This window comes from Agrobacterium tumefaciens (assembly GCF_009649785.1).
GTDB classification, from domain to species: domain Bacteria; phylum Pseudomonadota; class Alphaproteobacteria; order Rhizobiales; family Rhizobiaceae; genus Agrobacterium; species Agrobacterium tumefaciens.
Genome location: NZ_WJOK01000015.1, coordinates 1 through 115,343, shown reverse-complemented (window position 1 = coordinate 115,343; position 115,343 = coordinate 1). Strand labels below are relative to the sequence as shown.

General features: G+C 57.7%; 104 protein-coding genes, 4 pseudogenes and 2 riboswitches (1 of these 110 running past the window's edge). Of the genes and pseudogenes, 62 read left to right on the top strand and 46 right to left on the bottom strand.

Translation table 11 applies throughout. The features are described from left to right. Positions 1-484 carry the 3' end of a P-type DNA transfer ATPase VirB11 gene (gene virB11, locus GH784_RS17060; protein WP_080850391.1) on the top strand. 527 nt of this gene lie to the left of the window's left edge, so the window shows 484 of its 1,011 coding nt (coding positions 528-1,011); its start codon lies beyond the left edge, outside the window; the stop codon is at positions 482-484. A 342-nt stretch (positions 485-826) separates the two neighbouring features. Here virB11 and GH784_RS17055 read toward each other — a convergent pair whose 3' ends face one another. Further along, complete coding sequence (locus GH784_RS17055; protein WP_025591476.1) at positions 827-1,147, bottom strand: ArsR/SmtB family transcription factor; 321 nt, start codon at positions 1,145-1,147, stop codon at positions 827-829. 485 nt (positions 1,148-1,632) lie between these two features. Here GH784_RS17055 and GH784_RS17050 point away from each other — a divergent pair, with 485 nt between their 5' ends. Beyond that, complete coding sequence (locus GH784_RS17050; protein WP_013637417.1) at positions 1,633-2,592, top strand: AraC family transcriptional regulator; 960 nt, start codon at positions 1,633-1,635, stop codon at positions 2,590-2,592. Between the two features lie 413 nt (positions 2,593-3,005). On the opposite strand, the gene rnk is transcribed toward GH784_RS17050, so the two are convergent. Next, positions 3,006-3,419: a nucleoside diphosphate kinase regulator gene (rnk, locus tag GH784_RS17045; RefSeq protein ID WP_003517236.1), complete on the bottom strand. Its 414-nt coding sequence runs from the start codon at positions 3,417-3,419 to the stop codon at positions 3,006-3,008. A gap of 519 nt (positions 3,420-3,938) precedes the next feature. On the opposite strand from rnk, the gene GH784_RS17040 reads away from it, so the two are divergent. From GH784_RS17040 to GH784_RS17015, 6 genes are all read left to right on the top strand, one after another. After that, complete coding sequence (locus GH784_RS17040; protein ID WP_065687585.1) at positions 3,939-4,364, top strand: GreA/GreB family elongation factor; 426 nt, start codon at positions 3,939-3,941, stop codon at positions 4,362-4,364. 181 nt (positions 4,365-4,545) lie between these two features. After that, a complete protein-coding gene (locus GH784_RS17035; RefSeq protein WP_236735657.1) occupies positions 4,546-5,448 on the top strand; it encodes a DMT family transporter in 903 nt (300 codons plus the stop codon). A gap of 89 nt (positions 5,449-5,537) precedes the next feature. Continuing rightward, positions 5,538-6,887, top strand: a complete 1,350-nt coding sequence (gdhA, locus tag GH784_RS17030) for an NADP-specific glutamate dehydrogenase (RefSeq protein ID WP_112153472.1) — start codon at positions 5,538-5,540, stop codon at positions 6,885-6,887. 64 nt (positions 6,888-6,951) lie between these two features. Continuing rightward, positions 6,952-7,824, top strand: a complete 873-nt coding sequence (locus GH784_RS17025; protein WP_246670467.1) for a hypothetical protein — start codon at positions 6,952-6,954, stop codon at positions 7,822-7,824. Positions 7,825-8,322: 498 nt separating this feature from the next. Beyond that, positions 8,323-8,859 (top strand): NUDIX hydrolase, encoded by a 537-nt coding sequence (locus GH784_RS17020; protein ID WP_112153470.1) that lies wholly within the window; start codon positions 8,323-8,325, stop codon positions 8,857-8,859. A 207-nt stretch (positions 8,860-9,066) separates the two neighbouring features. Next, complete coding sequence (locus GH784_RS17015; RefSeq protein WP_003517225.1) at positions 9,067-9,273, top strand: hypothetical protein; 207 nt, start codon at positions 9,067-9,069, stop codon at positions 9,271-9,273. Positions 9,274-9,613: 340 nt separating this feature from the next. On the opposite strand, the gene GH784_RS17010 is transcribed toward GH784_RS17015, so the two are convergent. Then, positions 9,614-12,748, bottom strand: a complete 3,135-nt coding sequence (locus GH784_RS17010; protein WP_153793593.1) for a hybrid sensor histidine kinase/response regulator — start codon at positions 12,746-12,748, stop codon at positions 9,614-9,616. A 156-nt stretch (positions 12,749-12,904) separates the two neighbouring features. On the opposite strand from GH784_RS17010, the gene GH784_RS17005 reads away from it, so the two are divergent. Further along, a complete protein-coding gene (locus GH784_RS17005) occupies positions 12,905-13,912 on the top strand; it encodes a sensor histidine kinase (protein ID WP_019565741.1) in 1,008 nt (335 codons plus the stop codon). A 535-nt stretch (positions 13,913-14,447) separates the two neighbouring features. Here the strand turns inward: GH784_RS17005 and GH784_RS17000 are convergent. Further along, positions 14,448-15,053 (bottom strand): J domain-containing protein, encoded by a 606-nt coding sequence (locus tag GH784_RS17000; protein WP_112153496.1) that lies wholly within the window; start codon positions 15,051-15,053, stop codon positions 14,448-14,450. Between the two features lie 383 nt (positions 15,054-15,436). On the opposite strand from GH784_RS17000, the gene GH784_RS16995 reads away from it, so the two are divergent. Continuing rightward, complete coding sequence (locus GH784_RS16995; protein ID WP_038496682.1) at positions 15,437-15,691, top strand: FitA-like ribbon-helix-helix domain-containing protein; 255 nt, start codon at positions 15,437-15,439, stop codon at positions 15,689-15,691. Next, positions 15,688-16,107 carry a type II toxin-antitoxin system VapC family toxin gene (locus GH784_RS16990; protein ID WP_112153469.1) on the top strand — a complete coding sequence of 140 codons (420 nt, stop codon included), beginning with the start codon at positions 15,688-15,690 and terminating at the stop codon, positions 16,105-16,107. The genes GH784_RS16995 and GH784_RS16990 overlap by 4 nt, the downstream gene beginning before the upstream one ends. A 139-nt stretch (positions 16,108-16,246) precedes the next feature. Here GH784_RS16990 and GH784_RS16985 read toward each other — a convergent pair whose 3' ends face one another. Genes GH784_RS16985 through GH784_RS16975 form a run of 3 tightly spaced genes read right to left on the bottom strand, consistent with a single transcriptional unit; the run spans position 16,247 to position 18,832 of the window. Continuing rightward, the gene (locus tag GH784_RS16985; protein ID WP_112153468.1) at positions 16,247-17,143 is read right to left on the bottom strand and encodes a dihydrodipicolinate synthase family protein; all 897 of its coding nucleotides are present in this window, start codon (positions 17,141-17,143) and stop codon (positions 16,247-16,249) included. Positions 17,144-17,175: 32 nt separating this feature from the next. Continuing rightward, on the bottom strand, positions 17,176-18,057 hold the full coding sequence (locus GH784_RS16980) for an SMP-30/gluconolactonase/LRE family protein (RefSeq protein WP_025591529.1): 882 nt from the start codon (positions 18,055-18,057) through the stop codon (positions 17,176-17,178). 55 nt (positions 18,058-18,112) lie between these two features. Beyond that, on the bottom strand, positions 18,113-18,832 hold the full coding sequence (locus GH784_RS16975; protein ID WP_003517195.1) for a FadR/GntR family transcriptional regulator: 720 nt from the start codon (positions 18,830-18,832) through the stop codon (positions 18,113-18,115). 299 nt (positions 18,833-19,131) lie between these two features. Between GH784_RS16975 and GH784_RS16970 the strand changes: the two genes are divergently transcribed. The 9 genes and pseudogenes from GH784_RS16970 to GH784_RS16935 all read left to right on the top strand — a co-directional run bounded on the left by GH784_RS16970 (position 19,132) and on the right by GH784_RS16935 (position 28,722). Beyond that, positions 19,132-21,081, top strand: coding sequence for an ABC transporter substrate-binding protein (locus GH784_RS16970; RefSeq protein ID WP_013637433.1), 1,950 nt, complete (start codon positions 19,132-19,134; stop codon positions 21,079-21,081). Between the two features lie 120 nt (positions 21,082-21,201). Further along, positions 21,202-22,188 (top strand): ABC transporter permease, encoded by a 987-nt coding sequence (locus GH784_RS16965; protein ID WP_003517191.1) that lies wholly within the window; start codon positions 21,202-21,204, stop codon positions 22,186-22,188. 9 nt (positions 22,189-22,197) lie between these two features. Next, positions 22,198-23,322, top strand: coding sequence for an ABC transporter permease (locus tag GH784_RS16960; RefSeq protein WP_112153467.1), 1,125 nt, complete (start codon positions 22,198-22,200; stop codon positions 23,320-23,322). 8 nt (positions 23,323-23,330) lie between these two features. Next, complete coding sequence (locus tag GH784_RS16955; RefSeq protein WP_019565751.1) at positions 23,331-25,055, top strand: ABC transporter ATP-binding protein; 1,725 nt, start codon at positions 23,331-23,333, stop codon at positions 25,053-25,055. A gap of 44 nt (positions 25,056-25,099) precedes the next feature. Continuing rightward, positions 25,100-26,287: a galactarate dehydratase gene (locus GH784_RS16950; protein ID WP_013637437.1), complete on the top strand. Its 1,188-nt coding sequence runs from the start codon at positions 25,100-25,102 to the stop codon at positions 26,285-26,287. Beyond that, positions 26,274-27,140 carry an aldose 1-epimerase gene (locus tag GH784_RS16945; protein ID WP_035200892.1) on the top strand — a complete coding sequence of 289 codons (867 nt, stop codon included), beginning with the start codon at positions 26,274-26,276 and terminating at the stop codon, positions 27,138-27,140. The genes GH784_RS16950 and GH784_RS16945 overlap by 14 nt, the downstream gene beginning before the upstream one ends. Before the next feature lie 226 nt (positions 27,141-27,366). Further along, a pseudogene (locus GH784_RS27795) lies at positions 27,367-27,749 on the top strand (DDE-type integrase/transposase/recombinase); the annotation flags it as partial. A 182-nt stretch (positions 27,750-27,931) separates the two neighbouring features. Next, a complete protein-coding gene (locus GH784_RS16940) occupies positions 27,932-28,228 on the top strand; it encodes a type II toxin-antitoxin system TacA family antitoxin (protein WP_035200890.1) in 297 nt (98 codons plus the stop codon). Further along, a complete protein-coding gene (locus GH784_RS16935; RefSeq protein WP_035200888.1) occupies positions 28,225-28,722 on the top strand; it encodes a GNAT family N-acetyltransferase in 498 nt (165 codons plus the stop codon). The genes GH784_RS16940 and GH784_RS16935 overlap by 4 nt, the downstream gene beginning before the upstream one ends. 370 nt (positions 28,723-29,092) lie before the next feature. Here the strand turns inward: GH784_RS16935 and GH784_RS16930 are convergent. Beyond that, a pseudogene (locus GH784_RS16930) lies at positions 29,093-29,350 on the bottom strand (DoxX family protein); the annotation flags it as partial. Positions 29,351-29,366: 16 nt separating this feature from the next. Here GH784_RS16930 and GH784_RS16925 point away from each other — a divergent pair. The 11 genes and pseudogenes from GH784_RS16925 to GH784_RS16875 all read left to right on the top strand — a co-directional run. Then, positions 29,367-29,772 (top strand): annotated as a pseudogene (locus GH784_RS16925) (SDR family NAD(P)-dependent oxidoreductase); the annotation flags it as partial. Positions 29,773-29,907: 135 nt separating this feature from the next. Continuing rightward, entirely contained in the window at positions 29,908-30,309 is a 402-nt protein-coding gene (locus GH784_RS27455; protein WP_244878310.1) for a hypothetical protein, read from the top strand. Between the two features lie 71 nt (positions 30,310-30,380). Then, positions 30,381-30,893, top strand: coding sequence for an RNA polymerase sigma factor (locus tag GH784_RS16915; RefSeq protein WP_051376982.1), 513 nt, complete (start codon positions 30,381-30,383; stop codon positions 30,891-30,893). A 122-nt stretch (positions 30,894-31,015) separates the two neighbouring features. Further along, the gene (locus tag GH784_RS16910; RefSeq protein ID WP_051376981.1) at positions 31,016-31,969 is read left to right on the top strand and encodes a FecR family protein; all 954 of its coding nucleotides are present in this window, start codon (positions 31,016-31,018) and stop codon (positions 31,967-31,969) included. 261 nt (positions 31,970-32,230) lie between these two features. Beyond that, the gene (locus tag GH784_RS16905; RefSeq protein ID WP_194842976.1) at positions 32,231-34,615 is read left to right on the top strand and encodes a TonB-dependent siderophore receptor; all 2,385 of its coding nucleotides are present in this window, start codon (positions 32,231-32,233) and stop codon (positions 34,613-34,615) included. Continuing rightward, positions 34,569-35,633: an ABC transporter substrate-binding protein gene (locus GH784_RS16900; RefSeq protein ID WP_112153466.1), complete on the top strand. Its 1,065-nt coding sequence runs from the start codon at positions 34,569-34,571 to the stop codon at positions 35,631-35,633. The genes GH784_RS16905 and GH784_RS16900 overlap by 47 nt, the downstream gene beginning before the upstream one ends. 11 nt (positions 35,634-35,644) lie before the next feature. Further along, positions 35,645-36,328: a siderophore-interacting protein gene (locus GH784_RS16895; protein WP_083211558.1), complete on the top strand. Its 684-nt coding sequence runs from the start codon at positions 35,645-35,647 to the stop codon at positions 36,326-36,328. Between the two features lie 35 nt (positions 36,329-36,363). Continuing rightward, complete coding sequence (locus GH784_RS16890; protein ID WP_246670466.1) at positions 36,364-37,368, top strand: FecCD family ABC transporter permease; 1,005 nt, start codon at positions 36,364-36,366, stop codon at positions 37,366-37,368. Beyond that, the gene (locus GH784_RS16885; protein WP_112153464.1) at positions 37,365-38,426 is read left to right on the top strand and encodes a FecCD family ABC transporter permease; all 1,062 of its coding nucleotides are present in this window, start codon (positions 37,365-37,367) and stop codon (positions 38,424-38,426) included. The genes GH784_RS16890 and GH784_RS16885 overlap by 4 nt, the downstream gene beginning before the upstream one ends. Next, a complete protein-coding gene (locus GH784_RS16880) occupies positions 38,423-39,307 on the top strand; it encodes an ABC transporter ATP-binding protein (protein ID WP_051376977.1) in 885 nt (294 codons plus the stop codon). Before GH784_RS16885 ends, GH784_RS16880 begins: the two co-directional genes overlap by 4 nt. 131 nt (positions 39,308-39,438) lie before the next feature. Continuing rightward, positions 39,439-39,945 (top strand): inositol monophosphatase family protein, encoded by a 507-nt coding sequence (locus GH784_RS16875; RefSeq protein ID WP_281406567.1) that lies wholly within the window; start codon positions 39,439-39,441, stop codon positions 39,943-39,945. 266 nt (positions 39,946-40,211) lie between these two features. Here the strand turns inward: GH784_RS16875 and GH784_RS16870 are convergent, their stop codons facing one another. Then, on the bottom strand, positions 40,212-42,116 hold the full coding sequence (locus GH784_RS16870) for an AI-2E family transporter (protein ID WP_035200880.1): 1,905 nt from the start codon (positions 42,114-42,116) through the stop codon (positions 40,212-40,214). Positions 42,117-42,599: 483 nt separating this feature from the next. On the opposite strand from GH784_RS16870, the gene GH784_RS16865 reads away from it, so the two are divergent. Further along, on the top strand, positions 42,600-42,968 hold the full coding sequence (locus GH784_RS16865) for a DUF4112 domain-containing protein (RefSeq protein WP_323131479.1): 369 nt from the start codon (positions 42,600-42,602) through the stop codon (positions 42,966-42,968). Between the two features lie 182 nt (positions 42,969-43,150). On the opposite strand, the pseudogene GH784_RS27450 reads toward GH784_RS16865, so the two are convergent. From GH784_RS27450 to GH784_RS16855, 3 genes and pseudogenes are all read right to left on the bottom strand, one after another. After that, positions 43,151-43,322 (bottom strand): annotated as a pseudogene (locus GH784_RS27450) (IS630 family transposase); the annotation flags it as partial. 170 nt (positions 43,323-43,492) lie between these two features. Next, entirely contained in the window at positions 43,493-44,119 is a 627-nt protein-coding gene (locus GH784_RS16860) for a GDSL-type esterase/lipase family protein (RefSeq protein WP_112153463.1), read from the bottom strand. 66 nt (positions 44,120-44,185) lie between these two features. Then, positions 44,186-45,097, bottom strand: coding sequence for a 2-dehydro-3-deoxygalactonokinase (locus GH784_RS16855; RefSeq protein WP_035201454.1), 912 nt, complete (start codon positions 45,095-45,097; stop codon positions 44,186-44,188). 115 nt (positions 45,098-45,212) lie between these two features. Between GH784_RS16855 and GH784_RS16850 the strand changes: the two genes are divergently transcribed. From GH784_RS16850 to GH784_RS16810, 9 genes are all read left to right on the top strand, one after another. Further along, on the top strand, positions 45,213-46,121 hold the full coding sequence (locus GH784_RS16850; RefSeq protein WP_112153462.1) for a dihydrodipicolinate synthase family protein: 909 nt from the start codon (positions 45,213-45,215) through the stop codon (positions 46,119-46,121). After that, positions 46,118-47,284: a mandelate racemase/muconate lactonizing enzyme family protein gene (locus GH784_RS16845; RefSeq protein ID WP_013637451.1), complete on the top strand. Its 1,167-nt coding sequence runs from the start codon at positions 46,118-46,120 to the stop codon at positions 47,282-47,284. The genes GH784_RS16850 and GH784_RS16845 overlap by 4 nt, the downstream gene beginning before the upstream one ends. A 24-nt stretch (positions 47,285-47,308) precedes the next feature. Then, positions 47,309-48,580, top strand: a complete 1,272-nt coding sequence (locus tag GH784_RS16840) for an ABC transporter substrate-binding protein (protein ID WP_065687603.1) — start codon at positions 47,309-47,311, stop codon at positions 48,578-48,580. Positions 48,581-48,647: 67 nt separating this feature from the next. Continuing rightward, positions 48,648-49,574 (top strand): carbohydrate ABC transporter permease, encoded by a 927-nt coding sequence (locus tag GH784_RS16835; RefSeq protein WP_013637453.1) that lies wholly within the window; start codon positions 48,648-48,650, stop codon positions 49,572-49,574. Positions 49,575-49,584: 10 nt separating this feature from the next. Then, positions 49,585-50,415: a carbohydrate ABC transporter permease gene (locus tag GH784_RS16830; protein WP_003492168.1), complete on the top strand. Its 831-nt coding sequence runs from the start codon at positions 49,585-49,587 to the stop codon at positions 50,413-50,415. Positions 50,416-50,417: 2 nt separating this feature from the next. After that, entirely contained in the window at positions 50,418-51,500 is a 1,083-nt protein-coding gene (locus tag GH784_RS16825; RefSeq protein WP_013637454.1) for an ABC transporter ATP-binding protein, read from the top strand. Then, positions 51,497-52,480, top strand: coding sequence for an NAD-dependent epimerase/dehydratase family protein (locus GH784_RS16820; RefSeq protein WP_153793586.1), 984 nt, complete (start codon positions 51,497-51,499; stop codon positions 52,478-52,480). The genes GH784_RS16825 and GH784_RS16820 overlap by 4 nt, the downstream gene beginning before the upstream one ends. Next, on the top strand, positions 52,477-54,159 hold the full coding sequence (locus GH784_RS16815; RefSeq protein ID WP_035200869.1) for an SMP-30/gluconolactonase/LRE family protein: 1,683 nt from the start codon (positions 52,477-52,479) through the stop codon (positions 54,157-54,159). Before GH784_RS16820 ends, GH784_RS16815 begins: the two co-directional genes overlap by 4 nt. Positions 54,160-54,162: 3 nt before the next feature. After that, complete coding sequence (locus GH784_RS16810; RefSeq protein WP_019565782.1) at positions 54,163-54,924, top strand: SDR family NAD(P)-dependent oxidoreductase; 762 nt, start codon at positions 54,163-54,165, stop codon at positions 54,922-54,924. Positions 54,925-55,381: 457 nt separating this feature from the next. Here the strand turns inward: GH784_RS16810 and GH784_RS16805 are convergent, their stop codons facing one another. Next, positions 55,382-56,188, bottom strand: coding sequence for an AraC family transcriptional regulator (locus GH784_RS16805; protein ID WP_065687604.1), 807 nt, complete (start codon positions 56,186-56,188; stop codon positions 55,382-55,384). A gap of 71 nt (positions 56,189-56,259) precedes the next feature. Between GH784_RS16805 and GH784_RS16800 the strand changes: the two genes are divergently transcribed. Then, positions 56,260-56,631 carry a hypothetical protein gene (locus tag GH784_RS16800; RefSeq protein WP_065687605.1) on the top strand — a complete coding sequence of 124 codons (372 nt, stop codon included), beginning with the start codon at positions 56,260-56,262 and terminating at the stop codon, positions 56,629-56,631. A 342-nt stretch (positions 56,632-56,973) separates the two neighbouring features. Here GH784_RS16800 and GH784_RS16790 read toward each other — a convergent pair whose 3' ends face one another. After that, a complete protein-coding gene (locus GH784_RS16790) occupies positions 56,974-57,903 on the bottom strand; it encodes a LysR family transcriptional regulator (protein WP_065687606.1) in 930 nt (309 codons plus the stop codon). 117 nt (positions 57,904-58,020) lie between these two features. Here GH784_RS16790 and GH784_RS16785 point away from each other — a divergent pair, with 117 nt between their 5' ends. Further along, positions 58,021-58,887 (top strand): aldo/keto reductase family oxidoreductase, encoded by an 867-nt coding sequence (locus GH784_RS16785; RefSeq protein ID WP_112153459.1) that lies wholly within the window; start codon positions 58,021-58,023, stop codon positions 58,885-58,887. Between the two features lie 116 nt (positions 58,888-59,003). Here the strand turns inward: GH784_RS16785 and GH784_RS16780 are convergent, their stop codons facing one another. Further along, positions 59,004-59,906, bottom strand: a complete 903-nt coding sequence (locus GH784_RS16780) for a LysR family transcriptional regulator (RefSeq protein WP_025591593.1) — start codon at positions 59,904-59,906, stop codon at positions 59,004-59,006. Between the two features lie 91 nt (positions 59,907-59,997). Here GH784_RS16780 and GH784_RS16775 point away from each other — a divergent pair, with 91 nt between their 5' ends. Next, complete coding sequence (locus tag GH784_RS16775) at positions 59,998-61,014, top strand: NADP-dependent oxidoreductase (protein WP_035200863.1); 1,017 nt, start codon at positions 59,998-60,000, stop codon at positions 61,012-61,014. A 395-nt stretch (positions 61,015-61,409) separates the two neighbouring features. Here GH784_RS16775 and GH784_RS16770 read toward each other — a convergent pair whose 3' ends face one another. Beyond that, complete coding sequence (locus tag GH784_RS16770; RefSeq protein WP_035200861.1) at positions 61,410-62,423, bottom strand: LacI family DNA-binding transcriptional regulator; 1,014 nt, start codon at positions 62,421-62,423, stop codon at positions 61,410-61,412. Positions 62,424-62,556: 133 nt separating this feature from the next. On the opposite strand from GH784_RS16770, the gene GH784_RS16765 reads away from it, so the two are divergent. From GH784_RS16765 to GH784_RS16755, 3 genes are all read left to right on the top strand, one after another. Next, positions 62,557-63,480, top strand: coding sequence for a sugar phosphate isomerase/epimerase family protein (locus GH784_RS16765; protein WP_065687608.1), 924 nt, complete (start codon positions 62,557-62,559; stop codon positions 63,478-63,480). Between the two features lie 20 nt (positions 63,481-63,500). Beyond that, a complete protein-coding gene (locus tag GH784_RS16760; RefSeq protein ID WP_065687609.1) occupies positions 63,501-64,673 on the top strand; it encodes a Gfo/Idh/MocA family protein in 1,173 nt (390 codons plus the stop codon). A 133-nt stretch (positions 64,674-64,806) separates the two neighbouring features. Further along, the gene (locus tag GH784_RS16755; RefSeq protein WP_019565834.1) at positions 64,807-65,706 is read left to right on the top strand and encodes a sugar phosphate isomerase/epimerase family protein; all 900 of its coding nucleotides are present in this window, start codon (positions 64,807-64,809) and stop codon (positions 65,704-65,706) included. 282 nt (positions 65,707-65,988) lie between these two features. On the opposite strand, the gene GH784_RS16750 is transcribed toward GH784_RS16755, so the two are convergent. From GH784_RS16750 to GH784_RS16715, 8 genes are all read right to left on the bottom strand, one after another. Beyond that, complete coding sequence (locus GH784_RS16750; RefSeq protein WP_003517125.1) at positions 65,989-66,219, bottom strand: BrnA antitoxin family protein; 231 nt, start codon at positions 66,217-66,219, stop codon at positions 65,989-65,991. A gap of 295 nt (positions 66,220-66,514) precedes the next feature. Beyond that, on the bottom strand, positions 66,515-68,272 hold the full coding sequence (gene ggt, locus GH784_RS16745) for a gamma-glutamyltransferase (protein WP_065687610.1): 1,758 nt from the start codon (positions 68,270-68,272) through the stop codon (positions 66,515-66,517). Positions 68,273-68,794: 522 nt separating this feature from the next. Next, a complete protein-coding gene (locus tag GH784_RS16740; protein WP_081308463.1) occupies positions 68,795-69,520 on the bottom strand; it encodes an ATP-binding cassette domain-containing protein in 726 nt (241 codons plus the stop codon). Between the two features lie 111 nt (positions 69,521-69,631). Next, complete coding sequence (fhuB, locus tag GH784_RS16735; protein WP_065687611.1) at positions 69,632-71,611, bottom strand: Fe(3+)-hydroxamate ABC transporter permease FhuB; 1,980 nt, start codon at positions 71,609-71,611, stop codon at positions 69,632-69,634. Then, positions 71,608-72,432 (bottom strand): ABC transporter substrate-binding protein, encoded by an 825-nt coding sequence (locus GH784_RS16730; protein ID WP_081308457.1) that lies wholly within the window; start codon positions 72,430-72,432, stop codon positions 71,608-71,610. The genes fhuB and GH784_RS16730 overlap by 4 nt, the downstream gene beginning before the upstream one ends. A gap of 67 nt (positions 72,433-72,499) precedes the next feature. Beyond that, positions 72,500-74,974 (bottom strand): TonB-dependent siderophore receptor, encoded by a 2,475-nt coding sequence (locus GH784_RS16725; RefSeq protein ID WP_236736203.1) that lies wholly within the window; start codon positions 74,972-74,974, stop codon positions 72,500-72,502. A gap of 101 nt (positions 74,975-75,075) precedes the next feature. Continuing rightward, positions 75,076-76,017, bottom strand: a complete 942-nt coding sequence (locus GH784_RS16720) for a FecR family protein (protein WP_153793584.1) — start codon at positions 76,015-76,017, stop codon at positions 75,076-75,078. 32 nt (positions 76,018-76,049) lie between these two features. Next, positions 76,050-76,562 (bottom strand): RNA polymerase sigma factor, encoded by a 513-nt coding sequence (locus tag GH784_RS16715; RefSeq protein WP_003517117.1) that lies wholly within the window; start codon positions 76,560-76,562, stop codon positions 76,050-76,052. Positions 76,563-77,176: 614 nt separating this feature from the next. On the opposite strand from GH784_RS16715, the gene GH784_RS16710 reads away from it, so the two are divergent. The 6 genes from GH784_RS16710 to GH784_RS16685 all read left to right on the top strand — a co-directional run bounded on the left by GH784_RS16710 (position 77,177) and on the right by GH784_RS16685 (position 85,896). Beyond that, the gene (locus tag GH784_RS16710; protein ID WP_065687613.1) at positions 77,177-78,631 is read left to right on the top strand and encodes an HlyD family secretion protein; all 1,455 of its coding nucleotides are present in this window, start codon (positions 77,177-77,179) and stop codon (positions 78,629-78,631) included. A gap of 138 nt (positions 78,632-78,769) precedes the next feature. Further along, positions 78,770-80,737: a glycosyltransferase family 2 protein gene (locus tag GH784_RS16705; protein ID WP_065687614.1), complete on the top strand. Its 1,968-nt coding sequence runs from the start codon at positions 78,770-78,772 to the stop codon at positions 80,735-80,737. A gap of 92 nt (positions 80,738-80,829) precedes the next feature. Continuing rightward, positions 80,830-82,110, top strand: coding sequence for a hypothetical protein (locus GH784_RS16700; RefSeq protein ID WP_065687615.1), 1,281 nt, complete (start codon positions 80,830-80,832; stop codon positions 82,108-82,110). A 221-nt stretch (positions 82,111-82,331) separates the two neighbouring features. Continuing rightward, positions 82,332-82,544: riboswitch (cobalamin riboswitch) on the top strand. Positions 82,545-82,647: 103 nt separating this feature from the next. Further along, positions 82,648-83,625, top strand: a complete 978-nt coding sequence (locus GH784_RS16695) for a DUF1852 domain-containing protein (protein ID WP_003517106.1) — start codon at positions 82,648-82,650, stop codon at positions 83,623-83,625. 24 nt (positions 83,626-83,649) lie between these two features. Continuing rightward, positions 83,650-84,678 carry a methionine synthase gene (locus GH784_RS16690; RefSeq protein ID WP_065687616.1) on the top strand — a complete coding sequence of 343 codons (1,029 nt, stop codon included), beginning with the start codon at positions 83,650-83,652 and terminating at the stop codon, positions 84,676-84,678. A 663-nt stretch (positions 84,679-85,341) separates the two neighbouring features. Further along, positions 85,342-85,896 (top strand): peroxiredoxin, encoded by a 555-nt coding sequence (locus GH784_RS16685; RefSeq protein WP_065687617.1) that lies wholly within the window; start codon positions 85,342-85,344, stop codon positions 85,894-85,896. On the opposite strand, the gene GH784_RS16680 is transcribed toward GH784_RS16685, so the two are convergent. From GH784_RS16680 to GH784_RS16660, 5 genes are all read right to left on the bottom strand, one after another. Continuing rightward, positions 85,886-86,671 (bottom strand): SDR family oxidoreductase, encoded by a 786-nt coding sequence (locus GH784_RS16680; protein ID WP_065687618.1) that lies wholly within the window; start codon positions 86,669-86,671, stop codon positions 85,886-85,888. The genes GH784_RS16685 and GH784_RS16680 overlap by 11 nt on opposite strands. A 29-nt stretch (positions 86,672-86,700) precedes the next feature. Further along, positions 86,701-87,654, bottom strand: a complete 954-nt coding sequence (locus tag GH784_RS16675) for a sugar-binding transcriptional regulator (protein WP_003517093.1) — start codon at positions 87,652-87,654, stop codon at positions 86,701-86,703. Between the two features lie 20 nt (positions 87,655-87,674). Beyond that, the gene (locus GH784_RS16670; protein ID WP_065687619.1) at positions 87,675-89,144 is read right to left on the bottom strand and encodes an FGGY family carbohydrate kinase; all 1,470 of its coding nucleotides are present in this window, start codon (positions 89,142-89,144) and stop codon (positions 87,675-87,677) included. A gap of 115 nt (positions 89,145-89,259) precedes the next feature. Then, positions 89,260-90,216 (bottom strand): transketolase family protein, encoded by a 957-nt coding sequence (locus GH784_RS16665; RefSeq protein WP_003517089.1) that lies wholly within the window; start codon positions 90,214-90,216, stop codon positions 89,260-89,262. Beyond that, complete coding sequence (locus GH784_RS16660) at positions 90,216-91,025, bottom strand: transketolase (protein WP_065662773.1); 810 nt, start codon at positions 91,023-91,025, stop codon at positions 90,216-90,218. The genes GH784_RS16665 and GH784_RS16660 overlap by 1 nt, the downstream gene beginning before the upstream one ends. Positions 91,026-91,462: 437 nt before the next feature. Between GH784_RS16660 and GH784_RS16655 the strand changes: the two genes are divergently transcribed. The 4 genes from GH784_RS16655 (at position 91,463) to GH784_RS16640 (ending at position 95,907) form a co-directional block, all read left to right on the top strand. Continuing rightward, positions 91,463-92,443, top strand: a complete 981-nt coding sequence (locus GH784_RS16655) for an ABC transporter permease (protein WP_003517084.1) — start codon at positions 91,463-91,465, stop codon at positions 92,441-92,443. A 132-nt stretch (positions 92,444-92,575) separates the two neighbouring features. Beyond that, positions 92,576-93,505, top strand: coding sequence for a sugar ABC transporter substrate-binding protein (locus GH784_RS16650; RefSeq protein WP_065687620.1), 930 nt, complete (start codon positions 92,576-92,578; stop codon positions 93,503-93,505). Between the two features lie 120 nt (positions 93,506-93,625). Then, entirely contained in the window at positions 93,626-95,104 is a 1,479-nt protein-coding gene (locus tag GH784_RS16645; RefSeq protein ID WP_035200836.1) for a sugar ABC transporter ATP-binding protein, read from the top strand. Between the two features lie 14 nt (positions 95,105-95,118). After that, positions 95,119-95,907, top strand: coding sequence for an SDR family oxidoreductase (locus tag GH784_RS16640; RefSeq protein WP_003517081.1), 789 nt, complete (start codon positions 95,119-95,121; stop codon positions 95,905-95,907). Between the two features lie 121 nt (positions 95,908-96,028). On the opposite strand, the gene ribB is transcribed toward GH784_RS16640, so the two are convergent. From ribB to GH784_RS16615, 5 genes are all read right to left on the bottom strand, one after another. Next, positions 96,029-96,670 carry a 3,4-dihydroxy-2-butanone-4-phosphate synthase gene (gene ribB / locus GH784_RS16635; RefSeq protein ID WP_035200834.1) on the bottom strand — a complete coding sequence of 214 codons (642 nt, stop codon included), beginning with the start codon at positions 96,668-96,670 and terminating at the stop codon, positions 96,029-96,031. Between the two features lie 119 nt (positions 96,671-96,789). Beyond that, a riboswitch (FMN riboswitch) is annotated at positions 96,790-96,939 on the bottom strand. A gap of 666 nt (positions 96,940-97,605) precedes the next feature. Further along, on the bottom strand, positions 97,606-97,932 hold the full coding sequence (locus GH784_RS16630) for a hypothetical protein (RefSeq protein WP_139104335.1): 327 nt from the start codon (positions 97,930-97,932) through the stop codon (positions 97,606-97,608). 106 nt (positions 97,933-98,038) lie between these two features. Beyond that, positions 98,039-98,428, bottom strand: a complete 390-nt coding sequence (locus tag GH784_RS16625) for a DUF302 domain-containing protein (RefSeq protein ID WP_081308459.1) — start codon at positions 98,426-98,428, stop codon at positions 98,039-98,041. Positions 98,429-98,517: 89 nt separating this feature from the next. After that, complete coding sequence (locus tag GH784_RS16620) at positions 98,518-99,213, bottom strand: VIT1/CCC1 transporter family protein (protein ID WP_035200829.1); 696 nt, start codon at positions 99,211-99,213, stop codon at positions 98,518-98,520. Further along, positions 99,210-99,614, bottom strand: coding sequence for an OsmC family protein (locus GH784_RS16615; protein WP_065687622.1), 405 nt, complete (start codon positions 99,612-99,614; stop codon positions 99,210-99,212). The genes GH784_RS16620 and GH784_RS16615 overlap by 4 nt, the downstream gene beginning before the upstream one ends. Before the next feature lie 295 nt (positions 99,615-99,909). Here GH784_RS16615 and GH784_RS16610 point away from each other — a divergent pair, with 295 nt between their 5' ends. Further along, entirely contained in the window at positions 99,910-100,116 is a 207-nt protein-coding gene (locus GH784_RS16610; protein ID WP_003517068.1) for a hypothetical protein, read from the top strand. Positions 100,117-100,157: 41 nt separating this feature from the next. Here the strand turns inward: GH784_RS16610 and GH784_RS16605 are convergent, their stop codons facing one another. From GH784_RS16605 to GH784_RS16590, 4 genes are read right to left on the bottom strand one after another with little or no spacing between them, the layout of a single operon-like run. Next, positions 100,158-100,994, bottom strand: a complete 837-nt coding sequence (locus tag GH784_RS16605; RefSeq protein WP_112153453.1) for an oxidoreductase — start codon at positions 100,992-100,994, stop codon at positions 100,158-100,160. A gap of 50 nt (positions 100,995-101,044) precedes the next feature. After that, positions 101,045-101,350, bottom strand: coding sequence for a putative quinol monooxygenase (locus GH784_RS16600; RefSeq protein WP_035200823.1), 306 nt, complete (start codon positions 101,348-101,350; stop codon positions 101,045-101,047). A gap of 1 nt (position 101,351) precedes the next feature. Beyond that, positions 101,352-102,083 (bottom strand): SDR family NAD(P)-dependent oxidoreductase, encoded by a 732-nt coding sequence (locus GH784_RS16595; protein WP_236736224.1) that lies wholly within the window; start codon positions 102,081-102,083, stop codon positions 101,352-101,354. Continuing rightward, entirely contained in the window at positions 102,080-102,541 is a 462-nt protein-coding gene (locus tag GH784_RS16590; protein WP_013637024.1) for a VOC family protein, read from the bottom strand. Before GH784_RS16590 ends, GH784_RS16595 begins: the two co-directional genes overlap by 4 nt. A gap of 117 nt (positions 102,542-102,658) precedes the next feature. Here GH784_RS16590 and GH784_RS16585 point away from each other — a divergent pair, with 117 nt between their 5' ends. Together GH784_RS16585 and GH784_RS16580 are read left to right on the top strand one after the other, a co-directional pair. Then, positions 102,659-103,543 (top strand): LysR family transcriptional regulator, encoded by an 885-nt coding sequence (locus GH784_RS16585; protein WP_003517057.1) that lies wholly within the window; start codon positions 102,659-102,661, stop codon positions 103,541-103,543. Positions 103,544-103,882: 339 nt separating this feature from the next. Beyond that, a complete protein-coding gene (locus tag GH784_RS16580) occupies positions 103,883-105,139 on the top strand; it encodes an MgtC/SapB family protein (RefSeq protein ID WP_065687683.1) in 1,257 nt (418 codons plus the stop codon). A 333-nt stretch (positions 105,140-105,472) separates the two neighbouring features. On the opposite strand, the gene GH784_RS16575 is transcribed toward GH784_RS16580, so the two are convergent. The 4 genes from GH784_RS16575 to GH784_RS16560 form a co-directional block, all read right to left on the bottom strand. Further along, the gene (locus GH784_RS16575) at positions 105,473-107,608 is read right to left on the bottom strand and encodes a hybrid sensor histidine kinase/response regulator (RefSeq protein WP_050923895.1); all 2,136 of its coding nucleotides are present in this window, start codon (positions 107,606-107,608) and stop codon (positions 105,473-105,475) included. After that, complete coding sequence (locus tag GH784_RS16570; protein WP_003517052.1) at positions 107,550-109,058, bottom strand: ATPase domain-containing protein; 1,509 nt, start codon at positions 109,056-109,058, stop codon at positions 107,550-107,552. The genes GH784_RS16575 and GH784_RS16570 overlap by 59 nt, the downstream gene beginning before the upstream one ends. A gap of 589 nt (positions 109,059-109,647) precedes the next feature. Continuing rightward, complete coding sequence (locus GH784_RS16565; protein WP_003517051.1) at positions 109,648-110,397, bottom strand: pirin family protein; 750 nt, start codon at positions 110,395-110,397, stop codon at positions 109,648-109,650. 67 nt (positions 110,398-110,464) lie between these two features. Then, entirely contained in the window at positions 110,465-111,040 is a 576-nt protein-coding gene (locus tag GH784_RS16560) for an isochorismatase family protein (protein ID WP_065687680.1), read from the bottom strand. 138 nt (positions 111,041-111,178) lie between these two features. Here GH784_RS16560 and GH784_RS16555 point away from each other — a divergent pair, with 138 nt between their 5' ends. Further along, the gene (locus GH784_RS16555; protein WP_065687679.1) at positions 111,179-112,060 is read left to right on the top strand and encodes a LysR family transcriptional regulator; all 882 of its coding nucleotides are present in this window, start codon (positions 111,179-111,181) and stop codon (positions 112,058-112,060) included. A gap of 13 nt (positions 112,061-112,073) precedes the next feature. Here the strand turns inward: GH784_RS16555 and GH784_RS16550 are convergent, their stop codons facing one another. After that, positions 112,074-112,403, bottom strand: a complete 330-nt coding sequence (locus GH784_RS16550; RefSeq protein WP_003517048.1) for a winged helix-turn-helix transcriptional regulator — start codon at positions 112,401-112,403, stop codon at positions 112,074-112,076. A gap of 108 nt (positions 112,404-112,511) precedes the next feature. Between GH784_RS16550 and GH784_RS16545 the strand changes: the two genes are divergently transcribed. Continuing rightward, positions 112,512-113,498, top strand: a complete 987-nt coding sequence (locus tag GH784_RS16545; protein ID WP_013637530.1) for an NADPH:quinone reductase — start codon at positions 112,512-112,514, stop codon at positions 113,496-113,498. A gap of 19 nt (positions 113,499-113,517) precedes the next feature. Here GH784_RS16545 and GH784_RS16540 read toward each other — a convergent pair whose 3' ends face one another. The 3 genes from GH784_RS16540 to GH784_RS16530 form a co-directional block, all read right to left on the bottom strand. After that, entirely contained in the window at positions 113,518-114,408 is an 891-nt protein-coding gene (locus GH784_RS16540; protein ID WP_153793583.1) for a LysR family transcriptional regulator, read from the bottom strand. Between the two features lie 77 nt (positions 114,409-114,485). Continuing rightward, positions 114,486-114,761: a hypothetical protein gene (locus tag GH784_RS16535; protein WP_065687678.1), complete on the bottom strand. Its 276-nt coding sequence runs from the start codon at positions 114,759-114,761 to the stop codon at positions 114,486-114,488. A gap of 61 nt (positions 114,762-114,822) precedes the next feature. Continuing rightward, positions 114,823-115,287 (bottom strand): nuclear transport factor 2 family protein, encoded by a 465-nt coding sequence (locus GH784_RS16530; protein WP_003517037.1) that lies wholly within the window; start codon positions 115,285-115,287, stop codon positions 114,823-114,825. Positions 115,288-115,343: the final 56 nt, after the last annotated feature.

Genomic DNA, 115,343 nt, shown 5'->3' with positions numbered 1-115,343 from the left:
GAAAACGACGCTTTCCAAAGCATTGATCAAGCATATTCCCGAAAACGAGAGGGTCATTTCAATCGAGGACACTCCCGAGCTCGTTATCTCACAACCGAACCACGTGCGCTTGTTCTACTCGAAAGGACGGCAGGGGCTTTCGCGTGCCGGACCGAAAGAGCTTCTCGAATCCTGTCTTCGTATGCGGCCGGATAGGATTCTGCTTCAGGAGCTTCGCGATGGGACGGCCTTTTATTATATCCGGAACGTGAATTCGGGCCATCCTGGCTCAATAACCACGGTCCATGCGAACTCGGCCGAATTGGCTTTTGAGCAACTGGTCCTGCTCGTTAAGGAGTCGCAGGGCGGCGCAGGCCTGGACCGGGCCGACATCGTGGCTTTTTTGAAGGCGAGTATCGATATCGTTGCTCAGTGCAGGCGACACAAAGGAAACTTTCGGCTGTCTGAGGTGTATTTCAGGAGTGAGTGTAGAGCCACGGAATAGCAAACTGAGCGACTTACGGAGTTCCGAGGTGCGGATTGTGGTCCTGATGTTTCTTGTTGGGTGTGTCTCCGTAAAGAGCGCCGAAAGCAGCACGGTAACCGTGTAAGTCGATAAGCGTAGTACACCTTAAGGCAACTCTGACGTATGCCTGCAAGATCCTCGTTGTCACTCATCCATGGAGTGTCGATCACAGATCAGGCGACAGCGGACAATATGCGGTCGGACAACCGCTTACAATACATCAAGAAAACAGTCTAAAGCGGCGAGGAATCTTGACTGGCCAGCCAGTCCAATCCAGTGAAGCCATCCATAACGTTACCAGCTTCATGCGCCGGGGCGAATTTATCGCCCGCTTGGCGCAGCAGCCGGAGACACAGGCGGCTGCTCGCGGAAAATCGCTTCCAAAGTAGCTAAAATACGCCGCACGGCATCGGAATGGCTGAAATAGTAGATCACCTGCGCTTCACGGCGGGTTTGTACGACGTTTGCATTGCGCAGCTTGGCGAGGTGTTGCGACAAGGCTGATTGGCTGAGGCCAACCCGGTGTGCCAGCTCACCAACCGGAATTTCGGCGTCAACGAGAATCCGCAGTATTGCGAGCCTTTTCGGGTTTTCCATCGCCGCTAAAAGCTTGGAGGCCGAAATAATTGATTGCTCATCCAGACATCTCTGTATCAAATCCGTATCCAAACCACTTTATGTCGCGGACGTTTAGGCCATAATCCTTGGCTAAGCCATTCGACGTGAACCTTTTTTAGAGGTTTAGAGCCGCGACCGGTAAGGCGCCAATGTTTATAATTAAGAATAGTCGAAAACTCTCACTCTCAAAAGGCGCGTGAAGCCGATGAGCCACCTGTAAAGTGCAGGTGTGTTTCTGAGGTGCAATTTTTTTGCGACTATTGCCAGCGTGCCGGACAAATGTCCTCTGAACCGTTCACTAGACATTGAGAACGTCTTCCGCAACGCAGAGGCTGATTGCAAGCATGACTGATTACGACCGAAATGGAGCAATACCCTCGGTTGATTCCCAGATCTAAATGATGCCGCACCGTTGGTTATTATAGGGACATATGATGCCATTTCAGGTGATTTGAGTTGGTACCTAATGCGCTTTTTATCACGTCAACCTGTGTTGGGATGTGCGGGAAATGTCGGACGGGCTGTACAAAAAGCTCAAGATCTCGTCGAGAGATATTGGGGAAGTCGAAGAGTATCTGAGTGAGGCGTATGCTCCCGTCGCTGTCATGCCACTGGGCTCACACGACAACTACGGGGTCACCGGTCAACTGGCCGTAATCGATGAAGTATTCTTCGAATGGTCGGCGACCATAGGTTCGTATCGCGTTACTCCCATTGCGATGTTCGACGCTGTTCTGTTTAATTTCGCGAGCAAGGGAGCGACCGAATATGACTTCCGGGGTGAAAGGCTATCGATTGCGGCTAATCAGGTCATTGGCTACCGGCACGCCGATAGCGTGGATGTCCTTGATGGTAGCGAACATTCAACAGTCGTTATCTCAGACGCTCTATTATCAAGACGCATGTCGATATTGCTCGATCGGCCTGTGGTTCAGCCGATCGAATTTAGCAAACGCGCTCTGGATCATGGCAAACTCGAAGGGCTTCCGGCTCTTGTTCAAATGCTGAACGGTTCACCGTTACAAGGAATTGCCAGGTCATTGAATAAGCAGTCTCCGAGTATGGGTAATCTGATCGTTGACAGTTTTCTTCTAAACTATCCGAACAACTACACGCAAAAACTTGAGGCGCCTGTGCCCGTCATTGCTCCACGACAAGTCCGTCGAGCGATTGATTATATCCATGCGCACCCAGCGGCTAGAAGCTCTCCTGAACTCTTGGCGGGCCTGAGCGGGGTCAGTGTTCGTTCTTTGCAATATTCCTTTTTGAACTGCGTGGGACAAACAATAAGTGAGTATCAGCTTGCTCTGCGCCTTCAAAAAGCTCGCGACGAGATCGATCGGAATAAGGATCGGTCCGTAAAGGAGATTTCTCAGGCGTGGGGATTTGCAACCCAAAGTGCCTTCACCCAGAGCTTCAAAAAAGCATTTGGGGTCAGCCCATCTCAACACCGGAAGGGCGAACTTTAGGCGCTGGATCGTCCATGGCATTTATCCGCCTCGTTTTTCGGCGTGGCAATGGCGTTGCAGGATGTGTGACATCAGTCAAGCATAACCATCTGAGCCGCCACCTGCTCCTCGAACAACTTCGAGAAAGAGGTGATGGGTGCCGAAACGATTGCGCTTCTAGTAGCTCATTCAGATATTCAGGTGATGTTCATTCACGTTGAAACGCAAGGCGGTATGCATGGATCGAAGCTTGCCGGGTCATCCAGGGACAGATGGCCAACCAAGGGAGTGGAAGATGAAGCTCTCTGGCATCGATTGGGATCGCAATAGTCGCGATTACTCGCGACGTTTGAATTGTGACCTCGTCAATCGGTGGATGCGGACGGTCGCCGTCAATTTGTAAACGGGTTCTCGTATCATCCGGAATGAGGGTCTTAAGAGGCGTTGACCGTTAAGTCGGCCATCACCTCAAGGACGGTCAACTTGTGTGAATGCCCGTCACGGCCCTTCCACTCGATCTGCTGTCCGGGAGAAAGACCAAGAAGAGCAGCTCCAATCGGGGTCAGCACGCTGACCATTGAGCGTTCGATGTCGGCGAGGCCGGGGTAACAAAGAGTTACCGTCCTTCTGGCTCCGCCTTCCGTCAGGTAGGATACCGTCGATCCGACCGCCACTGCGTCTGCGGGGAACTGGTCATCCTCTACGACATCAGCACGCTCAAGTTCGATAAGCAACTTCTCGGCATCGTCGAGGTCGCGCCCCGGTGCCGCCAGTGCAAGAGCGGTCAGACGAGCGTGGTCAGTCTGCCGGACGATGATGGACGGCTTTGTGTAATCAGTGGTGTTCATTTCATATGCCTCGTACCGCGGCCGAATAGCTGCGTTTTAAAAAGACTGCTTGTGGAGGGTGAGGTCGCGCAATCCCGCAGGATCAAAGCCCGGGTTCAGACGCGCGACAGCAGTCTACGTCCCGGGCTAGTATCCTTCGACGGGATACTCTCGGCAGAGGCGAAATTTATGTGAATTGCCAATTTTCAACATGGTGCCCTAATCATGGCATGCCTGAGGGGGAAGTCAAGAAGCGCTCCGTGAGACGCTGCCCGGCGCTTTTGATCTCGGCAAGTGCCCTTGACTTCATGGCACCTTCCATAAATGCTAGGTTGATGTTGAACGAGAGCAAAAGACGCGCAGTGAGCGCTTTCAGGGTCTGCCCCATCGCAGGATCGTAACCGGGTCCGGCCACTGTCGCCTGCCGGATCCAGAGTGGCTACGTCAACACGTTCGCCTTACCATCTGCGGCAAGTCTCTCTTCAAACAAGTCAACGCCCTTCCTCTAGCGATGGGGTTGTTGCGCAGGTCACAATAAACATGTCTTCACTCAGCCAAACCATGCCCATAATCGGGGCAACAGACTTTCACACACTTAGCCGCCTGACGCTCGTGGCCCTGACCAATGATTTCGACGTCGGCCCCGACTTGAGTGAGAAGCTGGAAAACTCCTGGGTCTTGGCAGACGAACAGGTCTCGCTCGACACGGTCTGCCTAGGATCAACTGTCTCGTATGATGTAGAGGGGCAGCAACGCCAGGTTACCCTTGTTCTCCCGAATGAAGTGCTGGCAGACGCGGGCCGCTTGTCTGTATTGACGCCTGTTGGCGTGGCGCTCTTGGGCCTTAAGCCCGGGCAGCGCGGCGAGTGGAATTCTCGCGATGGACACAGACATCAATTGACTGTCGTCCGGGTCGGCCGTGCCGGTGAAAGACGAGCAGCCGCGGAAGCCTTCAGCCACCTCTGAACGCGATGATATCGACGCAAGAAAGGTCTGCAGGACCGGATGTCTGCGCTTGCTTGCGCACGTTCCTCCGCCCTTTGAACGCACCAACAACATCTGTTTCGTATGGTGCTTCAGATGTTTGGCCAACAAAAGTGGACCAAGGCTTCCTCTATTGCGGCAGCACAAGCTGTCCGGAGCAATCATGGAAAAAGACACACATTTTACTGGAATGCGGGGGCGGGCAGGTTTTGCGCAGGGACTTGGCTGGATGGCGCTGAGCATGGCGTCCTTCATAAGCATGGCTGTCGGGTCTCGCGAGCTCGCATCGACCTTGTCGATCAGACAGGTGCTGTTTTTCCGGGCTCTCGTCGGTCTCGGCGTAATTTTGCTGGTGGGACGGTCACTCCTGCCGCAGATCCTTCAGAAGAAACTGTTTCCAAGGCATCTCGCCCGAAACGTCGTTCACTTCACCGCCCAGTATTTCTGGACCATTGGCGTGGTCTCTCTCCCACTGGCCTCGGTCTTTGCACTCGAATTTACGATGCCGATCTGGGTCGCATTTTTCGCCTGGCTTTTTCTCAAGGAGCAGCTAACCGGGCCTCGGCTTCTCGCAACCCTTGGCGGTTTCATCGGTGTTCTGGTGATAGTGCGTCCAGGATTCGGCGTCATTGATCCGGCTGCTGGTTTAGTGCTGCTGGCGGCCGCCGGCTATGGGCTTTCCTTAATTCTCGTCAAGCAGCTCACGAAAGAATGCTCACCAGCAATCATCGTGGTCTGGATGATCCTCATTCAACTGCCGCTGGGACTGCTGGCCGCGTTGACGGACTGGAGGGACGTTAGCCTGTCCGATATTCCGTGGATGATGGTTGCCGGCGTTGGTGCCTTGAGTGCGCATTACTGCCAGGCACAGGCGCTTAAGCGCCTCGATGCATCTGTCATCATGCCTATCGACTTTTTGCGTGTACCCATGGCTGCGGTCGTCGGGTTCTACGCTTACGGAGAAGGCGTAGACGCCTGGGTCGTCATCGGCGGATGCATAATCCTGCTGTCGAACTTCCAGGCGATGATGTCCGAGCGAGTGAGGTCAAAGAACCCCGATGTCTGACGAGCCAAGGCAGTCACCCTCGCCGGCAGTGATCAGGCTGCCTTGCCCATGCCGATCTTCCTTAAGCTATTAAAAAAACGGAGTATTTGATGGTTCACGTCGACGAAAAACTCGAACCCATTCTCAACGAAGTCTTGCGCCGAAACGCAGGAGAGTTCGAGTTCCACCAGGCCGTGCGCGAAGTCCTGGAGAGCCTTGGAAGAGTCATTGCTAAACATCCGCGTTATGCGGAAACCGCCCTTATCGAGCGGATTTGTGAACCGGAGAGGCAGATCATCTTTCGTGTGCCTTGGGTGGATGACAACGGTCAGGTCCAAATCAATCGCGGATTCCGCGTGCAGTTCAACTCTGCTTTGGGTCCCTATAAGGGCGGCATTCGGTTTCATCCCTCGGTCAACGTCGGTATCATCAAGTTCCTCGGATTCGAACAGACGTTCAAGAACGCCTTGACCGGTATGCCCATCGGTGGAGGGAAGGGCGGATCCGACTTCAATCCGCGCGGACGATCTGATGGCGAAATTATGCGCTTTTGTCAGTCGTTCATGACTGAGCTTCATAGACATATTGGCGAATACACCGATGTTCCCGCTGGCGACATCGGTGTCGGCGGTCGTGAGATTGGCTATATGTTTGGCCAGTACAAGAGGCTCACCAATCGATTTGAGGCGGGTGTCCTGACCGGGAAAGCCCTGTTCTATGGCGGTTCGCGCGCTCGCAAAGAAGCGACAGGTTATGGGGCGAGCTACTTTGTGCGCAGGATGCTAGCCTCCAAAGGAATGGACTTTTCAGAAAAGCGTGTATCGGTTTCTGGTTCGGGCAACGTTGCAATTTATACAATGGAAAAAGTAAGCGAGTTCGGCGGGAAGATTGTCGCTTGCTCCGATTCAAACGGTTATGTCGTCGATGAAAGCGGGATTGATTTCGCCCTGGTCAAGGAGATCAAGGAGGTCCGCCGAGGACGCATCTCGGAATACGTGAAGCTCAAGGGGTCGGACGCTTGCTTTGTCGAGGGAGGATCAATCTGGGATGTCCCCTGTGACGTGGCTATGCCCTGTGCAACGCAGAACGAACTGACTGGTAAAGACGCAAAGACGCTCGTCAGAAACAACGTCATCGCGGTGGGAGAAGGTGCAAATATGCCGTCGACTCCCGAGGCTGTAAGGTTGTTTCAGGCGGCAGGCGTCATGTTCGCGCCTGGCAAGGCCGCTAATGCAGGAGGGGTCGCCACGTCTGCTTTGGAAATGCAACAGAACGCTTCCCGTGACAGCTGGACGTTTGAGCAAACGGAGGCGCGCCTCGCAGACATCATGAGTGCGATCCATGATGTCTGCGCGGAAACAGCCGATGAATATGGCGCGCCGGGCGATTACGTCCTTGGTGCAAACATCGCCGGATTTGTTCGGGTCGCGGAAGCTATGGACGCTTTGGGGGTCATCTAGGCGATCACGAGCGGCGGCCCAGCTCGACTCATGCTGTCCTGGAGGAACGCATCGGTGATGATTATTGGACCTCAAGCCAGACCGGAGCCGCTGCGCCTCAAAGCAGGAGCGTCACCCGATCGCACGCGTGCGATCGGGTCGTTCGCCAATTCAGTCGCTCCACTGGTCTTTGTTCTCTTTGTTGAGAACAAGGCGTTTTTCAGAGGTTACCATCTTGTTTCCTGCCCTGCTTGCCAAGCCCAATTTTGGACTTGATCATGCTACTCTGGCTGATGTCGCCGCTATCCTATGTGAGGACGAGGCCTGCCTTGCACCGATTGCTAACGCGGCTAACGAGACGACAGGCGAGCCACGGTGGATTGCTCTGGCTTTAATACATGCACTCTGGCGGAAGGCTGGAGTCGCCCCTCAGGTGATGTCCTCCGTCCTTAAAGCCTGGCCGGAGATAGTGGTATCGCTCGAAGCGGTTATGTGTTTCCGGGGGAATGCGGCCGCCGAAGAGAGCGATCCATTCATGTTCTATCAACCTGTCGCCGCCCACTCGATCCCCGTTGCTGGTCTCGATGAGTACATTGATCTGGTTGAGAACCGATTCATTATCTGGAGGCGTCCCAGCATCGATCGGAAATCTCTGGGAAAAGCAATGGTCGCTGGACGCAGGTCGGAGGATGATGCCACTTATCTTGCCGCCTTAAGATCGCTGCAAGCTCGACCGACATACCAGAGCACCGGGCTTGGCTTTACCGATGGAAGCACGTTCTTCCACAACGAGTGGGGGCGCAACCTAGCTGAGCAGGCGCTCGAATCGTCAGTGCTGTGCAACGACCGGTCAGGTCTGTTGTTCGATAACAGCTATGTCTGCAAAACCTCCATCAATGTCTCGATCGTCGTCCGCGCGTTCAAGCGAAAAGCTCTGGGTCTGACAGTAAGGCTATAAAGTGTCGCAGAGCTTGTTGCCGCTGAGTGAATGTCACGAGGTTCGTTCACGTACGATTTGGCGCGGATGGTCCGACATCATTCCTATCGTGCGGCAAAAGGTCACCTTGCAGTCAACGCGATCCTTGCCCAGATAAGCATCATGAAAACGACCATGAAATCCGTATTTTTCAGGCTTATTGATCAGGCACGTTCCCTAACCCGGAGCTGGCAGCACTGAACCTTTAACGCCGCCATAGACCCAGCCGCTCCGGGAACCACGCAATTGAAAGTGCGGTTCGTTATGCGTCGCTCGCGCGACGTAGCCATGGAGCGTTTTAGTGTCCCACCCTCGCCCCCTTCCAGTCTGCCCTGCCTGCAACCGCCAACTGCCGGGTGCCGCGGCCCGGTGCCCTTGGTGTGAAACCTCCGTTCCACTGAGAGCCGCACGCAAGCCTCATAGTTGCAAGCGCAACGAGTTCCGGCTGCCCTTTCGCTGGCTTGCGGAGACCGCAGGACAATGACACGCGCTACGACAGCAAGCCGGATCGTCTCGTCACCTGATGACAGAGGTCAGTTGCAGCAGGTCGGAGTACTTCCCTGGCGGATCGGGCGCGACGGCCATCGCAAGGTGCTGCTTGTCACGGACCGTGAGCGCGAGCGCTGGATCGTGCCCAATGGCCCGCTCGTGAAAGCATGTCCGCCCCTCGTCATGGCCTCGCGACATGCGTTCAAGGTGGCAGGAATTATTGGCGACATGTCCCCGGCTCCGGTAATGACGCACAGATACATCGAGACCCTCAACGATGGGCCTCAGCTTGTCTGCTGTGTCACGATATTCGGTATGAACGTGCGTGGCACTTTGACCCACTGGCGCGAAAAAGCGCACCGAAAAAGACGATGGTTTTCTCCACAAGCGGCGGCGGACAGGCTGGGTGATATCGCGCTTGCCGATTTTGTACGGAAACTCGATGCAGAGCCGGGGTGCTGGCATGCCCGCCGTCACTCTGGCCGCCTGATCCTGGGGTTGAACGAGCGGCAAGGTTCTGGTGTCTGACATGCCGACGATGGAGCTAACGGGTTTCGCGCTCACCATGCGTTATGTCTTTCCGATCCGAAGGGTTAGTGCCGGACGCTGATTGCCTGGCGCCAATAGTTGCGACCGCGACATTGGCGTCAGGTTTCTCGCAACCCGACACGAAAACTGCGGAGCAAATCTGGCCGCCTGTGCCATGGCATTGCCCGCATTCGGAAAGAAGCAGTCATGACTTTCAGATATATTCACACCCTTCCTATCAGCGGCCCCAACAAGTTGCCTCGTTTCAGGCGGTGGGCTGCCGAAAATATTCCCGGCATTGCCGTCTCTCTGCCGCCCCAGGTACCGGTTAAGAGCGAAGCTCTAACGGTGCGATTGAAATCGGTTGAGGATCGCAACATGCTGATCGCGAAACTGGAGGGCGTCAGCCTCTAGTGATCTCGTGCCCCGCGGCGTACGGCTGATCCGGATCGAGCTGGTGGTGTTCTTTGCCGCGCGGTTCTTGTCGGTCGAGCTATGCCTTACGCCGCGCGGGCGTCGACTTTGGATAAGAACCGAAAGGCGCATTAACCGGCGAAGAGTGCCGTGGCCTCGCTCGCCCAGGGGCATCGAGGTATCTCCACAGATCCAGTCCCACAATCGTGATGACCCGGCGGTCAACAGCGCAGGTGGGACTGGATACTCAACCTTGCGCAAGTGGCAGGCTGCCATCGCCAAACAGCGCGATGGCAAACGTGGTTATACCCGTGCGCGAGCCATGCCAGCCAAATTGCGGTCACAAGGTCCGATCGGCCTTACCCAACACCTGTCGCAGCCCATCGATACTGAAAGGCTTGGATAATTGCTGCGCATCGGAAATGCCCGAGGCTGTCTTGGCGTTGTCGTCACCGCTTGCGAAAACGATCCGCACGTTTGGCCAGCGTTCCCTTACGTGCCTTGCAAGTTCGATCCCGGACATGCCGGGCAGACCGACATCTGTCAGCAACATGTCGATCCTGTTGGTCTCAAGGACGCTGAGGGCATCTTCCGCTGAGTTAGCCTCGTGCACCGTGTGACCAAGCTCCTCTACCATGTCGACCGTCGACATCAGGATAAGCGGCTCATCCTCAACGATAAGGACATGCGGTTTTGCAGACACCGTTGGGCGGCTATCAAGCGGCTCCTGCTCGGGTGCAGGCGCGGGCTCCTGGCGCTCCATCCGTTGCAAGGCAATCCTGTGTTGCTGCGCGTTGTTCAGGACGTGGCGGACTTTGCGGGCCAGTGCCTCACGCGTGTAGGGTTTGGATAGCAACTCGACACCAGCGTCCAACCGGCCGCCGTGGACGATCGAATTTTCGGTGTAGCCTGAGGTAAATAACACGGCCATGCCAGGGAACTGAGCCTTGGCCTTCCTCGCAAGATCTGTGCTGCGCATCGGGCCCGGCATCACGACGTCCGTGAACAGCAGGTCGATCTGAACGCCACTGCTGACGACGGCGAATGCGGACTGTGCGTCTCTCGCTTGGAGGACGCGGTAACCAAGGTCCGTTAGCAGCGCCACCGATGTTTCCCTAACGCCGTCATCGTCTTCCACCACGAGAACAGTTTCAGTGCCACCCGTCACCGCAATGGCCTCTGGATCACTCAGGCTGTCTTCGACCTGCACCGTGCGCGGCATATAGAGTTTCATGGTCGTCCCATGCCCGACCTCGCTGTAGATTTTGAGGTGGCCGCCGGACTGCTTAAGAAAGCCGTAAACCATCGACAAACCGAGGCCGCTTCCCTTCCCGTCCGTTTTCGTGCTGAAGAACGGTTCCAAGACATGCTCGATGATATCCGGCGATATTCCTGACCCCGTATCGGTCACTGCAACGAGTACATATTGTCCGGGACGGACATCGTCGTGTGAACGGGCGTAATTGTCGTCGAGAACCGCATTTCCGGTCTCGATTGTCAATCGTCCGCGGCCTTCCATCGCGTCCCTCGAATTGATTGCCAGGTTAAGGATGGCGTTCTCCAGCTGACTCGGATCGATCAGCGTATTCCATAACCCGCCGGAGACAACGGTTTCGAGTTCTATCTCTTCGTCCAGTGCCCGGCGCAGCATATCGTCCATATTCTGGATGAGTTTTCGAACATTGACGACTTTGGGCTCGAGCGGCTGACGGCGACCGAAGGCCAAAAGCTGCGATGCGAGCTTTGCGCCGCGGGCAACGCCGGCCAGAGCATTATTCAGGCGTTGTTCTGCCCGCCTGTTGCCGTCGATATCTTTGGAGAGAAGCTGCAGGTTGCCGCTCACGACCTGGAGAAGATTGTTGAAGTCATGCGCCACGCCGCCTGTGAGGTTACCCAGCGCTTCCATCTTTTGCGCCTGCCTCAACGCGATCTGTGCGGTTTCGCGCTCGACAGTTTCTTTCTCTAGCTTCAGAAGCGCAGTTCTCAGTTCAATAGTGCGCTGCTCTACTTTTTCCTCAAGGGTGTGGTTAAGGCTCTGAAGCTGATCCTCAGCACGCTTCTGGTCCGTGACATCGAAGCCGTCAACGAAGATCCCCGTCACTGATCCGTTAAGATCAAAAATTGGCTGGTAGATCAAATGTACGAAGCGCTGATCCGGCTGCTCCTTGCCATCCCGTTCCAGGAAAACAGGCACATAACGACCTATGTACGGCGTGCCCGATCGAAAAACACCGTCGAGCAATTCGAAGAAGCCTTGCCCAGCAATCTCAGGCAGCGCCTCTCTGACGCTGAGGCCAAGGAGCTCGCGATGCCCGACAAGTTGATTATAGGCATCGTTGACCAGCTCGAACGTGTGTTCAGGCCCGCTGAGGATGCACATGAAACTTGGGGCTTGCTGGAACAGGGCGCGCATCCGATCTCGCTCCGCGGTCCGAAGTTCCACTTCTGAGGAGAGTTGACGATTGAGCTGCTCGAGTGCCAACGCTGCTTTTTCCCGGATCTCAGCAGCCTCTGCAAGTGCCGCTGCCCGTCGACGTTCTGTTTCGAACGCTTCGGCGCTCGCCAAGCGCGAGGTGATCTGGCCGGCAATCAATTTAAGGAAATCCAGATAATCGTCGCTGACCGCCCGATGCGGATTGAGCCCGGTGATCATTACCCCCTTGGGTTGGTCGCTGGCTTGTCCGACCAAAGGAATGACCGCAGCCTGAGATGGCGCTCTTTGCCAAGGCCCCGACGGGATGACGTCTGTGGCCGACAACTTTATCAGATCCATGGCCTGTTCTTGCCAGGCGCGTTCAAGGTTCCAGATACCCACACCACGGTTTATTGTTACCGGCAATAAAGTGTCGTCTTCAGCTGTGCCGCAAACCCACCGGCGCATCGCATTGCCGTTCTCGTCAAAAACGTAAAGTGCGCAGAAGGGAAGATCCTGAGGGTTGTCGTTAAGCGCTTTGCGTGAAGCGTTGAAGACTTCGACCTCGGTGTCGGCCACGGCAAGGCCAGACGCCAGGGTCCGCATAGTTGCCAGGCGGCGTTCACTGATGACCCGCTCGGTTTCTTCCGTGACCGCGCAGAAGACGCCCTCGACCTTGCCACTGTCTCCGATCAGCGGACTGTAGGAGAAGGTATGATACGTTTCTTCCGGATACCCGTCGCGTTCGAGAAGCAAGAGCAGCGCACGGTCCCAGGTTGCCTCTCCGCTTGAATAAACGATTTCCAAGCGCCCTTTGATATCATTCCAGATTTCAGACCATAATATCTTTGTCGGCACAGCAAGCGCGTTGGGGTGCTTATTTCCCAAGGTCGGCCTATAGGCGTCGTTATAGAAAAAGGCGATGTCTGGACCCCAGCCAAGCCACATTTCAAATTTTGAGGTGAGCAACAGCCGAATTGCGACCTTCAGCGCTTCGGGCCACTCGTCCGGACAACCAAGTGTACTATCCGCCCAATCATGGCGCCGCATCATCTGCGCCATCTCTCCATCGCCAACAAATATGTCCCGATACCGGTCCGAAATTAATGCCATTCCACTTCCATCCCAATAAAGCACATCCTACGTAGAACATTGATAACGCTTCGCTGGCCAGCTAGTTCTAGAACGATACCAGCTTTTGTATGGGGTGGGAGAAATTTGAAATTGAGCAAAGGCACATCACAACCTGAATGGAGTACAGCCGAGCTCAGGCGTGCTATCCAGTCGGCCGGGGTCGCGCTCTGGGCCTGGATCGTTGATGACGACACGTTTGTGATGGATGCCAAGGCTTACGAACTCTGGGACATTTGCGGCGAGGTAGACCTCACTTTCGAGCATCTTTCCGCCAAGGTGCATCCCGCTGACCGAGACCGCGTCAGGGCGGCGTTCGTCGCAACCCGCGCCATCGACGGCCCGTTTGAAATTGATTTCCGCATTCTCACGAACGCCTCCGACGTTCGTTGGATTTCCGCTCGGGGCCAGGGCAACGAGGGAGACGCTGCAACCGAAAAAATGACAGGCATCTTTCTTGACGTCACGGGCCGCAAGCAGGCGGAGGAAGGGCATGAACTCCTTGCCGGCGAGATGAGCCATCGCGTCAAGAATATTCTGGCTCTGGCCTCTGGATTAACAAATATCACCTCGCGGACGACCGAGACAAAAGAGGAAATGGCAAAGCAGTTGACTGAGCGACTGACGGCCCTCGGCAGGGCCCACGAACTGGTGCGCCCGCTCCCCGATGGCCAGGGGAGATCGGCATTGCTCGGTGACCTCTTTGCTGTGCTGCTTGCCCCTTACGACGACGTCGGAGCTTTTGCAGGTCGCATCCGCGTTGCTGTGCCGCGGATGGGATTAGGAGAAAAGGCCGCAACCAGCCTGGCACTCGTGATACACGAGTTGGCAACGAATTCGCTCAAATATGGTGCCTTGTCGAATAATGCGGGATTGCTCGACATATCCGGTTCTGTAATCGAAGACGAGGTCGAGATCGTCTGGAGCGAACACGGAGGCGACCCTGCCCAGTCGCCCAGATCGTCAGACGGTTACGGCAGTAAGATGTTGCACAGGACAGTCTCTGGACAACTCGGTGGATCAATCGACTATAACTGGGTAGAGGGCGGCGTCGTTGTAACGCTAAGGATGAAAGAAAGCCATCTTTCTGGATAAATGATCGGGGACCGAGAGTTGGCCCTCAAGCACCCGGCGTGCCGAGACAAAAGCCGAAGTCCCGACCACCGACAGGCTGGGCGCCCTTGCGGGGAGCATCAACGCGCGCTCCACCAAAACTGATGGAGCCTCACCGTTCTGCGGGACTGAATATGGGCAATCAGAGTGTCGCACGGTTGCGTAGTGACAACATGGAGATCGGTATCCCTGTGTCTTTCGGCCATTTAAGTGGTGATGACGGCCATTCTCCTCAAGGCAGAGTTTGTCCAATAGCCTATCTCGGTGTCTTCGCTTTTGCGGTCGAATAGCGACAAACACAAACCATGCCGACGACCCACTACCCAGAGCGATGTCGTGCAACGGAGCACGTGTCTGCACGTAGCTGCTGGGCGAATGACGGAGACGCTCCTTGAATGCATTTAAGAAATTTTGGCTTGGATTGAGGTCCGAGTGATCATCTCATCTATGCGTTGGAGCGGGTCAGTGGCTCGGGTCCCTTGAAGGCAGAGATCTTAGGCCCCTTTTCAAGCAGGCTTTAGCAAAAACCGTTCAATTTAAGGATTCGATACGCTTCGATTGAGCTTCGAAGTGCATCCTCAGAATTGCGGTCTCCGTCATTGGCGTCGGGATGGTGCATTTTGAGCCTCTCCTTATAGCGGCTCTTGATTTCTTGGGATGTCGCCTGGGAAGAAAGGCCGAGTGTTTCGAAAGCTTTGGCTTCCAGTACCTTGAGCTTTCTCTGTTGGGCGCCGATCCGGGTTTGCCCTTGCCGATCGGCTTTGCGAGCATTTAGCGTTTTTGCCGAGCCTGAACGAACTGAAGACGGTAACGGAGTTTCAGTCGCCGCGCTCACCCTCTTTCCCCAGGTCGGGCGCGCACCCGTCGTCGCTTCTTTTTGGTAACGGGCGACGTCGGCATTGGAGGGTGGTGTCGTAAAACTATAACCCTTGTTGTAGTCAGTCACATGCTCAAGGCAGAATAAGAGAAAAAGACCTTCTGCACCCGATCCCACCGGCGCACGGTGAGTACCGCTCTTTTCACACCCGTCCCATTGGCATTTTGGGCCTGTGGCTTGGCTGGGCGATGGCGAGCGTTTGCGAGCGGATCGAAGACCTACGAATATTTTCGAATCATGCGTCATTAGAACTATATGGACGCGGAAGACCCCTAGGGCAACATCAGACACGTCCAATCTCGATCACACGGACAGCATGCGCGATAGCCAGCCTCACCGGGGGAAGCACTGTTTTCTTGGAAATTGGCCATTTGGAAATGGCCAGTATGGAAAATTTCGGGTCATGCTCATGTCTCGCTGAAAACCCCGCCCGCTCGACAATCATTCTCGCAAGGCGTGCATAGATCTTCCCGAGAAGACGATAGCTCGTGGTTGCGGTATTCTCGACGGATTGTCGGCCGCGAAATGGAAAAACGGGTCAAATCCTGCTGAAACTCAATACTTTTGAATTTTAGCATCATTATTGGTATTTTGATATCAAAGAGATCATTTTTCCAAGGATGATATCAATGCCGGCAGTCACCATTCGTAACCTTTCTGAAGAAACACATCGCGCTCTGAGGGTGCGAGCGGCTCATCATGGCCGGAGCACGGAGGCCGAGATTCGTGACATTATTGAAGCGGCTGTTCGTCCTCCGGAACGTATTCAGCTCGGGTCCTTGCTAGCGGCCATTGGTCGCGACGCAGAGCTTTCCAACAGCGACGTTGAAGCTCTTCAGAAAAGTCGCGACAAGACACCTGCTAAGCCGATGACCTTCGAATGATCCTGCTTGACACCAACGTCATATCCGAACCTTGGAAACCGGTTCCGGACGAGGCGGTGATTGCCTGGTTGGACGCCCAAGCTGTCGAAACGCTGTTCATCTCCGCAATAACGATTGCGGAACTTCGCTTCGAAATTGCTGCTATGCCTTCAGGCAGACGGCAAACTATCCTCCGCGACCGTATCGAGGGCGAGGTGCTGCCACACTTTTCCGGCCGCATCCTGTCCTTCGATCTGGCTACTTCTCAGTTCTACTCTGAACTGATGGCACGCGCTCGAGCGTCTGGGAAAGCGATCGGCACGGCCGATGGCTACATTGCAGCCACAGCCGTAGCAAATGGCCTCACGATCTCAACTCGCGATACAAGCCCTTTCGAGGCTGCCGGCGTGAAAGTGATCAACCCCTGGTCCAGATAACCACAATGGTTATCTGGGCGTGACGCAAGGCATTGTTTGTTCATCGCAACCGAGCCGGTTAGGCGCATAATTCCACAGATGGGTTGGGTGCCATCATCGGCATCGTAGTGTGTCTCCATAGTTGGGAATGAGGCTTCTGTCATTGCCAGCTGGTAAGCAGCACTTCAAGTGTTGCACGATCCTCGTCGTCCAGACGGGCGAGTCCTGGTGCTCGAACTGGGCCAACCGCAAGCCCCTGTATCTGCATCGCTTCCTTTACCACAGTCACATTGGCGCCGTTCCGGTATCGTGTCCGCAGCCGTTCGAACAACTCGATCTTTTCAACGATCTTACGTGCGGCCGAGAAATCGCCGGCCGTCAGTGCATCATGAACTTGCAGGGAAAATTGCGGTGCGACATTGACGAGACCGGATGTGAAACCGCGGGCTCCGACGGCGCAGAAGGCGGGAGCCCAGCTTTCTGCCAGTCCACACACGTAAAGTGAGCCGTCAGGATCGGAAGCGGCGATCGCACGCGACAGAAGCATAATATCGGTCGTCGCGAACTTTATGCCTGAGACATTCGGATGGCTCGATAGTCTGACCATGTCGTTGACCGAGAACCCGTCGGCGCGGACATAGGCTACGAGAGGCAATTCGCTGCCTTCAGCCAGGCCGATAAAATAGTCGATCTGTGATTGCGGCGCTGCGAACGGGTCAACCGGCTGGTGGGACATGACCGCAGACGCGCCCATCTCCCTGGCCCGACGCGCCATTGACAGGGCCTCCCGCTGCGAGCGTCCAATCGCTGCAGTAACGGGGGCTTGCCCGTTCACCCCTTCAATCGCGGCTTCGTAGACCTTGAAAATTTCAGCGGGCGTCAACGCGTAAAACTCGCCGGTATTGCCCGCAGCAACGATATTGTGGATGCCCGCCTTTGCTACACGGGCATAGGCTTCGATGGTGACAGCTATATCGACTTCCCCGTCTGTCTCGTAAGCCGTTACGGGGACGCCGGAAATACCGTGCAGAGCCTGGCGGAAATCGAATGTCGTCATCAACTGGTTTCCTTAAAAATCGAAGGGCATCTTCAGATAGAAAATTTGTGAACGGCTACGCCCGCGACAGGCACATCAAACGCAACAAGCGTACCTGGGGTGGTTGTTCCGTTCGTCTCGGTCACAAGACTCGTGAGATAGATCGTTTTGAGGTCCGGGCCGCCGAAACATGGCATGGTCGGCCCTTTGAACGGCAACCTGTATATCTCAAACAGTTCGCCCTCCGGCGAAAAGCGGTTGAGACGCCCGGCCTGAACGCCGGCGCTCCAGTAACAGCCTTCGCAATCGGTCGCCGCGCCATCAGGCCTGCCTTCGTCGGGTGCGAAATCGTGCAGGCGTTCGGCTGGACCGAGCCTGCCCGTCGCGACATCGAAATCGAACGCCTGATACATCAGACCGCTGCTATCGGAATGATACATGCGCGTTCCGTCCAGACTCCAGGCAAGCCCGTTCGATGTGAACATATCGCCATTGATGACAAGCTCGACGCCGCCATCCGGCGCGATACGATAGAGGCGGGCATTTCCTGTCTGCACGGCAGCCTCGTCGCGGGTTCCCACCCAGAAATGGCCATCGGGGCCGACCTTGCCGTCGTTGAGACGGCTGTCTGCTCGTCCTTCGTCCGGATCGCACAGCAGTTTGAGCGCGCCGTTTGCGGGGTCTAGAAGGTGCACGCCCGTCTTGAGGCCCGCCACAACAAGGCCATTGTCGCAAAGACCGAGGCATCCCACCTGGGCGGGCATTTCGTATCTGTCGAGTTTGCCGCCCGGATGCAGGCAGAAAATGGCGGGGGCGAGAATGTCGACGAACCACAGATTCCCGGTACGCTCATCCCATGCCGGTGATTCGCCGACCTTCAACGGCGTGTCGATGAGAGAGCGGAGTTTCGGCTCTATGATGCGTGGCTGGATCACTGATTATTTTCCCTTGCCCTGTATGGCTCGCCTTTTGAAATGTGGAAAAACGGTTCTAGCTGCCGACGCCCTGAAACATGCGGGCACGGGCCTTTAGGATGTGATCTTTCATTGCGTCATGCGCGGCCTGTTCCTGGCGCGCAAAAATCGCTTCCACGATTGCCGTATGTTCGTTCTGTACCTCGCGCACATGTTGCGGCGTGCGCTTGAGGCTGAGGCTGCGTGTCACCGACTGGCCGATCGCGAAATGCGGCTTGAACCAGATCCGCACGGTGATGTGGAACTGGTTATGGCTCGCTTTCGCAATGGCTTCGTGCAGGGCAAAGTCCTCCTCCGCACCAAGATCGTTGCGCGCAAGACACTGTTCCAGCGCGGTAATGGCCTGTTCGATGCGGGCTTTGTCGGCCGCCTGCCAACTGCGTGCTGCAAGTTCGGCGGCTGCAGACTCAAGGCCGGACCGGAACTCGAAGAAACGCTGCACATCGGCAAGCGAGCCGACAGGAACCTGCTGCAACACGGATGAATCCGGTTGCTGGCGCACATAGGAGCCGGAACCTTTCTGCGAAACGATAAGCCCGTCGTTGCGCAGCCGCTCCAGCGCTTCGCGCACCACAGGCCGGGAAGCCCCGAACAGGGAAGCCAGATTTTGCTCCGACGGCAACCGCTCGTTCACGGGAAACCGCCCATCAGAAATCATTCCGATGATCTTTTCGTAGATGATGTCGCTCAAGCGAGTCTCGCCGCGAGCGGCGGCGGATGCGGTTTGATTGTCCATCAGCAGCCCTTCCGTTGCAAATCGCTGAAGTTAATGGGTTTCCTGCATTTCAATCGCAACAGAAATACCGGGGTTTTCATGAACGTGGTTACTGTCGTGCCGGTTCTTTCCTCAAACCTGACCGCAAAAACCGGTCTACGAATAAAAAATATGTAAAAATCTGTCAATACTTGTAATCATCTGAAAACGCCCATATGGTCTGCCCTGCCGGTGGAGGATCGGTGTGCTGGCTGGCCGGGAGGCTGTTGCGGTTCGGTGAAAGCTGTCTCGCTGCCGGTGATTTTTTGGGAGGATAGTCGATGCGCGATGGCGATAAATTTTCACTGGGCGTGACGCGCCGAACCTTTATGGCTGGGCTTGGCGGCGTCGCCGCCGTGTCCGTCATCGGGAGCTCGGCCCTGGCTGCTGCCGGCAAGGAAGCGCCGGAACTGGCTGCCCTGGTAAAAGACGGCAAACTGCCGCCATTGGCGGAACGTCTGCCAAAAAATCCGATGGTGGTGACGCCGCATGAAAAGATCGGCACCTATGGCGGCACATTGCGCCGCGGCCTGCGCGGTTCGTCGGACCATAACGGCATCCTGCGCATGGTCGGCAACCAGGGGCTAGTGCGCTGGAACATGGATTTCACCGAAGTTCTGCCCAACCTTGCCGAGAAATGGGAGGTCAATGACGACGCCTCGCAGTTCACCTTCCATCTGTTGCAGGGCGCTAAATGGTCTGATGGACATCCCTTTACCGCAGATGACGTGGTGTTCGCCATCGAGGACTGCATCAAGAACAAGGAGCTTTACAGCGCTACCCCGGCGCAGCTCTCCGTCGCCGGTAAGGCGGTCGATGTCGAGAAAGTCGATGATTTCACGGTCAGGTTCAAATTCGCAGCGCCAAACGCGCTCTATCTGGAAAACCTCGCCACGCCGCTCGGCCAGCATCCGACGCTGTTTGCCAAGCATTATTGCAGCAAGTTCCTGCCGAAATACAACACGGCGCTCGATGCCGACGTCAAGGCGGCTGGCGTGTCCAGCTGGACGGAACTGTTCCGCGCCAAGTGCGGCGACATCGAAATTCCGTCGCGCTGGTCGAATGTCGACAAGCCGACGCTCGACCCGTGGGTGGTCAAGGAACCCTATTCCGGCGGCGCGACCCGTGTGGTCATGACACGCAATCCTTACTTCTGGCAGGTCGATACGGAAGGCAACCAGCTTCCCTATATCAACGAAGTCAATTTCGGCATTTCGCAGGATGTCGAATCGCTGATGCTGAACGTCATCTCCGGCAAGATCGACATTCAGGAACGCCATATCAGCGTTCTCGCCAACAAGCCGACGCTGTCGCAGAACATGAAAAAGGGCGATTACCGTCTGTTGACGCTGGTGCCATCGGCTGCGCAGCAGTGCCAGATCTACCTCAACATCACCCACAAAGACCCTGAGATGCGCAAGATGTTCGGCGACAAGTCGTTCCGTCAGGCGCTGTCCATCGCGCTCAACCGCCAGGAAATCATCGACATCGTCTATTTCGGCCAGAGCGAGGGCTATCAGGCCGGGCCGCGCCCGACACATCCCTGGTATCACGAAAAGCTGGCGCGTCAGAACACCGAATACGATGTCGCCAAGGCGAACGATCTTCTCGACAAGGCGGGTTACGACAAGAAGAACGGTAACGGCATGCGGCTCCGGCCTGATGGCCAGCCGATTTTCTTCTCGATCGATGTGATCCCGACACTCTATCCCGATCTGGTCGATGCGCTCGAACTGGTGAAGGCGCAGTGGGCGCAAATCGGCGTCGATATCAAGGTCAACACCATCGAACGCGCGCTGTACTACACACGCGGCGATGATAACGCCCATGATGCGGCGGTCTGGCCGGGTCCGGGCGGTCTCGATCCGATGCTCGACCCGCGTGACTTCTTCGCGTTCCACCCGCAGGGGTCGCGCTACGCCATTCCGTGGGCGCTTTGGTACACATCCAACGGGCAGAAGGGGGAAGAGCCGCCGGAAAGCCAGAAGAAGCGCTTCAAACTGTTCGATGAAGCGCGTTCGACGGCCGACCTTGTCAAGCGCGGCGAGAAGATGAAGGAAATCTTCGATATCGCGGCGGAAGAGTTCGAGACGATCGGTCTTTGCCTTGCCGTTGGTGGTTTTGGTATTATCCGCAACAACCTTCGCAACGTGCCGGAGAAAGAACCCGACAGCTGGTCATGGCCCAACCCCGGCCCGGCGTTGCCGCAACAGTTCACCTTCACAAGCTGACACCGCCACATGGGCGTCGCTTCATCAACGCGGCGGCGCCTCTCAGGTTGCTTCGACCACCCGCAAGCCGTCTCGTAGTGGAAGGCGGCGCGTGTGGTAAAACGTGATTGCGAGAACGTCATGCTGCTATTTATCGTAAAACGCCTGCTGTGGATGATACCGTCCCTGTTCGCCGTCAGTTTTCTTGCCTTTGTACTGATCCAGCTGCCACCCGGTGACTACGTGACGACTTACATCGCCACGCTTGCTGCGTCCAACGAAGTCATAGACCACAATACGGCGGCGCAACTGCGAGAGCGCTTCGGGCTCGATGACCCGATGATCGTGCAATATCTCAAATGGATATGGGGCATCATCAGTCGCGGCGATTTTGGCATCTCGTTCGAATGGCAGCAGCCTGTTTCCGGCCTCATCTGGGAGCGCATGGCGCTGACGCTGGTTCTGGCCATAGCAAGCCTTCTCGCAACCTGGGCCATCGCACTTCCGATCGGCGTCTTCTCCGCCGTGCGCAAATATTCAATCGGCGATTATCTTTTTACCGCCTTCTCCTTTTTCGGCCTTTCCATACCGTCATTCCTTCTGGCGCTGGTGCTGATGTATGTCGCGGCGGTGGAATTTGGGGCCGATGTCGGAGGGCTGTTTTCGGCGGAGTACGAGACTGCTTCGTGGAGCATCGCCAAGATGATGGATCTGATGGCCCACATCTGGCTACCAGTTGCGATCCTCGCGGTGTCCTCCACGGCAAGCCTCATCCGCGTCATGCGCGCAAACATGCTGGACGAATTACCCAAACCCTACGTGACCACCGCGCGCGCAAAGGGATTGTCCGAGTTCCGGCTGCTGACGAAATATCCTTTGAGAATTGCGCTCAACCCATTCATTTCCACGATTGCATGGCTGTTGCCCAATCTCATTTCAGGCTCGGTTGTGGTTGCTATCGTGCTCAATCTGCCGACGGCAGCGCCGCTGCTTTTGCAGTCGCTGATGGCGCAGGACATGTATCTCGCCGGCGCCTTTGTGCTTTTGATCTGCGGATTGACGTTGATCGGATCACTCATCAGCGACATCCTTCTTGCGCTGGTCGATCCGCGCATCCGTCTCGAATAGGAGGGCGCCATGAGCGATATCGCCATCACCACCAATACCCGGCCGGACCGCGCTGCCGTCGCCTCGCAATGGCAACTGATCTGGTGGGCGTTCAAGCGCCACAGGCTGGCCATGGCCGCCCTGTTCGTCACCATCGCCATGTATATCGTCGCGCTTTTGCCAGGTTTCTTCGCCATCAACGATCCGGTTCTGCAGAATGCGCGCGCCACCTTCCATCCGCCGCAACGTGTGCATTTCATCGATACGACGGACGGCCTCTCCCTTGGTCTGCATTATTATCCGCTGAAGCTGACGCGTGATCCTGAAACGCTGGCGGCGGTATTCGTCGAAGATACGGCCAAGAAAATCCCGATCCAGCTATTCGGTCGCGGCTACGAATATTCGGTGCTCGGCCTGTTCACCACGGATATCCATCTGCTGGCCTCGACCGACAAGACCCGACCGCTCTTCCTTTTCGGCGCGGATCGCCTTGGCCGTGATGTTTTCAGCCGGGTAGTACAGGGCTCGCAAATTTCGCTGTCCATCGGTCTCGTCGGCGTGTTTTTCTCGCTGCTTCTCGGTGTCGTTCTGGGCGGTATCTCCGGTTATTACGGCGGCCGCATCGATTTTGTCATGCAGCGCGTCATCGACTTCGTTTTGTCGCTGCCGACCATTCCCATCTGGCTGGCGCTTGCGGCTGCCCTGCCGCAGGGTTGGCCGGCAACGCTGCAATATATGATGATCACCATCATCCTGTCCTTGACCGGCTGGGCGCAGCTTGCCCGCGTCGTGCGCGGCAGGTTCCTGTCACTGAGGACGGAAGAGTTCGTGGCGGCGGCCCGGCTGGATGGCGTGCCGGAAGGGCGCATCATTTTCCGCCATATGCTGCCGAGTTTTTCGAGCCACATCATCGCCTCGGTCACGCTTGCCGTTCCGGCGATGATCCTTGCGGAAACCTCGCTGTCCTTCCTCGGTCTTGGCCTCCAGCCGCCGACCATTTCCTGGGGCGTGCTGCTTCGCGAGGCGCAGAATATTCGCTCGATCGCAACCGCGCCGTGGCTGTTCCTGCCCGGCGTAGCTGTTGTCGTTGCCGTCATGGCGCTCAATCTGCTCGGTGACGGTCTGCGTGACGCAGCCGACCCCTATAACAAGTGAGGCCCCGGATGAGCGATATTCTCTCCATGAAGCCAGACCGACCGCTGCTTGACGTCCGCAATCTGGTCACCGAATTTCCCGTGCGAAACGGCATTTTCCGCGCGGTAAACGATCTGTCTTTTTCCATCGATCCCGGCAAGACGCTCTGCGTTGTGGGCGAAAGCGGTTCCGGCAAATCCGTCACCGCCCGCTCGATCCTGCAGATCATCGACAGCCCCGGTTACATCGCTTCCGGGTCGATCATCCTCAACCGTGCCGACGGCACGTCGCTGGATCTCGCAAAGCTCGATCCGCGCAGCCGGGCCATCCGCTCGGTGCGCGGCGCAGACATCGCGATGATTTTTCAAGAGCCGATGTCGTCGCTGTCGCCGGTGCATACCGTCGGTGATCAGATCACCGAAGTTCTGCGGCTGCACTTGAAGATGAGCAAGGCGCAGGCCCGGGCGGAAGCCATCGAGCTGCTGCGACAGGTGGAAATTCCCAACCCCGAAAAGGCGCTGGATCGTTATGCCTTCCAATATTCCGGCGGCATGCGCCAGCGCGCCATGATCGCCATGGCGCTGGCCTGCAAACCGCAACTGTTGATCGCCGACGAACCGACAACCGCGCTGGACGTCACGACGCAGGCCGAAATCCTCGACCTGATATCGCGGCTGCAAAAGGCGCATGGCATGGCGGTGCTGTTCATCACCCACGACATGGGCGTGGTGGCGCAGATTGCCGATGACGTGCTGGTCATGCATCACGGCGTCGCCAAGGAATATGGCACTGTCGATGAAATATTCCACAATCCGCAAGACCCCTATACGCGTATGCTGATCGGCTCGGTTCTGAAGTTGGAGCAGAAGGCGGAAATCCGGCTGGCCCGCCCGCCGCTCGATCTTGCCGCGGCGCCTATCCTGGAAGTAAACGACCTCTCGATGCACTTCGGTGAGATGAAGGCGCTGGATGGCGTGTCGATCAAGCTGCTTCCGGGCGAAACGCTCGGCATCGTCGGCGAAAGCGGCTCCGGCAAGACCACCATGGGCCGCTCGATCATGCGCCTCTACGATCCGACCGGGGGCGAGATGCGCTATCGCCGGGCGGATGGCACGGTGGTCGATCTTGCCAAAATCGAAGGTGCGGAGCTGAAAGCGGCGCGGCGTGAGTTGCGCATGGTTTTTCAGGATCCGTTCGGTTCGCTCAATCCGCGCATGACGGTGGCACAGGTCATCGGCGAGCCGCTGCTGGTCAACGGCATTGCGAAAGGCAAGGAACTGGATGAGCGCGTCTGCGCCCTGATGGAGCAGGTGGGTCTGGACCCGGCCGGACGTGAGCGTTACCCACACGCCTTTTCCGGCGGCCAGCGCCAACGCATCGGTATCGCCCGCGCCATCACGCTCCGGCCGCGCATCATCGTTGCGGATGAGGCGACATCGGCGCTCGATGTTTCGGTGCGTTTCCAGGTGCTGGACCTGCTCATGCGGCTGCAGGACGAACTTGGCCTGGCTTACATCTTCATCAGCCATGACATCGGCGTCATCAGATACATGTGCGACCGCGTCGGAGTGATGTATCGCGGCAAGCTTGTTGAGGTGGGAGACGCCGAAAAAGTCTGCAACGCGCCGGATCACCCTTATACGCAGGCACTTCTGTCGGCCATTCCGCGCCCGGATCCGCGCGACCGCGACCGCACGAGAAGGTTCCGCTACGTCGAGCCGCCCGAGATCAAGAACGGAGCTGCTGCCAGATAACAGCGCGGCTGTTGCTTCTCGCAATTCAAGAGGAAGACCAAAGCATGAAAATCGATCGCATGCGGGTATTCGTTACCCGCGACAAGGACCGCCCCCGCGTTATCGTCGCTCTCGATACCGATGACGGTTTGACCGGCTGGGGCGAATGCTACAATCACGGCCCCGATCTCGCATTGCCCCCGGTTCTGGATTACCTCTACGGCTTCCTTGCCGGGCAGGATCCGACTCGGGTCGAGTATCTCTACAATCTTCTCCTCCAACAAAACCGCTTTCCGCCCGGAGCACTTGGTCTTTCGGCAATCTCAGCCCTTGACCATTGCCTCTGGGACCTTGCCGCCAAGGCGGCGGGGGTGCCTGTCTACAAGCTTTTGGGCGGTGAAGTGCGTGATCGTATCAAGGTTTACGCCGGCGTCTACACGGCACCGGATGCGCCGGCGGCAAGGGAAGAATTCGATCGTCTCAACGAAGACTGGGGGTTCACAGCCTTCAAGCTAAGCCCATGGCGCGTCGATATTCACGCCCATCGCTGGGGTGAGGTGGTGCGCAGTTCAGCCGAATATTTCCGCTCGCTTCGCGAAACCGTGCGGCCCGACTACGATATTGCCTTCGACGCGCATGCCAAGATTTTCGAGCCTGCTGCCGCTCGTCAACTGGGTAATGCGCTTGCCCCTTACGATCCGCTATTTTTCGAAGAGCCGTTGCGTCCGGAAAATATCGAGATGTGGGGAGACCTGAAGCAGGGGCTGAACTGCACGCTGGCAACGGGTGAAAGTCTTTACAACCGCAATGACTTCCTGCGTCTTCTGCAAGTCCGGGGCGCCGATATCATTCAACCCGACATCTGCGTTGTCGGTGGTATTTCGGAAATGCGCCGCATCGCCACGCTTGCAGAGGCGCATTTCGTCAGCATCGCACCGCACAACCCGATGGGGCCGCTCGCCACCGCCGTCAACGTGCATTTCTCCGCCGCCCAACAGAATTTCCGTATTCTTGAATACAGGCTGCCGAAAGGGCAGTGCTATGTTTATGGCGGCACCGACCTCGAAAAACGCGAGGATGAAACGCGCTATGTTGTCGACCCTTATTTGCCAAAGGATGGATACCTGGAACTGAGGCCGGACCGACCGGGTTGGGGAGTCGAGATGGATGAAAAGGCCATGCAGGAAGATGGCTATGTTCACTGGCAGCGACGCGTGCCGAAACGGCCTGATGGCTCATATGCTTTTGCCTGAAACGGTTACGATTGCCTTCAGGCAGCTTTCGGCCCGCCTCCACCCTTCCTGGGGTGGAAGGATGACGCATCTGCACTACGAGGATCACGGCGATATCCTGGTGCCGACAGCGGGGGAGTCTTTTGACCCGTTCAACTGGCCGAGGGCAGGTGCCTATCCGCTCATTCCTTACCACAACAGGTTATATGGCAGCTCATTCGTTCACGCGGATATCCGCCACGACCTTCTTCCACATCCCGCCCTTTCGCCTGATGCCATGCATGGACCTGCTCACCGACGATCGTGGGATATTTCCAGCCTGGCGGCCGATCAGTGCACGCTGGTGCTTGACTATAAGGCGGATGCTGAGTGGCCATTTTCTTTCCGCGCTGAACAATCTTTTTTGCTTGAAAGCAACCGTTTGACGGTGGAATTGTCGATAACCAATCTGGAAAACCGGCCTGTGCCGGTTTCGCTTGGCTGGCATCCCTATTTTTCGGCAGAATTGGGCTGCGACGCCAGCACCGATGCCAAACTGCAATATCCCCTCGATGTACAGAACGTGCCAACCGGCCAGCAAGCGGTGCCCCGCTCGAAACCTACCATTCCTGCTACGACGGGATACACCTTGCACTTCACCGACTGGTCATATGCGCGCATCGGTTTTGACAGTTTTTCACTGTTGCTCGAGGCCGATCCTGTTTTTAGCAATCTCGCTGCCCACCGTATGGACCGCTATCTTTGTCTTGAACCCGTTTCCATGGTCGCCGGAGCGCTTGGCTTACCGGAACCAGAGCGAAATGGCCGCGGCGTCGAGACGATCTCGCCCGGTCAACGACTGTCTGGGTGTATTAGGCTTTCTATTGAAAGTTGACAGGGGCGTAGGTGCCTCACGCACATAACGGCTATTCCGGGCGCTCCGGCTGTCTTGAATCCTGCACAATCAGTAAGGTTATGCGTTCCTATCTCAAGGATATCCGCTGGCGATCAACGTCTTCCGAGCGGCGGCGTATGCCTCCTGCAGCGCCTAGTGGCCTTCGAGCCCGTCAAGAGGTGTTGTCACGCTAACCGGCTTGCCGTTGCCTACGTTTTGAATTGGACGCGCAGTCGATCAGGATGGCGTCGTTCTCGAAGAAATTTTACAAAAGCGGCGTGAAAAAAGGTAGGCCAAGCGGCTACTCGTGTCTTTGATGAAGCGCTGTCTGCGCTCCTACGAGCGCGGCAAAGGCGGACGTGGCTGCCGGCCTTAACAATTGGTCGCACAAGAGCTTCAACAATCGGGCCGAGAACAGCCATCTGCCGTTTCCAACCGAGAACGAACCCTGCAGGGTCGCCAATCGCCAGGAGCATTGCAACGGTTCGTTTCTATGCACTGCGCTACCCACATCGCTTTTCTGTTTCCGCCCGCCGCCGCGCCGCACAAACAATTCGCTACCGCCTGGAAGCGTTCGATGCATCGAAAATTGCTGCCTGCATCGCTTGAAAATTCGAGCCGCTACCTTTCTCGGCCTAGGTAACTTAACGTGACAACATCCCATGAGGTTATGCTTCAAGCCGGCGTCTGTCGTGCGCTCGTCCGCAGGCGAATGTAACGACATTATCTTTACGCCGCTTGTGAAGATAATGTCGTTACGCTATATAAATGCGCTTGGATAGGAGTTTCCCATGCCGACCTCACACACGGGTAAGAGCCCGGACGCAAGTGTGCAGTTGAATATGCGCATCAAACCTGCTACTCGCAACTTGATCGATCGCGCCGCGGAGTTGCTCGGCAAAACGCGCACAGACTTCATGTTGGAAGCTTCCGAGCGCCGTGCGGAGGAGGTGCTGCTCGACCGTACAATCGTCACGGTAAGCCCCGAAATTTATGCCGAATATCTTGCCCGTCTCGATGCGCCTGCACAGCCCAATGAGCGTCTAAAGCGCACGATGTCGACCAAAGCGCCCTGGGATGAGGCGTGACTCTCAGCGCACCAGTCCCCCTGGCCGATCATCACGAACTGGCCGAATTCAATTCTGGAGTACCTGAACTGGACGACTGGCTTCGGCGCCGTGCCCGGGCCAATCAAGCAGGCGGCGCGTCGCGGACCTTTGTCGTGTGCGACGAGAGCCGCGTCATCGCGTACTACGCCCTGGCCTCTGGCTCCGTGAAACCGCCGGAAGTGCCTGGCCGCTTTCGGCGCAATATGCCTGATCCAATCCCAGTTGCAGTGCTTGGCCGCCTCGCCATTGATCAGTCCTGTCAAGGGCGTGGTATCGGCAGGGCATTGGTGCGCGACGCGGGTTTGCGCCTGCTGAATGCCGCTGAAGTGCTCGGGATCCGCGGCGTGCTGGTCCATGCGATTTCTGATGACGCACGAGCCTTCTACGAAGCCGTCGGCTTCCTGTCTTCTCCGTCCGATCCCATGATGCTGATGGTTGGATTGCACGACCTCGACAATGCGCTGAATACCTAAACGAAATTCACCAATAATTTTCGAATGAGTCCATTCCACTGTGTTTCTAAGCCAATCGGAATGCTCCAGAAAGTCTGACAACAAATGACGTGCGGTGGGTTCGTACCCCCATCAACAGCGTGTGACATCGAACCAATCACAGCGTCGACCGCATGCTGTTATCGAGAATGCTCTAAGTTCCATAATAGACTGGATTGGACCGATTCAATATCGATACGTAGTGTTGCCCAGACTACCCTCGTTTCTATCATGGCCAGCCCCCACTCCGAGCGAACTTCTTACCGTTCAAAGTGATAGACAGCGAGTGAGAGATGTTGTGCAACCTTCGCTGGTGGCGATTGGCGAAGCCGCTCAGTAACAGTCATTACCCTCAAATGAGTGAATCTCGACGCAGTTTGACGAAGTAGTCAATCGCAATCCTGCCACCCCCGTACACGACAAGGGTCAGTGCCATGGCGGCCCAGGGAAGATGAAAATTGGCCCAGCCGTCTGGAACTGTCAGCTGGATCACTGCCGTCATGACCAGCAGGCCAAGCGCGGAATAACGTGTGAAAAGGCCAAACACCAGCAAGACAGGAAGAACGAGTTCGGCAATCCCTGAAGCCGTCGCCATCACCTGCGGCATGGGTATGAGATCTGACTGCCTTTTCGAGACGAACACATTGGGCGTTATGGCCATGGTGCAGGCTGTCATTCCCCAAATGCGCGAGCGTCGTTCGGGCATCATCGTCAACGTCACATCCAGGGTGACGCTGGCAGCGATGCCGTTGGCGGCCGCCTACACGGCAAGCAAGCAAGTCATCGAAGGCTTCACCGGCTTGCTGGCGTATCAACTGGCGTACTTTGAACTACGCGCAAAGGTCGTTGAGCTTGGCTACGCACCGACGAAAAGCTCCGGGCAAAACAGTTCGGTTCGGGGGCATGATCCCTGCGGCCTATGCCGATTTCGCAAGACCGGTTTTCGAGGCATTTGCAAACCCTGCGCTGACAACAAGGGAAACGGACGTCGCCGATGCAATCTGGGCAGTCGTGCATGATGCCAGCGGCTAGCTCCGCTTTCCCGCCGGCGCTGACGCGGTTGCACTTGCCGTTCCTCCCGGCCAGAACACAGCAGCCTGACCGGCCAAGTCCAAGGGGCTGCTTTGCTCTCCCCAAGGCACTCGACCATTCCCGGCTCCCTCGCAAATGGGAAAAGGTGTTTACAAACTTTGGACCATCCCAAGCGCATTCACGCACACATCTTGCTCGCGCCGCCTCGCGGATTTTACCGAACGGCGTGGGCACTCGGATTCGCTGATTGCCGAAACTGCCATCGCGTTGTTTGTCCGCTTCTGGCTGGCCTCGACCACTTCTCTTCCGGACGCAGCTCAGGCCGCCGGGCGCGGCAAGGGTGGCGAGCGTTATGACGAATTCCTCAAAGCTCCGGGCGAGCGGGTTGCTATCGGACCAAGGCTCAGTCGGGAAGTGCAAGGGGACGAGGAAGTTTCAAACCGAATTCCACCTCGCCATATAACTGGATTTTTTATGGAAAGTTTTGCTAAAGGAGAAAGTGAGGCCTTTACCAGGCTTCACTGTCGTACTGCATGATGGAGACAACTCGACCCTAGAGGGCACTGCTCAAATATCCATGTCGAGAATTGTCGAACGGTTCTAAAAAAATGGTCGGAGACAAAAAGAAAAATATACTTGAGAGCTTCGCAGCCAGCTATGGAGAACTGTTGAGGCATCTCTCTCGTCGCCATGGTCGCGATGTGGATGCTGACGATGTGTTGCAGGATACGTTCCTGCGACTTCAGAGCATTCCCGTCGAAACTGACATCAAGAACCCGCGATCCTATCTTTTTCGAATGGCCGATAATCAGGCAACGGATCACATTCGCGGCCGGCGGTCGCTTGAGCGATATTTATCTTCTGTAGAGCTTCCTGATTCCGCCGATGATAGACCGTCGCCGGAAAGGGTCGTGGATTACCGCCAGCGTCTCGGCAGCCTTGAACAGGCCATTTCAGAATTGACCCCGCGACAACGACAGGTTTTCCTGATGCACAAGTTTGATGGATTGAGCCATGCCGAAATCGCCCGCGACTTGAAGATAACAAAAAGCGCCGTCGAAAAGTTGGTTATGAAGGCGCTTGCGCACTTGCGGGACCGGCTTGGCGATCTCATTGACTAGAAGTTTCGAAGAAATATGCGCGGCATGGGTGAGGTGCTGTCCGGTCAGATTCGTCTATATGTCGGATATCTGGTTCGGAAAACGTTGGCTCAGCTTGCGCAAGGAAACAGCCGGTGGCCACTATGGCAACAACGAACAACGATAGAAGAAAAAAATCGCGCGATGAGGCGCTGGCTTGGTTTGTGCGCCTAAATTCAGGCGATGCAACCGAAGCGGAACGGGCCGATCACGTCGCATGGATGGCCTCCGATCCTCTGAACCTTACTGAATATGCCAAGCTTGGTGGCATCTGGTCCGATCTTGACCGGATTCCCGATCCACGCAAGAGCGCGGTTGGACAAACACCCCGTCGCCCGCTGGCATCTCGCCGTGCCTTTCTAGCCGGAGGTGCTTCCGCTGTCGCCGTAGGCGCCGTTGTCTTGGTCGCAGGTCCGCCGGATTTCCTGACGAGCGATCATTTTACCGGAACGGGTGAACTGCGCAGTGTAACCCTTGTCGACGGAACGACGGTCGAACTGGATGCGGACAGCGCGATCTCCCTGGCCTATACCGATGCGGTCCGTACTGTACGCCTTCTTCGCGGCCGTGCCTTTTTTGATGTTGCCAAGGATGCCAGACGCCCCTTCACCGTTCTGATTGCCAATGGCAGTACTACTGCCTTGGGAACGCGCTTCGTCATTCACGAATGGTCCGGCACCGTGACCGTATCCGTCGAAGAGAGTGCTGTTTCCGTCATAGGACCGGATCACTCCGATACCGTCGTCAATGCCGGGGAATATGTCACCTATGACGATGAACGGCTTGGCAAGGTTCAACCCGTCGATGTGGAATCTGAAACTGCATGGCGGCGCGGTAAGCTGATTTTTGAGGATCGCCCGCTGCGACAGGTTCTTGCCGACGTGAACCGTTATCGTTCGGGCACCATCCAGGTCACTGAAAGTCGTCTGCTGAATATGCGCGTGAGCGGCATTTTTGACATCAGCAATCCTGATGGCGTGCTTGAAGCGATCCGGACGACTTTGCCGGTTCGAACCTTCCAGCTGTCTCCCTGGCTGGTTGTTCTGCATCCTGCTTGAATAAGAGGGGCGGGCTGAGTTTTCCTCCCATTTCGACCCTTTATCAAAACTTGACGATTATTTTCCACTTTGGGGGTGAGGTGGTGTACCTCGAAATCCGTCTTTGCATCGGACGGGTGCGTTTGCACTCGTGAAATACGCAAGGACAGGAGTTTGACAGGGGCTATGGTGAAGCAGTTTGGGGACAGGTCATCCGGCAAGGCAAACAGACGGATCGGCGGGTTGGGTTTGGCACTTCTGGCGTCAACGGTGATTTCCTTGATGGATGTTACCATTGTTCGGCCCGCAGCGGCGCAGCAGGCATCCGCCACTATCAGTTATTCCGTCCCGTCAGGCGCGCTCGGAACCGCGATTTCCCGCTTCGGTGACCGCTCCAACCTTCAGGTTCTTTATCCGGCCAGCCTGGTGCGCGGCAAAACATCGCCCGGTGTCTCGGGAAGTCTCAGCCGGGATGAGGCACTCGGCAGGCTTCTCGCAGGCACGGGACTGTCCTACCGCTTCACCGCCGCCAATACCGTAACCATAGTCAGTCCCTCAGCGATGTCGAACGCTGGCGCCGCGGTGGATGACTCGACAGTGCTCGAAACCATTACGGTTCAAAGTCACGGTGCGACCACAGAGGGAACTGGCTCCTACACGGCTGCAAACGCCACAATCGGCAAGGGCGAGCAGGAAATACGCCGTATCCCCCAAGCCGTTTCAGTGGTCACACGTAAGCAGATGGACGATCGGAATGTTGCGACGATCGATGATGCGCTCGAAGAGGCCCCGGGCATTTCGCTCTACGACAGCCCGATGGGGTCGAGATATGTCTATTCACGTGGTTCGGTCGTTGACACGATGCAATATGATGGCGTTGCCCGCAGCACCTATTACGCGCAGGCGAACAGTTTCAGCGAAGACATGGCAGCGTTCGATCGCGTTGAGGTTTTGCGTGGCGCAGCCGGTTTGCTCCAAGGCGTCGGATATCCCGGTGCGACGGTCAACATGGTCAGGAAACGGCCGCTCGACAAGCGCCAGCTTTCGGTCTCCCAGGATATCGGTTCGTTCCAGAACTATCGAACCGAAGTCGATGCGACCGGTCCCCTAAATGAGCCAGGATCATTGCGGGGTCGCATTGTAGGTTCATTCAATGACCGCGACTACTTCACCGATACCGCGAAAAGCCGTAACGTTTTTCTTTACGGGATCCTTGAGGCCGACATAACAGATAATACGACCGTGGCGTTCGGAGGCAGCTACAAACACCGGACGTCGACCCCCTGCTTCACGGGACTGCCGCACTATAGTGATGGGTCCGATCTTGGACTTTCTCGCGATACCTGCCTTGGCCAGAGCTGGAACTACTGGGACACCGATCAGGTATCGCTGTTCGCGGACGTCACCCATGACATCAATGAGAACTGGAAGTGGAAGACCTCCGTCGATTACTGGCGCGAGCAGCATGACGTGAAATACGAGTACTCCGTTGGCGCCATCAACCCGACAACCCTTGCCGGCTCTTCTATGATGGGTAGCCTTTTTGACATGGAAACATCGAACGTGGCTTTCGACAGCTATCTCGATGGAAAACTGGATCTGTTCGGCCGTACCCACGACGTCATTCTGGGGGGCAGCATCAACAGACTGGTTAGCGATAACGAATTCGCCGTCGCACGACTGGGAATTGCCCAGAACGTCTTTGATCCCATTTCTATTCCCGAAGTTGATGACAACTTCATCATCGCCAATCGCATTAATGGCGGCAACACACGAAACACGATCGAGCAGCAGGCACTCTACGGCATGACCCGGCTGAGCCTGACGGATCCGCTGGCCGTTATTCTGGGCGGCCGCGTGAGCTGGTACAAACACCGGTCGGTTAGTCACGAGCCCGGTGTCCCGTCTTCTTCCTATCAGGAGAAAGGTGTTTTCACCCCTTATGCAGGCATTGTCTACGATCTCGACAACAACTGGTCGGTATATGCGAGCTACACGGATATTTTCCAGCCGCAGACGAACGTCGATGCTTCGGGACAGACGCTCGACCCAATCCTTGGCAACAATTACGAAATCGGGATCAAGGGGAATGTGCTTGACGGGCGGGCGAACACGTCGGTTTCGCTTTTCCGCAGTACGACAAAGAACCGTGCCGTTTTCGATGATGACAATTATCCATGTGCTTCTTCCCCAACCGGCGAATGCTCCATTGCGGGAGGAAAAGTCCGAAGCGAAGGTGTTGAGCTCGAATTAAGCGGGGAGTTGTTCTCCAACTTGCAGGTGGCCGCATCCTACACCTACACACACAAGACGCTCATCGCGGGTGAAGAAGACTACGCTTTCAACAGGACAATTACGCCTGACCATCTGATCAAGATCTGGGGTGACTACAGTTTTACGGAACAGTTAGAAGGTTTGACAGTCGGAGCCGGTGTCCGCTTCCAGTCGGAGACAAGCCGAACAGTTGGAACTACCAGGGTTACCCAGGAACCCTTTGCCGTTCTTGGTGCCCGGGTCGGCTACAAGTTCAACGAAAACGTCCAGGCGGCTCTGAGCGTCGATAACCTCTTCGACACGCGGTACTATCAGACGGTGGGAGCCCCGGGTTGGGGTAGCATGTATGGCGATCCCCGGACTATCACGCTCAGCCTTAAAGCAACGTTCTGAGGTCCTGATCGTGAAAGAAAAGAAGGACGCCGTGCTTGAGCGGCGGAATTTCCTTATGGCGGCTCTGGGAGCGACCGTTTCGTTCGGATGGTCTGCTTCGGCTACGTCGTTCGACAGGCATTTTCCTGTATCCGTTTCGCATGCATTTGGGACAACCATCATCCCCGAACCGCCTAGGCGCATTGTCACATTGGGTTGGGGCGGCGAAGATGCCTTGCTGGCTCTCGGCGTCACGCCGATTGCAATGCCCAGCTACGGCCAGTTTCCAAATGGCGTCCTGCCGTGGGTCGCAAATAAAATCGGTGATGCCAAGCCTACGCTTCTGAACCAGGGCCTGATCGACTACGAGGCACTCGCCCTGCTCAAGCCCGACCTCATTCTGGCAATTCGGACGAACATCAATGCCCAGGCCTGGCACCGCCTACAGCAAATTGCTCCAACGGTCGCCTATCGATCCGGCCCCTTGCAGGCGGACTGGAAGGAAATCACGGAACTGGCAGGCGCCGCAATTGGGCTCTCCGGACAAGCAAGCGACCTGATTTCAGCGACCAAAGTCCAACTGCGGGATCTTGCCAAGGTTCATCCACATATCCGTGACAGGACGTTCGTCTTTGGCAACTACTTCCCGGCGAGCAACGCCATCGACGTCTACCTCCCGCCCGACGGCCGGGTCGCATCACTATTGGAACTCGGCTTACGGATTGCGCCGAGTGCCTTGTCCTTCGCGTCTTCGACAAGACGGAAGATCGTCGCCAGCATCAGTCTGGAGTTGCTGGATACCATAGAGACAGATCTCTTGATCTTATGGTTCCCGCCGGGCGCGCGGCTGGAACTGGAGGGGAATTCGCTGTTCAAGCGGTTCTCTCCGGTCGTGAATGGTGGATATGTCCCGCTCGACGATCCACTGGCGGTGTGGGTCGCCTGCAATCCAAGTGTTCTGTCCATACCCTATGGATTTCCGAAGTTCGCAAGTCGTCTCGAGGGCACTTCAAAACACAGCGTGGGGATAGACCGTTGAGTACAGCGTCAATGCGGGCGACTGTTTTGTCGCGAGTGTGCCTTACCCCGTCAATGGTGCGTATAGTGCTTGGTGGAGAGGATCTAGCGCATTTTTGCAGCACAGATGCACCCGACGAATTTATCTGGTTGTCATTCACAAAGCCGGACATGACGACTGCGGGTCGTTATTTCACCGTACGGCGATGGGACATGGACAATCGCTGCCTCACGGTCGATTTTGTCAAGCATGACGTCGGTATCGCCACTGAATGGGCTCAACGGGCCTGTGTTGGCGATGCAATAGAAATCTACCTGCCTCGTTCGCGCTTTGATCCGCCTTGTCAAGGTGCAATTCTCCTAATCGGTGACTACACTGCCCTGCCGGCGATAAGTCGGATCGTGGAAGAGTTGCCACACGATCGCACTGTTATTGCGCATGTCGAAATTCCCACCGTTGAGGACCGCGTCGAACTTCCGGCTGGGGGAAATGTCGCGGTTTTCTGGCATGAATCATTCGGCAAAACCCGCAATGCAACCGAGCTTGTCGACATCGCCCGAACGGCGACCTTTCCAGAGAATACTGGCTACGTGTGGATCGCAGGCGAAGCGAAAGCAGTTGCGGAATGCCGTCGACATTTTCGCGATATATGTGGCATCGACAAGTCCCGGATTACGGCGGTTGGTTATTGGGTACAAGGGCAGTCACGCGCATGAGTACCGTTGTCCCTACCCATCAAGAAAAATGCGGCTTGGCCGGGATTATGCCACGGCTGTTCGGTCTGGTGGCCGGTCTTGTCCTTTTGGGTGCCATGACGCTGATCAGCCTTTCGATCGGAGCACGGCCAATCGCCATTTTGACGGTTTTGGAAGCTCTGTTCACCTATGACACCAACCTTGCGGAGCACATCATAGTGCATGATTACCGCCTTCCGAGAACCTTGCTTGGTCTGCTTTGCGGTGCGGCTTTTGGTGTATCTGGTGCACTGATCCAGGCGGCAACGCGCAACCCTCTGGCTGACCCGGGTTTACTGGGCGTCAATGCCGGTACCGCCTTCTTCGTGACACTCGCGGTCGGTATGCTCGGCCTCTATTCCATAGACTCCTATCTCTGGTTTGCATTTCTGGGGGCTATCACGGTCACGCTCGCGGTTTATGCGCTTGGCGCGGTCGGCTCGGATGGCGCGACGCCGGTAAGAATGGTTCTTGCCGGCGTCGCACTGTCGGCCGTTCTCGGCGGTATCGGTTCCGCTATCACACTGCTCGATCCGCAAGCCTTCGATTCCATGCGTTTCTGGTCGATAGGCTCGATTGCGGGAAGGGATATGGAAATTGTCACGACAGTTGCCCCGTTTATCGGCGCTGGGCTTTTGATTGCATTGACTGCCGCCCGGCCACTGAACGCCGTGGCGCTCGGCGACGATCTGGCGCGTTCGCTCGGCGCCAATATTCTTAGTGCCAGGACAATGACGGTTATCGCCGTGACGCTGCTTGCCGGTGCGGGCACGGCTGCTTGTGGTCCTGTCGGTTTCGTCGGTCTGATGGTGCCGCATGTGGTGCGCTGGTTTACCGGCCCAGACCAGCGCTGGATCATTCCTACGACGATGATCTACGCACCGCTGCTCCTGCTGGCTGCAGACGTTGCAGGGCGTTTGATCCTTTATCCGGGAGAACTCGAGGCTGGCATCGTTACCGCCTTCATCGGTGCTCCGGTACTGATCCTGCTTGTACGCAGAAAGAAGGCGAGCGGGTTATGACGCTTCACTCTTCTTCGCAGATCGATTTTGGCCGCACCTTGGTCGCGGTTCGGCTGCTCTCGGGCCGATTGTCGTTCCTCATTCATGCCCGTGCACTAATTGTAGCCACGCTGCTGCTAACGCTGGCGGCCTTTATCGCAGTGGCATCGCTTCTGGTCGGTAAATATCCCGTCACCTTGTCTGAAGTGCTTGGTGCGCTCGCGGGCCAGGGCGACGACATGGTGCGGATAATCGTGGTGGAATGGCGTCTGCCCCGTGTGGCGCTCGCTTTCTTGCTAGGGGGAGCTCTGGGAATGAGCGGCGCGATCTTCCAGAGCCTCACCCGCAATCCCCTCGGCTCGCCCGACATCATCGGCTTCTCCGCCGGCTCCTATACAGGTGCACTGGTCGTCATCCTTCTTCTTTCCGGCGGCTACTACGAGACGGCGGCCGGTGCGCTGATCGGCGGCATTGTCACCGCCACGGCCGTCTACATTCTCTCGTGGTTGCGCTGTGGGCAGGGCTTCCGGCTGATCATTGTCGGTATCGGCGTGGCGGCCATGCTCGGTTCCTTCAATACATGGATGATTCGCCAAGCCGAGCTTCAGGTGGCGATGAGCGCCGCCATATGGGGAGCGGGTTCGCTCAACGGTCTCGGCCTCGAACAGCTTCTGCTGGTCGTCGTCGTGCTGTGCATCGTGGTGCCAATGACACTCTTCCTTTTCCGGCCGATGCGTCAGCTCGAGATGGGTGACGATGCGGCGAGAGCATCCGGCGTCAATGTAAACAGGACGCGGCTTTTACTGACGGTGCTCGGGGTGGCGCTGACGGCAATCGTCACGGCCGCATCCGGTCCGATCGCCTTCATTGCGCTTGCAGCACCACAGATCGCGCGGCGTCTGACGCGCTCCGCCGGTGTCGCACTAATCCCGTCCGCATTGACGGGCGGGCTTTTGCTGCTGGCCGCCGACTTCGCAGCACAGCACGCTTTCGGCGTCCAGCTTCCTGTCGGTGTGATGACGGTGAGCGTCGGCGGCCTTTACTTTGTCTGGCTTCTCATTCGCGAGGGCCGCAAATGACCTCTACCAACATCCATACCACTTCTGACAGACTGCGTGCCGACGCTGTCACGCTTCGCTATGACGAGCGAACGATTTCGCGGAATCTGTCGGTTGCCATTCCCGATGGCTCCCTCACCGTCATCGTCGGGCCGAACGCGTGCGGTAAGTCCACGCTGCTCAGGGCATTGTCACGGCTGCTCGCGCCTTCTGTCGGTCAGATCATTCTCGATGGACGAAGCATCACTGATCTTGCCGTCAAGGAAGTGGCTCGGTGTCTCGGCCTCTTGCCGCAATCGTCTGTTACGCCGGGAGGCATCACCGTCGCCGATCTTGTGGCGCGCGGCCGCTACCCGCACCAGTCATTCTTCCGGCAATGGTCGAAGGCCGACGAGGAAGCCGTCGTCAAGGCGATGGAAGCAACTCGCGTCACTGACCTGTCGGATCGTCTGGTGGATGAGCTTTCCGGCGGCCAGCGCCAGCGCATCTGGGTTGCCATGCTACTGGCGCAGGAAACACCGATCCTGCTCTTGGACGAACCGACCACCTTCCTCGACATCGCCCACCAGATCGAATTGCTCGATCTGCTGGCCGATCTCAACCGACACGGTCGCACCGTCGTCGCCGTGCTGCACGATCTCAACCATGCCTGCCGATACGCCTCGCACCTGATCGCCATGAAGGACGGCGCTATCGTAGCCGAAGGAAAGCCGTCCGCCATCGTCACCGAGAAACTCGTGGAAGACGTCTTCGGCCTGCCGGCCGTCATCATTTCCGATCCGGTGTCCGGAACGCCGCTGATCGTTCCGAAAGCTCGGCAAAGGCTCGATACGGCGAAAACCGCACAGGTCGCGCCTGCCGACACATCTGTTGGCGCAGGGAAGGAGTTACCTCGTGACTGACTTGCTGAAGCGTCTCAAGCTTTTACTCGCAGCTGAACTTTCTTCGTTGCATTCACGCGATCCAGTTTCATTGGAAACACCTTAATTCTGTGTCCACGAAACCGGCGGCAGGATCTGGGGCATTCCCTATTTTGCTGTCAGCATCGCTCTTTGCGGACAACGATGGCGAAATACTGGGCGTCGTCCTTGACCCATTGCGGGACGAGATGTTCACGGCAGTTCGAGGGCAGGGTGCCCGGATGAACGGTAAGGAACTGACACGGTTGGAAGAGAAAAAGCCGGAAGAATCCATCATATCTCTATCTATGCCGATCCACGGACAGTTGAAGTCGATGGACCGCAGTAGTTTCTTCCGGGCCCTTGATACCATCACCAACGAGACAGCAGGCATCCGCCGACTCGGCTCGGCCGCGCTCGATCTCGCATATGTTGGCGCGGGCAGGCTAAATGGCTATTTCGAAGACGGCCTTAGCCATTACGACTATGCGGCTGGCAAGATTATTGCCCAGGAAGCCGGAGCGCTTGTTACCTCCCTCAATGGCGGTGTTGTAAAGGACGGCGGTTCACTGTTGGCGGGAACGTCATCCATACATCAGTGGCTCCAATCCAAGTTTCAGCAAGGGGAGACTCCAAGCTGAAAGGTCTCACAACCGCAGGCCGCTTTTGATGTCGCAACTGTCAAGCTTTAGACCTGACTGCTCTTAGTTCGCCGTAGATACCTAGAGACGCGTAACGTTTTCAATCTTCGTATCGATGCATCGTGCTTTTTCCAGAACACGGGTTTGCGCGGTGATGAGCGTGCGCAAGTCCAGGGGCTGAAGCTTTCGGGTGGTCCTATGCGTTATGATCCAGGAGAAGAGATGCGTGCCCCTTGGTAGCATCGACAGACTTCTCGTGGCTGCGTTCAGGCAGCCACCGGCTGTACCCGGCGCTGGCGCGCCACTTTTCTCAGGGGGCTTTTCAAGGCCACAGGGCCTGTGTCGCTCAGGGCTGACACGACGGCCTGCGTCAGCGAAGCGGCAACGAAGTCGGCGCTTATGTCTTGTGGGTCGATTGGCGCTTCGCGCCCGCCTTCTCCCATCGGCAACAATATGCCGACACGAAGAGAAGGTCTTACACGCTTCAAACGACGGACGATCTGTCGTGCGTGCGATTTCGAGTTCTCATTGAGAAACGTAACGACAACGGTGTCGATATCGTCAGCCACCAGAGCCTTCAAATCTCGCCCTTCAATCACTGTATAGTCTGCTTGTCTGATCTGCGCACCCTGAACCAAGAGAACTTGCGATAACATCGCAGACGCTGCATCGTCCATGGCCCCTCTGCCTCCCAGTGATAGAATTGATCTGCCGTTACCGTCCGGTAGCGCGATTGTCTCTTTGGTCTCTGGCGCTGAAGGCTGTTCGTCTTCCGACATTCCCTCGTTTTCCTCTTCGCTCGCAATCTCTGCAAGATTTTCAATGAGGGCATGGGCGCTGGAGGCAAGAAGCGCGATCTGAGCCTCTGTCATCACGCCGCGCTGGCGGTCCGCTTCGCCCAGGATCAAGGCAGGAAGACCAACTTTTTCATAGTAGTCGATGAGATATTCCTCTTCGAGAAACTCTTCGGCGTTGTCAGTCGCTTCGTTGGGGTCGCCGGAGAGCAGCCGCTGGTAAAGCTTTTCCTGCGGTTGGAGGACTGGTTCATTTCCGAGCAGAACGTCCAGAAAACTGAACTCGGGGACATATCTGCCAAGAACGACCAGACACACCGTGAGAGGTGTCGACAGCATTAACCCCAGCGGTCCCCAGAGCCAAGACCAGAAGATTGCGGAGACGATGATCGCCATCGGAGACAAGCCGGTGTGGCTACCATAAAGCCAAGGTTCAACGACGTTATTGCTGATCAGTTCGGTGATAATGAAAAGTGCCGCGACCCACGCGACCAACGACCAGCCGGGAGAGATTGCAAGGGCGAGGAACAGCGGCAATACCATTCCGATAACGGGACCAATATAGGGCACGAAACGCAGAACCAGCGTCAGCAGACCCCACAGGATCGCGTTCGGAATGCCAAGCACCCAAAGCCCAATGGTGATGGGAAAGGCGTAAAGGGCATTTACCACCAATTGCATCAGAAGGTATTTCCCAACCCGTTTTCCAGCGTCCTGCAGCGCTGCCGTCGTGCGATGCAGGTCACCAAGTCCAACCAGCCTGATGAACCTGTCGCGAAGGTCCTCGCGCTCGATCAACATGAAAATCACAAGAACGATGACCAAACCTGCCGTTGCAAACGGGCTGATAAGCGGAAGAATGAAATTGCCAAGTGTCTCGACCGGATGGGATCGCGTGACGATTTCAACGGGCATCGGCTCTCGCATGGTTGGTGCGGTCGACTGCTCGTCCTGACTTTCGACGGCGCGTGTCTGCAACTCGGCGCCGACACGCTCGACAACCTTGCTCAGATGTTCGAGCACACCATTGCCTGATCCGGCTTGGCTGAGCGCCTGAACCTTGGTGACGATATTGCGCTGATATGTCGGGATGTTTTCGGCAAGATTTGTCACCTGCGTGGCGACGACGAAACTGAACAGCGCAATTGCCATGAAGGCTGAGGCGACCGCCAAAATAACGGCGGCAATCTTGGGCACAGAGTGTTTTCGGAGAAAAGAGACAATAGGTGCCAGAGTGAATGTCAGGAGGAGAGCCAAGGCTAATGGCACGAAGATTTCCTGACCCACGTGCAGGATGACCGCGACGCCAATCAGAATGAGAATCGTTCGTCCAGAAAGCCTGGTGTTAGCCAGCGGACCTTGATGAGAAACGGCCATAAGTTTTCCGATGTCGTTTGTTGTTAAAGCGCCAGTGTCCATCAGCAGTCCGCCTTTAGATGCACCGATGAACTCAAAAAATATGTGCCATGTCCGCATCTGCTTTATGAAGATCAGCTTTAACTCGCGAAAGACGTTAAAGATGCAAGGGCGTGCCTCACATCTTTCTCTCGACCTAGCAGTCCTGTAGTAGCGTCAATGTAAGGGAGAATATTGCTTAAAAATTACTGTGGCCTATCGGAATCGAAAAAGGGGTGTAGGGCCTGAGCGATGCCGGGCGATTGGTGCTGTCACATAGGCAGGATCGAGGCGATTGAGCGTAACTGGTTCGGTTTCAATGGATGCAGATAGCTTGCGCAACGCTCTTGAACGCAACTCTCCACATCCCCATTCATATTAGGCTGAGGCATATCTCTTTTATGGAGCACGATTGTATGACAGCGAGAACGTGGAACGCCCACGGCACATCGGACAACTTCGTGGATAGTGCTGAGCGGCTCCGCCGCCTGCGGCCTGTCGGGCATCGCTCGTATGATGGACACTGCGATCCGCATTCCTGGCACGGGAATCCGTTTTGGTGCAGATTCCATCATGGGTTTGCTGCCACTGATTGGTGATGGTGCGGGCGCGATTGTCGGCCTCTATATCGTCAATGAAGCGCGCCGCCTTGGTGTGCCGCAGGAAAAGCTTGCGCGAATGGTTGGCAACATCGCCATGGATGCTCTTGTGGGCAGTGTTCCTGTCTTCGGTGATCTGTTTGATATTTATTTCAAATCGCACCGCCGTAACGTCGATATGATCATCCAGCACTTTGGCATCCATGGCGACGAGTTGCGGCGGAAGCGCAAATAAGCCTCGACGATGGCCCGAAAAAACCTGGCTGCGGTTCTGGAGTCGCAGTCGGGGTGTACCGTTTCCTCGTCGGTGGTCGAGACTGCGTCCTTCAGCCTGTGCACACATTGTTGGCTGTCGCCTAGGGCGGGTAGGCTCAACTAAGATCCTTCAGTGCCGGATAGAGGCCGCCCCGGCGGACGGGGTCGTCCCTGTTTCGCCGGGGTCAGCCGGCTTTCCTGCGCGCTTGCAATCCACGCGATGGCTGTCAAAACACCAATCCCAAATCTGGACGCTGCTGAGCGCGTCGATATGCCATCCCGTGACGCAGCTAGAACACGGCTACGCAGGTCCATCTTTGAAAGCTCGGGCCATGTTGCTTGCGACCAAATCGCCAGTCGGAGCGCTAGAATCAGAATTCCGCCAGTAAGGGGGGCCTAAACGAGATTCCGCGTTCAACGGACGTGCTCTAGAAATCCAATGGAAATCAGCCTGTGAACAATGGTGGGGACAGGAGCCAACAAAAGATAAAGATACCCCTTGTCTCAGTTCAACAGACCTAACTTTTTTCTAAGTGCTTCCGACCAGACCGCGTAGCCTGCCGTATTCAGGTGAACCAGATCGGGTAAATAATAACGGAACATCGGCAGGCCATTTTCGCCAATGAGGCCGGCGTTCGGATCAAGCCATGTCGTGTGTTCGCGGCCGTTGCACCAGTCGCGCGCCGTCTGGTTGAAGAGATCGAATTCATGGCGGTATATCCAGCGCGCCGGACTGGGCTTGATCGCCAGAACAAAGACGTCCGCCTGCGGTAGCGCTCGAGAGATGCGATCGCGCAAATCCTGCAGGTGCGCAAGCGTCGTCTCAGCCTTGAGGCCGTCGCTGGCAATATCGTTTTCGCCGAAATAAAGCACCACTCTACCTGGCCTCAAGGGAACCAGGAGCCGGTCGAGGTAGTGGCTGGCAGAGAGGTAAGTGCCGCCGCCAAATCCCAGATTGACGATATCCAGCGAGCCGAGATCCTCGGTGACGGAGCTCCAGATTCGAAACGAGGATGAGCCATAAAAGGCGATCGGATTGTCTGGAAGGCCGATGCGCTGAATGCGGGCCAGAACGGCAATGATATCGTTTTCGTGACGGCTGGTGCCGATATTGGCTGGGAAGTCGTACATGATTGGTCCTAGAGATTGTCTTGAAAGCCGGATGCCGCCATTTCGGCAACCGGCGATCGGCAAGGGTTATAAAAGCGCTTGCTGCAGGACAGTCAGAGCGCCTTTTGTGAGGGCGTCATCCGCACCCATGGATGTCTTGAGCCCGAACACATCTGCGGCAACCAGATAGAGATCGTTCAGCCCGTCATTGCCGACGATAGCTGCCTCGTCTCCTTCCGCATACCATCCGGCCTCGCGGGCTTGCCGAAACTCCTGCCCGATGACCAGTCCTCGCACATAGGATCGCAACTGATCCGGCGAGAGCCGGCCCGCAAGCCCGCCGGTTCGCGCCGAAAACAGCAGCGACAGCATGGCGGCGGATCGTTTTGCCTCAGTCAGACCCCAGCGATAGGCCTCCTGATCATCGACCGGCGGCTGCGTGGAACCGCGCGCGATGAAGGAGTGATTGATAAGCAGGTTGAAGATTTCACCAGTCACGAATGTCTGGAAGCCATCGATCCTTCCCGCCGTCACCCGCGCCCATTTGCTGTGTGTTCCAGGGATGATGAGGGTGGCATCGTCGCCAAGGCCGTGACCGACGATCTGGGTTTCTTCGCCGCGCATCACGTCCGGGAAGGGCTGGCGGGCGGGGTCGGTCAGACCGGGCAGGAAGACGAGATCGGACCCGTTCGGCAGCGAACTGCGCACCGTGCCGGCGGCAAGTTCCGCCGGGCCGGCCGGGCACGGCACATAAGCGACCTCGACCCAGCCGTTGCGGCTGGTGATCATTCCGAGTGCGGCGACGGGCAAGGCCCCATGGCTTGAGAACCAGGGTGCGAGTGCATCCATCAGCGCCGCCTCGTGCTCACCCTTGCCAAGGCTCGAAATACCGTCGGCGGTTTCAAGATGATCGAGTTCTTCGCCGCCTTCATCAACGAGCGCCGCCCTCAATGATGTCGTTCCCCAATCAACGATGATCGATGTCGCCGCTGCTGCCATGTCTTGAACCTCCTCGTTCATTTCATCTTGGGGCTTGTCATAGGTCGCAAGTCTATATAGTGTCAATTAGTGAATTCAAGGTATCAAAATATGATACTTAATCGGGAGGATAATGATGGTGGCTGGCCTTAAAGGGATTTTGCCTGTTCTGCCTACGCCGTTTCTGGCTGATGGCGGCATTGACGAGGCGGGTATGAAGCGACTGGTGATCTTTGCGCTCGACAAGGGCGTCGATGGTGTCGTGTTTCCCGGTTTCGCCAGCGAGGTGGAGACTTTGAATGCCGCCGAGCGTGCGGCGTTGCTGAAAATTGTCGTGGATGTGGTGGCCGGGCGGGTGCCGGTCGTGGCCGGCGCAAGTGCGGCCGACTCGCGTGACGTGGTTGAGCACGGGCGGGCGGCATCGGCGCTTGGCATCCGCCACCTGATGGTGCAGGTGCCCAAGTCGGTCGGCACGGATGCGCCGGCGCTGATCGAATTCCTCGGCAGGATCGTCGAGGCGCTGCCCGAAGTTGAAATCATTCTGCAGAACGCGCCCGCGCCGCGCGGCTCCGACCTTTCGCCGCAGGCGATCGTGGAGATCGTGCGGGCGTTGCCGCAGGTGACCTATGTCAAGGAAGAGACGCTTCCTGCCGGCCCGGCTATCAGCCACATCGTCGCCCATGCGCCTTCGACACTGAAGGGCGTCATCGGCGGGGGCGGCGCGCGTTACATTCTCGACGAATATGCCCGAGGTGCTACCGCAGCCATGCCGGCGCTGGAGATCGCCGAGGAACATGTGGCCATCGACCGGGCGCTCGTTGCGGGGCGGCAGGAGGAGGCTCGTCGGATTTATGTGCGCACCCTGCCTCTTCTGGTGCTGCAGGCGGTCTATCGCATGCGGCTGACCAAATATGTGCTGGCCCGCCGCGGCGTGATCGAAGGCGTCGGTGTGCGTGCGCCGACACCCGAGCTTGATGCGGCGGCCATTGCCGATATCGACGCCAATCTGGTCGAACTAGGCCTCGTTGCCGTGGAGGCCGCATGAACAGCCCCATCGCAAGCGTCGAAGTCTTCACCCTGACCCAGCCGCGCAAAGTGCCTTATCTCGGCGCCTTGCGTGAAGGTGAGGTGGTCAATCCCAACGGCTATATCGTGCGCAAGGGAAATCGCACGGTCTACCCGACCTTCGACCGCAGCGTGCTGGTGCGCATGACGACCGAGGCTGGCGTCGTGGGCTGGGGTGAGACCTACGGTATCGTCGCCCCCGGCGCGGTCGCCGCTCTCATCAACGATCTTCTCGCCGGTTTCGTGATCGGCCGCGATGCTTCGAACCCTTCGGCGATCTATGACGACCTTTACGACATGATGCGGGTGCGCGGTTATACCGGCGGCTTCTACGTGGATGCGCTCGCCGCGCTCGATATTGCGCTATGGGATATTGCCGGACAGGAAGCCGGCAAGTCCGTTCGCGACCTGCTCGGCGGCGGCGTGGATACGTTTCCGGCCTATGTTTCAGGCCTGCCTGAAAAGACGCTCAAGGCCCGCGGGGAATTGGCGAAATACTGGCAGGACCGCGGTTTCAACGCCTTCAAGTTCGCAACGCCGGTGGCAGACGATGGCCCGGCGGCCGAAATGGCGAATCTCCGGAAGGTACTTGGACCCGATGCAAAGATTGCCGCCGACATGCACTGGAACCAGACGCCGGAACGGGCGCTGGAACTGATTGCCGAAATGCAGCCCTTCGACCCGTGGTTCGCAGAGGCTCCGGTCTGGACGGAGGACATTGCCGGTCTGGAGAAGGTTTCGAAGAATACCGAAGTGCCGATTGCAGTTGGTGAGGAATGGCGCACCCATTGGGATATGCGCGCCCGCGTCGAGCGCTGCCGCATTGCGATCGTCCAGCCGGAAATGGGCCATAAGGGTATCACCAATTTCATCCGTATCGGTGCTCTTGCTTCCGAGCATGGCATCGATGTCATCCCACACGCCACCGTTGGCGCCGGCATATTTCTTGCCGCCAGCCTGCAGGCGTCGTCGACATTGCCAACGCTCAAAGGTCACGAATTCCAGCATTCGATCTTCGAGCCGAACCGTCACCTGCTGGAAGGCGACATGGATTGCCGGGAGGGCAGGTATCACCTGCCGTCCGGACCCGGACTTGGGGTAAGGCCGTCGGAGGCGGCACTCGGTCTGATTGAACGTATCTGAACTGGTTTTTTGGAGGAGGAAGCCATGAACAAGACAATAAGCCGATTGGCGCTCGGCACCGCGACCGCCGTTTTGATGACAATGGGCAGCCTTGCCCCGGCCAAGGCCGATACCGTTCTGAAATTCATTTCCTGGCAGACGGACGATGCCGGCACAGGCGAATGGTGGCATTCGGCCATTGCCGCCTTCGAAAAACAGCATCCGGGCGTGAAAATCGAATTCACCAAGGCCGAGCGCAGCTCGTATGCCGACACGATGACGACGCTTTTTGCGGCCAACCAGCCGCCGCAGATCGTGCATCTGGCGTCCTTCGAATTTCAAATGTTTGCCGATAGCGGCTGGCTCGAGCCGCTCGACCCGTGGCTGAAGAAGGACGGCATCGACATGACCGGCTGGGCCGGCCAGCAGAAATGCGAATGGAATGGCGAAACCGTCTGCATCATGACCAACTATTTCGGTTTCGTGATGGCCTACAACAAGAAGCTTCTCGAAGAAGCGGGCGTCGCGGTTCCGAAGACCTATGACGAGTTTCTGGCCGCTGCGAAGGCGACGACCAAGGATCTGAACGGCGACGGCATTATCGACCAGTTCGGCACAGGCCATGAAACGAAAGGCGGTCCGGGTCAATATCTGACGGAGATGCTGAACTACATCCTCGACGCTGGCGCCTACTGGACCGACAAGGACGGCAATATCACCATCGATACGCCGCAGATGGTGGAGGGTCTTTCACGCTGGAAAACCGTGATGAAGAGCGGGATCAGCCCGGTCGACATGAGCGCCAGCGACGTGCGCAAGCTGTTTGCCGATGGCAAGATGGCGATGCGGCTTGATGGGCCCTGGCTTTACGGTACCACCGAAAAAGGTTCGGCCAAGGCTGATATCGTTTACGCCGCACCGCCGCTTCATCCGCCGCTTGGCGGCTCGTCCAATGTACTCGCCATGCCGGCCGATATTCCCGACGACCAGAAGGCATTGGTCTGGGATTTCATCAAGCTGACGATGTCGCCGGAATTCCAGCGCAGCTATGCCACCCTTGGCGGCAACACCCCGCCAAGCCCGACGGCCGACGTCTCGGGTGTTGAAAAGACCATCCCGCATTTTCCGGTGCTGATCGAGACGATGAAGGCCGCGTCCGAGGCGGGGATCGACCGCATTCCGACCGGACTTGAGCTCTTCTACAACGAGTTCAGCAAGATGGTGATGGAAGAAAGCCAGCGGATGATCATTCAGGATCTCGATCCGGCGGCGGTGGCGAAAACCATGCAGGCAAAGGCCGAAGCCATCAAGGGTTGATCTCGTTGTCTTGCCATGGCCCGGAAAGGGCCATGGCCATCATCCGCATCCGGCAGGAGGACCATCCATGACCGAACCCGTTCGGGCTGGGCGTCGCAAGTTCTTCGATCTTGCGCGCCCCAGCCGGCAACATCTCCTCGGCTATATTCTGATCGCGCCCGCAGTCCTGATGGTTGCCGCCATCATCGTCTGGCCGCTCGTTTTGGCCATCGACCTGTCGTTCCAGCAGGTCAAGATACCACGGCTTGGCGGTGCCAGCCGGCCGTTTTCGCTGAGCAATTACACATGGTTGTTCTCCTCGCCGGAATTCTGGCTGGCCTGCTGGGTGACGCTAAAGCTGGTTATCGTCGTAACCGCCGGCAGCGTCGCCGTCGGCCTCAGCACGGCGCTTCTGGCCAATAATCGCTTCAAGGGCCGCACCGTCGCGCGGCTGGGAATGGCGCTGCCCTGGGCGGTGCCGGAAATCATCGCGGTCGTCATCTTTGCGTGGATGTTCGACACCTCCTTCGGCCTGTTCGGCTGGCTGGCGATAAAGCTTGGTTTCACCGACCAGATGATCCCCTGGGTCAGCAGTTCCACGGCCGCCTTCTGGGCCGTTGCCATCACCATGGTGTGGAAGGGCTTTCCTTTCGTGTCGATCATGTGTCTGGCCGGTCTGCAGTCCATTCCCACCGATTATTACGCCGCCGCCAAGGTGGATGGCGCCAGTGTCTGGCAGCGTTTCCGCTGGATCACCATGCCGTTGCTGATGCCGGTTCTCGGGGTCACGCTGGTGCTGACCCTGCTTTGGGTGTTCCGCGACTTTTCCATCATCAAGGTTCTGACCGGCGGCGGCCCGCTGCGTTCAACCCAGACGCTGTCGATCATGACCTATGACCAGGCCTTCCAGTATCACAACTTCGGTCGCGCCGCCGCCGTCGGCGTGCTGACGCTGGTGATCTGCATCATTGCCAGCCTGCTGATGCTCGGCCGGCGCTCGAAATCAATCTACTGAGGAGGCTTTGATGAAACGTAGCTTTGCACAGAGCCTTGCCCTCTACGCGACGGTGATCTTTACGCTGGTGATGATCCTGTTCCCGGTCTACTGGCTGCTGGTTACCGCCCTTTCCACCACCGACGAACTCTACCGCCTGCCACCCACTTTCTGGCCGGACGATCCGCAATGGGACATTTTTGCCCGTGTCTGGGCGGCAAAGCCGATCCTTCTGTGGCTGTGGAATTCGATGCTTGCCGCTGTCGGCTCGGTTGCGCTGTCGATGCTGGTTTCGGTCAGCGCCGGTTACGCCCTGTCCCGCTATTCGATGCGGGGCGGCGCTACCATGGGAATGTTCGTTCTAACAGCCAAGATGTTGCCCGCCACGCTACTCGTCATCCCGCTGTTTTCGATCTTTTCGAGCTTCGGTTTGATCGGCAGCCTATGGACGCTTGTGCTTGCACATTCGACCATGATCATTCCCTTCGCAACCTGGATGCTGAAGGGTTATTTCGACACGATCCCGAAGGAACTGGAACAGGCTGCCATGGTCGACGGCTGCTCGCCGATCGGCGCCATGGTGCGTGTCGTGCTTCCCATCGCAACACCGGGGCTTGCCGCCACCGCGCTTTACGCCTTTGTGCTCAGCTGGGCCGATTACGCCTATGCGCGTACCTTTCTGGTCAACTCGCCGGACAACTGGACCGCCAATCTCGGCATCACCACGATGCAGGGCGAATATGTCACCTATTGGAACGACATCTCCGCCGCATCGGTGTTCATCGCGCTGCCGATCATCGCAATCTATCTGTTCCTTGAACGTTATTTGGTCGGCGGTTTGACCGCTGGCGCGGAGAAATAAGCATGGCCAATATTTCCATTCGCAACGTCAGCAAGTCCTATGGCGCGCTCAACGTGCTCAGGCCCTTTTCGCTTGAGATCGAGAACGGCGAGTTCGTGGTGCTGGTCGGACCTTCCGGTTGCGGCAAGTCGACGATGTTGAAAATCCTTGCTGGTCTCGAACCGGCAAGCGAAGGGCAGATCTTCATCGGCGACAATGAAGTCACGGATCTGGCGCCCGGGGACCGCGATATAGCCATGGTGTTTCAGAATTATGCGCTCTATCCGCATCTGACGGTTCGCCAGAACATCGGCTTCGGGCTGAAGATGCGCGGCACGGACAGGCATGAGATTGACCGCCGGGTCGACGATGCGGCGCGCATTCTGGAAGTGACGCCCTATCTGGATCGCAAGCCCAAGGATCTGTCAGGCGGTCAGCGGCAGCGCGTGGCTCTGGGACGAGCGATCGTGCGCCAGCCGCAAGCCTTCCTCATGGACGAGCCGCTGTCCAACCTCGATGCCAAGCTGCGTGTCCATATGCGTGCCGAAATCGGCGCTTTGCACAAACGCATCGGGGTCACTACCGTTTATGTGACGCATGACCAGGTCGAAGCCATGACCATGGCGGACCGGGTCGTGATCATGCAGGGCGGCATCATCCAGCAAATTGCCGCACCGGACGAACTGTTCAACAACCCGGCCAATCTTTTCGTTGCCGGTTTCATCGGCTCGCCGGGCATGAACTTCCTCAATGCGCAACTGCGTGACGGCACTGTTACCCTGTTTGGACAACATGTTTCCGTGCCGGGCGCGGCTGATCGCCAAGGCAGCGTGATCGTCGGTCTGCGGCCGGAACATCTCGTTCTCGGCGATGCGCCGGTCACCTTCGATGTTCACCCGACGCTGGTGGAAAGCCTCGGATCCGAAAAATACGTCTATTTCGACGCGGAAGGCGCAAGGGTGGCCGATGGCGAGGAGGGCAAGTCCAAGGGTCTGATCGCGCGCGTCTCGCATACCGGCAATCTTCCTGGAAACGAGGCACTCCGGCTCGGGTTCGATCCGGCCAAGCTTTATCTCTTCGATGCAAAGACCGGAGAACGGCTATGATCCTCGTCACCGGATCGGCGGGCCGTGTCGGTCGTGCCGCTGTCGCCGCCTTGCGCGCACAGGGCCGCACCGTTCGCGGTTTTGATCTCAGGCCATCGGGAACCGGCGGCGAGGAAGTCGTCGGGTCGCTGGAGGATGCGCAGGCACTGTCCGAAGCTATGAAGGGCGTGAGCGCCGTCCTGCATCTGGGAGCCTTCATGTCCTGGGCTCCGGCGGATCGCGATCGTATGTTCGCTGTCAATGTCGAGGGTACGCGCCGGCTTCTGGATGCGGCTTCAGCGGCTGGCGTGCGGCGTTTCGTGTTCGCTTCCTCAGGCGAGGTCTATCCGGAAGACCGACCGGAATTCCTGCCGGTCACCGAGGATCATCCGCTTTGCCCCAATTCGTCCTATGGCCTGACCAAGCTTTTGGGCGAAGAGCTGGTGCGCTTTCACCAGCGAAGCGGCACCATGGAAACGGTGATCCTGCGGTTTTCTCATACGCAGGATGCGGCGGAACTGCTGGACGAAGAGAGTGTCTTTTCCGGTCCCCGGTTTTTCCTGCGGCCGCGCATCCGCCAGCAGCAGAATTTCGGAAACACCGGCATCGCCGAATTGCTCCAGTCCCGCGATATCGGCGAACCCGCGCACATTCTGGCGCGCAACAAAAACGGCCGTCCATTCCGTATGCACATTACCGAGACACGAGATATGGTGTCGGGAATTCTGCTCGCTCTCGATCACCCCGACGCGGCGGGCGGCACCTTCAATCTCGGCGCGGATGAACCGGCCGATTTCGCCGTGCTTCTGCCGAAGATTGCGGCGCTGACCGGCCTTCCCATCGTGACAGTCGATTTTCCCGGCGACGGCGTTTATTACCATACGTCCAACGAGCGGATCAGAAACACTTTGGGGTTTGAAGCAGAATGGACGATGGACCGGATGCTGGACGAAGCGGCGGCCGCAAGGCTGGAGCGACGCGCGAAGGAGCAGAGGCGATGAAGCCCGAGACGCCGGGCGGCACGGCGGCGCTGGCCAAAGGGCTAACCCTGCTCGATATGGTTGCCGACGCGCCGGAACCGCTACGTTTTGCCGAGTTGTTGCGCGCCTCCGGCCTGCCGAAGCCGACCTTTGCACGCATCCTGCGCACCCTTATCGCCTATGGTCTCGTCCGTCAGGATGCGGCCCGGGGCACTTATGTTCTGGGCCAGCGTTTTCTGGAAATGTCCCATAGGGTCTGGGAGAGTTTCGATCTTGTCTCGGCGGCGACCCCGGAACTCGAGCGGCTGGCGGCCGAACTGGGGGAAACGGTTGCGCTGTGCCGGCTTGACGGCACGATGACGCAATATCTGGCCGAACGTTCGCCGAATGGCCTTTCTGTGCGCGTCGAGGTAGGGCGCCGCGTCCCCCTGCATTGCACGGCACCCGGCAAGGCACTGCTCGCCTTTCAGGACCCCGCCGTCGGCCGTGCCCTCTTGGACCGTCTGACGCTGGATGTGCAGACCCCGAAAACCATCACCACGCTCGATGCGCTCCAGGCCGACCTGACGTTGACCCGGGCACGTGGTTATTCGATTTCTTATGAGGAGCACTTGGCAGGTGTAAACTCGGCAGCCGCCCCTGTCATGGGTCGCGACAATACGCCGATCGGCGTGCTTGTTGCGCTTGGCCCATCATCGCGGCTCAGTTCCTCCAATATCCATCCAGCCGGACGCGAATTGATTGCCGCCGCCCGCCGTATCACGGGTGCGGCTGGGGCTGTCGCCATTAGTTCCAGGCCCAGGCCCCGGTCTGTCACCGGCCGTCCGAGTGCCGAGCTGAGTTGCGTCTTGCCGTGGGGCGCACAGCTTGGCGAGAGTCCAGTGTGGCACGATGGCGAAAATACGCTCTACTGGGTCGATATTCTTCATCCCGCTGTCCACCGGTTTGATCCAGCGAGTGGCCGGAACGAAACCTGCGAGACCGGGAAGTTGGTCAGCGCGGTCATTCCGGTTCGCGGTGAGCGTCTGCTGGTGGCGTCTCAGGATGGGATCGAATGGCTGGATTTTGCATCAGGTCGCCTCACACCCTTCGTCAGCCCGGAGGCAGGCATCGTCGACAACCGCTTGAATGATGCCAAATGCGGGCCTGACGGTGCGATATGGGTGGGATCGATGAGGATTGACGCCTCCAAGCCCACGGGTGCGCTTTATCGTATCAGCACCGATGGCGCATTCGAACGCAAGGAAGGCGGCATCATTGTCTCCAACGGCCTCGGCTGGAGCGCGGATGGGAAAACCTTCTACTTTGTTGACACGGTACCTGGCCTCATCCACGCCTATGATTGCGATCCCGCGACCGGAACGCTGTCGGGATGCCGCGAATTCGCACGCATTCCCGTCGCCGACGGCCGGCCGGACGGTCTTGCGGTGGACGCGGAAGGAGGGGTCTGGTGTGCGATCTGGGATGGCTGGTCCGTGCGCCGTTATCTTCCAAACGGGAAGCTCGACCAGGTAATTGAGATGCCGGTGCCCCGTCCCACCAGCATCGCCTTTGGTGGCCCGGATTTGTCGACGCTGTTCATCACCAGCGCCCGCACCCGCCTGCCGGCCTCGACACTCGCCGACGCGCCTCTGTCAGGTGGACTGTTTTCCTGCCGCCCGGGAGTTTCCGGTGCGCACGTCTCATTGTTCGAAGGATAAAGGATGAACCTTGAAAACATCTTTGGCCTGAAGGGCCGCGTGGCGCTCGTTACCGGTTCAAGCCGTGGGATAGGAGCGGCGATTGCCGAAGGGCTGGCTGGGGCAGGTGCCCATGTCATCCTGCATGGCGTCAAGCCGGGCGCCACAGCGGCTGTACATGAGCGGATTGTTACGCACGGGGGAGCGGCGGATCATCTGGCAGGCGATCTCTCCGAAGTCGGGGCTGGTCGGGATCTTATCGAGCGAGCAGAAGCGATCGCACCACTCGATATCCTTGTTATCAACGCCAGTGCCCAGATCAATGCCCCTCTATCGGCGCTGACGCCAGGTGATCTGGCGTTTCAACTTGCGGTCAATCTGGGCTCGACGGTCGACATGCTGCAGACGGCACTGCCGCGAATGTCGGCTCGGAAATGGGGCAGGATCGTCTCCATAGGATCAGTCAATCAGCTAAGGCCCAAAAGCGTCGTTACCGCCTATGCGGCGACGAAGGCCGCACAGCACAATTTAATTCAAAGTCAGGCTAGAGATTATGCCCGCGACAACGTGTTGCTCAATACTCTCGCTCCTGGCCTCATCGATACGGACCGCAACGCTCATCGCCGCGTCGAGGACCCGGAGGGCTGGAATGAATATGTAAGCGCATTGAACTGGATGGGGCGGGCCGGGCGACCGGAAGAGATGGTGGGGGCAGCTGTCTTTCTGGCGTCGGAGGCATGTAGTTTCATGACGGGCGAAACGATTTTTCTCACCGGAGGTTATTGAGCGGGTGGATATTGAAAAAATGCAAAATGTCCTGAACGCAGGTGTTGGCCCAGCAACTTTTGCGGTGATCGTCTGGAGAGGTCGTCATTCGAAAAACCAGCGCCGATAATGTGGCGATTGTGCGGGCCTGGCTTCGACGTTGTCATCACCGAACTGCCGCATACTATCATCCACTCATGCGTCTGCTTGATTTGCCGAACTTCATCCTCACGCCGCATGTGGCGTGGGTAAGAAGCGCAGCGGTCCAGTCGCTGGTCTATCAGCTGATCGACAATGTCGAGGCGTTCTAGCGCGCCCTTCGTTTGACCGTTATAGCTTCTCATGTAATCGAGAAATGCGCGCATGGCGGCACGTGGGAGGCGGGTCGTAAAAACCATTGCGGTAGGAGAGTGTCCATTGGGAGGAAGCTCCGCCAGCCGGCCGATTTCCTTTTAGGTGTCGCTGTACCTTCTAACGTTCAGCGGTCGAAGTTTCCCAGATATCGGGCAGGCGATGTGCCAAGCGCTTTCTTGAACATGGTTATGAATGCAGAGACGGATTGATATCCAAGATCCCCCGAAACCTGCTGCACCGTTGCCCCCGCTGCAAGGCTTCGGATTGCGACAATCACCTGCAATTGTTGTCGCCAGCGGCCGAAGGTAAGGCCCGTTTCGCTTTGAACGAGACGGGCGAGCGAATTCTCACTCATCGCCACTCGTTTTGCCCATTGCGCCATCGTACTGCGATTGGATGGATCGTCTGCCAGCTCGGATGCAATGCGTGCAAGCCGGGGCTCGTCCGTCAGCGGGAGGTGAAGATGCTCGACCGGCATCCGCGACAATGCCGACAGAAGCAGCGTTTCCATGAGCTCTAAGTCAGCAGTCGCGGCAGCCGATTGGTCGGCCATCTCGATGATCAGTTCCCTGACGAGCGGAGACAGGGAAAGCGTGCAGCACCGGTTCGGCAGATCGGCAGCCCCCGGCTCGATGAACAGGAAAAACAAACGTGCGTTGGCGGTGGCCACATTGCTGTGAAGCATGCCCCCTGGAACCCAGACGCCACAATGAGGCGGAACCATCCACATGCCGCTTGGGACGCGACAAGTCACGCCTCCCAGCAGCGGCATGACAAGCTGGCCCTTACGGTGCTGGTGTTCGGGAGCCTCGCGTTCATTCTGAGACACGTCGATCCTCACAGCGCGAACGCGCGATGAAGAGCTTTCGACATCATTGTCGGCGAGGGCACCGGACAGGGATAGTGGTGGCTGGGGGTATTTAGTGATCATTAGAGGGAATATCTAAATTCGTCCGATCGGTTTGTCGATAGGGTCATCCCGCAAGAAGCTGGAGGGTGATCATGGCACTTCAAAAACACAACGACCGCTGGTGGTCGGATATCTTCCGGACCGAAATTCGTCTGACCTCGAAAGGACCTCGCAGGCTCTGCATCCTGCCCCCATCCCTGATGGGGACAAGGCCGGATCGTGCCGCTGTTCTGAAAAGGATTACAGGCATTCTTTTTTCGAAAGCCCGAGCGTTGCTTGCCCGCCAGCCTCCGGCCATGTCGACTGTTGTGCGCGCTGACCCTGCCGAAGCCTATCTGCACGCGTGCCTCGCTGCACCATTCTTTTTCTACGTGTCGCCAGCGACCTACGGCCTCGCAGACAATGTTGCCAACGATGAAAAAGGCATCGAGCGCAAGGCCACACTGCCGGGGGATGAGGTGTGAGTTCCCGGCCAGTTGTCACCAGCGGGAACGTCATCTTTTCGCTGAAAACATTCCTTGCGGCCATGGCGTGGCAGATGCGCTTGAACTGCTTGAATCGCCTCACATGGCAGATGGCTCACGTAATCCGCTTTTCAGACCCATCCTCTACCGTCAATACGAGGGCAAGCCAAAGCGTCTCCGCCGCATCTGTTGCATCCGATATCTGATTAACGGACTGGATTACTGCAAGACGTGCCCATGTCTGAATAGTCGCTCTAGTCCAATGCATGATGCGTGTTATGGCGATATGCACGATGGATCGACCAATGCCGGCGGCAAGAAACAGAGCTAAGAACTTTGAATTCACGGGCCGGGCTGCAAGGATTTCGCTGCATCTTTGTGCGATTGTCTCACGAAATCGATAAATGCGCGCAAAGGCGCGGGCACAAGCCGCCGTCCAGAATAATAGAGGAACGGGCCGGAAAACCGCAGCCACCATTCTTCCATCACCGGTACCAGATCTCCTCTATCGAAGTGTGGCCTTAGCCAGTCCTCAAAAATATAAATAATGCCAGAACCGGCAATGGCTGCGTCGATGCCAAGATCGGTGCCGCCGCCGAACTGAACAACGAGGCTACCTTTGGGATTTATGGCGATTTCTTCCCCATCGCGTTCGAATTCCCAGGAGGGAAGCGCGCGCCCCGAAAACCGGCCTAAAATACAATCATGCGAAAGCAGGTCTTGTGGATGTTGCGGTTTGCCTCTTCTTGCAAGGTAACCCGGCGACGCGGCAAGGGCGTAGCGCTGCTGGCGCGGTCCGATCGGCAAAGCCACCATATCCTGTTCGAGACGTTCGTCATAACGGATGCCTGCGTCGCAGCCGCTCTTTATGATGTCGACGAAATTCTCATCGGTCACGATTTCCAGCCTTATTTCGGGATAGGCCTTTAGGAACGGCGGCACGATCGGAGGCAGGACCAGCCTTGCCGCACTCATCGGAACATTGAGTCTGAGATCCCCCGAGGTGCGGCCGCGGCTGCTTTTCACCTCGTCGAGTGCCGATGCCACCTCTGCGAATGCGGGTCCGGTGCGCTCTAGCAAGAGACGTCCTGCATCCGTCAGGAGCACGCTGCGGGTGGTGCGATTGAATAGTCTTACCCCAAGGTCTTCTTCGAGACGCTTCACCGCATCGCTCAACGCCGAGGAGCTGACTCCACTTACGCGCGCGGCCTGCCGAAAACCTTTGGATCTAGCAACGAGTAAAAACGCATTCAGATCCGTTAAATCCGACACCCTGCTCTCCAAACGTTAAAAACAATTGTCCGTCTTTACGGACAACCTGTCCGGATTATAGCTTCTTGTAGCGTATATGCCACCTGTCTATTTTGGAGGAACACAAGGAGATGGACCATGAGCACTATTGCAACTTCAGGAACCTTCACGCTTGGCGATTATACGGTGCGCCGGCTGGGCTATGGCGCGATGCAGCTTGCAGGCAAGGGCGTTTTTGGGCCTCCGAGCGATCGTCCGGAGGCCATAGCCGTCCTGCGCGAGGCGGTGGAAAGCGGCGTCAACCACATCGACACCAGCGATTTCTATGGCCCGCATGTTACAAACGAGATAATCCGCGAAGCTTTGCATCCCTATGACAACGACCTTGTGATCGTCACCAAGGTCGGCGCAGGCAGGGGCGCGGACGCTTCGTGGTATCCGTCGTTCTCGCGCGCGGAGCTGACACAGGCCGTTCATGACAACCTCCGCAATCTCGGACTCGATGTGCTCGATGTGGTCAACCTGCGCGCTATGTTCGACGTGCACGGCCCCGCGGAAGGCTCGCTGGACGAGCCTCTTGAAGTTCTGGCCGGTTTAAAGCAACAGGGACTGATCCGGCATATCGGACTGTCTAACGTCACGGCGAAGCAAATCGAGGACGCCGGAAAGATCACCGACATCGCTTGCGTGCAGAACCAGTACAATCTTGCGCATCGGCAGGACGAAACCTTAATCGACACACTCGCCTCCCGAGGGGTTGCCTATGTGCCGTTCTTTCCTCTTGGCGGCTTCTCGCCGCTGCAATCCTCTACCCTGTCTGACGTGGCCGCCCGGCTCAACGCCACGCCGATTCAGGTTGCGCTTGCCTGGCTTCTCCAGCGATCGCCGAACATTCTCCTGATCCCGGGCACATCGTCACGGGGACATCTGCGAGAAAACCTCGCCGCGGCCAGGATAGAGCTCCCCTCGGAGGCACTGTTGGAGCTGGATAAGGTGGCTGCTTAATGCCGCTTGTAGAAATCTGGGGAATTTGTCGACGGGTTGTCATCTGTCCTCACGCCCGCTTTTGGCAAATGCTGCCTAGTCAGCGTCGCCCCAGAAGCAGACATTCGCTGCCATTGTCAGGACAACTTCACTAAGGTGTCGAGGAAAGCGCGGACGGCCGGGTTTGACCGCCGGCTCTCGGGCCACAGCGCCGTGATGTTGTGCCGTTCCACCGCATAATCGGCCAGAACCGGAATAAGCGCTCCACGCCTCACCCAAGTGCTGGCCATGAAATTGGTTGCCATTCCGATTCCGGCACCTGCTGCGATCGTCGCAAGCACGGCTTCGCTCGCGTCAACGATAATGCTAGAGGTGGGCACAATCTCCACCTCCCTGTCCCCTACGTGGAAAGGCCAGCGGAACAGCTGGCCGCTACTCTGGTAGCGCAGGTTGACAGTCTCGTGCTCTTCCAATTGGTCTGGACTGGTCGGCGGGCTGCGCCCGGCCAGATATTCGGGCGAGGCATAACAGCATAGCCGATGTGGCAGAAGGCGGCGCGAAAGCAGGCGCGAATCTGCCACATCACCAATGCGGACCGCTACATCGTAGCCGCCTTCGATAAGATCAACCATGTGATCGCTCAAACGTAGATCTATATTGACCCTCGAATGGAGCCTGCGAAACTGAGGAAGCATCGGCGCTATTACGTGCAGGCCGATAGGCAACGATGCTGCAATCCGTAAAGTGCCAGCGGGCTCGGTGCGCGCTGCTTTTGCCGCCTGCTCTATATCTTCTGCGTCGTGCAGCAGCCTGAGCGCACGCTCATGAAGATCGCGCCCCTCGGTCGTCAGGGCCAGGGAACGTGTCGTACGCGCAAAAAGCGAAACGCCGAGCTGCTTTTCCAGCCGCTGAATGCTTTTGCTGACCGCCGAGGGTGAGATGGACAAGGAGCGGGCGGCGGCGGTGTAGCTTCCGAGCGAGCCGGCCCGAGCGAATGCGATCAACCCAGTCAGTCTATCAATTCCGATTTGTTCCTTCATGGCACTATTAAAGCGAATTATCTGATGATTATCAAGCGAAGGAGATGATCGTATCTTCAGTCATCAAAACGAATATTCAAGCGAGGCCGTGATGACTGATATGATGAAAGCTGTGCGATTGCACGAATTCGGTGGGCCAGATGTTCTTCGTTATGAAGATGCGCCCCGGCCGGAAATCTCGGCGGACGACGTGCTTGTTCGCGTCCATGCCGCCAGCCTCAACCCGCCGGATCTCTATCTGCGCGATGGTTATCGGGCTCTACCGCCGGAATGGCACCCCAGTCCAAGCTTTCCGCTGATCCTTGGCACGGACGTTTCCGGCACGGTTGCGGCCGTTGGTGAAAACGTGTCGCAGTTCAAGGTCAACGACGAGGTCTATGCGATGGTCCGCTTCCCGCATGACCTCATGACGGGAAGCAGCGCCTATGCCGAATATGTTCGCGTTCCGGTATCGGAGTTGGCGTTGAAGCCCGCCGGGATAGACCACATCCAGGCTGCCGGTGCGCCCATGTCGCTTTTGACCGCTTGGCAATTTCTGGTCGATTTGGGACATGATTTGCCGAACCCATTCCAGACCTTCCAGCATGCACCGGTTCCGCTCGACGGCAAGATCGTGCTGGTGAACGGCGCCGGCGGCGGCGTTGGCCATCTTGCTGTCCAGATCGCGAAGTGGCAAGGCGCGAAGGTGATTGCCGTTGCTTCCGGCAAAAACGAGGCGCTTCTCTATGATCTCGGTGCCGATATTTTCATCGACTATACGAAGACGGCTGCCGAAGCAGTGGTGAGGGATGCTGATCTGGTGCTTGACGCCGTCGGCGGCGCGAATATGGAACGCTTTCTCTCCAGCATTAAGCCGGACGGCGCCCTGTTTCTCGTCAACCCGCTGGGTTTTCTAGGCCATGACGAAGCCGCCCGGCGAAAGATCACCGTCTCAACGACACAGGTGCGTTCGAACGGTGCGCAATTGGCAGAGGCCGGTCGTCTGCTCGATGATCGCTCCTTACGGGTGGTGATCGACAGCACCTATCCGCTGGCCGAGGCATCGACAGCGCATCGTCGTGCTTCAGAAAGTAGCATCCAGGGCAAGATCGTGCTGGTTGCCGCCTGATCACCACTTGACCAGTCAAGGCCCCGGTCGCCGAAGCTTGCAAACTCGCTGCCCAAGGGTTTTGCGGTCGAATCGACCGGCCAATCGCTGCAAGAGCGCCAGTCTGGCGACCAGGCGTCTTTGTTGTTGGCGTTTTCGTATCTGGTCGTTGTCCTTGTGCTTACAGCACTTTATGGAAGTCGCTACGTTGATTTCAAATGGTCACGTTTTCACTTTCAATTAGTCATCAACATAGTTTCAAACGGTCATTGGCGAACGGTTTAATGGCTCAAGCTCAATCAAATCCTGAATTGCAACAACGGATCGCCTCTTCTGATCCTATCAAGGGGTCGTCGGCAAAGGCGGTGCGGCTCTGCTTATACCCAGCTTTAACAAGGAAAATCTGATACACCACGCTAGGCATTCTCTGCGAGAAAGATCTGGATGTCCGTTGAGATAGAGACCGCTTCTCCAGGCATTCTACCGAGGAGCTTTGCGATGGTCTCAACTGCCAGGCGTGCTTCCAAAAGGGGTCTCTGGTCGATAACCGCGTTGATCTTTCTGGATTTTAGCAGCATCCGTCGATTGGGCGTGAGTTCGTGGGTGATGACCACCGTATTGTCGGTTCGGCCAAGGCGTTGCAGGGCACTGACAATCGGCAAAGCACCCGCGGACAGATGATATATGCCTCGTAATCCCGGGTCATCCCGAAATGCAATCTCTACGACACGGCCAGCTTCCTCTTGATTTTCTCCGGTCTCCAGAACCACGGCCAGACTGCATTCAGGATAACGCTCGGTCATGATGTCGCGAAACCCGGCTTCCCGTTCGCGATGGCCAGTGATATCGCGTGAGCCGGCAACCACGACGACGCGGCCGCCTTGCCGTCCGAGGAAAAGGCCCATCAGGTCGCCAGCCACCCGACCGGCCTGCCTGTCGTTCGGCCCCACATAGGCGGCACGCCCGCAATCTGTGAGGTCGGTCGCCAGAGTAACCACCGGGACATTGCGCGATAGGAATGCTACGGCTTCTCGAACCCTGATATCGTCAGGGCTGGTGATGACGAGGCCATCATAGGAGCGACAATCGCGGACGGCTGCGGCGATCGCCGCCGGCTTTCGTGGATCGATGTGATGGACGAAGAATTGCACGTTCAGTGTTGCGTACATTCGCGATGCAAGATCGATACCCTCGCGCAAAGACGCGTGAAACGGGTTGACTGGCGGTTGGATAAGGACCGCGACACGTAGCGCGCGTGAAGGGGTACGATCTAGGGCTCGGTCAATACCGAGCGCCCGTGCAGTGGCCAAAACGCGGTCTTCTTTGTCGGTACGCACGCCGCCACGGTTGTTGAGAACCCGATCCACCGTCGCGGTCGAGACTCCGGCTGCCTTTGCAACATCTGAAATGCTTATCTTGCGTGCAGTCATTTCCCTCTCCGCCCGGTTTTCTGATTGAATCCCATCAAATTCCAACTTTGTAAATCGGAGATCTCCAGCTAAACCGCTGCGTCAGGGAGGGTCGCCCACCAAGTGAGCGACACCAGGGAAGGACCAGAATATTATGGGTATAACAGTCACCACAGCACCGTGCTGCTGGGGCGTCGATGACGTGCGCAATCCAAACCTACCGCCGTGGGAAATGGTATTCGACGAAGTCAAGGCGGCCGGATATGGGGGAGTGGAGCTTGGCCCCTATGGTTATGTTCCGCTGAACATCGACATGGTCTCTCAGGCTCTGACAAGTCGAGGGCTCTATATCGTCGCCGGAACGATCTTCAATGATCTTGTCGCTGAGGAAAACCGCGATAGCCTGCTGCGCCAGACGGACGAGATTTGCGCTCTGATCACCCGTCTGCCGACGCCGCCGAAGGCGTCGGGCCAGCGATTTCCCGCACCTTATCTGACGGTGATGGATTGGGGACACGACGAACGCGATTATGCGGCGGGTCATTCCGACAGGGCACCCCGGCTCGATGACGCGGCATGGAACGGCATGATGGATAATATCAGGGCGATATCCGCTCTTGCCCGCGAGAAATATGGCGTTCGCGCCACCATTCATCCGCATGCCGGCGGTTACATCGAATTCGAGGACGAGATTGCCCGTCTCGCCGTTGACATACCCCAGGAGGTTGCCGGTTTCTGCCTCGACACTGGCCATACCTGGTATGCCGGCATGGACCCTGTCCAAACCCTGCGCAAATACGCCGATCGTCTCGACTACATCCACTTCAAGGACATTGACAGGGCCGTCTTCGGCCGCGTGATGGGTGAGCACATTCGCTTCTTTGAAGCCTGCGCGCAGGGCGTCATGTGTCCCATCGGCAGGGGCTGTATCGACTATCCCGCCATTCGCGCCCTTCTTGATGAGCTTGGTTATGAAGGCTTTATCACCGTTGAGCAGGAGCGTGATCCGCGCAACGCGGGCGGTAGCCTCGCCGACGTAAAACTCAGCCGTGACTATCTCAAGTCGGCTGGCTTCTAACAATCCGGGACAGAAACCTCATGATTTACGGAACGCGTCAGACAAAACGACCTCTTCGCTGGGCTATGGTGGGTGGTGGTCGCGGCAGTCAGATCGGCTATATTCACCGCAGCGCCGCCCTGCGTGACCGCTACTTCGATCTGGTCGCTGGCGCCTTCGACCTCGATGCCGATCGCGGCCGCGCCTTCGGTGTTGAACTGGGGCTCGAGCCCTCGCGATGCTACGCCGACTGGCGTGCGCTTTTCGCAGAGGAGGCAAAGCGTCCGGATGGGATCGAGGCAGTATCGATCGCAACGCCCAACAATACCCACTACGAGATCACCAAGGCTGCACTGGAAAGCGGGCTGCACGTTGTGTGTGAAAAGCCACTGTGCTTCACGGTGGCCGAGGCCGAGGATCTTCAGCGTATCGCCGCAGAGCGCGGCCGTATTGTTGGAGTGACCTACGGCTATAGCGGCCACCAAGTCATCGAGCATGCCCGAGAGCTCGTTGCTGCCGGCGAGCTCGGGGAAATTCGTCTGGTCAACCTGCAATTCGCCCACGGGTTTCACAACGAGGCTGTCGAGCTTCAAAACCCGGCGACCCGCTGGCGCGTCGATCCGAAATTCGCAGGTCCAAGTTATGTGCTCGGCGATATCGGTACACATCCGCTTTATATTTCCGAGGTCATCCTGCCCGACCTCCGTATCAAACGGCTTCTGTGCACCCGGCAGAGCTTCGTCAAGACGCGTGCACCGCTCGAAGACAACGCCATGACCCTGATGGAATATGACAATGGCGCGTTTGGCACCGTCTGGTCGAGCGCCATCAATGCGGGTTCCATGCATGGACAAAAGGTGCGCGTCGTCGGATCAAAGGCTTCGATCGAATGGTGGGACGAGCAGCCAAACCAGCTACGATTTGAGGTTCAGGGCGAGCCGGTACGCATTCTTGAGCGTGGCATGGGCTACCTGCACGCAAAGGCACTTGCCGACGATCGTATCGGTGCAGGCCATCCCGAGGGCCTCTTCGAGGCCTGGGCTAACCTCTACGACCGCTTTGCTATCGCTATGGAGGCGCGCAACGAAAACGATGGCGAACGCCTTGCGAGCCTCCGGTTTCCGGGGATTGCGGCAGGGGTTGAGGGCGTTCGCTGGGTTGAGAACTGCGTTCGTTCCGCCGATCTCGGCGGGGTCTGGGTCGATTATCGGTAGCGCGATGGAGGGAGCAGCACCATTGGCGCAGCTCCATAAATGATTGCCACCCACGCGACGTGGTCCAGCAAGCGATGCTTGTCCGCATCGACGCTCCCGTGAAGGGGCGAATTTATATTATCAGGAGGTTTTGATGAAACACGCACTCGATCCGCACATGATCCGTCATTTATCTCTGGAGGAAATTTGCCGAAAGACCGCCGAGCTGGGATACGACTATGTTGAGCTCTCACCCCGTCCGGACTTTCTCTCCTGGTGGACGCGTCCGAAGGTTTATCCCGAGAGGGTAAAGAGCTTCAAGAAGGCCCTCAAGGACCATGGGGTGGGCCTGGCAACGCTGCAGCCAATGTACCGCTGGGCCAGCCCATACCAAGACGAGTGGGAAACGGCGATAGAGAACTGGAAGCGAGCCATCGAAATTGCGGCAGAGATGGAATGCCCGATGTTGGTCTCGGAGTTCGGGCGAGGGGGATCCCCGGATCGAAGCCTGAATGACCGCAGTGGGTTGCATCGTCCGGAGACGTGTGAGGGGCAGTTTTTCCGTGCGATGGATATCCTCGTGCCAATTCTGGAGCGCGAAGGGCTGATCCTCTCGCTCGAAGCGCATCCAGAGGACTGGATTGAGGAAATCGCCCCTGCCATCGATATCATCAAGACGATCAATTCAAAGGCTGTAAAGGCATCGTTCATCGCGCCCCATACCTTCTTCTACGGTCCCGACATGGTTGCTAACTTGCGAGCGACCGAGGGGCTTCTAGCACATGTGCGCCTCGCAGACACCTATGACCATAACAAGTCTTCGCAACTGCGCTACATTGTAAATCCGCCTGGAGCGAAGGTGCGCGTCCATCAACACACCGACTTCGGCCAAGGTGAGATCAACTGGGAAGTATTCTTCTCAACTCTTGCCGACATGAAATTCGACGGTGTCCTTTCAAATTGCGTTTTCGCTTGGGAGGACCGAGCCGAAGACAGTGCCCGTTTCATGCTTCGTGAGACACAGATGTATGTGAACAAGTACTGGCCAAAGTAACGCCTCCTCAATCGCGGAGTGGTCGAAAAGACCCTGCGATATGACCAGGCTTTTGTGGCTCGACCAGATCAACCGGCCTTTCGATGCTACCCCACAGTCGCGGGATCTTTCACTGGGCCACCTCTGGTACGAGCGCCTTCAACGCGGAGAAGGCCTTCTCGTTTCGACAGAGGTCCGGGCTGACTGTGAATGGCGCATGATTGCGCCACGCTTGCCCAACGAGCCGCGAGGCCGAAAAGCGGCAGCTAATGACGAAGTACGTGGTCGGGACCCTTCAAGAGCTTAATTGGACCCATTCATTGCGGCTCGCAAGGTATCGTTGATGCGCTCCTGCCAGCCCGGACCGTCGGCTTGAAAATGCGCGAGCACATCGCTGTCGATTTTCAATGATACAAGCTCTTTGGTGTTAGGAATTGCAGGCCGTTCAACGGCTGGCGCTGCGACCTTCTTTGCCGGTTTGAATAGCGCCTCTGCTGCGTCTTTCGGATTGGACGGTCGTCGGGGTGTTGCCATGGTCATATATCCTCTTGTGTCGTGCGCTTGAACAGCGCAGCCTGTCAGTTTCTGTTTGCAGGCTGTATGTCAAACACAGCGGTGGTCGCAACCCACGTGTAGTGGTTAGCCGAAAGAACGTAATTGCTGCCGATAAACCGTCAGCCTCCCCCGCGCAATCTGGAAGAGATCGTGCACCGTTATCCACAATTGCATCAGGAGGCCGCAGGTTCTTGTCAAGGTGTTAGCGCCCCTTGGCGAGATACACACCCTTCGTGTTGACCTATTCTCATGCCCTTTCCGCTGGCGGAGCGTTTCACTCCCCTGCCGCCACTCCCTCGCGTCGTGGATCCGCGCTGCCGATCAAACCTTCGGCGGTTATCTCGATGGCATGCAAACCGGAATTCATCTCGCCCGGTTTCACCTCGTAACCCAGCGCCTTCAGTGGCCCTGCCAGACCTTCCGCGCTTGTACCGGCCTCGATGTCGTAGGTGCCGAAGCGGTTGATGAGATGCGGCTGGGAGACAATCGCCTCTACAGGCATGCCCCAATCGATATAGGCGATCAGCGCCTGCGCTACATAGCCGATGATCTGGCTGCCGCCCGGCGAACCGATGGCGAGCAGCGGTTTGCCACCCTTCATCACGATCGTCGGGGCCATGGAGGAGCGCGGTCGTTTGCCTGGCTCAACGCGGTTGGCGATCGGCAGACCGCCATCATGGGTCTTGAAGGAAAAGTCCGTCAACTCATTATTGAGCAGGAAGCCGTTCGTCATCAGACGCGAGCCGAAGCCGCTTTCGATCGTTGTCGTCATCGAGACCACGTTGCCGTCCTTGTCGACGATGACAAAATGGCTTGTGGAGGGCAACTCGATCGCCGCATCCCGGCCGAAAAGCAGCGCGTGGTCCCATTCCGGCTCGCCGGCCTTGACGGCATCGTTGGTCAACGCCTTATCGCCGTCGAGCAGCTTTGCCCTCTCGCCCAAATAGGTCTTGTCCAACAGGCCCTTGATCGGCAGCGGCACGAAATCGGTGTCAGCGACGTAACGCTCGCGGTCGGCGAAGGCGAGACGCTGGGCGTCGCCGATAATGCGCCAACTGTCGACATTTTTTGGCCCAAGCGCCTTGAGATCAAAATTCTCCACCAGACCAAGCATCTGGCCGATGGCGATTCCGCCCGACGACGGCGGCCCCATGCCGCAAACGTCAAGAGCACGATAGGCAAAGCAGACCGGCTCGCGCTCGACGACCCGATAGTTGGAAAGATCGGCCAGCGACAGCACGCCGGGATTGTCGGCCGCCTCGCGCACAGCCTTGACGATAGCCTCGGCAATTCGCCCTTTGTAAAAGGCATCGGCGCCGCCTTTGGCGAGCGCCGCAAGCGTCTCGGCATAGGCCGGGTTCTTCAAAGGAACGCCGGCCTGCGGGGCGGCCCCGGAGGTGTCAAAGAAATAGGACCGGGGTTCTGTATATTTCTTCAACCGGTCCCCCTCGGACGCGATCAGGGAGGCAAGGCGTGGCGACACCTTAAAGCCCTCGGTAGCCAGCGTTTCCGCCGGCTTCAGCAGGCTTGCCCATTCGGCCTTTCCATAGCGTTTGTGGGCTTCCTCCAGAAGTCGCACCGTTCCCGGCGTGCCAACAGAGCGGCCACCGACCACTCCGTCCATGAATTTTAGCGGTTGACCTTTGTCATCCAGGAATAGCTTCGGTGTGGCTTCCATCGGCGCCGTCTCGCGGCCGTCAAACGTGGTCAACTTGCCGCTTTTTGCGTCGTAATAGACGAGGAAGGCACCCCCACCGAGACCGGAACTCTGCGGTTCAACGAGGCCGAGCATTGCCTGCACCGCCACCATTGCATCGATGGCGTTGCCGCCCCTGGCGATCACATCACGCCCTGCCTCAGTCGCCAGCGGATTGGCCGCCGCTACCATGAAGCTCTTTGACTCGATGCGTTTGGCAGTCGCAATATCGGTCGCTTTTTCGGGCGCCACCGTGTCGGACGCCTGCTGCGCGGAGGCGACTGCGGTGGAAAGCATAAAGGCGAAAAATGCCTCACCGAGAAATCTCATTTTCATCAGCCAAATCCTCCAGCGACGTACAACTCGTTAATGTAGCAGGGCATTCAACTGAGCCAGCAGGCAGGCCGAACCTTTATCGACCACGGCACGGCCACTTTTAGAACTCTTCCTTCACTGATGCAAAGCTTCGGCCTTCACCGGTATTTCAGCCCCGTCCGTTGGCACGCACCGCTATTGAGCGTCTGTCTGGCGCGCCGCTCTTTTTCGACACTATGGTGGCTGTCTCGCCGCATGTCCATCATGTCGAAGGGTCGACCTATCGTTGGAAAACGGAAATCTGCTCATTTCCCATCCGACAAGCCTTTCGAGTTGGTATATAGCGGCGGACTTCTCTGCCTTCTTCAGGAAACCGGAAGGCAGGCTCGTATTATTTTTCCAACAGTATAGATGGGCAGGTTGGTGTTCATCCAGGCCACGAGCTGGAGGTAATGACATAGGACGGAACGCAAGGGCAGTAAATGCAGGCGCTGTTGTCTCCACGCATCTGCCTTAATAACGGCGTCGCCGGTTCTGATCCTTTCAACTGCGTGGATATGCCAGCGGTAGACCGCTATCAGGATGGCGCATAACGCCCATTCGCGTCTCGTAGATTGCTTGCAGTTGATCCGGGGCCACGATGTCCTCTGGTCCTCCACGTGCAATGAGTTTTCCACAATGAAGTGCCAGGATTTCGTCACAAAAGCGAGCCGCCATGTTCACGTCGTGGAGCACGACGATGGCCCCAAGTCCACGCTCGTCAACGAGCCGGCGAATAAGCGTGAGAATGTCGATCTGGTGGGCGATATCAAGGGCCGAGGTCGGCTCATCAAGGAGGAGACAATCAGGGTTTTGCGCAACGAGCATCGCGAGCCAGACCCGCTGCCGCTCCCCACCTGAAAGCGTATCGATGAAGCGGGCGCGATAACGCTCCACGTCTGTCAGCCTCATCGCTTCCTCCACCCTCGTCTTGTCCTCGGGGCCAAACCGGCCAAGAGCGCCGTGCCATGGATATCGCCCGAGCGCGACTAGCTCACTGACAAGCATACCTGCAGTATCGGGCGCCTGCTGGGGCAAATAGGCCACCTTACGAGCGAACGGCCTGCTGCCCCATTCATGCAAGTCTTTTCCATCAAAGGAAATCTTGCCAGCACTGAGTGGATTTTGGCGGGCCAGGAGCTTGATCAATGTCGACTTGCCAGAGCCATTGTGCCCGATCAGGCCGATAATTCGCCGTGCTGGCAAACCTATTGTCAGTGGTTCGAGCAAAACCCGAGTTCCGACGGAGAAACTGGCCCGCTCCAACTCAAAAAAGGGTATCCTCGAGATGGTTCTCGTTCTGCTGTCTTCGGATATCTGAACCAAGGCTGTTACCTCATTTTAGAACCTGGGGCTTTGTCTGCCCCGCGAGCGGATCACCCACAGAAAGTATGGCCCCCCGATAAAGGCGGCGATGACGCCTGCGGGAATCTCATAGGGAAAGTCGGCAGCCCGTCCCAACCAGTCGGCTGAGATCATCAGCGTTGCGCCGACCGCGCTCGCCGTGAGAAGCGTCAGGATTTGGCCGCGTGCCCCGGCCGCTCGGGCGATGTGGGGTGCCATCATGCCGACGAAGCTTAACGGGCCAACAATCACGGTCGCAGCTCCCGTCAGGACGGCAATGAACAGCAAAAGCACGAGGCGGGATCGCGCCGGATTGAGTCCAAGAGAGCGTGCAGTGCTGTCCCCAAGCGCCAAGACCTCTAGCGGGCGGCGCAAGAGTGGCGAGATGGCCAGCCCGATCAAAACCAAGGCTGCAGCGATGCTCGCGACGAAGCCGGTTGCACGAAAGGTAGGGCCCATGGTCCACGCCAGAATGTAACTTGCGCGCGGATCGCCACTGGCGACAATGAGCGAAATTATCGCAGTCGCGAGCGCACTGATGGCTATGCCAGACAGAAGAACAGGTCCAGGCGCATAGCTTTTCCCTTTTGCCACAAGCAGAATGATCGCAAACGCGGCGACTGCACCGGTTATGCCGCCGGCAAGCGGCAAAATAGGCGACGCCATTCCTCCGGCGAAGAAAGCTGCGATAATCCCCAGTCCGGCTCCGGCACTGATGCCGAGCCCTTCCGGGCTCGCTATGGGATTACGCGTGATTGTTTGTGTGAGGGAACCCGCAATGGCCAGCATTGCGCCAGCACTTGCCGAGGTCAGGACCCTTGGCCATCGACCGGCAAACAACACGGATGTTTCCACCCCGCCAGCTATGAAGCTCTCGGTCAGCGAGAACAACGCGATAACGGCAGCAATGGCAAGAGAACCAGGCAGCAAAAAGCAGCCTGCCAGAGGGTTCTCTCTTTGGTTCAGGGCATTGCTGTTAAGCTGGTCAATGGAATGGGGTACATGTTTGATGAGTACCAACATCACTATGGCGCCGATGATTGCGGTGGCGGTACCCGTTGGCACCTCACCGACGACGGGCGCTCCAGCAAGCACGAGACTGTCAGCGAGCAGCAGGAGGCCGGCACCAAGCAGTCCTCCCCACAGCAGTCGTTGGCGGAGCGTTCGAGCGCCAACTATTCGGGCGAGGTTGGTGGCTGCAAGGCCGACGAACGCGATGACGCCGACGCGGGCTACAACAACAGCCGACAGTACGGTTGCGATAAACAGTACCACCGCGCGCAATCCGCCCGGGGACAGTCCGAGGCTGCGGGCACGGCTTTCATCAAGACCGATAACTGAAAGCGGTCGAAAGAACAGCAACAGCAGCGGTATCAGCACGATCATGCGCAAGGCCAATGCGGTCGCGTTGGAATAGTCATTCTGGATGAGTGAACCACTTCCCCAGATGAACACCCCGCGCAGATATTCGTGGTGAAACAAGGCTAGTATGACGGAGGCCGAGCCGGCGGAAAAGCTGATCACCATCCCGCAGAGAAGGAGTGTCATCGGTGCGAAGTTTGAAGCTTTTCCCAGTCCCGCAACGAGTGTTACGGCGACAAGGCCGCCCACAAGCCCGGCTATCTCGCGCTCGCCTGCCGTAACTGCAACTGTAGAAAGGGAAAGAAGGGTGATCGCCAACTGAGCGCCAGAAAGTATCCCGAGCGTCGAGGGTTCTGCCAGAGGGTTTTTCAGGAGCTGCTGGAATATTACACCCGTGAAAGCAAGCGCACCACCAGCCAAAAGAGCGACGAGGAACCGTGGGACAATCGAGAAATAGACATAGATCTGGCCGAACGAAGCTGGATCCGGCTGCCATAAGGCCGCTGGAATGTCGGAGATCGCCACATAGTGACCAACGGCAAAGGCGTGGAGCGCGATCGCTGCCAGTGTGATGGTAAAGGCGAGGCGCGGTGGGGTGATGAAACGGTTTCTCATGCGATGCCGAGACTCTGCCGCAGGACTTCGGCAAACCGCATTGCTGATGGAAACGCGCCAAATACCCATGTGGGTGGAATCATCGATACACGACCATTCCGTACGGCCGGCAAGGCGTTCCATAGTGCGCTTTGCAAAAAAAGGCCCGGTGGACCCGGCTCGATGATGACCAGTCTTGCTTCAGGATAGCGCGCGATCGCCTCCAAACCCGCCGTTGCGAAGCCCCAGTTATTGGTCTTGCCATCCCATGCGTTGGCAATGCCGATCCGTTTCAGGACATCATCGAACAAGCCACCTGCGCCGTAGATATCGATAAGCCTGTCATCCGTAAACTTGATGATCAAAAGGGCGCGCCCGTCGTAGTCTTTTGCGTTGTGAGCTATCGCGTCCAGTCTCGAATAGGACAGTTCCAAATAGTCTGTCGCACGCTTTTCCCTGCCAATGCGACGTGCAATCTCCTTGAGGGCGTGTTCTGCGGCAAGCAATGGTTGCCGGGCGGGGCCGTAAAGCGGTAGCGCAAGGGTTGGAGCAATCGCGCCGAGACGTTCAGCAGAGATACCATATCCGGCTTGAGACACGATCAGCTCGGGTTTCAGGGCTCTTAGCAGTTCAACGTTCGGCCATGATCTCAGGCCAAGGTCGATCGTGTCTGTCGAAAGTGCAGGTGTTACAACGCGGTCACCGTAAAGAGGGGCTTCGGCAACAGCAAATGGCTTGTAGTCCAGAGCGAGAAGGCTTTCTGCCCAGCCCCAGTCCAACACGGCGAGCCGATGCGTTTCCGTGCTTGCTGTTGCCACTGCTGGCAGGAAAACGGAAGCCAACCCGGCGGTGAATTGCCGCCGCGTCAGCCTGTAATCACGATTTGGGTAACGAGCGTCAGACACAATCCTACCAGCTATACTTGAGAGTAGCGTAGACGGTGCGACCCTCGCCCCAATAGCATCCCGTCGCAGCAATGCAGGTCGAGACATACTTGCGGTCGAATATGTTGCTGACATTCAGCGACGCCTTCAAACCTTCCAGCTTCGGGTCTGCCTTGCCGAAATCGTAGCGAACGGCAGCATCAAATACGGTGTATGAGGGGATGTCGAATTTGTTGGCATTGTCGCCAAAAGTCTGACCGGTGTAACGGGCGCCACCGCCAAAGCTCAGACCATCCCAGATGGTCGATGTCTGCAGTGTGTAGTCCAGCCAAAGCGATGCCTGCTGGCGTGGGACAAAGGCAAAGCGATTGCCCTCGTTGCTGATACCGGCAGCATTTGGATTGGCTCTGGTGATCTCGCTGTCGGTGTATGCATAAGATGCCAAGACAGAGAACGCGTCTGTGATTTCCGCCTTGCCCTCAAGTTCGACACCGCGCATCCTGACTTGGCCCGTCTGCAGACTGTAGTTCGTGAATCCGGGGGTCGTATCTGGCGACAGGACATTGTCCTGTGTGAGGTGATAGGCAGAAAGGGTGACGAAGCTGTTGCTACCGTTGGGCTGGTACTTGACCCCAACCTCGAACTGTTCACCGGTAGTAGGCTCGAAGGCGTTACCCAAACGGTCGGTGCCGCTGGCCGGATTGAAGGAGGTTGAGTAGCCGGCGTATGGCGACAAACCGTTGTCAAAATTATAGACGAGGCCGGCCCTCCAGGTAAACTTGCCGTCTCTCTGATCGACCTGATTGTCAGCGACGCTCGTCCGGGTCCTCGTATCTGTATTTGCCCAGTCGTAGCGGCCACCGAGCGAGAACACGAAATTGTTCCACTCCATCTGATCCTGAGCGTAGAGCCCGATCTGGCTGCGGTCCTGATCGATCCGTGTTGCGATCGGCGGGCGCGTGATCGCCGTTGCGCCGTAGACGGGGTCAAGTCCATTGAAGGGAGTGAAAATTGGGGAAAGCGCGGACTCTTCGTAGCGGCTGCTTTCGTAGGAATAGTCTAGGCCGAACAATGCGGTATGAGCGACGTCCCCCGTTTGGAAATTTCCGATCGCTTGGTTGTCCACGGTGACGGCGCGGGCACTTTCGGGAAACGCCCAGGCATATCGGTAGAAGGCCGTGGGATTGCAGGCTGCCGGGCAATAGGGCTGAACGCGCTGAGTATCTGTTCCGATATAGGAGTAGCGAAGGTTCTGTCTGATGGTCCAGGTGTCATCGACTTCGTGTTCAAACTCGTAACCGACAGATGCCTGGTCGCTCTTGTAGTGGTCGTAACCCGGTTCGCCTGGGAATGCACTGCGGGGCAATTCCGGATACATGCGGGTATAGAGTGTGCCGTTCGCGGGAAGCGCCGGCGCTCCGCCGCCGCCGGGAGAGTCGATGTGCTGATAGCTACCGTAAACCGTCAGTGATGTTCCCTCATCCGCCTTGAAAGTGAATGAAGGCGCAATATATCCCTTCTTCTCGCGCACATAGTCATACTGGGTATCGGTCAACCGGCCGACGCCGACGATGCGGTAGAGGAAGCTGTCATCGTCACCAGCGCCACCGCCGAGATCGAATGCTGTCTGTATACGCTTATCGGTGCCGAACTGCATCTCCACTTCATTGAGAGCAGTTGCGCTCGGCCGTTTTGATACCATGTTGATCAGACCGCCGGGATCGCCCTGGCCATAGAGGACCGATGCTGGACCCTTGAGGACTTCGGCGCGCTCGAGGCTGAACGGTTCGACACGTGGCTGGGCGTAGCCGCGCGATCCAAACGGTAGGCGCAGGCCATCCAGATATCGACTTGGTCGAAATCCACGTATCGTAAACCAGTCATAGCGCGAATCGTCGCCATATTGGCTGATGACGCCTGGCGTATAGCGAAGAGCCTGGGTCAGCGTGGTCGAACCTTGAGCAGCAATCTGGTCTTTCGTTACAACATTGACGGCCTGTGGAGTGTCTTTGAGTGAGGTGCCCGTCTTCGTCGCTGTGGCGCTCTGTGTGGCGACAAACCCCTCTACAGGCCCACGAGCGTTCTCTCCCTGCACGACGATGGGCTCAAGGATTGTCGCGCCAACCGCACTGGCGCTTGACGAGGAGTTTTGCGGGTTGATCAAAAGGACCGTATTTGCGGTCGTAAATCGGAAGGTCAGTCCTGTGCCCGCGAGAAGGCGTCTAAGCGCGCCCTCAGCCGAGAGATTTCCGGCTGTACCGACGCTGCGCAGGTTTGCCGGCAGAGGACCGTCAAAAGCGACATCGATACCGGTCACCGATGAGAAGCGCACCAGCGCAGCCGACAGGGGCTGACCGGAGATCGCAAATTCGTAGCTCTTGGCGGTCTGAGCAACTGCTCCTGTTGACAAGACGACGGTGGTGAAACTGGCGCAGGCGGCCAACAACATTATACGGTACAGTCTCATGCGAAAGCCGCCGGCTTGGTTTTTCTGTGTCACTCGTTTTGCCCCCTGCAAACGGACCAATACCCGAGCATTTTCGGGCTTCTGAACAGGGGACGTTTCAGCTTGGAAAAAACCTCGGTCGATTTTCTGATTTTTTATTGCGGATAGATCAACGTCAGCAAAGGCGAGTAGCTGGCAATACGGATAGGCAGGCCGTGCTCCAGATTTTCCAGTATCCGACCGGCCCTGCGCACGTCCACGATGATGCTGATCGGCCGGCGGGCCAGGGCTCTGTCCATGACAATCATCTTGCCGTAGCGCCATTTTGACAGGGCAGCAACGACATCCTCGAACGGAGCCGAGATGAAAACGAGCCTTCCGCTTCGCCACGAAAGTCTCGTCTCAATATCCGTCTGTGATGGCACCGACAGTTTGTCATTGGCGAAAAGCACGGACTGTCCCTCCTGGACAATCCGCTCTTGGCTCAACGATGAGACCTTTACCGTATGTTCTGCAACCGCAACGACGATACCTTCCTCATGCATCCCAACGGAAAACTGAGTGCCAAGCGCTAAAGCTCTAAGGTCCCTACAATCAACAGAGAACGGTCGAGCAGCGTCCCGCGCGACGGTGAAAAACGCTTCGCCTTGTTGTAAAATGACGTGTCGCTGGCCCGCCGTGAAATTTAACGATATGGCGCTCGCCGTCGACAGTTCGGCAACCGATCCGTCGGGCAAGGAGAAGCGCGCGGTCTCTCCGACGCCCGTCCGGTAATCTGTTTGCTGCCTTAAATATGCGTGCGTCCCAAGCCCGGCGGTGGTCAGGATAGCAAGTGCACCGCCGGATTTGAGGATTTTTCGCCGTCTGACAGATGCAGGGCTTGATACCTCTGGCAGGGCCGAGGCTCCAAGCCACAAACGCTCCAGTTCGGCATAGGCTCTCGCATGGGCCGGGCTTTGTTCGAGCCAAACCCTGAAATTGGCACGGTCGAGTGGTGTCGCGCTGTCATCGAGAAGCAGCGCGAACCATTCGGCTGCACGGCGTGATATCTCTGGATCATTGTCAGGACAGTGCTCCTGAAGGGAAAAATCCTGCATCCGCCGCCTCATTCTTAGCCGCCATGCGACTTTTAGCGCTCGTAGTTGACCTCTGCACGCAACCGCTCAAGCGCCACGACCATGTGACCAAAGACCGTTTTGGGCGATATTCCCAGTCGTTCGCCAATCTCGACATATGTCAGGCCGTCAATACGAGCGAGGATAAAAACCTGCTGGGCGCGTGCAGGCATGTGTTCCAGTGCGGCCTGAACGCGAAGCAGTTCCTGACGGCTGATGGTAGCTGCTTCCGCAGATGGTGCGGGATCACGAATGGATTCAAGGCCTTCGATCCCGTCGACAAAGGGGGCGATCTTGCGGCGGCGTTCGTGATCAAGCGCAAGATTGCGGCCGGTAATCATGAAATAGGCTGCCAGGTCGACAACATCACGTAACAGGCCCGGCCGTTCCCAAAAGCGAAGAAAAGTATCCTGAAGGAGATCTGCAGTTGTCGCCGGGCAATGGACCCGACGGTAGATGACGCGCATCAGACGAGAGCGTACGCCCATAAAGGTCTCGAGGATTTCAGGGTGTTTTGCGCTTTCCATGAAAACGCTGCTACCATTGGCTCGGGATCAAATCAAGATAAGATGAAATTTGCAATCAAGTTTTTACGCCGCCAAGCGCTTGCGTATTGCAGCTGATTTGATCGGCTCGCCATTGATGCTTGTGATGCCCAGCAGCAATCTGCTCTTCGCAGAGCCTTCTCCGTACCCGGCGAAGGCGGAACCGACGCCATGCCGAATGTCACAGCTTGGCGTGTTGCCAGGACCAGATCTTGTTCCGACGCCTTTTTGGCGACCGCGAATGCTGACCTGTGGACGCCGGCCTATCGAAAGTTGGATATGAAAAACCAGACTCGTGCCGCTGCCTTGGACAAGCGGATGCTTCTATAGGTTGCAACCTGGGCGGCCGGGTGAGAGCCCGCATAATAACCAGATGCCATTTAAAAGGCACAGCTGATACGAAACGATTGAAATTTAGCTCTGTAGTTTTTCGTGGACGAGTTTTTGCGATTTCAACGCTGGCAGATGCCTATGATTTAGGCGATATCGAAAAATTTATTAATGCAATCTTAACGATGTTGCGTCGCAAAAAAACTTAGTGAACTATTTTAATACTGCGGGAGGAAAGGCTGTTCAACAAAACAGGAGTTGATATCATGCTGTTCCGCAATAGAGACAAAGAAGTGCGCCAAAGTGCGTCGGTGAAGCTGGCCTCCTATACTGTCCTTGGCGTTGTCGCCACGGTGTTTTCATCTTCTGTGTTTCCGCCGGTCTTCACATCCCAGACGAACCGCGCCCTCATCAATGCACCAGTCATTCCGCTGACGACACCGATCAGCGGTGTGGTAAAGATATCCGACAAGAACGGTAAGGCTGCTATTGAAAACGACAAGGTCGACAATACCACGCTCATCGGCCTGAAGGTGCAATTGGCAGCACTCGATAATGAACTTCGCCAGAAGAACGGAATTATTGGCGACTATGCCAGCCGCATCGACGATTTGAACAGGGATCTTGCCAGTCAGCAGGCGGCGTTACTGCAAAGAACCGAATCTGACCTACAGGCAGCCAATGCAGCCTTGCAGATGGTGACCTATTCGACCCGAATTGCAAAAGCGGAAGCCACGCGAAAACAGAAGCTGATGGCGAAGGGGATGTATTCTGGAATCGGAGAAGATATAGCGGACACAATACAACTTGAAGATACAAAGCTGCAAGCTGCCAAAGTCGCCGTTGACAAACTCACCAAGGAAATGAACTTCGCGCGCCAAGGCATCTATATCGGCTCCGATTTGCAATCTCTGCAAAATCTTCAGCAGGAAATTCGCACACGGGCCGCAGATCTGCTGCAGATCCGGATGCAGATGACCACCATGCAGACGCGCAAAAGCGAGCTTGAAACGCTGGCATCGGCGGAGAGCGCACGTATTGAAAGGCTGACCCGCGCCGATCTTTCCATTCCACCGGGCACAACGCTCTACAAGCCCGTGGCTGCGACCGGCCGTGAAGTGGTTGCAGGCGACACGCTGGCGGAGGCGCTTGACTGTCGCAACGCTTTCGTCGTGGCGATTTTTTCAGAGCGTCAGGCACAGGCGCTTTCCGTCGGTTCTCGGGTGAAGGTGAGTTCCGATGCCTGGGCGGAAGAATCCGATGGGGTGGTGGAGCGCCTGGTGCCACGTACTACCGAACGTGTCGACCTGGATTATGCCGTGCCCTTTCCACCAACAGAGCGGCGAGAGCTTTACGCCTATATTCGCATGGACGGCAGGGCACAGGAAAAATTGACCGAGAACGGCGCCTGTTCGGTCGGCACGTGGGTGAGTGTGAGCCTGCCGCGCGAGTGGCTCGGCAAAACCCGGAACTATGTGCATGAAGCATCAGCCAGCCTGTTCCAGTTTGCAAAGACCTCCGTCAGCGAATTGCCGGATGTCAGGCAGGCCGCATGGGCACTGATCGAAACGTCGCGTGATACGCTATCCGCACACACTGGTATCGAGTGGCCACAACAGCGGCCGGACGTGCCTGGCCGGGCACATCAGCCCGATATCATCACCCAGCACCCTTTCGGCAATACGGATGCCACCGGAAAGGCACCGCGCACCCAATCCTGACACCCGCATGGATTGGACGGGCCCCTGCGGGAGTGCGATGCAAACCCGCAGGGCGACCCACCACCTGTTTAAGACACTCGAAGCAACCTCATTCACGCGCGGCGTGCCGCGCGCCTGACCAACCATGAGGATAAGTCGATGTATTTCAGCCCTGATGGCGATGTTCAGTCGGTACTCTACGTCAATCTTGTCATCGCCCTTTGCGCGATCCTGTTTACCATACTGGCCGACCCGCGCAGGGTCCTGGACCGGTTGGCCTTCAGTGCGATTATGCTGCTGTCTCTTGGCCTTTACATATTTTGGCGCGCCACCGATACGCTGCCACCCTTCGAGCTTTCTCTGGAGACTGCCTGGAACTACATTTATTTCACCTTCGAGCTGATCTCCGTTCTTTACGCCATCGGCTCGATCCTGATCCTGACGAGGCGGACGGACTGGTCTTTTTTGGCTGATAGAGGGGAAGCCGCGATTGAAAATAATTCGGATGCGCCACTCGTCGACGTCTTTATCTGCACCTACAACGAACCTTTGAATGTCCTTGAGAAGTCGGTTATCGCGGCCCAGGCCATGCAATATCCGCAGCTGCGTGTTTTTGTCTGCGACGACACGCGCAGGCCGGAAGTGAGGGACTATTGCGAGACGGTCGGCGTCAATTATGTGACGCGCCCGGACAATAGACATGCCAAGGCGGGAAATCTGAACAATGCACTTGAACACACCAATGCGCTGCCACAGGTTTCCGATTTCATCATGGTTCTGGATGCGGACTTCGCGCCACAGGCCAACTTCCTTCGTCGCGTAACCGGTCTTTTCGCCGATCCCAAGGTGGCAGTTGTGCAGACACCGCAATTTTACTTTAATTGCGACCCAATCCAACACAACCTCGGCATCCGCAATTCCTTCGTCGATGATCAACGTGTATTCTTTGATGTATTCCAGCCGGCCAAGGACGCGGTCGGTTGCGCTTTCTGCGTCGGGACGAGTTTTGTCGTGCGGCGGGCGGCGGTCAACGAGCTCGGCGGGTTTCCGCATGATGCACTTTCCGAAGATATGCTGCTGACCTACCGCCTGATGGAGCGAGGTTACGTCACACGCTGGCTCAACGAAAAACTCAGTGTCGGTCTATCGGCTGAGGGCCTGCCAGAATATATCACACAACGCACGCGGTGGTGCCTGGGCACCATTCAGATCGGCCTTCTGCGGACGGGACCATTGTGGCGCGGCAAGTTCACGCTGACACAAAGGCTGCATTATCTGCACGGGCTGTTTTGCTGGCTGTCGAAGCCTTTCATCCTCTGCCTGTTGCTGGCACCATCGATCTACTGGCTCACAGGCGTTTCCGCCCTCCAGGCTGACGAGCTGATGTTCATGAAATTTGGACTGTCGTCACTGGCTTTGTTTTGGGCCTACTCCACCTGGATATCGGGAAAACGCACCCTACCGCTGTTCACCGAAGTGACGCATGCGCTGACCGCTGTTCCCATCACCATCACCTTGTTTCAGGCTATGCGCAAACCCTTCGGACGTCCCTTTAAAGTCACGGAGAAAGGAGGTGACCGGTCACAGGTGCGCATTCATGGGCCTACAGCGCTATTTTTCGCAATCGTCACCGTCACCTCCGCGGTTTCAGTTCTGCTCGCCGTTTACGCATGGGACGCCCCTGTAGAATTTTCGGCGCGAGATTGTCTCAACCTCATCTGGTCGGCGGTCGCCATGGTGATTGCCTTCACCAGCCTCATCTGCTGCATTGAGTTACCACGTGTCGACAAGGAAGAGCCGATCGGCGTGGATCTCGAAGGCCGATTGCGGTGCGCAAGCGAGGTGAAGGCGGTACGGATCGTGGCGCTTTCGACCGAAACCGCGACCCTGGCGGATTTCAACCGGTCTTACGCCGAGGCAGAGTCCCTGTACGTGCCCGATGTGGGCTGGCTGCAGATCGATGCAACGAAGGTGTCGCAAACGCCCGGCAAATTCACTCTCACCCCCACTGCCGACCAGCATCGTGCAATCTTGAGGCTGCTTTTCCGCAATGCGCCCGAAAATGTCGCGGAACAGGGCGACCTCTTGAAGTCCATGCAGATGTTACTCGCAAGGGCCTTCAGCTAAGACAATTCGCGCCAAACCCGGGACCGTGCTCGACGTAAACCGCAAGCTAGAGGCGGGCTTGTTTGGAAGAGCGCCTACCAAACGGAAAACTCATGTCTGTCAAATCGATCGTCGCGACAGTTCTCATGACCTGCTTCACAACAGGAGTGGTCGCTGCTGGCGATGGGCGCACCGGTTCCGGATCAGTTCGCGACCGCCTTGCTGTGAGCTTGTGTGCGGGTCTCGTTGGGAAGATGGACAAATCCACCACCCCCTTCATATTTCGGAGCTTTGAGCCTGCACCAGGCGGCAAAGCGCTTGATCCCGCTCTTTCAAATGCGGGTTTCACCTATGACAATGCCTTGGCGACGATTGCCCTTTTTTCCTGTGGCAACGACGCCGAAGCAAAAAGGGTTGCCGATGCGCTGCTGCTCGCCGTCAACAACGATCGCTATTACAGCGATGGCCGCCTGCGCAACGCCTACCGTTCCGGCCCCGTTGCGAACGAAAATGATGCGATGCTTTTGCCCGGTTTTTGGAGTGAGGCCAGCAAGACGTGGGTCGAGGATGACTATCAGGTGGGCAGCGCAACGGGCAACCTGGCCTGGGCGGCACTTGCGCTTCTCACTGCCAGTGAACGATTAAGCAATCCGTCCTATGTGCAGGCAGCGACCAAACTCATGCGCTGGATCGATGCGCATACGGCGGGCGTCCGTGATATCGGCTACACAGGTGGCACATTCGGTCATGAGCCTGCACCGACCAAACTCGAGTGGAAATCGACGGAACATAATCTCGATGTATATGCCGTTGCGGGTTGGCTCGCCGAAATTGAGGGAGCGCGCGCCTGGCAGGCGATGCGGGACAAAACACGCAAATTTCTTGATGCGATGTGGAATGAGCAGCAGGGACGGTTTTACGTCGGCAGCCAACCCGGAAGCGACACACCCAACTCGAGCCAGTCCGGAATAGATTCCGAGCTCTGGCCCATTCTCGCCGTGCCGGAGTTTCGGGGCCGCAGTGGGCGTGTTCTGCATTGGGTTGATCGGCATTATGCGGTTGCGGGAGGTTTTGATTTTAACGACGATCGGGATGGTGTGTGGCTGGAAGGTACGGCCCAGGCCGCGCTGGCGTTTCAGCAGGTCGGCGATGCCGACCGGGCCGAGGCGCTGCTTGCCACCATTGCCGCACAAATATCTCCCGATAACCTGATCTACGCGACAGTCGGGGACGAACTGACGACCGGGCTGATGATCGGGCCGACCTCGACATTTGCCGACTTCAAATATTTCAGGTTGCCGCATGTCGGGGCCACTGCCTGGGCAATCCTTGCAGCGAAAGGCTGGAACCCTTTTCTTAGAAAGAGCGGTTGTATTCGTCTTTGTGAGGGATAATCGTCCGTCTCGGCGGCAGCAGAAGGATATTGCTCCAGGCCGTTGCGCCGGAGATTGAAAACTGGGACGCATGACGCTGCTGAAAGCGGCGAAAAGCGTAAAACCGCAACGTTGACTGCCGCGCCGAATGCAAGCTACTCGGTCGGAACCGGCGATGGAAACGCAGACTTAAGGACATAAAGATATCGTTATATGATGTTGACCGATGACGTAGCTTACAATATGGTCGTCACGCCTAAGGTTCCCCAGTCGTTGCACGCAACGTGCCGGGGCTAAGAGGGAAGTCGGTGCTCCGTGTCATGCGGAAAAGCCGACGCTGCCCCCGCAACTGTAAGCGGCGAGCTGAAGTCCAATATGTCACTGGTTTACCCCGGGAAGACGGACGGAAGTGATGATCCGTGAGCCAGGAGACCTGCCTTTGGTGAAATAACGTCCACGGGCGGGGTGTCCCAGTGTGCCGTAGCAAAGGCTGCATTGTCGCGGCCTGTCTTGCTATGCGTCCGCAGACCCATGCCCCCAACTTTATAGGGGCACAACATGTCTCAGACCTGCATTTTTACGATCACGAGCGTACCCTTCGATGAGGACTATCGTCCTTCAGAAAATACGCGCATCACCACCAATTTCGCCAATCTGGCCAGGGGCGAAAAGCGGCAGGAAAACCTGCGCAATGTCATGCGCATGATCGACAGCCGCTTCAACGCCCTCGCGCACTGGGATAATCCCAAATCGGACCGATACTCGGTCGAGTTGGAGATCATTTCGGTCGACATGAGCTTCGATGTCGCAGGTGAAAAATTTCCCCTCATCGAGATACTGAAGACGACGATCATCGATCACAAAACCAGTGAACGTATCGACGGCATTGTGGGGAATAACTTCTCCTCCTATGTGCGAGACTACGACTTCAGCATTGTGCTGCCGGAGCATAACAAGAGCGTTCCTGCCTTCAGCATTCCGGCCGACTTCGGCGACCTCCATGGAAACCTGTTCAAGTCTTTTCTGCGGTCGGATGCCTACCGCTCGTACTTTCGCAAGCCGCCGGTCATTTGCATCAGCGCCTCGACCAGCAAGACCTATTACCGGACCGAAAATCATCACCCCGTGATGGGCGTCGAATACCGGCAGAATGGGTTCTCGTCCACCGACCAGTATTTCGGGAAAATGGGATTGCAGGTTCGCTACTTCATGCCTGCAGGCAGCGTTGCGCCGTTGGCCTTCTACTTTGTTGGGGACTTGCTGGGCGACTACTCCAATATTGAGCTAATCGGCGTCATCAGCACGATGGAAACGTTTCAGAGAATTTATCGCCCCGAAATCTACAATGCGAACGCAGCAGCTGGGACATTTTACCAGCCCAACCTGAAGCACCAGGACTATTCGCTGACCCGGGTCATTTACGATCGCGACGAACGAAATCGCTTGGCGGTGGATCAGGGTAAGTTCACCGAAAAACACTTCATCAAGCCATACCGCGCCGTCCTTGAGCAATTGTTTGCTCACCGCCCCGCTTGAGCATCACTTAGAAGAGGTCCCACCGTGAAGAAACTTCTCCCCACATCGACCGCTGGCAGCCTGCCGAAACCCTCCTGGCTTGCGCAGCCCGAAAAACTGTGGTCGCCCTGGAAGCTGGAGGGCGAGGAATTACTGGAAGGCAAGAGAGATGCCCTGCGCCTTTCACTGGACGATCAGCAACAGGCCGGCATCGACATCGTCAGTGATGGCGAGCAAACACGCCAACATTTCGTCACGACTTTCATCGAGCACCTCGACGGGGTCGATTTTGCAAAACGCGAGACAGTCAGAATTCGCGATCGCTACGATGCGAGTGTCCCGACAGTCGTCGGCGCCGTGTCTCGCCAGAAGTCCGTGTTCGTCGAAGACGCCAAGTTTTTGCGCCAGCAGACCAAACAACCCATCAAATGGGCGTTGCCGGGTCCGATGACGATGATCGATACTCTCTTTGACGGCCATTATAAGAGCCGTGAAAAGCTTGCCTGGGAATTTGCCGTGATACTCAACGAGGAAGCAAAGGAATTGGAGGCTGCCGGCGTCGATATCATCCAGTTCGACGAACCTGCCTTCAACGTTTTCTTTGACGATGTGAATGACTGGGGTGTCGCCACTTTGGACAGGGCAATTGAAGGGCTGAAGTGCGAGACCGCCGTCCATATCTGCTACGGTTACGGCATAAAGGCCAATACGGATTGGAAAAAGACACTCGGGTCAGAATGGCGGCAGTATGAGGAAACTCTCCCCAAGCTGCAGAAATCCGGCATCGGTATGATCTCCCTCGAATGCCACAATTCTCATGTCCCCATGGATCTTCTGGACCTTGTTCGAGGTAAGAAAGTGATGGTTGGGGCCATCGATGTGGCAAGCGATACCATCGAAACCCCGGAGGAAGTCGCTGCAACGCTGCGCAAGGCGCTTAAGTTTGTCGACGCAGATAAACTTTGCCCCTGCACCAATTGCGGCATGGCCCCCCTGTCTCGTCGTGTGGCAAGAGAAAAGCTGAATTCCTTGAGCGCAGGAGCTGAGATCGTCCGAAGAGAGCTCACTGTTTAGTTTTTTGATAGTCTGAACCTGCGGATGGCAGCCGTTCGCCGCCACCGCGCCCATCGCGACAAACGCTGGGAGACTTACGAATGGCTATAAGGTCACGGCGCGGATCATCCTGACAGCTTCGACGGATGTCCGCCTCTTGGCGCAAAGCTGCCAAGACCGCCTGTTCTCTAAAAATCGGCCCTGTTTCTGCTGAGTGTCTGCGCCAAACGTCTCGGTTGGAAGACATTTATTCCAACGCCACCGACGTCTTCGTGACTTTCACCAAACAGAACAACTTCCCAGACGCCGAAAATCTCGGGAGCACGACGGCCGCTAAGATCGCCGAAAAAAGTGGGTCTCAGTCAGCAGGACGTATTTGCCGAGAGCAGCAATTGCCTTGTGGAAATGGGGACAGTGGTGGCCACCCGGTAGCAGCGATCCCAAGACAAAGAAGCCGTTGCCCCAGAACATCGCTTCAGCGAAAATTCCAAAACGATACTATCGGCCAGAGACTTGGCAATCAGTGACTTTGTCAAATCGAATGAAGGTGTGGCGTTCGTATTCCATCAAGGCTGAATGCGCGAATCGCTACGGCAGCTTTGCACCTGCGCACTAGACATTGCGGTAGTATGAAAATCGGCTAACTTCGCAACGTCGACAGACAGGAAGAGCAACGAGGTGGCAATGATTGAACCCGGCGGGGATGAGCAATTAGTTACCCCACGTGACGACGGAGCAGCCAGGCATTTACCCGGGATGGAGTTGCCTAGCATTGGTTTGGTTGCGACGGATGGCACGGTAGTCGATCTGCGTGAGCCGGGGTTAACCGTGGTCTATGCTTACCCCCGGACAAGCCCGCCCGGAGGCAAGGCTATTGACGGATGGGACGCAATACCCGGCGCGAGGGGATGTACACCACAGTCCTGTGCCTTCCGTGATCATTTCGCTGAACTGAAGGCATTGGGAGCAACGCGTCTGTTTGGCCTTTCTACGCAGACCACGGAGTATCAGCGAGAGGCAGCAGAGCGGCTTCACCTGCCGTTTCCTCTGATTTCCGATCATTCACTCCTTCTGGTGTCAGCCCTTCGCCTTCCAACTTTCCAGGCTGGAGGCCTGACACTGCTCAAGAGGCTCACGATGATTATCGAAACGGGCGTTATCAAGCATGTCTTTTACCCGGTCCATCCGCCAGAGAAGAACGCAGATGCCGTCATCGATTGGTTGAGTGCTACGACATGATCAGCCCGCCATCGACATTAATTGTCTGGCCGGTGATGTAGGCCGCATCCTCGGAGGCGAGAAACGCCACCAAGGCTGCCACTTCGGCTGGTGTTCCTGCGCGGCGCATAGGAATGTTGCGCACCCATTCGGCCATGAGTTCGCCGGGCTTATAGTCACCGAGCATCTGGCCCCAGACTCGATCGTTATAATCCCACATTTCGGTGTGGATGATGCCGGGGCAAATGGCGTTGACGGTGATGCCTTCGGGCGCCAGTTCCTTGGCCAGACTTTGCGTCAGGCCTACGACGCCGAATTTTGAAGCGGCGTAATGGGGGGTATAGATAAAACCCTGACGGGCCTGGCCGGAGGCGGTGTTAACCAGGCGGCCCTTGGTGCCACTTGCGCGGAAGCGGCGGATCGCCTCCTGGCAGCACAGAAACGCGCCCTTGGTGTTGACATCGAGGTTGAAGTCCCACTGTTCCTGCGTCAGCTCCTCGATCTTCGAAATGGTGATGACGCCGGCGTTCTGGACCGAGATGGAAAGCGGACCGATTGCCTCTTCGGCTGTGCCATAGGCCTCGCGCACCGCCGCCGCATCCCGCACATCGAGGATCACGCCATGGGTGACGGAGCCGGTTTCGTCCGCCAGCTTTTTGGCGGCATCATTGGTGTCCTTGTCGACAGAGGCGATGGCGACTTTCGCGCCTTCCTCGGCAAAACGGCGGGCGATGCCGTAACCGATGCCCTTGTTGCCTCCAGTCACGAATACGGATTGACCTTCAAAGCGCCTCATGTCTCCTCCTTATGGGATAACGGCTATGTTTATGTGCCGACCAGTCGTTCGGCGGTGAATTTGTCGGTGACGAGAACATCGATCACGCCGGTTCTGAGCGCGCCGGCGATCGCCTCGGTCTTTTTCGAGCCGCCGGCGAGTGCAATGACGCGGTCGACATTGGCAAGGTTCTCCAGCGGAAGGCCTATGACCCGGTCATCGAGCGGTGTCTTGACGGGCTTGCCGTCCTTGTCGAAAAACCTGAGCGAAATATCGCCCACGGCGCCCGCCTGTGCGAGATCGGCAAGCTCCTTGGCGGAAAAGATATTGCCCGAGCGGGCAAGAAGCTCCGATGGCTCGACGGCACCGACACCGACGATGGCGAGCGTGATCGAACCGAAAAGATCGATGGTTTCGCGCACGAAGGGATCGGCCAGCATCAAAAGCTTGGCCTCGCGAGAGGTGGCGACGCCGGGGACCGGCAGCAATTTCGGTTCGGCCTCCGTTAACCGCGCCAGCCGGGTGGTGATCTGGGTCGCGTGCGTCTGCACGGAAGGATCGCCCATGCCGCCCAGCGTCTGGACGATGTAACGCGCTTTGGCGCCCTTCAGCGGATGGATGTTTTCCACCATCTTGAAGATCGTCTGGCTCCAGCTGGAAACGCCGATGATCTCGTTTTGCGACAGCGTCACCTCGAGAAAATGCGCGGCAGCCTCGCCGATGCGGGCCATGATCGCGCCGTCGCGATCCTCGCTGCAATCGACGACAATGGCTTCCGGCAGGTCGAAGCGTTCGCGAAGCTGTGCTTCAAGATCGCTATAGGTACCGGGCGGCGGAATGATGCTGGTGCGCACGATACCTTCCGTTTCGGCACGCTTCAGCATGCGCGAGACGGTGGCCTGCGAAAGATTGAGATGTTCGGCAATCTCCGCCTGCCGCCTGTGCTCGCTGAAATACATCTGCGCCACGCGGGATATCATCCGAAGTTCGTTGATCCTGCCCATAAGCCCTCCAGGGTGAATTTTTATTCACCCTTACCCGACGTCACAGGTAACGTCGAGCGCGCAATCGCGTCGCGCCAGACGGCAAGCCGTTGCCTGCCGTCACTGGACGAAGGCGGGATGGCGTTGCCGTGACTGTTGAGCGCGGCGATGGCGTCGAGATCGCTCCACAGACCGAGGGCGAGGCCGGCAAGATAGGCCGCGCCAAGCGCGGAGGCTTCCGGCGCGTCACGCTGGATGACGGGGTGGTCCAGCATGTCGGCGACGCATTGCATGAGGAAACGGTTCTGGCTCGGCCCGCCATCCACGAACAGCTGTCCGAAGCCGGAGGGCGACTGCGCGCGCATGGTCGAGAAGACGTCATAAACCTGAAAGGCGATGGAATCGGTAACGGCGCGGGCCATCTGCGCGCGACTTGTGCTGAAATTGATCTGCGAAAATAGCGCGCGGCAATCTGAATCCCAATAGGGCGCGCCAAGGCCGACAAAGGCCGGGACGAAACCGGGGCCATCTGGTTCAGCGGTTGCGGCAAGCTCCACAAGAGATGCGACATCTGGCAGGCCGAGAATGTCCGTCATCCACGGCAGGGAGGCGGCAGACACAAGAATATTGCCCTCGAAGGCGAAAGTCGGCTTGCCGTTAATCCTCCAGGCAACTGTCGTGGTGATGCCGCGCTCTGGCGCGATGAAATCCGGCAGGGTCGTCATCACCGATGAGCCGGTGCCGAACGTCACCTTGCCGTCACCGGGATTGAAGGCGCCGTGGCCGAATAGGGCGGCGTGGCTGTCGCCGACGGCAGCCAGAATAGGCGTGCCGTCCTTGATGCCGGGAACACCTGATGTCACGCCGAAGTCGCCGCTGCTGTCGCGCGGGTCGGGCAGGGCGTTGATGTCGATGCCAAAAAGGTCACAAAGCTCTTCGCTCCACACCTGCCGGTTGAGATCGAGCACCTGGCTTCGGGCCGCGTTGGAGGCGTCGCAGGCATGCACCTTGCCGCCGGTCAGGCAGTGGATGAGCCAGCTATCGATGGTGCCGAGGCGAAGGCTGCGGCCCTTCGGTGCACGCTCCAACAGCCAGCGCATCTTGGCGCCGGGAAACATCGGGTCAATAGGCAGGCCGGTCAGCGCCATGACACGTTCGGAATGGCCCTTGCCGATGAGATCGATGCATTCCTGCGCGGTGCGACGGCATTGCCAGCTCAAGACCGGGCCGAGCGGCTCGCCGGTTTCACCGTCCCAGATCGTCACCGATTCGCGCTGGTTGGAAATGGCGATGGCTTCAATGCTGACGGCAGAGTGTGCCGAAGACAGGCAGGCGGAAATCGCTTCGCGCACCGAGGCCCAGATACGGTTCGGATCCTGCTCCACCCAGCCGGGCTGCGGATAGGTGATGCCGACCGGCGATGAACCGCGCGCCAGCAATTCTCCTGTTTCAGAAACGAGAATGGCCTTGGAATTGGTGGTGCCCTGATCGATGGACAGAATGGCGCGCATCACTTGAGTTCTTTCGTCGGCAGTTTTTTCGTTTCAGCCTTGCGGTGATTAAACGACGATATTGCAAAGGGTGTCGCCGCGCATCCGAAGACACGCGACGACCCTGGGAGGAGACTTACTTTCTCTTGAGCAGCGCTGCTGCAGCCTCCGCGATGGCCGCGGGTGCCATGCCAAACTCATCGAGCAGCCATTCTGCCGAGCCGGTATGGGCAAAGACGCCCGGAACGCCGAGGCGCTTCATCGGCACGGGGGCGTGATCGACAACAACTTCGGCGATGGCAGAGCCGAGACCGCCGAAGATCGAATGTTCTTCAGCCGTCAGGATTGCGCCGGTTTCCTTCGCTGCGGCAATGATGGCCGCCTCGTCGATCGGGCGCACGGTTGCCATGTTAAGCACACGCGCCTTGATGCCACGACCGGCCAGAATATCGGCGGCCTTGACGATGCGGTGTGTCAGCGTGCCATTGGCGATCAGCGTTATGTCGGAACCTTCGCGCAGCAGGTTGGCGCGGCCGAGTTCAAAGACGTGGCCATCAGGCAGAAGGTCCGGCACGCCGACGCGCGACAGGCGAAGGAAGCAGGGCCCGGCATAGTCCGCAGCCCATTTGACGGCGGCGGCCGTTTCGATGCGGTCGCAGGGGGCAATGACCGGCAGGTTCGGCAGAACGCGGGTCCAGGCGAAATCCTCGATCGAGTGATGTGTCGGACCCAGTTCGCCATAGGCCATGCCCGAGGAGATGCCGATGAGCTTCACATTGGCGTTGGAATAGGCGAGGTCTGCCTTGATCTGTTCCAGCGCGCGACCGGTCAGAAAACAGGATGCGCCGCAGACGAAGGGAAGCTGGCCGCCATTGGCAAGGCCGGCGCCGACGCCCACCATGTTCTGTTCGGCAATGCCGACATTGACGAGGCGCTCGGGGAATTTCGACTTGAAGCCGCCGAGCTTCGAGGAGCCGACTGAATCGTTGCAGACGGCCACGACCCTGTCGTTTGCAGCGGCCAGCGCTTCCAGCGTTTCGGCGAAGGCGTCGCGGCAATCATAGAGTTTGGCGGCGGTTACGGGCGCGTTCATTACAATGCCTCCGAAAGTTCTTTGACGGCAATTTCGTATTGTTCCTTGCTTGGAACCTTGTGGTGCCAGTCGACGCGGTCCTGCATGAACGAAATGCCGTGACCCTTATTGGTGTGCGCAACGATGCAATGCGGGCGCTTGCCTCGATGTTCGAGCGCCGGGACGATCTCTTCCATCGCGTTGCCGTTGATTTCGCTCACCTCCCAGCCGAATGCTTCAAGCTTCGGGCGAAGCGGCGCGACGTCGTTGGTTTCCGAGATCGCAGCACCCTGCTGGAAACGGTTATGGTCGATGATAAGCGTCAGATTGTTAAGCTCGAACTGCGCGGCGGACATGATGGCTTCCCAGTTGGAGCCCTCCTGCATCTCGCCATCGCCGGTCATGACATAGGTATGGTAATCCGCTCCCGAAAGCTTGGCCGCCTTGGCCATTCCGACGGCAACTGGAAGCCCGTGGCCAAGCGGGCCGGTATTGGTCTCGACCCCAGGTACCTTGTTACAGTTGGGGTGGCCATTGAGGCGGGAATTGGGTTGCAGGAAGGTCGAGATTTCCTCTTCCGGGATAAAGCCACGTTTGGCGAGCGTCACATAAAGCGCGCAGGCGGTGTGGCCTTTCGACAGCACGAAACGGTCGCGGGCAGGGTTCTTCGGTTCGTCCGGCCAGATGCGCAATACGCGGAAATAAAGGGCGGTCATGATGTCGATCGCCGACATTTCTCCGCCGATATGGCCGGCACCCGCTTCGAAAACAGCCTGGACGTCGCGAAGGCGAATCTGGCGCGCAATGCGCTCTAGCTCTGTGGGCTGCATGGGATCCTCTTCAAAACATGCGTGTGAATATTTATACAGCTGTTTATATAATTGCAGACGTGGCGTTTCTGTCAAGCCGGAATTGTGAATTGTCCTGTTTCAATCCGTGCCGATTATTTCTGCCGCTTCATTTTCACCAATGATGAAGCGCGCCTCCCCGCCTCATTCCTCGGTCCGTAAAAGGAACCTGCTCAGCCTAAGTCCTTTGGCTGAAAGGGCTCTCCTTGCCACGCAGGCGCGCTTGCGCAGGATTCCCGCGATGCGCACCGGAACGGGATGAGAGGCGCAGGTGTGAAGCCATCCCATCACCCGCAAGGCCCGTCCCGCCCTCCAAGCCTATTGACAAGTTTCTCTCAACTGGCTTATGCATGTTTCACCTAGCATGAATAATTATTCTAATCGGTTTAAAAAATGCAAGATAGCCACTTGGAGGAGCCATGTCCGTGCTTGAACGCAATGAGGGGGTTACGCACACCAGAAGCCCGCTTGCCTGGCTAAGCGGTGCGACCGGACCTCTTTTGGGCCTGCTGCTGCTGTGTGTCTTCCTGACCTTCACCAGCGAAAATTTTCTGTCGCTTCGAAACGGTCTCAACATCCTCGACCAGATCACCGTGCTCGGCATCATGGCCGTTGGCATGACCTTCGTCATTCTGCTCGGCGGCATCGATCTGTCCGTCGGTTCGGTGCTGGCGCTGTCTATGATGATCATGGGCTGGACAGCCAATGTCGCGGGCATGCCCATGGGCATGGCCATCATGCTGGCGCTCATCGCATCCGCAGCCTGCGGCCTTGTCGTCGGCGTTCTCGTCACCGCCTTCCGGGTTCCGGCCTTCATCGCGACGCTTGCAATGATGTCGGTGGCGCGCGGCCTTGCCAATATGATCACGGACGGTCAGCAGATCGTCGGTTTTCCTGACTGGTTCATGATGCTGGCCATCGACCGCCATTTCGGCGTGCTGACGGCGACCGTGCTGCTGATGCTGGTCGTTGTTCTGGTATCGTTTCTTTTCCTGCGCTTCCGCTCCGAAGGCCGCACCGTCTATGCGGTTGGCGGCAACCCGGAAGTGGCGCGACTTGCCGGCATCAACGTCGCCCTGGTGACGATCTGCGTCTATGTTGCCTGTGCGGTTCTTGCCGGTCTTGCGGGTATCGTTCTTGCAGCCCGTCTCGACTCGGTGCAGCCCTCCAGCGGTTTTGGCTACGAGCTGGATACGATTGCGGCTGTCGTCATCGGCGGGACCTCGCTTTCGGGCGGTGCCGGCGGCATCGGCGGAACGCTGATCGGCGTGCTCATCATCGGTGTGCTGCGCAACGGCCTCAACCTGCTCAATGTTTCTCCCTTTCTGCAACAGGTCATCATCGGTGTGGTTATCGTGCTGGCCGTGGGCGCTGAAACATTGCGCCGGCGCAGAAGCTGAATTTGCCTGCGGAGGGCGATGAGCCGTCCGCGCAATAGACGACCCTCCCGGTATGGGAGGCGTGAAAAGCGGCCGAAGGGGAGGAGGTTTGATCTGCCCGAAGGTCAAAAATCAACAAATGGAGGAATAATCATGAAATTTTCACGCATTCTGCTGACATCCGCCACCCTTCTCGCCCTGTCGCTCGGTTCGGCCAGCGCCGCCGAAGTCAAGAAGATCGGCCTTGCCGTTGCCAATCTTCAGGCGAACTTCTTCAACCAGATCAAGCAGGCCGTCGAAGCCGAAGCCAAGACGCGCGGTATCACCGTTGTCACCGTCGATGCCAAGGGCGACGGTCCGACGCAGGTCAACCAGATCCAGGATCTCCTGACGCAGAACATCGACGCGCTGATCTATATTCCGGCTGGTGCCGCTGCGGCGACCGTTCCGGTCAAGCTTGCCAAGGCGGCCGGTGTGCCCGTCATCAACATCGACCGCAATGCCGACGGCGCACCGGGCGATACCTTCCTCGCCACCGATTCCGTCGCTTCCGCCAAGTCGGTCTGCGACTACATCATCAAGCAGGCAAGCGGCTCGGGCAAGATGGTCATCATTCATGGCCAGAAGGGAACGACACCGGAAGTCGACCGCACCAAGGGCTGCATGGAATCGGTCAAGGCCAATTCCGGCGTGAAGATCGTTGCCGAACAGTGGTCCAACATGTGGAGCCAGGATGAAGGCTTCCAGATCATGCAGAACATGCTGCAGGCCAATCCTGATGTTTCCATCGTCTTTGCCCAGGCAGACGGTCTGGCGCTCGGCGCGGCACAGGCGATCAAGGTCGCCAACCCCTCGCAGAAGATCGTCGTTGGCGGCTTCGATGGCGACACGGCAGCGCTTGAGGCGCTGAAGAACGGCGTCTTTGACGTGACAGCGACGCAGCAGACCCAGAAGATGGGCCGCACGGCTGTCGAGATGGCCGTCAAGATCGTCGGCGGCGAGAAGGTTCCGGCCGTGCAACTCTCCGAGGCGACGCTGACGACGAAGGAAAACGTCGACGGCTTCATTGCCAATCATCCCTGATGCATCCGCCCCCGCGCACTCCATCCGGATGCGCGGGGGCGTCATCTGTTCGTTTTCAGGCAATTCGGACGCAAAGCCGTGGCGCATCGCTGCCACGCGTGTTTCCCAGGAGGTCCCGTCATGCGCGAGCCGGTTCTTTCGCTCCGTGGCATCAGCAAACGTTACGGCCCGCTCGAGGTTCTGAAAAGCGTCGATCTCGACGTCTATCCGGGTGAAGTCGTGGCGTTGCTGGGTGAAAACGGGGCGGGCAAGTCCACCCTGTCAGGCATCATCGCCGGTTCCCGCGAGCCGTCCGAAGGAAAGATGACCTGGCTTGGCCAGCCCTATACACCCGCTTCGCCGCGTGAGGCGATAGACAAGGGCATTGTACTCATCCATCAGGAGCTGAAGCTTCTGCCGGAGCTCTCCATCGCTGAAAACGTCTTTATCGGCCGCTGGCCGATGAAGAACGGCATCGTCGACCGCGCCGAAATGGTGCGAAGGGCGCAGCAGCAGCTGGCGCGGCTCAATCTGCATATTCCTGCAACCCGCAAGGTTTCGGGCCTTTCGACCGCGAACCAGCAGCTGATCGAAATCGCCAAGGCGCTGGCGCTCGATGCCAAGCTGCTGATCCTCGACGAGCCGACGGCGGCCCTTGGCGGTGCGGAAACCCAGGCCCTGTTCGAGCAGGTTCGCAAGCTGCGCGCAGAGGGCGTAGGCATCATCTATATTTCCCACCGCATGGAAGAGATCAAGCAGATCACCGACCGCATCGTCGTGCTGCGCGACGGTGAGCGGGTGCATGAATTTGAAGACAGCGCGACACCGGTGCGCACCATCGTCGAAAGCATGGTTGGCCGGTCGTTGGAACGCCTGTTCCCGGCGCTGCCCGAACCGCAGGAAAAAACGGTGCTGGAGGTCAAGGGGCTGACTGGCACGGGCAATTCTTTCCGCGACATCAGTTTCGGCGTCCGTGCAGGCGAAATTCTTGGAATTGCCGGGCTGATCGGCGCGGGGCGTACCGAACTGGTGCGTGCCATTTCCGGTGCCGATCCGACCAGTGCGGGCGAGGTTTTGCTCGATGGACAGGTGCTGACGCTGAAAAGCCCGGCGGATGCGATTGCGAAGGGCATCGTCATGGTGCCGGAAGACCGCAAGCTTCAAGGGCTGGTTGTCGAGCATGAGATCGGTGAGAACCTGATCTACGCCAATCTCGACCGTGTCGGCACCGGCTGGATAACGCCTAGCATCAAGCGTGGTTTTACGAAGGAGGCAATTGCCAAATTCGGCGTGAAGGGCCGCAGCGAACAGCCTGCCTCGGATCTCTCCGGCGGCAACCAGCAGAAGGTCGTCATCGCCAAATGGCTTGCACGTAACCCGCGCGTGGTTGTGCTGGACGAGCCGACGCGCGGCATCGATGTCGGCGCGCGGGCTGGCATTTACGATATTATCGTCGGTCTGGCCAAAAGCGGCGTTGCCGTCATCGTCGTCAGTTCCGATCTCGAAGAGGTGCTGGGCGTTTCAAACCGTATCCTCGTTCTTGCACAGGGAAAACAGGCCGGAATCCTCAATCGCGACGAGGCCAACGACGTCTCGGTCATGGAACTGGCAACCATCTGAAGAAGGAAATAGAGATGTCCACCATCACGCTCAACGCGCCGAAACTTTTCGATCTTTCCGGCCAGGTGGCGTTCGTCACCGGTGCCGGTTCCGGCATCGGCCAGCGGATCGCCATGGGGCTTGCCCAGTCCGGTGCCGATGTCGCGCTGCTTGACCGCCGCACCGATGACGGCCTGGCGCAGACGGCCGATTTCATTGCCAGGGCTGGTCGCAAGTCGATCCAGATCGCCGCCGATGTTACCAGCAAGCAGGCGCTGAGCGAAGCGGTAGCACGCACGCAGGCCGAACTCGGTGCTCTCTCGCTTGCCGTCAATGCCGCCGGCATCGCCAACGCCAATCCTGCCGAGGAAATGGAGGAAAGCCAGTTCCAGACGATGATGGACATCAACCTGAAGGGTGTGTTCCTCTCCTGCCAGGCGCAAGCCAATGCCATGCTGAAGAACGGTCGCGGCGCAATCGTCAACATTGCCTCCATGTCCGGCGTCATCGTCAATCGCGGCCTGATGCAGTGCCACTACAATGCATCGAAGGCTGGCGTCATCCACATGTCCAAATCCATGGCGATGGAATGGGTGGGGCGCGGCATCCGCGTCAACACCATCTCGCCGGGTTACACCGCGACGCCGATGAACACGCGGCCGGAAATGGTGCACCAGACGAAACTGTTCGAAGAGCAGACCCCGATGCAGCGCATGGCGGGCGTCGATGAAATGGTCGGCCCGGCAATCTTCCTGCTGTCAGATGCGGCGAGCTTCGTGACGGGCGTGGACCTTTTGGTAGATGGCGGGTTCTGCTGCTGGTAGGGTTTGCGCGGCAGCGCCGCCCGAATTGATGACCACGTGCAAGAGGTAAGGTGGTCTGCCTTTTGATTTTACGCCCGGCTTTCGCCGGGCGTTTTTTATTCACCGCACAGGCGCGTGAAGACTAGGCAACCTGCTTCTGCGCCACTTCCTCGACAACCTCGCCCTTCAGATAGGCAACGAGGTCCTTGATCGTCACGACGAGCAGACCGTGGCGTTCGGCGAAGATTTCGAGCTGGGGCAGGCGGGCCATGGTGCCGTCGTCATTGGCGACTTCGCAGATGGTGCCGCAGGGGTACTTGCCGGCCAGGCGGCACAGATCGACGGCGGCTTCCGTGTGGCCGGTGCGGCCGAGCACGCCTTCAGGGTTGGCGCGTAGCGGGAAGATATGGCCGGGGCGGGCGAAGTCTTCGGGACGCGAGCCTTCCGACACCAGCGCACGCACGGTCTTTGCCCGGTCGGCAGCGGAAATGCCTGTCGTGGTGCCGGGAATATAGTCCACGGAGACGGTGAAGGCTGTCTTAAGGGATTCGGTATTGCGCGACACCATCAGCGGAATGTCGAGCGCGTCGAGGCGCTCTCCCGGCATGGCGACGCAGATCAGCCCGCGCGCATGGTTCATCATGAATGCGATCTGCTGCGGGGTTATGCTGTCGGACGCGGCGATGATATCGCCTTCGTTTTCGCGGTCTTCGTCGTCAACGACAATTACCATCTCGCCACGGGATATGGCTTCGATTGCGTCTTCAATTTTAGCAATGGTCATTTTCTTTCAAGCCTTTCAAGGGTTATGCCGTTTTGCGGCATTTTCGCGCTTCAAGAAGCGCCAAATATCCCTTGGGCGAACAATGCAATGCGAAGCCCGCTGCATGCGGGCGTCTTTTGCCTTGTCCTCTTCCATCCGGACTATACCGTCGGCTCCGGCCTCTCACCGGATCTGCTGACCTTCCGGCTTTGGAGACCGGAAGCGCTCGCGGGCTCCGGGAATATCCCGATACCGCCGGTGGGGAATTACACCCCGCCCTGAGAACATTGCCAACATAAGTTATCAAATGGGGAGGAAGCAAGCGGCAATATTTTGCCAGGCTCCGCGCGCGCGAAACGGATATCCCGATTATATTCGAGACCGGGTATTTCATTTCGGAATAAGAATTATCTGGGCAAGAGACCGGACGGTGGCGGTTATGGGTAGCGCAATTGCAAGTTCGGCGACGAGAAGCATTTGGTAGGCTGCGTCGCGGTCGATCCAAAAGGAAGGCTGTTCAATGAGTTGAGCTGTTCTGAGGAAGCGAACTCGAGGCACTAGATCTCCCAAGTCTTTCAGCGTGCCTTTCCTCGACGAGGATTGATGGTTTCGATCATGTAAAAATCTCGCTCATTATTGGTGAACAAGCAGCTATTGGATTGAGCAATGGCAGCCACGATTGTGTCCAACCCGCTTCGCGGGCTGCCCACTGCCTTTCCTTGCGCCATTAGCTTTTCCCAAATGAGCGCAGCGTCCTTATCAAGTGCAATGTCAAGGCATGATGCCTTATTAGGAAGTTGCGGCCGCTGCAGTTGCGGTTCGTGGATAGGTTACCAGACCCTGTTTTATGCTGGTCGTTACGCCAATCGTTTCCATTCGGGAACCGAGCAATGCATGCGCCTCACGCCGAGCAAGTGAAGGCACTTTTGGTCGCTCACCCTGACGCTCTCATCTTTTCATTCCGTTTCATATTCGGCTTTCGGATGGTAAGTGCTGTCATCACCCGTCTTTCCGGTGTGTCCCCCTTTGGTTTTTTCACTATCAATCTGGTCAGTGCTTTGGTCTGGGGGATAGTCGTGGCGACCGCCGGCCATTTTTTTGCAAACGCGATCGAAACAGCTTTTCGCCATTTGGGATTCTACCCTGACCTCGTTGTTGCGCTGGTGATCGTTCGGATCGTTTGGGGACTGGTCATTTGTCTCACACAAAACGAGCCAGGACCTCCAGGCCGAGCTGCGTTTGGCGGCAGAAGACAAGCCACGCTGTGCAATCATCCGCAACATCTGGCGTGCCCTGGAGACCTGAGCGCGAAATCGGAGACACCGCCACAAGCCGGGCGCAATCAAGACCCGCTCAGGCAGCCTGCGACAGTGCAGGGGAACCAATGCCTCAGATCGCGGCGACGGCGTCTTGCAGCAGACACCTCACCTGGCCAGCGACCGTCTTGAGGTGGGGATTGTCGATCGCTTGCATCGAGGCGACGGGATCGATGGCGCTGACCATGATGGTCCCTTCCTCCAGCGATCGCACGATCACATTGCAGGGCAGCATGGCGCCGACCCTGGGCTCCATCTTCATCGCCTCAAGCGCCATCATCGGATTGCAGGCGCCGAGAATGAGATAGTCAGCTATATCGACGTCGAGCTTCTTCTTCATTGTCGCTCGCACATCGATTTCGGTTAGCACACCGAATCCTTTGGTCGACAGGGCCTCCCTCGTGGCTGCGACCACAGCGTCAAATGGCATGCCTTTGATTGTCTTATCGAGTGTATAGGCCATGATCTCACTCCCTGGCGACCGGCGCATGCCGATCTTGTTGCCGGTGTTGGACCCACACCGGAGTATATCCTCTGAGGGTCGCGCACCTCCTAGACGGCGGTGCCCACCAGCGCGCCAATGCCTGCCGTCAGCGCCATGGCAAAGGCACCCCAGAAGGTGACCCGGATTGTGGCTTTCATCACGTCTGCCCCGCCAGCCTTGGCGCCGATGGCTCCAAGCAGCGCGAGAAACAACAGCGAAGCAGCCGAGACGAGCCAGACAAGTTGGTCTGCCGGCGCCAGCCACACCATTGCGAGCGGCATCGTGGCACCGACAGCAAAGGTCAGCGCCGATGTCAGGGCAGCCACGATCGGTCTCGCAGTGGTGATCTCGGAGATGCCGAGTTCTTCGCGGGCATGCGCCTCAAGCGCATCCTTCTGCATCAACTGCTCGGCCACCCTTCTGGCCAGATCGATATCGACACCGCGTCTGGCATAAAGTTGCGCCAATTCTTCTCGCTCCAGATTGGGTTGGCTCTCAAGCTCCAGTCGTTCGCGGTTGAGATCGGCCTGCTCGGTGTCCGCCTGGGAGCTTACCGAGACATATTCGCCCGCCGCCATCGACATGGCCCCTGCCACAAGTCCTGCGATGCCGGCGATCAGAATCTCGGAACTCCCCGCCGCAGAGGCTGCCACCCCGACGATCAGGCTTGCGGTCGACACGATGCCGTCATTGGCGCCGAGAACGGCCGCTCGCAGCCATCCTATCCGGGAAACGAGATGCGTTTCGCTGTGAAGGCTCCTCATAAGGCCCTCCGGATGACGCCATCAAGGCGAGCTGCGAGAGCGATGGTGTTGGAGATCGTACCGTATTTGCGGACGTTCTTGTGCAGGAGTTCGAGCCGCTGTTCGCTCTCCTCGGTATCGACCAAGAGTTCGTAGTCGATGGAGACGATACGCGGCAGATCATCCTGCCGGACGGCATGAAGCATCACTTCGACACCATCGAGAGAGAAATCGAGGAGGGGCAGGACGCGCTCGATCCCCTTGATCATGCAGGCTGCAATCGACGCCAGCAACAGTTCGGCCGGATTGAAGGCGTCGACCGGGCCGGTCAGTCCGGTAGCAAGCCTGATATCTGCATTCTCTGTGCGCGCCACGCTCTCGCTGGGATCAATCCGCCGTGCCAAGATTCTGTATTCAAGCATCACAAGTCCTCCCTCATGTGACCCTCTTGGAGGAACACGAGAGACACCGTATCATCTGACCTCATGCGGGACTTGATCGACGTCAAGACAAGGGAAGACCGTCCACCACCAAGATCATGAGGCTCGCTGCAAGGACAGCATAGGATATGCAGTTGGGGCAGACTAAGACCTCGGCAGGCGAGACAAGCTCTAGCCACTTGATGCAGATCAGCACCAAATTTACAGTTGCAAACGGAGCCAGTGTGTCTCACGAGGTCAGTTCGCCGGCCCCTACGGCGGTATGGCGGTTGAGAAGATGAGGATCAGCATCATGCCGATCCCGGTGGCGACAATCGGCGTGCCCGTCCACCTGCTGACCCGACCCAACACCGGCTGGAGGTTTGCATGTTGCGCCAGGCCTACCCGTGTGATCATTATTATCGTACGCGCGATGATGCTGTTCAGCGTCGCGACGACGGCGCTCGCGCTCAGACGGTTCGTATCCTTTCAATGGGAGGCCTGAAAGCGACCTCCCATCGGATGAAATTAATCAGACCCACGTCGTTATGAGTCAACGGGGAAGTCGGTCGAGACCGAGACGGTGCGCCATTCGGAGAGAATGGCGTTGTCCTGTGCATGCTTCTTTTCGATCGCTGCGACGGTATCACTACCGAGCGGGAGGCGGACCGGCGGATTGGGGGCGTCAGCGAAGGCGATCAGGACCTCTGCCAGTTTTTGAGGGTTGCCCGGCTGGTTGTGGCTGAGTCCGGCCGCTATCGTGCGGACCTTGCCAGCGGTCGCTTCGTAGTCGCCAATGATATTGCCGCTCACCGACAAGGACGAACCGTCGAGGAAATCCGTGCGGAAATAACCCGGCTCGATGACGGTGACACGGATGCCAAGCGGCGCCAGTTCGTCATGCAGGGCTTCGCTCAGCCCCTCGACGGCAAATTTCGTCGAGGAGTAGACCCCGAAACCTGCTGCGCCGCGATAGCCGCCGATCGACGAGATATTCAGGATGCGGCCGGAACGAGCCCGGCGCATGAAGGGCAGAACGGCGCGGGTCACGTTGAGGAGACCAAAGACGTTGGTGCGGTATACAGCCTCGACCTCAGCCACGGTTGCTTCTTCGACGGCACCCATCAATCCGAACCCAGCATTGTTGAGCAGGATATCGATGCGGCCGAAGCGCTCGATCGCTGCCTTCACGGCTGCGCTCGCCTGTTTGTCGTCGGTCACGTCGAGGACGACCGGAAGCAGGTTGGGGTGTTCGCCGAACCGCTCGGTGATCGCCTTCGGATTACGGGCGGTGGCGACGACGGCGTCGCCCTGTGCAAGAGCGCGTGTGGTGACGAGGGCGCCAAAGCCGCGCGAGGCGCCGGTGATGAACCAGATTTTCATGAGGGTGTTCCTTGATGCTGGATTGATGGGGAAAGCGTTGGGCCGAGGGCTCAAGGGCGCGGCGATGTCATGGTGCAGAATGTCAATTCCATGTCGCGGGCCAGCAGCTCCGGAAAGCGCGCCATGACGGCTTTGGTGTAGGGCTGCTCAAAATGCGCATCGAGATCAGCGCGCGATCGCCAGTTCTCATAGAGAATCCAGACGCTGGGATCATGGTTGTCGCGGTGCAGGTGATAGTCGATCGATCCCCCCTCGGCGCGGGTCGGTAAGACCAGAGCCTGCAACGCTTCGCCAAGCGTCGCGGCACAGTCCGGCTTGGCCGTCAGCCTGGCAATCAAAGTCAATGTTTCGGTCATGTCAGTCTCCCTTGAAGGCGTCTGCGGGGTAAACGGCTTCCCACCCTGCGGTCGGGTCCGTCGCCAGCGTCCAGATTGTGTCGGCTGCCTCTCTCGCCTCTGTCGATCCGGGGCCGACGAGTGTGGCGATTGTCGCCACCGCGATGCGGATGCCGCGTTCGGCGAGAGGGCCGGCCAGACCTTCGACGACATTTCTAAGGGCCGCCTTGCCAAGGCCGAGACTGGCATAGCCGGCATGGGGTGAGACGGCGAGGCCGCCACCTGTAACCAGAATCGTACCGCCGCGGGCACCGAACAACTCAACGGATGCCCGGATCGTGTGAAGGCCGGCAGCGACATTGGTGGCGAGGTCGTCCGTGACCTCATCGTCGCGCATGCTGAACAGATCCTGTTCACGCACGAACGCGGCATTGAAAAGGACCGCCGTCAGCCCGCCGGACATGCGGTCGCCCTCGGCGACCGCCTTGCGCAGTGCGATCGGGTCGGTCGCATCAGCTTGCAAAGTCGAGACGTGGAGACCTTGCCCGGAAAGGGTTCTGGACAGACCGGTGAGACGATCGGCATTGCGAGCGGTGAGCACGACATGCCAGCCTTCCCGCCCGAATTTCTCCGCAACAGCCTGCCCGATGCCGGGGCCGGCGCCGATAATCATGATGGAGTTCGTCATGGGATATTCTCCTGATGTGCTGGCCATCGCGATGCCGTGACGGCCAGCCGGGTGAGAAAGGGTCACGGCAGGACTTCCGCCAGCTCGATCAGATTGCCGAAGGGATCGCAGAAGAAGGCGAGGCGGCGGCTGATTGCCAAAAGCTCGAACGGCTCGGTCACGATGGTGACGCCGCGCGCCCGCAATTCCTCGACAGTGGCGTCGACGCTTGCGACATTCAGGCAGAAATGGTGGTAGCCGGCATATTTGAGGCTATCGCCGAGATCGGTATAAGGGCGGACCTCCGCCGGCGCCGGATCGCCGCCACCCAGGATTTCCACATAGAAATGGTCGTCAGTCGCGGGTGCGAGATAGGCCAATTGTTCGTCGGCGTAGTCCCATTCGGCAACGACACGGAAGTCGAGTTTCTCGACATACCAGCGCTTTGCGGTTTCGAGGTCCGGCGTGCGGACGGCAACGTGATGACCGCGCATGTCGGCAAAGGGTGATGCAGTGTTGTGGGCGGGAGGAATGAAGTCGGCCATTGTCCTATCTCCTGTGTGGTCCGGCACAAGCGCCGGTTTGCGAGGAGAAATCTGGACCTTTTCAACGACCAGGATTAGAGAGATAATCTTCCTCTCAATGATGAGTGAGATTTGACAATGCGCAGTACGGATCTCTCTGAACTCGCGGCCTTCGATGCGGTCGCCCGTCACCGCAACTTTCGCCGTGCCGGTGAAGAGCGCGGGGTGACGGCCTCGGCGATCAGCCATGCGGTGGGTAATCTCGAGGCACGCGTCGGCATTCGTCTGCTCAATCGAACGACCCGCAGCGTGTCGCTGACTGATGCCGGGGCAATGTTGCTTGCGCAACTGTCGCCCGCCTTCGGCGAGATCGGCTCGGCGCTCGATGCCCTCAACCAGTTTCGCGATACGCCTTTTGGCAAGGTTCGCATCAATGCGCCCAATTCGGTCGCACCGTTCGTATTCCGGTCAGTCATCGGTCCTCTGATTGCAGAAAATCCCGGGCTTCAGCTGGAAATCGTCGCTACCGACCGGCTTGTCGACATTGTGGAGGAGGGGTTCGATGCCGGCATCCGTCTTGGAGAAAGTCTGCGCGATGGCATGACGGCTGTGAAGATCAAACCGCGGCTTCGGTTTGCCGTCGTGGGCTCAACAAGCTATTTCGAACGTTATCCGCTTCCTAAAACCCCGGATGATCTGCGTGGCCATGTCTGCATCCGCAATATTTATCCAAGCGGCAAACCCTACCCTTGGGAGTTCAGCCGCGCTGGCAAGATCATCGAATTCGAGCCGACCGGATCTCTGTCGCTCGATGACCATGAACTGATGGTCGAGGCGGCACTTTCGGGCGTGGGGCTGGCTTACGTCTGGGAAGAGCGCGCGCGTTCCTATGTCCAGAGCGGCAGCCTGGTCGAATGCCTGGCATCCTGGAGTGCGCCCGAGGACTGGCTGTATCTCTATTACCCGACGCGGAAATACCTGTCGGCCGGCCTGCGCGCCGTCATTGATGCGCTGCGTGTGTGAAGGGACTGCAGCCCGACGGTTCGATTTCTATGAAGGCGCTAAACCTCGTCGAGCGAACTAAGGCGAGATTGGTGGCCACTCGTGAAGTGGGGAATGTTAATTCGGCACTTCTGAGGAAGCTTCGCTCGACATTGACAGGTTTTTCGCTGATGGCACGCTTGCGATCAAGACGGGTACCAGCGTTCATGAGGGACAAGGTTTCTAGGGTGCCCAATGGCTGTAACGTGATGCAAGAACAACGCGAGAAAGTCATGCAGGAAACTGGCATCTGTGTTTAAGGTTGGGGTAGCTGCGAGGCTTTCAGTTGGCTGCAACACAGATGACCGGACAGGTGATGACATGACAGAGCTGATGCTTAGGTTTGGCGTCGCTATCGCCATAGGGCTGCTGGTCGGGTTGGAACGGGGCTGGCGTGAACGCGACGAACTGGAAGGCAAGCGTGTTGCCGGCATAAGAACGTTCTCAATCACGGGACTGCTCGGCGCTGTGATCGCAGCTCTCTCACAACTCTCTGGGGCTCCCTGGATGCTTGTGATTGGATTTGCAGTGTTGGGTGCATTAGTCGGCTGGTTCCAGTTTTGGAAGGCGAGTCAGGACGAAGATTTCAGCGTCACGGTCGTAATTGCGGCGCTGTGTGTCTTCGCATTGGGTGCACTCGCTGTTGTCGGTGATTACAAAGTGGCCGCCGCTGGTGGAGCAGCTTTGGCAGGGCTTCTGGCCAGCAGGGAAATCCTCCATTCTCTGCTGAAGCGGTTGACATGGCCTGAAGTCAGGTCGGCGGTCCTCCTGGCTGGGATGACCACAATCGTACTGCCGCTGCTGCCGAACCGGACCATTGATCCGTGGGGTGGATTAAATCCTCACGAGGTTTGGCTGTTCACCGTCCTGACGGCCGCACTGTCCTATCTCGGCTACATTGCTGTCCGCATGCTTGGACCGACGAAGGGTACCCTTATCACTGGACTGTCGGGCGGCATTATCTCATCGACATCGGTCACCGTCGCCTTGGCGAAAAGCGCACATGGTGTAATGAATGCCTTTCCACTGGCGGGCGGGGCTTCGCTTGCAGCAATGGTCTCGATTATCCGTGTCTGCATCGTAGTTGCTCTGCTGAAACCTGATTTGCTAAAGATAATTGCGCCATCGGCGATTGCTGCAGCGTTGGCATTTGGCCTGTGCGGTTTGCTATTGCTTTCGTTCGGGCACGCGCAGAAGGCCGACGAGAGCTCGCTCCCCCGCAATCCTTTTGACCTTATGCAGTTGCTGATATTTGCTGCAGGTTTCGCGGTTGTTTCAACGCTCAGCGCGGCCTTGGTCGAGCGATTTGGGTCAGTCAGTGTTCTTGCGAGTTCTGCTCTGTCTGGCGTGTTCGATGTCGATGTTGCCGTGCTGAGTGCAATCCGCCTCGATGGTGCTATCATTTCGACAGGTCAGGTAGGAGAGGCTATCCTCATGGCAATAGTCGCAAACGGGGCTGGACGCCTTTCACTGGCAATGGTCGCCGGACCCAGTCGATTTTGGCTTCCCCTTTCCGGAGCGACGTTGCTTGCAGCGGGAATTGGCGCGGCCGTCTTCTTTGTCACCGATTTCTCGTGATCCTGCAAACTAGGGATGTTGAGTCAGTCATAGGAAGGGACACTGATTCATTGCTGGGTGTTAGAAAGATGACTGGTCCTGGATAGTCCAAGCCTGTGCTTGAGGAGATTTGTGGAAGCCTCCGGGTGCACAAGAGAATTCTTCTGATATGACTTCTGAGTTTGGTGCGGACATGTGTTCCGCTTCTTTCGCGGCAGAACATAACCGCCAGCCAGTATGGAATACGTAGGCTCGGTCTACTTCACGCTTGTGTGCTCATGACCGAAGCCCGTTAAACGCATTCTCACCGATATTTGGTCGGTAAGTTAAACCGCTTGCGCCACCATCCTCATATTACTGTCCATTCCTGACAACGTGGCCTGTCAGGATTGGATCGTTGAACAGCTTATGAAGCTCCCGCTCAAGCTGATCCTGCGTGTAAGGCTTGCCGAGCCGGGAAACGTCAAGATCAACTCCAGGCGGCAGTTCTGCATAGCCCGAGGCGATGAGTATCGGAAGCTTTGGGACAATATGGCGCACTGCAATTGCCAGATCTCCGCCGGTCATACCAGGCATTGAATAGTCGGTGATCAGGAGGTCAAAGCCGGTTCCGTCTCCCAGCTGTTCCAGTGCCTCTTTCCCCGAATGCGCTTCAACGACATCGTGACCGAGGTCCATCAGCATATCGGCTGAGCTCATCGCTATGAGAGGGTCGTCATCCACCAGCAGTATTCGTTTCGGTCCTGATGCGCTCGCGGTCGGGCCAGCCGAGACCTCAATCGCTGCGGAGTCATTTGTGATTTCGGATGTCGAGATTGGGATCCACAGTTCCGCCCTTGTGCCCTTACCCAGTTCGCTTGTCAGCTTGAGGTCGCCTTTCAACTGGGACGCCAGGCCATGGATCATGGAAAGACCAAGTCCGGTGCCTTTTCCAAGTTCCTTGGTCGAAAAAAACGGCTCGATAGCCTTTTGCAGTGTGTCACGATCCATTCCGTGGCCCTGGTCGACGACCGAGAGGGCGACGTAATTGCCTGCCGCAAGCTCACCGGCCTGGACGTTCTGATGGACATGGTCCAGCCCGATAACGATCTCGCCTCCGTCAGGCATGGCATCACGGGCATTGACAACGAGATTGAGGAGCGCGAGCTCGACCTGGTTGGCGTCGGCCGAGACCAGAGGAAGGTGATCTGGCACGTCAGTTTTGATCACCACGGTCGAGCCGACGGACCTTTTCAGAAGGTCTTCCATTCCGGTAACCAGCGCTCGCATATCGACCGGGTCAATGCGTAGGTCCTGCCTGCGCGAGAAAGCGAGAAGCCGCTGGGTGAGGGAAGCGCCACGTTTTGCGCCCTGTTGGGCACCCTCGATGAGGCGGATTGCCCTTGCGTCATTGCCAACGCACTTTCGCAGCAACTCAAGATTACCGAGGACGGCCATCAGGAGGTTGTTGAAATCGTGCGCCACGCCGCCGGTGAGTTGGCCGATCGCTTCCATCTTCTGGGACTGGCGCAAGTGTTGCTCAGCTCGTTCTCGCTGGCTTACCTCTTCCATGACAGTAGCATATGCTTCTTCCAGTTCACGCGTTCGCTCCGCGACGCGCTCTTCCAGAACCTCATTCAACTGCCGTTGATGCTCTTCCGCTTTCAGACGTGAGGTTATGTCGGCCGATACGCCAACAAGCTTGATGGCCTTGCCAGTGCGGTCCCTGTAGAGCTGGGCACGGATCTCCACCCAGTGGGTAGACCCGTCATTCCAGACCGTTCGGTATTCTATCGCGTAGTCGGCGCCCGTTTCGATCGTTGCTCGAACAGCCAACTGCATGCGCTCGAAGTCATCAGGATGGACCGATGCTAAGAGGTCCGCATAGGAAAACTCTTCGTCGGGACCGCGGCCAAAAATTAATCGACATGTTGCCGAAGTGGTCAGTTCATTGGTTGCAAGATCGAGCTCCCACGCGCCAAGCCGGCCGGCGGCAAGGGCCGTCTGGAGGCGACGCTCGCCTTCATCGAGTGCTTCCATTCGGGCCCGGGCATCGAACTGCCGCCGGCGACCGCGCATGGCCGACCGGGCAACACTTATGAAAGTCGTCGCATGAAAAGGTCGCTCGACAAAGCTCACATTTCCCAGAACCTCAGAGAGCCTCGCCGCAGTCGGGTTGCGTTCAGGTCCTCCGCCGCGGTTTGTCAGGATAATGAATGGCAAATCAGACCAACTGGGCTGCGCTGCGATCCAAGCAAAAATCCCTTTCAGGTCCGCTGAACGAAATGCCTCCTCGGTCACCACAGCGAAGGCGATGTTGTCCCCCAGACCTGCGACAAACGACGCAATGTCAGCCACGGTGGTGGAAGATACACCAGCTTCCTTCAGGAGTGACGCTGCAATTTGCGCATCGCGGCCGATCGGAGCATAGACAAGTGCGCGTGTGTCGCCGTTAGGAATTCTTGCTACCCTCCCCGTTGAGAGGAAGAAGCGGGTGTTGATCGCCGACAAAGTTTGGAACGCCGCGAAGGATGCCCTGGAAGTCGGAAAGTGGTTCTCCGAGGGTCAGTCCGTTGCCGGATATTCTGAACTCACGGATCGTGTCTTCGTGAGGGCCTGTGCGCTTCTTGATCACTGATACGGCGCGACGCACTTTTCCGAGCGCCTCGAAATATCTCAGGAGGATGACGCTATCTGCCAGATAAGTGACATCGACGGGCGATTTCATGTCCCCGACGAGGCCATGCTGGGCGACCGTCAGGAATGTGTTGGCTCCCTGCCTGTTGAGGTACTGTAGCAGTTCGTGCATGTGCAAGATGAGAGCATTCTCTTCCGGCATGGAAGCCTGGTAGCCATTGATGCTGTCGATCACCACTGTCTTGGCATCGAAAGTTGATACCCGGTCGCGCACACGCTGTGCAAATTCCCCCGGTGATAGTTCGGCGGCATCGAGTTGCTCGATGTGGACGTGCCCATCTGCCTGCAGCTTCTCCAAGTCGATACCCATTGATCTGGTGCGTGCGTAAAGGAGACCAAGTTCCTCATCGAAAATGAAGACCGCAGCCTTTTCCCCACGCTCGACTGCGGCGTTGACGAACTGCAGAGCAAACAGGCTCTTTCCGGTTCCAGCAGGGCCGATGAGGAGAGTGCTTGATCCACGCTCCACGCCCCCACCGAGAAGGCCGTCGAATTGGGAAAGACCGCTCGACAGGGTCGTTCGTTCGAATTCGGTTCTGTGCTCAATCGCGCGAAGGCGCGGAAAAACTGCAACGCCACCAGTCTTGATAGTGAAATCATGATAGCCGCCGCGAAACGACTGACCGCGATACTTGATCACTCTCAACCGACGCCGCTCGGAGCCGTAATCGGGAGCAAGCTGTTCGAGATGAATGACACCGTGGACTACGCTATGGACCGTCTTGTCAAAATTTTCCGACGTCATGTCATCAAGCAGCAGCACCGTTGCATCGGAGCGAGCGAAGAAGTGTTTCAATGCGAGGATTTGTCTGCGGTATCGCAACGAACTCTGCGCTAGAAGGCGAATTTCAGAGAGGCTATCAATTACGACGCGCTGGGGTTTGATCCGCTCAAAGGCTTGGAAAATCAGTTTTGTCGTTTCACCCAACTCGAGATCTGAGGAGTAGAGCAGGCTTTGCTGTTGCTCGGCGTCGAGAAGGCTTTCCGGGGGGACGAGTTCAAATATCTCGATCCCGCTACCAATCTCCATGCCATGCGATCTGGCGCAATCGCGCAATTCTTCGTCCGTTTCCGACAGGCTGATGTAAAGGCAGCGCTCGCCGCGTATTTCTCCTTCAATAAGGAACTGCAAAGCAATCGTTGTTTTGCCCGTCCCTGGAGAGCCCTCAAGTAAAAAGACATGCCTGCGCGTAAAGCCACCGGAAAGAACATCATCCAGTCCCTTGACGCCAGTTTCTGCTTTTTGACTTAAAACCTGATGCATGTTTCCTCCGGACTTTCTAAAACATCTAGGGCGCGACCTCAGGAGAATCAAGGGCGTAGCGGCGGGAGTGTCTGAGCCCGGACTGCCGATGGCGCCCGCCTCAGCGCCGCAGCGCGCAGCGTTTGGCGACGGTTGGCACCGTAATTTGCACAGGCCGGAAGCTGACTTCGCCGGGTACGCGTGGCTCTTTCGGGAGTAATCTGCGGAGGTCAGGTCACAAACAGCATGATCTCGATTGCGTCCCCGGGGAAGAAGGTTCTTCTTCCGAAGACTGGATCAACCTTAAGCACTGAAGCAAACCCTCCTCAGTTGCGTGTTTTCAATGGCACGCGCTTTGTGTCCACTCGGACGCCACGGTCTTCGTGATCCGCACCAGCGATCGCTATGAAGATTGGGATGGTAGCGACGATTAGCCAGAACTGCTCTTCCGTTCATCGAGGGTGGCCACGGAAGGCGCTGGCGATGGTGCCGACCTAGTGGTGCCCTTTGCTATGCATAAAAACACCATCGGTGGGTGACACCGAAACGTTGGAAGAGACTTGGCGCGAGAAAGCCCCTGGTTCACGTTTGCGCCGCTCGAAGAACGACTTCAGCGGCCCCGTTTCTGGTTGCCGCTGAACATGCCGCCACGATATACCTGGACGTCAGTATCGAACGAGAACAAGACGATATCGGTCTCGGTCAATGCCGTTGGATGTTGTTCGAACGAGGTCACGAACACGCTCTCTCCGTCGGAGACCGTCTCGTTTCCAAATCGAATTTTCCCCTTGAAGACAAAGAGCAGGCAAGCCAACCCGGAGTTATCAGGGGTTGGCAATCTCAGCGTCGTGCCTGCGCTGAGGCGCACGTCAAAGACCCAGACATCGGATCTTACCGTCAATGGCGCTTTTCGTGGCCCTGCAATCAGTCTCCAGCTATCGTCACTGAATTCATCGACGAAATCATGAAACTGCACCATTGGCTCAAGATTTTGAGCGTTAGGACGCAGGAAAATCTGTAGGGCCCGGACGGGTGTTTCCCCAAGCATAAGCTCTTCATGCTGGAAGTGATGGCCGGCGTTCATCATCATGAAACGTGTCTTGTCGAGCTTTTTCTCGTTTCCGACGGTGTCTCGGTGCAGCATCTCGCCGCCGCGCATGTAGGTCAGTATTTCGTCGTCCTTGTGCGGATGCATGCCTATGAGATGACCCGGCTGAACCTGGGCGCGGTCAATCCTGCCGATGGGACCGATCCCGCTGTCGTCGGTTGTCAGTGACAGCCCCGGATACATGATCTCGACGCCGAAGCCCTGGCCTATATTGCCGCGCATACGTCCTGCAGGGATTTTGGTGATGGTCATTGGACTGTTTCCTTCGATCTCGGGCGCGGGCGACAATCGCCCGCGCCGAACGCAGCGACTTGCGCTGTCAGTGGTAGTTCAGGATACCGACGAGCTTCTGGCCGAGCGGCCTCGTCCAGTCGACGGCGAGTTCCGAGATGATCTGGTCGACAGTGGTGATAATTGCGCCTGCCTTTTCCATGCGCCTCAGGGCGATATCGTCGCCGTATTTGGTGTAAGAGGCGGATGCGTCCGCCGAGACCTGCACCTCGTAACCTTCGTCAAGCATCTGGAGGACCGGAAAGGTGACGCAGATTTCCGTGGTCACGCCTGCGACGAACAGCTTGTTGCGGCCGATCGCCTTGACGGCCTGGTTGAAGCCGTCGTGGTGCATGGCGTTGACGATACCCGGCCGCTTGATGCGGGCTTCGAACGCCTCGGGCAGGATTTCCTTGAGTTCCGGAATCAGCGGCCCCTGGATTTGTTCTTCCATGCTGGACGTCAGGATGGTCGGGATGTTGGCGGCTTTGGCGATCCGGGCGAGCTTGAGTGCGTTCTGCTTGACTAGGTTGATGTCGTGGGAGTGGGTCCAGGCCATCGTGCCGATCTGATGGTCGATCAGCAGCATGGCGGAATTCTCGGGAGTAAAGACGTCCTTATGCATTGTCGTATTCCTTTTTGCGTTGTCGGCGGCTGTCGGGTTGGATTTAGGTCCGCTCGATGAGTGGAATTTAGCGTTGCGATAGACGGCACGGTAGCTCTAGGATGAGCCACTCTGTGGAACGGAAAATGGAACGCAATAATGGTCAGCTTCGAAGATATGCAGACTTTCGTTGAGGTCGCCGATGGCGGCGGGATCACGGTTGCGGCGCGACGTCTCGGATTGCCGAAATCCATCGTCAGCCGTCGCCTCGTTCGTCTAGAGAGCGAGCTGGGCGTCCAGCTCCTCGCCCGGACCACACGAGGTGCATCGCTGACGGAGGCTGGAGCGTCGTTTCGCGAGCATGCCGCGCGCATTTGCCTGGAAATGGAGGTTGCGCGCGAGGAGATTGCGCCGACCGGGGAGCTTCGGGGACGGCTGCGCGTCGCCGTTCCGTCATCCTTCGGTCCGCGGCATTTTGCGCCAGCGCTCGCCGAACTGGCCCGCCAGCATCCGCTCTTGCAGCTCCATGCGCACTACAGCGACCGTTACGTCGATCTGGTGGCGGAAGGCTTTGATTGCGGGATACGTGTCGGTTATCTGCAGGACTCGAACCTGACGGCGAGGAAGATCGGTGCATTCGCGGCTGGATTGTTTGCCAACCCCGAATACCTCCGGAAGCATGGCGTCCCGCGAAAGCCTTCCGATCTGCTTGACCATCAGGCGATCCTGCAGGGCACCGAGAGCTGGAAGGTGTCCGATGGCAGCCGAACCATCGTCATCAATGCGCAGGGAAGGTTCAAGGCGGATAGTGCCCTTGGCATTGCCGAAGGGACGGCAGCCGGACTGGGCATCGCTGCACTGCCGGTTGTGATCGCGGAAAGCTATGTTGCCGCAGGGACCCTTGTGCCGATTATGTCGGACTACGGCCTGCCGGAGATCGGCGTTTACATCGTGCGTCCGCCAGGATCGCACGTGTCCCGGAAGGTCAGAGTGCTAATCGACTTCTTCGTGCAGCGCTTCGCGGCAAAGCCCGGTCCCTGACGCGGATGACCGGTCATGCCTTCGTGGATTGACAGCGACCTTGGAAGGAAACTCCCCAGTCGCGCATCGCCATCAGCACGGGGGCCAGCGTTTTTCCGAATTCGGTGAGGGAATATTCGACGCGCGGAGGGACCTCGGCGAAGACCTCGCGGCTCACGATCCCGTCGGCCTCGAGTTCGCGGAGCTGCATCGTGAGCGAGCGCTGGCTCGGATCGCCGACCAGGCGGCGCAGCTCTCCAAACCGGTACGGACCGTCGAGTAGACGATAGATGATCATCGGCTTCCACTTGCCGCCCGTGACATCGACGGTAACTTCTACCGGGCATTTTGGGCCAACAGCCATTCAGTTCTCCATTAGTGTACTTTTTATTCCTATAGGCAAAACTGTTGCCTACTTGCAAGTTTGCCTGTGTCACGCCCAGATGGAAGCCACATTTAGGAGAGGTGTGTTATGCGAGCTGCGTTCTACGAACGGCAAGGAACTGCGAGAGAAGTATTGACCGTTGGAGAGCTTCCCGATCCCCAGCCCGGGGCGGGGGAAGTCCGGGTCAGGATCGTGGTCTCGGGCATCAATCCTTCGGACATCAAGACGCGTGTCGGCTTCGGCGGTAAGGCCATGCCATTTCCCAGAATCGTTCCGCATCAGGACGGGTCGGGCGTCATCGACAGTGTCGGCCCCGGCGTGTCGCAGGAACGTATAGGCGAGCGGGTGTGGGTCTACATGGCCCAGACGGGGAGGGCGTTCGGGACGGCTGCGGAATTCGTCGTGGTGCCGTCGAGGCAGGCAGTCAGGCTGGCCGACAACGTCCCCTTCGGGGTCGGTGCGTCGTTCGGCGTCCCCGCGATGACGGCGCATCGATGCCTGTTTGCCGATACAAACCTGCGAGGTAAGCGGGTTCTCGTGCACGGTGGCGCCGGTGCGGTCGGTAACGCCGCCATTCTTCTTGCAAAGTGGGCAGGGGCGTGGGTGGCGGCAACGGTGAGCCGCGACGAACAGGCAGACGTTGCCCGCGCAGCCGGAGCCGATCTCGTCGTCAACAGGCATGCCGGTGATGTTGCTGTGAAAATAAGGTCGGCGACCGATGGTCACGGCGTCGACCGTATTGTCGACGTGGACATCTCCGCCAACATCGACACGGCAATCGCCTGCCTTGCGCGTGACGGGGGCGTGTCGGCTTACTCCACGGGATCGCCGCAAGCCAGGCTCTCGATCCCGTTCTTTCCGGCGCTCGTTGGTGGCTTTTCTTTCCGTTTCGTCTACGTCTATACGATGCCGGAAACAGCGATGCGCGATGCTGTCGAGGAAGTCTCGGCCTGCGCGGCTTCGGGAGCCTACGTTCCCAAGATCGCCGTAACGCTCGGGCTTGATCAGATTGCCGAGGCCCATGAACTGCAGGAAAGCGGCAAGGCCATTGGCAAGATTCTGATTGGTTTTTGATCTGCCCGCTGCGCCCGGATCAGTTCAGGAGACGGTTCTCACGCAGGCGGGCAACTGCCATGTCAACGAAAGCCCGCACCTTTGCGGGTGCATTCCGACCCTCTGGATGCATGATGTGGATAGGCAGGGGCGGCTCTTCAAACTCGCTGAGCACGATCTGAAGGTCGCCCGCCATAAGGTCAGGGCCTATCTGGTAGTTCAGCACGCGCGTCAGTCCCCAGCCCTCGCGTGCGGAGGTTATGGCCGCTTCGTTGGTGTTGCACTGAAGAGCAGCGTCTATCGTCACGCGGAAATCGTCGGAAAAGCGCCATTCAGGGGAGGCCCAGGCGCTGGTGGACGCCGCGATGCGATGATCCCTGAGGTCGGATGGCGTTGTCGGAATGCCATGTCGGTCAAAGTATGCCGGTGAACCACACACGACACGCCTGACGCTCCCGACCTTTATGGCGGAGAGGCCGGAGTCGGGGAGGTGACCAATGCGGACAGCGACATCGATGCCTTCATCGACAATATTGACAGGCCGGTCGATAAACAGGGTTCGCGCCTTCATGGTTGGAAATGCGTCCAGAAAGCCCGTCACGACGGGCAGCACATACATCTGCCCGAACATGACCGAAGCAGTTACGGACAGGGTGCCTGTCGGTGTAGCGTAGGAGCCTCCCGCTGCCGCCTCTGCTTCAGCAATGTCTGACAAAATCTTGCGGCAGTCCTCGAAATACCGGGCACCCGCCTCGGTCATTTTTACCGAACGGGTCGTTCGCACGAACAGGCGTGCTCCGATGATATCTTCCAGGGCTGCAACAGACCGTGTGACGGCAGGAGCACTCATGTGCATCTGGCGGGAGGTATCTGCGAAACTTTCGGTCTCCGCTACTTTCACGAAAATCCGCATTGCCTGCCAACGATCCATCCGGTCCCCCATGCCCTCGATACGGTGTCCATAGTAGAATCCTGGACGACAAGACCGCAAGCCGTCCGCGGCATGGATTAGCTGCCAGCGACCTGTCGGTTGGCAGCAGCAAGGTGCTCGATTTCGACGCAGCTTCGCTCACAAAGGCCAGCGGCGCTTGCACGTGCACGTGTGTGCTCATTGATCGCGAGCGCAAACGCTATGGCCCTCGCTATTTTCAGATCGAAGCTCAGGCCACGGCGTGCCAGATCGATTTCCGCACCCGTCAGCCCAAGCGCACGGCTATCGTCTTCCTGCTTGCGCTTCCGCGACAGGTCGCCGCTCGATGCGGTAAGAGCGAGTTCAACGGACACTCGAACTCGCTCGTTGAGTTTGAACGACGGCATTGACGAGGCCAACGGACCGACGCCCGGCTCAAAAGCCGAAGTCGCTGAGACCGGGATGGTCGTCAGGCCTTCGGCCGAGCGGCCAGTGAAACCTGCGGTCGGCTTCAGCGATCGGGTGTTCGTTGATGCTGGCGTGACGCGCCCGCATCAGGCCGTCTTCGGCAAACTCCCAATTCTCGTTCCCGTAGGCCCGGAACCACTGGCCGCTGTCATCATGATATTCGTAGGCGTAGCGCACCGCGATCCTGTTGCCCGTGAATGCCCAGAGTTCCTTGATCAGGCGGTAGTCGAGTTCCCTGTTCCACTTGCGGCCCAGAAAGGCCTCGGCTTCATCGCGGCTCGTTACGAATTCGGCACGGTTGCGCCAGCGAGTATCCACCGTGTAGGCGAGCGCTACCCTGGCAGGATCGCGGCTGTTCCAGCCATCTTCCGCAAGGCGGACCTTTTCGATGGCGCTCTGTTCAGTGAAAGGGGGAAGCGGGGGACGGGACATTGTGATGGCTCCAGGTTTCGTAAGGGGGAGGGAAGGATGACGGCTCTCGTGTCACC

What these genes read in the sequence shown, in the direction of transcription:
- GH784_RS16820 (WP_153793586.1), top strand. Translation starts at nt 51,497, where the DNA reads ATGATCCTCGTCACCGGATCGGCGGGCCGTGTCGGTCGTGCCGCTGTC.
- GH784_RS16720 (WP_153793584.1), bottom strand. Translation starts at nt 76,017, where the DNA reads ATGCAGGATTTTTCCCTTCAGGAGCACTGTCCTGACAATGATCCAGAG.
- GH784_RS16645 (WP_035200836.1), top strand. Translation starts at nt 93,626, where the DNA reads ATGCGCGAGCCGGTTCTTTCGCTCCGTGGCATCAGCAAACGTTACGGC.
- GH784_RS16610 (WP_003517068.1), top strand. Translation starts at nt 99,910, where the DNA reads ATGAGGATCAGCATCATGCCGATCCCGGTGGCGACAATCGGCGTGCCC.
- GH784_RS16810 (WP_019565782.1), top strand. Translation starts at nt 54,163, where the DNA reads ATGAACCTTGAAAACATCTTTGGCCTGAAGGGCCGCGTGGCGCTCGTT.
- GH784_RS16620 (WP_035200829.1), bottom strand. Translation starts at nt 99,213, where the DNA reads ATGAGGAGCCTTCACAGCGAAACGCATCTCGTTTCCCGGATAGGATGG.
- GH784_RS16710 (WP_065687613.1), top strand. Translation starts at nt 77,177, where the DNA reads ATGCTGTTCCGCAATAGAGACAAAGAAGTGCGCCAAAGTGCGTCGGTG.
- GH784_RS16850 (WP_112153462.1), top strand. Translation starts at nt 45,213, where the DNA reads ATGGTGGCTGGCCTTAAAGGGATTTTGCCTGTTCTGCCTACGCCGTTT.
- GH784_RS16955 (WP_019565751.1), top strand. Translation starts at nt 23,331, where the DNA reads ATGAGCGATATTCTCTCCATGAAGCCAGACCGACCGCTGCTTGACGTC.
- GH784_RS16560 (WP_065687680.1), bottom strand. Translation starts at nt 111,040, where the DNA reads ATGCATAAGGACGTCTTTACTCCCGAGAATTCCGCCATGCTGCTGATC.
- GH784_RS16615 (WP_065687622.1), bottom strand. Translation starts at nt 99,614, where the DNA reads ATGCTTGAATACAGAATCTTGGCACGGCGGATTGATCCCAGCGAGAGC.
- GH784_RS16685 (WP_065687617.1), top strand. Translation starts at nt 85,342, where the DNA reads ATGATTGAACCCGGCGGGGATGAGCAATTAGTTACCCCACGTGACGAC.
- GH784_RS16715 (WP_003517117.1), bottom strand. Translation starts at nt 76,562, where the DNA reads ATGGAAAGCGCAAAACACCCTGAAATCCTCGAGACCTTTATGGGCGTA.
- GH784_RS16755 (WP_019565834.1), top strand. Translation starts at nt 64,807, where the DNA reads ATGAAACACGCACTCGATCCGCACATGATCCGTCATTTATCTCTGGAG.
- GH784_RS16940 (WP_035200890.1), top strand. Translation starts at nt 27,932, where the DNA reads ATGCCGACCTCACACACGGGTAAGAGCCCGGACGCAAGTGTGCAGTTG.
- GH784_RS16695 (WP_003517106.1), top strand. Translation starts at nt 82,648, where the DNA reads ATGTCTCAGACCTGCATTTTTACGATCACGAGCGTACCCTTCGATGAG.
- GH784_RS17020 (WP_112153470.1), top strand. Translation starts at nt 8,323, where the DNA reads ATGACACGCGCTACGACAGCAAGCCGGATCGTCTCGTCACCTGATGAC.
- GH784_RS16815 (WP_035200869.1), top strand. Translation starts at nt 52,477, where the DNA reads ATGAAGCCCGAGACGCCGGGCGGCACGGCGGCGCTGGCCAAAGGGCTA.
- GH784_RS16780 (WP_025591593.1), bottom strand. Translation starts at nt 59,906, where the DNA reads ATGAAGGAACAAATCGGAATTGATAGACTGACTGGGTTGATCGCATTC.
- GH784_RS16900 (WP_112153466.1), top strand. Translation starts at nt 34,569, where the DNA reads ATGGCGATCCCCGGACTATCACGCTCAGCCTTAAAGCAACGTTCTGAG.
- GH784_RS16870 (WP_035200880.1), bottom strand. Translation starts at nt 42,116, where the DNA reads ATGGCCGTTTCTCATCAAGGTCCGCTGGCTAACACCAGGCTTTCTGGA.
- GH784_RS16760 (WP_065687609.1), top strand. Translation starts at nt 63,501, where the DNA reads ATGATTTACGGAACGCGTCAGACAAAACGACCTCTTCGCTGGGCTATG.
- GH784_RS16805 (WP_065687604.1), bottom strand. Translation starts at nt 56,188, where the DNA reads ATGATCACTAAATACCCCCAGCCACCACTATCCCTGTCCGGTGCCCTC.
- GH784_RS16885 (WP_112153464.1), top strand. Translation starts at nt 37,365, where the DNA reads ATGACGCTTCACTCTTCTTCGCAGATCGATTTTGGCCGCACCTTGGTC.
- GH784_RS16970 (WP_013637433.1), top strand. Translation starts at nt 19,132, where the DNA reads ATGCGCGATGGCGATAAATTTTCACTGGGCGTGACGCGCCGAACCTTT.
- GH784_RS16625 (WP_081308459.1), bottom strand. Translation starts at nt 98,428, where the DNA reads ATGGCCTATACACTCGATAAGACAATCAAAGGCATGCCATTTGACGCT.
- GH784_RS16860 (WP_112153463.1), bottom strand. Translation starts at nt 44,119, where the DNA reads ATGTACGACTTCCCAGCCAATATCGGCACCAGCCGTCACGAAAACGAT.
- GH784_RS16555 (WP_065687679.1), top strand. Translation starts at nt 111,179, where the DNA reads ATGGTCAGCTTCGAAGATATGCAGACTTTCGTTGAGGTCGCCGATGGC.
- GH784_RS16545 (WP_013637530.1), top strand. Translation starts at nt 112,512, where the DNA reads ATGCGAGCTGCGTTCTACGAACGGCAAGGAACTGCGAGAGAAGTATTG.
- GH784_RS16650 (WP_065687620.1), top strand. Translation starts at nt 92,576, where the DNA reads ATGAAATTTTCACGCATTCTGCTGACATCCGCCACCCTTCTCGCCCTG.
- fhuB (WP_065687611.1), bottom strand. Translation starts at nt 71,611, where the DNA reads ATGAGAAACCGTTTCATCACCCCACCGCGCCTCGCCTTTACCATCACA.
- GH784_RS16580 (WP_065687683.1), top strand. Translation starts at nt 103,883, where the DNA reads ATGACAGAGCTGATGCTTAGGTTTGGCGTCGCTATCGCCATAGGGCTG.
- GH784_RS16600 (WP_035200823.1), bottom strand. Translation starts at nt 101,350, where the DNA reads ATGACCGAAACATTGACTTTGATTGCCAGGCTGACGGCCAAGCCGGAC.
- GH784_RS16705 (WP_065687614.1), top strand. Translation starts at nt 78,770, where the DNA reads ATGTATTTCAGCCCTGATGGCGATGTTCAGTCGGTACTCTACGTCAAT.
- rnk (WP_003517236.1), bottom strand. Translation starts at nt 3,419, where the DNA reads ATGAACACCACTGATTACACAAAGCCGTCCATCATCGTCCGGCAGACT.
- GH784_RS17010 (WP_153793593.1), bottom strand. Translation starts at nt 12,748, where the DNA reads ATGGCGCAGATGATGCGGCGCCATGATTGGGCGGATAGTACACTTGGT.
- GH784_RS16670 (WP_065687619.1), bottom strand. Translation starts at nt 89,144, where the DNA reads ATGCGCGCCATTCTGTCCATCGATCAGGGCACCACCAATTCCAAGGCC.
- GH784_RS16995 (WP_038496682.1), top strand. Translation starts at nt 15,437, where the DNA reads ATGCCGGCAGTCACCATTCGTAACCTTTCTGAAGAAACACATCGCGCT.
- GH784_RS16845 (WP_013637451.1), top strand. Translation starts at nt 46,118, where the DNA reads ATGAACAGCCCCATCGCAAGCGTCGAAGTCTTCACCCTGACCCAGCCG.
- GH784_RS16550 (WP_003517048.1), bottom strand. Translation starts at nt 112,403, where the DNA reads ATGGCTGTTGGCCCAAAATGCCCGGTAGAAGTTACCGTCGATGTCACG.
- GH784_RS16975 (WP_003517195.1), bottom strand. Translation starts at nt 18,832, where the DNA reads ATGGACAATCAAACCGCATCCGCCGCCGCTCGCGGCGAGACTCGCTTG.
- GH784_RS16655 (WP_003517084.1), top strand. Translation starts at nt 91,463, where the DNA reads ATGTCCGTGCTTGAACGCAATGAGGGGGTTACGCACACCAGAAGCCCG.
- GH784_RS16785 (WP_112153459.1), top strand. Translation starts at nt 58,021, where the DNA reads ATGAGCACTATTGCAACTTCAGGAACCTTCACGCTTGGCGATTATACG.
- GH784_RS16750 (WP_003517125.1), bottom strand. Translation starts at nt 66,219, where the DNA reads ATGGCAACACCCCGACGACCGTCCAATCCGAAAGACGCAGCAGAGGCG.
- GH784_RS16665 (WP_003517089.1), bottom strand. Translation starts at nt 90,216, where the DNA reads ATGAACGCGCCCGTAACCGCCGCCAAACTCTATGATTGCCGCGACGCC.
- GH784_RS16675 (WP_003517093.1), bottom strand. Translation starts at nt 87,654, where the DNA reads ATGGGCAGGATCAACGAACTTCGGATGATATCCCGCGTGGCGCAGATG.
- GH784_RS16770 (WP_035200861.1), bottom strand. Translation starts at nt 62,423, where the DNA reads ATGACTGCACGCAAGATAAGCATTTCAGATGTTGCAAAGGCAGCCGGA.
- GH784_RS16775 (WP_035200863.1), top strand. Translation starts at nt 59,998, where the DNA reads ATGACTGATATGATGAAAGCTGTGCGATTGCACGAATTCGGTGGGCCA.
- GH784_RS16585 (WP_003517057.1), top strand. Translation starts at nt 102,659, where the DNA reads ATGCGCAGTACGGATCTCTCTGAACTCGCGGCCTTCGATGCGGTCGCC.
- GH784_RS16910 (WP_051376981.1), top strand. Translation starts at nt 31,016, where the DNA reads ATGGCAACAACGAACAACGATAGAAGAAAAAAATCGCGCGATGAGGCG.
- GH784_RS16855 (WP_035201454.1), bottom strand. Translation starts at nt 45,097, where the DNA reads ATGGCAGCAGCGGCGACATCGATCATCGTTGATTGGGGAACGACATCA.
- GH784_RS16660 (WP_065662773.1), bottom strand. Translation starts at nt 91,025, where the DNA reads ATGCAGCCCACAGAGCTAGAGCGCATTGCGCGCCAGATTCGCCTTCGC.
- GH784_RS16640 (WP_003517081.1), top strand. Translation starts at nt 95,119, where the DNA reads ATGTCCACCATCACGCTCAACGCGCCGAAACTTTTCGATCTTTCCGGC.
- GH784_RS16630 (WP_139104335.1), bottom strand. Translation starts at nt 97,932, where the DNA reads ATGTTGCGGATGATTGCACAGCGTGGCTTGTCTTCTGCCGCCAAACGC.
- GH784_RS16800 (WP_065687605.1), top strand. Translation starts at nt 56,260, where the DNA reads ATGGCACTTCAAAAACACAACGACCGCTGGTGGTCGGATATCTTCCGG.
- GH784_RS16835 (WP_013637453.1), top strand. Translation starts at nt 48,648, where the DNA reads ATGACCGAACCCGTTCGGGCTGGGCGTCGCAAGTTCTTCGATCTTGCG.
- GH784_RS16540 (WP_153793583.1), bottom strand. Translation starts at nt 114,408, where the DNA reads ATGGATCGTTGGCAGGCAATGCGGATTTTCGTGAAAGTAGCGGAGACC.
- GH784_RS16825 (WP_013637454.1), top strand. Translation starts at nt 50,418, where the DNA reads ATGGCCAATATTTCCATTCGCAACGTCAGCAAGTCCTATGGCGCGCTC.
- GH784_RS16765 (WP_065687608.1), top strand. Translation starts at nt 62,557, where the DNA reads ATGGGTATAACAGTCACCACAGCACCGTGCTGCTGGGGCGTCGATGAC.
- GH784_RS16565 (WP_003517051.1), bottom strand. Translation starts at nt 110,397, where the DNA reads ATGACCATCACCAAAATCCCTGCAGGACGTATGCGCGGCAATATAGGC.
- GH784_RS17035 (WP_236735657.1), top strand. Translation starts at nt 4,546, where the DNA reads ATGGAAAAAGACACACATTTTACTGGAATGCGGGGGCGGGCAGGTTTT.
- GH784_RS16965 (WP_003517191.1), top strand. Translation starts at nt 21,202, where the DNA reads ATGCTGCTATTTATCGTAAAACGCCTGCTGTGGATGATACCGTCCCTG.
- GH784_RS16950 (WP_013637437.1), top strand. Translation starts at nt 25,100, where the DNA reads ATGAAAATCGATCGCATGCGGGTATTCGTTACCCGCGACAAGGACCGC.
- GH784_RS17050 (WP_013637417.1), top strand. Translation starts at nt 1,633, where the DNA reads ATGTCGGACGGGCTGTACAAAAAGCTCAAGATCTCGTCGAGAGATATT.
- ribB (WP_035200834.1), bottom strand. Translation starts at nt 96,670, where the DNA reads ATGACCATTGCTAAAATTGAAGACGCAATCGAAGCCATATCCCGTGGC.
- GH784_RS16680 (WP_065687618.1), bottom strand. Translation starts at nt 86,671, where the DNA reads ATGAGGCGCTTTGAAGGTCAATCCGTATTCGTGACTGGAGGCAACAAG.
- GH784_RS16905 (WP_194842976.1), top strand. Translation starts at nt 32,231, where the DNA reads ATGGATGTTACCATTGTTCGGCCCGCAGCGGCGCAGCAGGCATCCGCC.
- GH784_RS16960 (WP_112153467.1), top strand. Translation starts at nt 22,198, where the DNA reads ATGAGCGATATCGCCATCACCACCAATACCCGGCCGGACCGCGCTGCC.
- GH784_RS16605 (WP_112153453.1), bottom strand. Translation starts at nt 100,994, where the DNA reads ATGAAAATCTGGTTCATCACCGGCGCCTCGCGCGGCTTTGGCGCCCTC.
- GH784_RS16990 (WP_112153469.1), top strand. Translation starts at nt 15,688, where the DNA reads ATGATCCTGCTTGACACCAACGTCATATCCGAACCTTGGAAACCGGTT.
- GH784_RS16840 (WP_065687603.1), top strand. Translation starts at nt 47,309, where the DNA reads ATGAACAAGACAATAAGCCGATTGGCGCTCGGCACCGCGACCGCCGTT.
- gdhA (WP_112153472.1), top strand. Translation starts at nt 5,538, where the DNA reads ATGGTTCACGTCGACGAAAAACTCGAACCCATTCTCAACGAAGTCTTG.
- GH784_RS17000 (WP_112153496.1), bottom strand. Translation starts at nt 15,053, where the DNA reads ATGACGCATGATTCGAAAATATTCGTAGGTCTTCGATCCGCTCGCAAA.
- GH784_RS16985 (WP_112153468.1), bottom strand. Translation starts at nt 17,143, where the DNA reads ATGACGACATTCGATTTCCGCCAGGCTCTGCACGGTATTTCCGGCGTC.
- GH784_RS17015 (WP_003517225.1), top strand. Translation starts at nt 9,067, where the DNA reads ATGACTTTCAGATATATTCACACCCTTCCTATCAGCGGCCCCAACAAG.
- ggt (WP_065687610.1), bottom strand. Translation starts at nt 68,272, where the DNA reads ATGAAAATGAGATTTCTCGGTGAGGCATTTTTCGCCTTTATGCTTTCC.
- GH784_RS16700 (WP_065687615.1), top strand. Translation starts at nt 80,830, where the DNA reads ATGTCTGTCAAATCGATCGTCGCGACAGTTCTCATGACCTGCTTCACA.
- GH784_RS16880 (WP_051376977.1), top strand. Translation starts at nt 38,423, where the DNA reads ATGACCTCTACCAACATCCATACCACTTCTGACAGACTGCGTGCCGAC.
- GH784_RS27455 (WP_244878310.1), top strand. Translation starts at nt 29,908, where the DNA reads ATGGGAAAAGGTGTTTACAAACTTTGGACCATCCCAAGCGCATTCACG.
- GH784_RS16895 (WP_083211558.1), top strand. Translation starts at nt 35,645, where the DNA reads ATGCGGGCGACTGTTTTGTCGCGAGTGTGCCTTACCCCGTCAATGGTG.
- GH784_RS17040 (WP_065687585.1), top strand. Translation starts at nt 3,939, where the DNA reads ATGTCTTCACTCAGCCAAACCATGCCCATAATCGGGGCAACAGACTTT.
- GH784_RS16830 (WP_003492168.1), top strand. Translation starts at nt 49,585, where the DNA reads ATGAAACGTAGCTTTGCACAGAGCCTTGCCCTCTACGCGACGGTGATC.
- GH784_RS16915 (WP_051376982.1), top strand. Translation starts at nt 30,381, where the DNA reads ATGGTCGGAGACAAAAAGAAAAATATACTTGAGAGCTTCGCAGCCAGC.
- GH784_RS16530 (WP_003517037.1), bottom strand. Translation starts at nt 115,287, where the DNA reads ATGTCCCGTCCCCCGCTTCCCCCTTTCACTGAACAGAGCGCCATCGAA.
- GH784_RS16590 (WP_013637024.1), bottom strand. Translation starts at nt 102,541, where the DNA reads ATGGCCGACTTCATTCCTCCCGCCCACAACACTGCATCACCCTTTGCC.
- GH784_RS16945 (WP_035200892.1), top strand. Translation starts at nt 26,274, where the DNA reads ATGCTTTTGCCTGAAACGGTTACGATTGCCTTCAGGCAGCTTTCGGCC.
- GH784_RS16570 (WP_003517052.1), bottom strand. Translation starts at nt 109,058, where the DNA reads ATGCATCAGGTTTTAAGTCAAAAAGCAGAAACTGGCGTCAAGGGACTG.